This is a genomic window from Pseudoalteromonas sp. Angola-4 (genome assembly GCF_028599265.1).
Classification (GTDB): domain Bacteria; phylum Pseudomonadota; class Gammaproteobacteria; order Enterobacterales; family Alteromonadaceae; genus Pseudoalteromonas; species Pseudoalteromonas atlantica.
Genome location: NZ_JAQREK010000010.1, coordinates 57,672 through 167,192, shown reverse-complemented (window position 1 = coordinate 167,192; position 109,521 = coordinate 57,672). Strand labels below are relative to the sequence as shown.

At 40.2% G+C, this 109,521-nt stretch carries 91 protein-coding genes, 2 tRNA genes, 1 rRNA gene, 4 pseudogenes and 1 CRISPR repeat array (1 of these 99 cut by a window edge); of the genes and pseudogenes, 64 read left to right on the top strand and 34 right to left on the bottom strand.

The annotated features are described in order from the left end of the window. The first annotated feature begins 268 nt into the window (after positions 1–268). Together rrf and PSH48_RS13090 are read left to right on the top strand one after the other, a co-directional pair. Positions 269–383: ribosomal RNA gene (rrf, locus tag PSH48_RS13095) — 5S ribosomal RNA — on the top strand. Positions 384–876: 493 nt separating this feature from the next. After that, a complete protein-coding gene (locus PSH48_RS13090; protein ID WP_273587554.1) occupies positions 877–2,349 on the top strand; it encodes an NAD(P)H-hydrate dehydratase in 1,473 nt (490 codons plus the stop codon). Between the two features lie 4 nt (positions 2,350–2,353). On the opposite strand, the gene PSH48_RS13085 is transcribed toward PSH48_RS13090, so the two are convergent. Both PSH48_RS13085 and PSH48_RS13080 read right to left on the bottom strand, forming a co-directional pair. Next, positions 2,354–2,746: a VOC family protein gene (locus PSH48_RS13085; protein WP_004587679.1), complete on the bottom strand. Its 393-nt coding sequence runs from the start codon at positions 2,744–2,746 to the stop codon at positions 2,354–2,356. A gap of 224 nt (positions 2,747–2,970) precedes the next feature. Continuing rightward, positions 2,971–3,237, bottom strand: a complete 267-nt coding sequence (locus PSH48_RS13080) for a hypothetical protein (protein WP_085065434.1) — start codon at positions 3,235–3,237, stop codon at positions 2,971–2,973. Positions 3,238–4,259: 1,022 nt separating this feature from the next. Between PSH48_RS13080 and PSH48_RS13075 the strand changes: the two genes are divergently transcribed. The 9 genes from PSH48_RS13075 to PSH48_RS13035 all read left to right on the top strand — a co-directional run bounded on the left by PSH48_RS13075 (position 4,260) and on the right by PSH48_RS13035 (position 16,530). Then, entirely contained in the window at positions 4,260–8,747 is a 4,488-nt protein-coding gene (locus PSH48_RS13075) for a hypothetical protein (protein WP_273611712.1), read from the top strand. A gap of 148 nt (positions 8,748–8,895) precedes the next feature. Next, the gene (locus PSH48_RS13070) at positions 8,896–9,093 is read left to right on the top strand and encodes a CRISPR-associated endonuclease Cas1 (protein WP_273611711.1); all 198 of its coding nucleotides are present in this window, start codon (positions 8,896–8,898) and stop codon (positions 9,091–9,093) included. Then, complete coding sequence (gene cas1 / locus PSH48_RS13065) at positions 9,090–9,878, top strand: CRISPR-associated endonuclease Cas1 (RefSeq protein WP_273611714.1); 789 nt, start codon at positions 9,090–9,092, stop codon at positions 9,876–9,878. Before PSH48_RS13070 ends, cas1 begins: the two co-directional genes overlap by 4 nt. Before the next feature lie 5 nt (positions 9,879–9,883). After that, positions 9,884–10,177, top strand: coding sequence for a CRISPR-associated endonuclease Cas2 (cas2, locus tag PSH48_RS13060; protein ID WP_171044765.1), 294 nt, complete (start codon positions 9,884–9,886; stop codon positions 10,175–10,177). After that, positions 10,155–10,745 carry a CRISPR-associated protein Cas4 gene (gene cas4 / locus PSH48_RS13055; protein WP_273611710.1) on the top strand — a complete coding sequence of 197 codons (591 nt, stop codon included), beginning with the start codon at positions 10,155–10,157 and terminating at the stop codon, positions 10,743–10,745. Before cas2 ends, cas4 begins: the two co-directional genes overlap by 23 nt. A gap of 102 nt (positions 10,746–10,847) precedes the next feature. Next, positions 10,848–12,312: a CRISPR direct-repeat array (repeat unit 37 nt; unit sequence CCTTCATAGCCTATCGCAACAAATCAGCTACTGAAAC). 640 nt (positions 12,313–12,952) lie between these two features. Further along, positions 12,953–13,156, top strand: coding sequence for a helix-turn-helix transcriptional regulator (locus PSH48_RS13050; RefSeq protein WP_138611627.1), 204 nt, complete (start codon positions 12,953–12,955; stop codon positions 13,154–13,156). A 167-nt stretch (positions 13,157–13,323) separates the two neighbouring features. Beyond that, positions 13,324–13,605 carry a plasmid mobilization protein gene (locus tag PSH48_RS13045; RefSeq protein ID WP_273611709.1) on the top strand — a complete coding sequence of 94 codons (282 nt, stop codon included), beginning with the start codon at positions 13,324–13,326 and terminating at the stop codon, positions 13,603–13,605. After that, positions 13,605–16,103: a MobF family relaxase gene (gene mobF, locus PSH48_RS13040; protein ID WP_273611708.1), complete on the top strand. Its 2,499-nt coding sequence runs from the start codon at positions 13,605–13,607 to the stop codon at positions 16,101–16,103. Before PSH48_RS13045 ends, mobF begins: the two co-directional genes overlap by 1 nt. 55 nt (positions 16,104–16,158) lie before the next feature. Next, positions 16,159–16,530 carry an MbcA/ParS/Xre antitoxin family protein gene (locus tag PSH48_RS13035; protein ID WP_138578992.1) on the top strand — a complete coding sequence of 124 codons (372 nt, stop codon included), beginning with the start codon at positions 16,159–16,161 and terminating at the stop codon, positions 16,528–16,530. Between the two features lie 82 nt (positions 16,531–16,612). On the opposite strand, the pseudogene PSH48_RS13030 reads toward PSH48_RS13035, so the two are convergent. Together PSH48_RS13030 and PSH48_RS13025 are read right to left on the bottom strand one after the other, a co-directional pair. Continuing rightward, positions 16,613–16,889: pseudogene (locus PSH48_RS13030) on the bottom strand (integrase core domain-containing protein); the annotation flags it as partial. Positions 16,890–17,271: 382 nt separating this feature from the next. Further along, entirely contained in the window at positions 17,272–17,529 is a 258-nt protein-coding gene (locus PSH48_RS13025; protein WP_138578994.1) for an Arm DNA-binding domain-containing protein, read from the bottom strand. A gap of 140 nt (positions 17,530–17,669) precedes the next feature. Between PSH48_RS13025 and PSH48_RS13020 the strand changes: the two are divergent. Beyond that, a pseudogene (locus PSH48_RS13020) lies at positions 17,670–18,425 on the top strand (endonuclease). A 92-nt stretch (positions 18,426–18,517) separates the two neighbouring features. On the opposite strand, the pseudogene PSH48_RS13015 reads toward PSH48_RS13020, so the two are convergent. From PSH48_RS13015 to PSH48_RS12995, 5 genes and pseudogenes are all read right to left on the bottom strand, one after another. Continuing rightward, a pseudogene (locus PSH48_RS13015) lies at positions 18,518–18,670 on the bottom strand (integrase); the annotation flags it as partial. A gap of 1,473 nt (positions 18,671–20,143) precedes the next feature. Then, positions 20,144–21,373 carry a tyrosine-type recombinase/integrase gene (locus tag PSH48_RS13010; protein ID WP_138611313.1) on the bottom strand — a complete coding sequence of 410 codons (1,230 nt, stop codon included), beginning with the start codon at positions 21,371–21,373 and terminating at the stop codon, positions 20,144–20,146. Between the two features lie 225 nt (positions 21,374–21,598). Beyond that, positions 21,599–23,248 (bottom strand): chaperonin GroEL, encoded by a 1,650-nt coding sequence (gene groL, locus PSH48_RS13005; protein ID WP_029772614.1) that lies wholly within the window; start codon positions 23,246–23,248, stop codon positions 21,599–21,601. Between the two features lie 48 nt (positions 23,249–23,296). Continuing rightward, positions 23,297–23,584 carry a co-chaperone GroES gene (locus tag PSH48_RS13000; RefSeq protein WP_004587676.1) on the bottom strand — a complete coding sequence of 96 codons (288 nt, stop codon included), beginning with the start codon at positions 23,582–23,584 and terminating at the stop codon, positions 23,297–23,299. A gap of 109 nt (positions 23,585–23,693) precedes the next feature. Further along, complete coding sequence (locus tag PSH48_RS12995; protein WP_064386652.1) at positions 23,694–24,170, bottom strand: FxsA family protein; 477 nt, start codon at positions 24,168–24,170, stop codon at positions 23,694–23,696. A 188-nt stretch (positions 24,171–24,358) separates the two neighbouring features. On the opposite strand from PSH48_RS12995, the gene cutA reads away from it, so the two are divergent. From cutA to PSH48_RS12920, 15 genes are all read left to right on the top strand, one after another. Further along, positions 24,359–24,679, top strand: a complete 321-nt coding sequence (cutA, locus tag PSH48_RS12990) for a divalent-cation tolerance protein CutA (RefSeq protein ID WP_029772613.1) — start codon at positions 24,359–24,361, stop codon at positions 24,677–24,679. Next, entirely contained in the window at positions 24,679–26,493 is a 1,815-nt protein-coding gene (locus tag PSH48_RS12985) for a protein-disulfide reductase DsbD (RefSeq protein ID WP_273587553.1), read from the top strand. Before cutA ends, PSH48_RS12985 begins: the two co-directional genes overlap by 1 nt. A gap of 228 nt (positions 26,494–26,721) precedes the next feature. Then, complete coding sequence (aroQ, locus tag PSH48_RS12980; protein ID WP_273587552.1) at positions 26,722–27,174, top strand: type II 3-dehydroquinate dehydratase; 453 nt, start codon at positions 26,722–26,724, stop codon at positions 27,172–27,174. A 32-nt stretch (positions 27,175–27,206) separates the two neighbouring features. Next, the gene (gene accB / locus PSH48_RS12975) at positions 27,207–27,668 is read left to right on the top strand and encodes an acetyl-CoA carboxylase biotin carboxyl carrier protein (RefSeq protein WP_004587671.1); all 462 of its coding nucleotides are present in this window, start codon (positions 27,207–27,209) and stop codon (positions 27,666–27,668) included. 25 nt (positions 27,669–27,693) lie between these two features. Next, entirely contained in the window at positions 27,694–29,034 is a 1,341-nt protein-coding gene (gene accC, locus PSH48_RS12970; RefSeq protein WP_024031477.1) for an acetyl-CoA carboxylase biotin carboxylase subunit, read from the top strand. A gap of 125 nt (positions 29,035–29,159) precedes the next feature. Next, entirely contained in the window at positions 29,160–29,636 is a 477-nt protein-coding gene (gene tsaE, locus PSH48_RS12965; protein ID WP_054983237.1) for a tRNA (adenosine(37)-N6)-threonylcarbamoyltransferase complex ATPase subunit type 1 TsaE, read from the top strand. A gap of 170 nt (positions 29,637–29,806) precedes the next feature. Further along, entirely contained in the window at positions 29,807–31,150 is a 1,344-nt protein-coding gene (locus tag PSH48_RS12960; protein ID WP_273587551.1) for an N-acetylmuramoyl-L-alanine amidase, read from the top strand. A 34-nt stretch (positions 31,151–31,184) separates the two neighbouring features. Then, complete coding sequence (gene mutL, locus PSH48_RS12955) at positions 31,185–33,047, top strand: DNA mismatch repair endonuclease MutL (RefSeq protein ID WP_273587550.1); 1,863 nt, start codon at positions 31,185–31,187, stop codon at positions 33,045–33,047. A 10-nt stretch (positions 33,048–33,057) separates the two neighbouring features. After that, positions 33,058–33,975, top strand: a complete 918-nt coding sequence (miaA, locus tag PSH48_RS12950) for a tRNA (adenosine(37)-N6)-dimethylallyltransferase MiaA (RefSeq protein WP_095206706.1) — start codon at positions 33,058–33,060, stop codon at positions 33,973–33,975. A gap of 81 nt (positions 33,976–34,056) precedes the next feature. Next, a complete protein-coding gene (gene hfq, locus PSH48_RS12945) occupies positions 34,057–34,320 on the top strand; it encodes an RNA chaperone Hfq (protein ID WP_004587665.1) in 264 nt (87 codons plus the stop codon). Between the two features lie 15 nt (positions 34,321–34,335). Further along, on the top strand, positions 34,336–35,625 hold the full coding sequence (gene hflX / locus PSH48_RS12940; protein WP_024031472.1) for a ribosome rescue GTPase HflX: 1,290 nt from the start codon (positions 34,336–34,338) through the stop codon (positions 35,623–35,625). Positions 35,626–35,725: 100 nt separating this feature from the next. Then, positions 35,726–36,898, top strand: coding sequence for an FtsH protease activity modulator HflK (gene hflK / locus PSH48_RS12935; protein ID WP_004587663.1), 1,173 nt, complete (start codon positions 35,726–35,728; stop codon positions 36,896–36,898). A gap of 5 nt (positions 36,899–36,903) precedes the next feature. Continuing rightward, complete coding sequence (gene hflC / locus PSH48_RS12930; RefSeq protein ID WP_004587662.1) at positions 36,904–37,782, top strand: protease modulator HflC; 879 nt, start codon at positions 36,904–36,906, stop codon at positions 37,780–37,782. Positions 37,783–37,998: 216 nt separating this feature from the next. Then, positions 37,999–39,312, top strand: coding sequence for an adenylosuccinate synthase (locus PSH48_RS12925; RefSeq protein WP_273611707.1), 1,314 nt, complete (start codon positions 37,999–38,001; stop codon positions 39,310–39,312). 112 nt (positions 39,313–39,424) lie between these two features. Then, positions 39,425–40,063 (top strand): tetratricopeptide repeat protein, encoded by a 639-nt coding sequence (locus PSH48_RS12920; RefSeq protein ID WP_248443967.1) that lies wholly within the window; start codon positions 39,425–39,427, stop codon positions 40,061–40,063. Positions 40,064–40,144: 81 nt separating this feature from the next. On the opposite strand, the gene PSH48_RS12915 is transcribed toward PSH48_RS12920, so the two are convergent. After that, entirely contained in the window at positions 40,145–41,995 is a 1,851-nt protein-coding gene (locus tag PSH48_RS12915) for a cation:proton antiporter (RefSeq protein WP_029772605.1), read from the bottom strand. 851 nt (positions 41,996–42,846) lie between these two features. On the opposite strand from PSH48_RS12915, the gene proB reads away from it, so the two are divergent. Continuing rightward, the gene (proB, locus tag PSH48_RS12910) at positions 42,847–43,953 is read left to right on the top strand and encodes a glutamate 5-kinase (RefSeq protein ID WP_004587658.1); all 1,107 of its coding nucleotides are present in this window, start codon (positions 42,847–42,849) and stop codon (positions 43,951–43,953) included. Next, positions 43,950–45,197 (top strand): glutamate-5-semialdehyde dehydrogenase, encoded by a 1,248-nt coding sequence (locus PSH48_RS12905; RefSeq protein WP_004587657.1) that lies wholly within the window; start codon positions 43,950–43,952, stop codon positions 45,195–45,197. The genes proB and PSH48_RS12905 overlap by 4 nt, the downstream gene beginning before the upstream one ends. Before the next feature lie 44 nt (positions 45,198–45,241). Here PSH48_RS12905 and PSH48_RS12900 read toward each other — a convergent pair whose 3' ends face one another. The 4 genes from PSH48_RS12900 to PSH48_RS12885 all read right to left on the bottom strand — a co-directional run bounded on the left by PSH48_RS12900 (position 45,242) and on the right by PSH48_RS12885 (position 52,235). Further along, entirely contained in the window at positions 45,242–47,467 is a 2,226-nt protein-coding gene (locus PSH48_RS12900) for a two-component system response regulator (RefSeq protein WP_248530462.1), read from the bottom strand. A gap of 57 nt (positions 47,468–47,524) precedes the next feature. Further along, entirely contained in the window at positions 47,525–50,743 is a 3,219-nt protein-coding gene (locus tag PSH48_RS12895) for a response regulator (protein ID WP_273611706.1), read from the bottom strand. Next, on the bottom strand, positions 50,743–52,005 hold the full coding sequence (locus PSH48_RS12890) for an ABC transporter substrate-binding protein (RefSeq protein WP_273611705.1): 1,263 nt from the start codon (positions 52,003–52,005) through the stop codon (positions 50,743–50,745). Before PSH48_RS12890 ends, PSH48_RS12895 begins: the two co-directional genes overlap by 1 nt. A 154-nt stretch (positions 52,006–52,159) precedes the next feature. Beyond that, positions 52,160–52,235 (bottom strand) — tRNA-Ala (locus PSH48_RS12885). A 164-nt stretch (positions 52,236–52,399) separates the two neighbouring features. Between PSH48_RS12885 and PSH48_RS12880 the strand changes: the two genes are divergently transcribed. Next, positions 52,400–52,801: a hypothetical protein gene (locus PSH48_RS12880; protein WP_273611704.1), complete on the top strand. Its 402-nt coding sequence runs from the start codon at positions 52,400–52,402 to the stop codon at positions 52,799–52,801. A gap of 1 nt (position 52,802) precedes the next feature. Beyond that, entirely contained in the window at positions 52,803–53,303 is a 501-nt protein-coding gene (locus PSH48_RS12875; protein WP_054983244.1) for a prolyl-tRNA synthetase associated domain-containing protein, read from the top strand. Here the strand turns inward: PSH48_RS12875 and PSH48_RS12870 are convergent. Beyond that, positions 53,270–54,415 carry an MFS transporter gene (locus PSH48_RS12870; protein WP_273611703.1) on the bottom strand — a complete coding sequence of 382 codons (1,146 nt, stop codon included), beginning with the start codon at positions 54,413–54,415 and terminating at the stop codon, positions 53,270–53,272. The two genes, PSH48_RS12875 and PSH48_RS12870, sit on opposite strands and share 34 nt — an antisense overlap. A 199-nt stretch (positions 54,416–54,614) precedes the next feature. Between PSH48_RS12870 and PSH48_RS12865 the strand changes: the two genes are divergently transcribed. The 4 genes from PSH48_RS12865 (at position 54,615) to PSH48_RS12850 (ending at position 57,773) form a co-directional block, all read left to right on the top strand. Continuing rightward, positions 54,615–55,154: a DUF2058 domain-containing protein gene (locus PSH48_RS12865; protein WP_004587650.1), complete on the top strand. Its 540-nt coding sequence runs from the start codon at positions 54,615–54,617 to the stop codon at positions 55,152–55,154. A gap of 160 nt (positions 55,155–55,314) precedes the next feature. Beyond that, positions 55,315–55,638, top strand: coding sequence for a c-type cytochrome (locus tag PSH48_RS12860; protein WP_004587649.1), 324 nt, complete (start codon positions 55,315–55,317; stop codon positions 55,636–55,638). 166 nt (positions 55,639–55,804) lie between these two features. Continuing rightward, on the top strand, positions 55,805–56,572 hold the full coding sequence (locus tag PSH48_RS12855) for a class II aldolase/adducin family protein (RefSeq protein WP_024031462.1): 768 nt from the start codon (positions 55,805–55,807) through the stop codon (positions 56,570–56,572). 25 nt (positions 56,573–56,597) lie between these two features. Continuing rightward, complete coding sequence (locus tag PSH48_RS12850) at positions 56,598–57,773, top strand: mandelate racemase/muconate lactonizing enzyme family protein (protein ID WP_054983246.1); 1,176 nt, start codon at positions 56,598–56,600, stop codon at positions 57,771–57,773. A 140-nt stretch (positions 57,774–57,913) separates the two neighbouring features. Here the strand turns inward: PSH48_RS12850 and PSH48_RS12845 are convergent, their stop codons facing one another. The 8 genes from PSH48_RS12845 to zapB form a co-directional block, all read right to left on the bottom strand. Next, a complete protein-coding gene (locus PSH48_RS12845; RefSeq protein WP_273611702.1) occupies positions 57,914–58,285 on the bottom strand; it encodes a hypothetical protein in 372 nt (123 codons plus the stop codon). A gap of 46 nt (positions 58,286–58,331) precedes the next feature. Beyond that, the gene (locus PSH48_RS12840; RefSeq protein ID WP_273611701.1) at positions 58,332–59,174 is read right to left on the bottom strand and encodes an amidohydrolase family protein; all 843 of its coding nucleotides are present in this window, start codon (positions 59,172–59,174) and stop codon (positions 58,332–58,334) included. A 10-nt stretch (positions 59,175–59,184) separates the two neighbouring features. Continuing rightward, on the bottom strand, positions 59,185–59,913 hold the full coding sequence (locus PSH48_RS12835; protein WP_054983248.1) for an SDR family NAD(P)-dependent oxidoreductase: 729 nt from the start codon (positions 59,911–59,913) through the stop codon (positions 59,185–59,187). A gap of 26 nt (positions 59,914–59,939) precedes the next feature. After that, positions 59,940–60,428: an FKBP-type peptidyl-prolyl cis-trans isomerase gene (locus PSH48_RS12830; RefSeq protein WP_024031457.1), complete on the bottom strand. Its 489-nt coding sequence runs from the start codon at positions 60,426–60,428 to the stop codon at positions 59,940–59,942. A 67-nt stretch (positions 60,429–60,495) separates the two neighbouring features. After that, a complete protein-coding gene (locus tag PSH48_RS12825; protein ID WP_264390646.1) occupies positions 60,496–61,974 on the bottom strand; it encodes a LysM peptidoglycan-binding domain-containing protein in 1,479 nt (492 codons plus the stop codon). Between the two features lie 36 nt (positions 61,975–62,010). Next, the gene (locus tag PSH48_RS12820; RefSeq protein ID WP_273611700.1) at positions 62,011–63,033 is read right to left on the bottom strand and encodes an MBL fold metallo-hydrolase; all 1,023 of its coding nucleotides are present in this window, start codon (positions 63,031–63,033) and stop codon (positions 62,011–62,013) included. 62 nt (positions 63,034–63,095) lie between these two features. Then, a complete protein-coding gene (locus PSH48_RS12815; protein WP_004587640.1) occupies positions 63,096–63,398 on the bottom strand; it encodes a cell division protein ZapA in 303 nt (100 codons plus the stop codon). Continuing rightward, positions 63,398–63,628, bottom strand: coding sequence for a cell division protein ZapB (gene zapB / locus PSH48_RS12810; RefSeq protein ID WP_024031454.1), 231 nt, complete (start codon positions 63,626–63,628; stop codon positions 63,398–63,400). Before zapB ends, PSH48_RS12815 begins: the two co-directional genes overlap by 1 nt. Before the next feature lie 238 nt (positions 63,629–63,866). Here zapB and PSH48_RS12805 point away from each other — a divergent pair, with 238 nt between their 5' ends. Then, positions 63,867–64,706 carry a 23S rRNA (adenine(2030)-N(6))-methyltransferase RlmJ gene (locus tag PSH48_RS12805; protein ID WP_273611699.1) on the top strand — a complete coding sequence of 280 codons (840 nt, stop codon included), beginning with the start codon at positions 63,867–63,869 and terminating at the stop codon, positions 64,704–64,706. 43 nt (positions 64,707–64,749) lie between these two features. Here PSH48_RS12805 and PSH48_RS12800 read toward each other — a convergent pair whose 3' ends face one another. The 3 genes from PSH48_RS12800 to PSH48_RS12790 all read right to left on the bottom strand — a co-directional run bounded on the left by PSH48_RS12800 (position 64,750) and on the right by PSH48_RS12790 (position 67,077). Further along, positions 64,750–65,565, bottom strand: a complete 816-nt coding sequence (locus PSH48_RS12800; RefSeq protein WP_273611698.1) for an META domain-containing protein — start codon at positions 65,563–65,565, stop codon at positions 64,750–64,752. Positions 65,566–65,682: 117 nt separating this feature from the next. Continuing rightward, entirely contained in the window at positions 65,683–66,249 is a 567-nt protein-coding gene (locus tag PSH48_RS12795; RefSeq protein WP_055252603.1) for a PhnA domain-containing protein, read from the bottom strand. A 69-nt stretch (positions 66,250–66,318) separates the two neighbouring features. After that, positions 66,319–67,077: a substrate-binding periplasmic protein gene (locus PSH48_RS12790; protein ID WP_273611697.1), complete on the bottom strand. Its 759-nt coding sequence runs from the start codon at positions 67,075–67,077 to the stop codon at positions 66,319–66,321. A 145-nt stretch (positions 67,078–67,222) separates the two neighbouring features. Here PSH48_RS12790 and PSH48_RS12785 point away from each other — a divergent pair, with 145 nt between their 5' ends. From PSH48_RS12785 to PSH48_RS12755, 7 genes and pseudogenes are all read left to right on the top strand, one after another. Further along, positions 67,223–68,488: an EAL and HDOD domain-containing protein gene (locus PSH48_RS12785; protein WP_273611696.1), complete on the top strand. Its 1,266-nt coding sequence runs from the start codon at positions 67,223–67,225 to the stop codon at positions 68,486–68,488. Between the two features lie 2 nt (positions 68,489–68,490). Beyond that, a complete protein-coding gene (locus PSH48_RS12780) occupies positions 68,491–69,099 on the top strand; it encodes a paraquat-inducible protein A (RefSeq protein ID WP_273611695.1) in 609 nt (202 codons plus the stop codon). Between the two features lie 63 nt (positions 69,100–69,162). Then, a complete protein-coding gene (locus tag PSH48_RS12775; RefSeq protein WP_273611694.1) occupies positions 69,163–69,528 on the top strand; it encodes a hypothetical protein in 366 nt (121 codons plus the stop codon). 262 nt (positions 69,529–69,790) lie between these two features. Then, positions 69,791–71,112 (top strand): annotated as a pseudogene (locus tag PSH48_RS12770) (TolC family protein). Between the two features lie 4 nt (positions 71,113–71,116). Further along, positions 71,117–72,652: an efflux RND transporter periplasmic adaptor subunit gene (locus PSH48_RS12765; RefSeq protein ID WP_273611693.1), complete on the top strand. Its 1,536-nt coding sequence runs from the start codon at positions 71,117–71,119 to the stop codon at positions 72,650–72,652. Then, entirely contained in the window at positions 72,649–75,771 is a 3,123-nt protein-coding gene (locus tag PSH48_RS12760; RefSeq protein ID WP_273611692.1) for an efflux RND transporter permease subunit, read from the top strand. The genes PSH48_RS12765 and PSH48_RS12760 overlap by 4 nt, the downstream gene beginning before the upstream one ends. 293 nt (positions 75,772–76,064) lie before the next feature. Continuing rightward, positions 76,065–76,520 carry a hypothetical protein gene (locus tag PSH48_RS12755; RefSeq protein ID WP_004587628.1) on the top strand — a complete coding sequence of 152 codons (456 nt, stop codon included), beginning with the start codon at positions 76,065–76,067 and terminating at the stop codon, positions 76,518–76,520. Between the two features lie 193 nt (positions 76,521–76,713). Here PSH48_RS12755 and ppx read toward each other — a convergent pair whose 3' ends face one another. The 3 genes from ppx to PSH48_RS12740 all read right to left on the bottom strand — a co-directional run bounded on the left by ppx (position 76,714) and on the right by PSH48_RS12740 (position 80,967). Then, positions 76,714–78,201 (bottom strand): exopolyphosphatase, encoded by a 1,488-nt coding sequence (ppx, locus tag PSH48_RS12750; protein ID WP_138611625.1) that lies wholly within the window; start codon positions 78,199–78,201, stop codon positions 76,714–76,716. Next, the gene (gene ppk1, locus PSH48_RS12745; RefSeq protein WP_004587626.1) at positions 78,194–80,281 is read right to left on the bottom strand and encodes a polyphosphate kinase 1; all 2,088 of its coding nucleotides are present in this window, start codon (positions 80,279–80,281) and stop codon (positions 78,194–78,196) included. The genes ppx and ppk1 overlap by 8 nt, the downstream gene beginning before the upstream one ends. Positions 80,282–80,460: 179 nt before the next feature. After that, on the bottom strand, positions 80,461–80,967 hold the full coding sequence (locus tag PSH48_RS12740; protein ID WP_024031441.1) for a glycine cleavage system protein R: 507 nt from the start codon (positions 80,965–80,967) through the stop codon (positions 80,461–80,463). A gap of 658 nt (positions 80,968–81,625) precedes the next feature. On the opposite strand from PSH48_RS12740, the gene PSH48_RS12735 reads away from it, so the two are divergent. The 7 genes from PSH48_RS12735 to PSH48_RS12705 all read left to right on the top strand — a co-directional run bounded on the left by PSH48_RS12735 (position 81,626) and on the right by PSH48_RS12705 (position 90,266). Further along, a complete protein-coding gene (locus PSH48_RS12735) occupies positions 81,626–83,860 on the top strand; it encodes an ABC transporter permease subunit (RefSeq protein ID WP_029772783.1) in 2,235 nt (744 codons plus the stop codon). 15 nt (positions 83,861–83,875) lie between these two features. Further along, the gene (gene pstA / locus PSH48_RS12730; RefSeq protein WP_004587623.1) at positions 83,876–85,525 is read left to right on the top strand and encodes a phosphate ABC transporter permease PstA; all 1,650 of its coding nucleotides are present in this window, start codon (positions 83,876–83,878) and stop codon (positions 85,523–85,525) included. Between the two features lie 26 nt (positions 85,526–85,551). Continuing rightward, on the top strand, positions 85,552–86,379 hold the full coding sequence (pstB, locus tag PSH48_RS12725; protein WP_004587622.1) for a phosphate ABC transporter ATP-binding protein PstB: 828 nt from the start codon (positions 85,552–85,554) through the stop codon (positions 86,377–86,379). 45 nt (positions 86,380–86,424) lie between these two features. Next, entirely contained in the window at positions 86,425–87,126 is a 702-nt protein-coding gene (gene phoU, locus PSH48_RS12720) for a phosphate signaling complex protein PhoU (RefSeq protein WP_004587621.1), read from the top strand. A 150-nt stretch (positions 87,127–87,276) separates the two neighbouring features. Continuing rightward, the gene (locus tag PSH48_RS12715; RefSeq protein WP_004587620.1) at positions 87,277–87,954 is read left to right on the top strand and encodes a TIGR00153 family protein; all 678 of its coding nucleotides are present in this window, start codon (positions 87,277–87,279) and stop codon (positions 87,952–87,954) included. A 40-nt stretch (positions 87,955–87,994) separates the two neighbouring features. Beyond that, the gene (locus PSH48_RS12710) at positions 87,995–89,263 is read left to right on the top strand and encodes an inorganic phosphate transporter (RefSeq protein ID WP_024031439.1); all 1,269 of its coding nucleotides are present in this window, start codon (positions 87,995–87,997) and stop codon (positions 89,261–89,263) included. 82 nt (positions 89,264–89,345) lie between these two features. Beyond that, complete coding sequence (locus PSH48_RS12705) at positions 89,346–90,266, top strand: hydrogen peroxide-inducible genes activator (RefSeq protein WP_054983262.1); 921 nt, start codon at positions 89,346–89,348, stop codon at positions 90,264–90,266. A 119-nt stretch (positions 90,267–90,385) separates the two neighbouring features. On the opposite strand, the gene PSH48_RS12700 is transcribed toward PSH48_RS12705, so the two are convergent. Both PSH48_RS12700 and PSH48_RS12695 read right to left on the bottom strand, forming a co-directional pair. Beyond that, on the bottom strand, positions 90,386–90,598 hold the full coding sequence (locus PSH48_RS12700) for a hypothetical protein (RefSeq protein ID WP_024031438.1): 213 nt from the start codon (positions 90,596–90,598) through the stop codon (positions 90,386–90,388). A 187-nt stretch (positions 90,599–90,785) separates the two neighbouring features. Next, positions 90,786–93,317, bottom strand: a complete 2,532-nt coding sequence (locus tag PSH48_RS12695; RefSeq protein ID WP_054983263.1) for an EAL domain-containing protein — start codon at positions 93,315–93,317, stop codon at positions 90,786–90,788. A 201-nt stretch (positions 93,318–93,518) separates the two neighbouring features. Between PSH48_RS12695 and queA the strand changes: the two genes are divergently transcribed. From queA to PSH48_RS12660, 7 genes are all read left to right on the top strand, one after another. Further along, on the top strand, positions 93,519–94,550 hold the full coding sequence (gene queA, locus PSH48_RS12690) for a tRNA preQ1(34) S-adenosylmethionine ribosyltransferase-isomerase QueA (protein WP_004587615.1): 1,032 nt from the start codon (positions 93,519–93,521) through the stop codon (positions 94,548–94,550). A 175-nt stretch (positions 94,551–94,725) separates the two neighbouring features. Then, positions 94,726–95,850: a tRNA guanosine(34) transglycosylase Tgt gene (gene tgt / locus PSH48_RS12685; RefSeq protein ID WP_029772781.1), complete on the top strand. Its 1,125-nt coding sequence runs from the start codon at positions 94,726–94,728 to the stop codon at positions 95,848–95,850. A 25-nt stretch (positions 95,851–95,875) separates the two neighbouring features. Next, positions 95,876–96,211 carry a preprotein translocase subunit YajC gene (yajC, locus tag PSH48_RS12680; protein WP_004587613.1) on the top strand — a complete coding sequence of 112 codons (336 nt, stop codon included), beginning with the start codon at positions 95,876–95,878 and terminating at the stop codon, positions 96,209–96,211. Positions 96,212–96,230: 19 nt separating this feature from the next. Further along, a complete protein-coding gene (gene secD / locus PSH48_RS12675) occupies positions 96,231–98,090 on the top strand; it encodes a protein translocase subunit SecD (protein WP_138611626.1) in 1,860 nt (619 codons plus the stop codon). Positions 98,091–98,099: 9 nt separating this feature from the next. Then, positions 98,100–99,047: a protein translocase subunit SecF gene (secF, locus tag PSH48_RS12670; protein WP_004587611.1), complete on the top strand. Its 948-nt coding sequence runs from the start codon at positions 98,100–98,102 to the stop codon at positions 99,045–99,047. Between the two features lie 316 nt (positions 99,048–99,363). Beyond that, entirely contained in the window at positions 99,364–101,154 is a 1,791-nt protein-coding gene (locus tag PSH48_RS12665; protein WP_029772780.1) for a bifunctional diguanylate cyclase/phosphodiesterase, read from the top strand. A gap of 16 nt (positions 101,155–101,170) precedes the next feature. After that, positions 101,171–101,980, top strand: coding sequence for a substrate-binding periplasmic protein (locus PSH48_RS12660; RefSeq protein WP_273611691.1), 810 nt, complete (start codon positions 101,171–101,173; stop codon positions 101,978–101,980). Between the two features lie 53 nt (positions 101,981–102,033). Here the strand turns inward: PSH48_RS12660 and suhB are convergent, their stop codons facing one another. Continuing rightward, on the bottom strand, positions 102,034–102,837 hold the full coding sequence (suhB, locus tag PSH48_RS12655; protein ID WP_096042590.1) for an inositol-1-monophosphatase: 804 nt from the start codon (positions 102,835–102,837) through the stop codon (positions 102,034–102,036). Between the two features lie 451 nt (positions 102,838–103,288). Between suhB and PSH48_RS12650 the strand changes: the two genes are divergently transcribed. After that, positions 103,289–103,705 (top strand): VOC family protein, encoded by a 417-nt coding sequence (locus PSH48_RS12650; protein ID WP_273611690.1) that lies wholly within the window; start codon positions 103,289–103,291, stop codon positions 103,703–103,705. A 70-nt stretch (positions 103,706–103,775) separates the two neighbouring features. Here the strand turns inward: PSH48_RS12650 and PSH48_RS12645 are convergent, their stop codons facing one another. Next, positions 103,776–104,432: a LiaF domain-containing protein gene (locus tag PSH48_RS12645; protein ID WP_273611689.1), complete on the bottom strand. Its 657-nt coding sequence runs from the start codon at positions 104,430–104,432 to the stop codon at positions 103,776–103,778. Positions 104,433–104,749: 317 nt separating this feature from the next. Between PSH48_RS12645 and PSH48_RS12640 the strand changes: the two genes are divergently transcribed. From PSH48_RS12640 to PSH48_RS12625, 4 genes are all read left to right on the top strand, one after another. Next, on the top strand, positions 104,750–105,316 hold the full coding sequence (locus PSH48_RS12640; protein ID WP_273611688.1) for a BON domain-containing protein: 567 nt from the start codon (positions 104,750–104,752) through the stop codon (positions 105,314–105,316). A gap of 65 nt (positions 105,317–105,381) precedes the next feature. After that, positions 105,382–105,540 (top strand): YqaE/Pmp3 family membrane protein, encoded by a 159-nt coding sequence (locus tag PSH48_RS12635; RefSeq protein ID WP_004587604.1) that lies wholly within the window; start codon positions 105,382–105,384, stop codon positions 105,538–105,540. 269 nt (positions 105,541–105,809) lie between these two features. Beyond that, positions 105,810–105,886 (top strand) — tRNA-Ile (locus tag PSH48_RS12630). A gap of 132 nt (positions 105,887–106,018) precedes the next feature. Then, positions 106,019–106,429: an outer membrane beta-barrel protein gene (locus PSH48_RS12625; RefSeq protein ID WP_337946967.1), complete on the top strand. Its 411-nt coding sequence runs from the start codon at positions 106,019–106,021 to the stop codon at positions 106,427–106,429. 73 nt (positions 106,430–106,502) lie between these two features. Here the strand turns inward: PSH48_RS12625 and PSH48_RS12620 are convergent, their stop codons facing one another. Next, positions 106,503–107,324, bottom strand: coding sequence for a DUF4437 domain-containing protein (locus PSH48_RS12620; protein WP_273611687.1), 822 nt, complete (start codon positions 107,322–107,324; stop codon positions 106,503–106,505). Positions 107,325–107,468: 144 nt separating this feature from the next. Here PSH48_RS12620 and PSH48_RS12615 point away from each other — a divergent pair, with 144 nt between their 5' ends. Both PSH48_RS12615 and PSH48_RS12610 read left to right on the top strand, forming a co-directional pair. After that, positions 107,469–108,422, top strand: a complete 954-nt coding sequence (locus PSH48_RS12615; RefSeq protein WP_256851377.1) for a LysR family transcriptional regulator — start codon at positions 107,469–107,471, stop codon at positions 108,420–108,422. A 194-nt stretch (positions 108,423–108,616) separates the two neighbouring features. After that, positions 108,617–109,521: the beginning of a methyl-accepting chemotaxis protein gene (locus PSH48_RS12610; RefSeq protein WP_273611686.1), read on the top strand. Its footprint extends 976 nt past the window's final position; only the first 905 of its 1,881 coding nucleotides appear in the window; it begins with the start codon at positions 108,617–108,619; its stop codon lies beyond the right edge, outside the window.

Below are 109,521 nucleotides of genomic sequence, written 5' to 3'. Positions count from 1 at the left end.
GCAAGATGTGGAAGTGGTGTGAGCCATTAAGCTAACTTGTACTAATTACCCGTGAGGCTTAACCATACAACGCCAAACGCGTTTTGTGACAGAAACAAGCGACAGAAGTTAATAGCTAAAGTAGATAGATATTTAGACTTAAAAAATATTATCAGAGTTTTCCAAATTTATGAGGTGACTCTTAGCGCGTAGCGTTAACATTGAGGCACCTTGCGCAAAGGAAATAGTAGCACTACGTGCTTGTCCTTAATCCTTTGCACCATATTTGCTTGGTAACCATAGCGTTTTGGACCCACCTGACCCCATGCCGAACTCAGTAGTGAAACGAAACAGCGCCGATGATAGTGTAGCATTTGCTATGTGAAAGTAGGACATTGCCAGGCTCCAAATAAGAGAAACCCGTTACAGCGATGTGACGGGTTTTTTGCTGTCTGGAGTTTAGTAAATAACCAAGAACCCATGCCAAACTCAGTATTCAAACAAAACAGCTCGAAGGCGAGCCCCACGGAAGGCCGACCCGACACAATGATAATGTCCCATTTGCTATGTGACTCTCTACCGCTGTGGGCACTACGACATCGCCAGGCTCCAAATACAAGAAAGCCCGACTCGAAAGAGCCGGGCTTTTTTACGTCTGCAAAAAAGTGAAAATACATTCCAGATATTATTCGCACAGCCTCCACCACCTCCGTAGCGTGGGTTGAGTATCACGAAACCCGCGGATAAAACACACCACAGAACTCACACTCTTTGTATTAAAGCCTTCAATTTCAGCTTTAATAGCTGTTTAGCATGCTAAATCTGCTATTGAAAAGTGCTTTTTTATCCCAAGCTATAGTTATAGAGCATCTACACACTTATTTATGGCGAGTTTCTATGTTAAATAAACAAAAGCATATTTACACAAAAGAGCAGATTCGCTCTTATGAGGGAGAGGCGGCTAAGCAATGTGGAATAGATTTATTTACTTTAATGCAGCGAGCGGGAGAGTCCGTATATAAGCAGTGGCAGTCTTTTAACGCTAAGCTTACTTTAATTATTGTAGGTAATGGCAATAATGCGGGTGATGCTTACATAGCCGCGTGTTTAATTAAGGACTTTGGCGCAGAGGTTAAAGTTTGCGCTATAGATCCTGCAAAAACACTCAGTGGTGATGCTGCTAAAGCAAAGCAGCTATGGCTTGATACTGGTGGCATAGTTAACGAGTTTGCAAAGAGTGATTTAGATTGCTGTGACTGTGTGATTGATGGGTTACTAGGTACTGGGCTTAATTCACCTGTTCGCGAAAATTATTGTGAGATTATTACCGCCATCAACCAAAGCGAAAAGCCTGTTTTAAGTATTGATGTTCCCTCAGGGATTGATGCAAATACAGGTGAAGTATTAGGTGCAGCTATTCAGGCAACAAAAACGGTTACTTTTATTGCAACTAAACAAGGCCTTTCTACAGGGACAGGTAAACAGCATGCCGGTAAGTTGATTCTCGATGAATTAGCAATTGAAGATACTTTTAGTGAACTCGCTTCACCTTGTGCTCACTTGATAAATATAGATAGCTTTAATCGCTTGGGCTCTCGGGCTTTAAATAGCCATAAGGGCAATCATGGCAAGTTATTATGCGTAGGGGGCAACCAAGGTACTGCGGGTGCAATCAGGCTCAGTAGTGAAGCTGCGCTACGAGCAGGTGCAGGGATGGTGAAGGCTTATACGCACCAAAGTTCTATTATGCCAATAAGCATAGGTAGGGCAGAGTTAATGGTCATGAGTGAAAACCTTGAACAGGCTTTAGAGTGGGCAAGTTGTGTTGTACTTGGCCCTGGACTTGGGCAGGATGAATGGGCTAAAAAAACGTTTTGCACTGTAATGCACTATTGCCAAGAGCACAATACGCCGCTTGTACTTGATGCTGATGCACTTAATTTATTAGCTGAAAATGCAAGTGCTTATACATTGGCTCAATGTGTCCTTACTCCGCATCCTGGTGAGGCGGCTCGGCTCATTAGCAAAAACACCTCTGAAATAGAGTCAAATAGGTTTGGAAGCGTGCGACTATGCGCAAAACGGTATAATGCTACTTGCATATTAAAAGGCGCTGGCTCTTTAATTGATAACGGTAAAAACACTTGGGTGTGTGAAAATGGCAACGCAGCACTTGCCGTTGGAGGGAGTGGCGACGTACTTACAGGTATTATTGGTGCATTGCTTGCTCAAGGGCTTAGTATCGACGAAGCAGCGCGATACGGGGTAACTCTTCATGCTCGAGCTGGTGAAGTTGCGGCTGAAGAGCAAGGGCAGCGCGGCATGCTACCCTCGGATTTATTTCAAATAGTCAGGTCGTTAATCAACTAAGTATTTAGCTCTGTTGAATAAGATCCCATTTGTTACCATAGAGATCTTCAAATACGGCCACCGTACCGTAAGGCTCATTACGAGGCTGCTCATGAAATACTACGCCATTTTCTAGCATGCTTTCGTAGTCGCGCCAAAAGTTGTCAGTGTTTAAAAATAGCCACACACGGCCACCTGCTTGATTGCCAACAGCGTTAAACTGCTCTGGCTCTGTTGCTTGTGCAAGTAATATGTGTGTGCCATTTGAGTTGGGTGGAGTTATTAACACCCAGCGTTTTCCATCACCTAAATCCGTATCTTCCACTAATTCAAAGCTTAATTTTTTTGTATAAAATGCGATTGCTTCGTCATAGTCTTTTACAACAAGAGCAATACTACCTATATGCTGCTTTGGCATAACTTAAAAACCTAAAGTTGTTTTATGTCGGTGTATTTTCACATATCAATACAGGGTTGAATAGTATAGGTAAATGTTTATTAAAGCTTATTTTAAGGGGGGTTGTACGTTATACATTGGCTTCGCATATAGGGTTAGTAGTAAAAGGGTTCACTCTATTTTAAACCTTAGAGCATGCTTAAAGCGTCCTTAAAGAGTGTTTTAATTTACGTAGCTAAACTGGCTTACTCATCTTCATTAGTAGGGTCGTCACCTGAGTCTTCTTTTCGTTTACGCTGCTCTTGCTTGGCCTTTTGAACATTTTCATAAGTAGGGGGTGGAATAGGCATAAGTGAAATTAGTGGAAAAAATGCTAAAAATAAATACGCTCCTTTAGACATGCTCTTACCCCATATAACGAGCTTAAGCATAATCCAAGCAATAAATACCACTAACCCTGTTATAAGTGATACCAAAATAAAGAAGATGATTATTTCATTATTATTAAGCAAATCCTTTTACCTTTAATCCAATAACTCATGGTATAGATGTGGAGATAAATTAAGCAATAACAATAGGCTTGTATTAAAAAGCAAAAACCCAGCCGAAGCTGGGTTTTTATATAAGCAAGGTGCTTAAAGGAGGATGATCACATCATGCCGCCCACCTACTTGCTTTTAAAGGCTTTGAGAGATAATTCTTAATTTATACCCCAAAATCTACCCCCGATTGTAGGAGGTACTATGGTTTGGTATATAAAACCAATTCTAAGCCATGAAGTAAAGTATGATCTTAGCATAATTCAGAAAGAATAGAGGAGATGTTCTTTTCATTCATGAGTATTTATTTAAGTGTAAGGCATGTTTTAAATTAATTGAAAGCTTAGCGTTAATAAAGGCTGTCTGGAGATGTAGTTTTATAATTTGAGTTTGAAAGGCTCTTCAGAGGTGCTAATCGTGACATATTCAGTGTCAACCATGACACACTCCGTGCCAACTATGACACACTCCGTGCCAACTATGACACACTCCGTGCCAACTATGACACACTCCGTGCCAACTATGACGCGTTGCGTGCCAACCATGACGAGTTACGTGTCATCCATGACACGCAAGTATTTTGATTTTTTAGTTTTTTTATTTAAAAACCTAATGAGTTTATTCTCTACATTACTTTTATTTATAATTTTATAATTATTTATAATCGTTATATTAATTTATAACATATTTGATGCGGACTGTAATATTTAAAAGCGGCATTAACTCACACTTTAAGAACTTAGTTTTGCTGTAGTTGAAAATTAAATCCTGTGTCGGGCTGAGATTTGTTACTTAAAGGGCCAATTGACTCTCCTATAGCCTGTGGATAATAAGTAGAAGAATTCACATATAAATCAACGCTATCATAAAAGCCTCTCTGACTTTATAGTTAAGTAGTAATGCTTTTAATCAATTATCCGCTATAAATATTAGTAATCATTTGGTAATTTAAAGTATTTATAAACAAAAATAACTCTATCTTACAGGAAGTAAATATGGACTGGTTATATCCTATAGCCCTCGACCTTGGTGCAAAAAACACGGGAGTGTTTAATCTTAGTTATGCAGCAAATACAAAACTAGCAGATTTTGATAAAAAGAATAAAGTTTTGAAAAAAGCTTTTGTTGCACAAGTTCCAAATATAATGAATGGTGGTTACCAATTTCTTCAAATAAACAGAACAGCCACCCGCCATGCTATCCGCTGTCGCAAACGAAAGAAGCAAGCCAAAAAACTTTTCTTATTTTTACTCGAGCATGTACATAACTTTAAAACACAAGGCCATCAAGAAGCTATTAATCATTTTTTAAATCGCCGTGGCTATAATTATCATGAATCAGAAATTGACTTTACGGCTGTTAAACAGGTAGAGCAAGAGCACTGGATCGCATTACAAGCTTTTTTGATTGAGGCTAACGCTTCACCTGTATTTGATCAGCTAAACTTCTCAGAGATCGAAGAGAGTTTATTACAATTACGAGTTTTCGAGCTTGAAGAGTTGCAACAACATTTAGAGAGTATTGATAATAAAAAGAAAAACTCTCCTCAAGCTTTACTTCTAAAAGTTGTTAAAGACTTAAAAAATGAAAAAGCGCAGGTAACGGGAGCAAAACATCGCCGAGATTACTTTAAAGCTATTCATCACGACATCGAGCATATGTCTAAAAGTGAAGACAAAAAATTTAAAAGGCTCTTTAATGCGTTAACCCATGCAAAAGGTTATAAACAGGGTGAGTTTATCAGAGTGTTTTGGTCGCTACTTTGCCATGTAAATAATTTTGATTTGAAACTACTTAATCGTATTCATAAATCTTTAGATGATAAATTAACCTATGACCAGATTGATGCGATACTTAACCAACATATTAGCCACTGGGTATTAAAGCTCTGGCAAGGAACAGATGCAAACACTCCAGAAAGGAAAAAATTTAAGCAAACTCTGAAAGCTTACACCCAAGCGAATCCCAAAAAAATATTACAGTTTCTACTGCAAACCAATCCTGAGCATACAATTGCGCCATACGAATCGCATACTAACCGTAAGCCGCCTTATTGCCAAACCCTATTACTCAATACCGAAACATTAACATCACAGTACCCAGAGTGGCAAAAATGGTTAGTACAGCTTTCTAGCTCTTGTGGGAAAATGCAGCAGGCGCTTAGCAATTATCAAACAAGATTACGTAGCAAAATTAGTAAAGAAGGGAATGTACTTGTTGAGTCAGAAAAGCAAAATGGTGTATTAGAATTGCAAGCTAGAAGCTTGCAATTCGTTTTTGATACAAGTGCTAAGCAGTGCCCCTATAAATTAAGTGAGATCTGGGGCAAGTTAAAGCAGATCAATCAGTTAAAAAGAAAGGGGAAAAGTACAGATAAAGCAGAGGCAAACCTTGCAAGTTTATTAGAGAAGAGCTGGCTACCAAGTAATTTAAAAGTAGAGTGTACCAGCCAGCCTGAGCCAAGCGAATTTTGGCACTTGATAAATCTATACTATCAGACCCGCCGACGAACTAAGCAGGGCCGCTACTTTATTCACCGAGACAATAAACAAAATTCGGAGCTGAATAAATGGCAAAAAAATCGTAAGTTATTGCAAGTTTGTCAGCACAAACCTAAGCAATTAAAGCACCAAGCGCTTGGTGATGTATTGCAATTACTTGGTTTAGAGCAAGAGCAACTATTTACAATCAGTACGAATGATGAAGCAATATCGTTAGAGAAACTTGCTGAACAGATAAAAAGCGCAGCCAAAGGGGTTATAACACTAGCAAAAGATGCGCATAAAGCACAAAAAGATTACGGAATAGACCTACAAGCAGCTATAGTCAGTGAGCCGAAGTTGCAAAAGTTAGCCAGTAAAGCTCAAGAGGTAACTCAAAAGCTTGCAGTATATTTCTTCCAAGATACATCTCAACAAAACTATTTTTTTAATCGCAATAAAAGCTTGTTCACATATGCGCAATTACATAGTCTATTGTTTAATATCGAACGCAGTGGCTTTGGTAAAACTTGTCCTCTATGCAGCGCTGATAATGCAGCTAGGATGCAGATTAGTAATGGATTTGCGCAAGCATCTAGGTTATCCACAATGAGCCTGCGATTGATAGATGGGGGCTTAAAGCGTTTGTTAAATCATCAGGCTCATCATATTGCAAATTATCTATGGCCTGAGCTTGAGGGTATTTTAAAACAAGGTCATAGAGTTTCATTACCGTTAGTATTAGAGCAAAACCGCTTTGACTTTAGTGCTAACTTGCATGCTTTAAAGGGTCAAGGAAAAAATAAGCAGCAACGACTGCCAGAAGACGAGAAGTACTTCACTCAAAAGCAAGAGCGTATATTTAATGCTGGCAAGCAACTTTGTCCATATACAGGGGAGGTAATTAATTTCTCCAAATCAGATATAGACCATATTATTCCTCGTTCAGGTGTATTCGGCGTACTTAATGATGAAGCTAATCTAATAGCATCCAGCGTTACTGGTAACCGTAAAGTTAAACAAAATCGGCTACTATCTCTGAAAGATTTAAGTAAAGAGTATCTGCAAGCGCATTTTAATACGACCGATCCAGAGCTAATTAAAGCGCATCTATATGCAACTCTTTGGGATAGCAATAAAGCCAAGTTTGTTTTTGGCCAATACCGTCAATTCATAGCACTAACGCCAGTTCAGCAGGTAGCATTTAGGCACGCATTATTTTTAGACGAGTTTGATGAATTAAAGCAAGGCGTAATAAGTGCTATACAGCATGGCAGTAAAAGCCGTGTAAATGGGACGCAACGTTTTATGGCCCAGTTATTAGCAGATGCTTTTTGGCAGAAGGCCAGAATAATACAATGCGAAAACCAGTTAAACTTCGATTACTTTGAATATTCAGCCAATAGCCAAGATGAACTCTCTACAACCAGTTTACGCCGTGTACTCACGCAGGCATTAGTTAAAACAGACTGGGACTTAACACCCTTTTGTAAGAACAAAGGTCAAAGTCAACGGCCATATAGCCATGTTATCGACGCTATGTGTGCAATGGCATTAGCCGTTGAGCAGCATCAAGGAGAGGGTGCCTTGAGTATCGACGTCGGTGATAGCTCAATTTGGCCTAAGGTAGATGCGCAAACAGGCGAATATAAAGCCAGTAATTTTACATCTTTGGCTATAAAGGCTGAGCAACTGCAACCTGAGCTAATTGTAAAACCTACAAGTTTAGCGAATAAAATTGTAAAAAATGGCCCTATCAGTAAACCACATACAGTAATTTCCCGTCGAATTTTTGGCGAAAATGCATTAGGCATACGTTTTTACGATTTGGCAGTCGATAACAGCAACGTTGTTAAAGGTTATTACAAAAGTGAAATCGAAGCAGGTGAATTTGTTCGTGCTACAGCAAAAGTGGCTGATAAGAATGTTGAAATATTACAGTGGTTAACCACGCATGCTTATTACCAATTGAAATTAAAACAAGGAATAAAATTTTACACTCCAAACTCATACGCAATTTTAAGCCTCATGTTCTCGGTATTAATGACGGCAAAAAAATCAAATTTAGATAAAAATTCTCAAGAATATAAAGCTGTAAAGTGGTTGTTTGGGAAAGGTGATGGGCAATTATTTTATTATACCAGCAAGGCCCCTTTGCAAGCGGCACCGAATATTGTAGAAAGGCTTAAAAGTAATAACCCCCTTATGCAAAAGTGGCTGCACTTTTATAATGGTTGGCAAGCTATTTGTGGTGGAAGTGCCAAAGTTAATTTAGGCCAATTTGTCATAGAATCTGGGCAACTAAATCAATGGAAAAATTACTGCCAAGCATTTTTAGGTCAAACAGAAAAGTTCAATAAGCATAGTCCAGTGCGTCACTACACTATGTTTAATGAGACAACAGCCAGAGGCAATGTAGCGCTACAATTTAAACAAGGTAAATTTACGCATTACCCCGTTAATAACAACGAAGTCCCTAAGTCACAAAGTATGCATATATTACTTAACTCACCAACCTTAGTCGCATTTGAAAGCTCAGTATTAACTAAAGGTTATCTAGTGGAGTTAGAAGAAAAAGTGAGTTTTAAAGATGCGCAAATTAATGTGAAAACTTTAATAAATGAAAAAAAAGCAAAAGTATTAAGTCTAAACATTGACCTGTTAAACATTAAAGTACTAAGTAATACGCAAATAAACATCGAGGGAGTTTCTAAGCAATGGTTTGAAAAAAACCTTTTATTAAAACGAGCAATAGAAGCTGAAGCATGGAAAAAAAGATCGAGCCTGAATTTCGATAAATATGATACTGAAAAGTGTGTGATAGTGACAGATACATTAAAAAGTATACTTAATACGGCTATCCGAGCAGAAAGAAATAAAACCGTTAAAGTGCAACATATAGACGAAACAGTTTCTTTAGGCTTGCCAGTTAAAGCTGAACATATAGCTAAACTAGTAGCTAAGCAAAATTTAGAAGAAGCAAAATCACAAAAAGCGCCATAAGGCGCTTTTTGTGACTCAAGGTGTGTAATACAGAGCTTGAGCCATAATTGACTGTAAAGTGATTCCAGCTTTACAGCTGATTTGTTGCACTTAATAAGTTACATAAAGTATGCAACTAGTGCAAGTAAAACTTTAACAAGGAGGTAGAATGCAGCACGTTGTCATTCAAGAACATGGTCGTTCGTTAGGGGTAACCTCTGAACGCTTGGTAATTAGAGAAGGTGATAATCCAGAAAGACATATCCCTCTGAGAAAAATAAATACTTTGTCCATTCAAAAAAGTGGTGTAAGTGTCTCTTCAAATTTACTGAGTGCTTGTGCTAGGTATGGAATAAGGTCTTTATAGGCGACAGAGCGCAAGAGCTTTGTTGTTTACATGGTAATGCGCAACATGCAGTGGTTCAAAATAGACTAAATCAATTAACTTTTTTACAACAAAGCGAACAGTGCTACCGGCTGGCTCGTGCGATCATTTATGGCAAAATCCGTAATCAAAGAGCTACGTTACTCTACTTTCACAAACAAAAATGCACACCAGAGAAAAAGCAGGCTGCAAGCTACTGTAGTGAGCAGCTCGCAACTTTAGCCGAAAAGGTTCGACATTTACCTTATCACTGTCAATGGCAAAGCCAAGTAATGGGGCTTGAAGGTCAAGCAGCCGCACAATATTGGGCTTTGTTAACCAAACACCAGTTGTTGGGACAAGAGTTTGTGTCACGAAAGGGAAGAGGCGCACAAGATCCTGCTAATCAAGCACTCAATTATGGTTATGGTATTTTGGCTAGCGTGATATGGAATGCGCTCACTAATGCAGGATTAGAAGTCTACATGGGCGCGCTCCATGCTATACGGCCCGGAAAACCCGCTCTGGTACTTGATTTAATGGAGGAGTATCGACCTTGGGTGGTAGATAGAGCTGTTATTAAATTACGCTCAGAGTTACAGGGCTCAGAACTTAAAGCAAAAACCCGTAAAAAGCTGACAGCTAATATCCTTAATACACTTGAAAATCCTATTCCCTATAGGGGGAAAAAAGTGCGTTTAGAAAGTGTAATGCAACGACAATGTTATCGATTATGTGGATTATTTGCCGACGATCAAAAATATCGACCACTATTATTCAGATGGTGATACTTATGCTTAAAACAAAAACTACCGAAGTTATCATTGCTTATGATATTACCAACAATAAAGCACGCACTCGTTTATATAATCAGCTGAAAGACGTAGGTATGGTATCAGTACAGAAATCTGTCATGTGGGGGCGTTTATTACCCGCAGATATAGCCTTAGCCAAGCGGATCTTGAAGCATGAGCTTGACAAAAGTACAGACAAAGCCTTCATCCTAGTAAGTAAATTGTCCGAAAATGCTAACTTCTATGGATATCCAATGGATTTTGCGGAGTATGATCAGCATGCCATATTTTGATGGGTTAATACCAATTAGCTATTTACGACAATATAGCTTCTGCGCTCGTATACCTTGGTATAAAACTATTATGCAGTTTGAGCCACCTGAACAAGCTTGGGTAAAGCAAGGTAAGCAGTGGCATAGTGCACAGCAGCAGTTACATAAAAAGCGACAGGTCAAGGAACTGACGTCTCCGTTTAAGCGAATAACAGATTGTTACGTGAGAGAGGATAACTTAGGTCTGCATGGTTACATTGATGAAATTAGTTTTAATGCTAAGGAAGGTATTGTTGTTGAATATAAATCAGATACAAAAGCGCCAAACAAGGGACAAAAGTTGCAGTTAACTGCCTATGCTATGGCTGCCGCATCATACCTTAATGTTAGTGTTGAGCAGGGTGTTCTACTAAAAGGTAGTGGCTACAAACAGTTTAAGTTATTAATTAGTAGCAATTTAAAGCTTGAAGTTATAGAAACAACACAAAGAGTGAGGGAAAGTATGAGTAAAGCGAGTATGCCAAGCAGTAGTGCTCAAGCGGCGCAATGCAGCCAGTGTGAGTATTTAAGATATTGTAATGATCGCTAAAGTTCGAAAAATAAGATGTAAATTAGGTAGTTTAATCATTTTCGAAAATGATGGGCTAAAAAGACCTTTTAAGATTTTGAAAAATATCAAAAAAATAAAAGACCTTCATAGCCTATCGCAACAAATCAGCTACTGAAACGTAGAGGATCAAGGTGCTGGGAAGTACCTTTTAACCTTCATAGCCTATCGCAACAAATCAGCTACTGAAACATTCTACAGTACCGCCATCCAGTCAAATTTTTACCCTTCATAGCCTATCGCAACAAATCAGCTATTGAAACGTCAAATTAAACTAAAACTTTAAGCGGGGTAACGTCCTTCATAGCCTATCGCAACAAATCAGCTACTGAAACACTGTATGGTTTCACCGTCTTGCATTGAAAACGAGCCTTCATAGCCTATCGCAACAAATCAGCTACTGAAACAAGCCGCCGCAATTGCACTTACACAAAGTATTTAACCTTCATAGCCTATCGCAACAAATCAGCTACTGAAACGGTAACGTCCAGCCTTCCTCGCCTTTAAACTTTGCCTTCATAGCCTATCGCAACAAATCAGCTACTGAAACAAGCGGTTAACCCGGTTAAAGCATGGGCCAGCACCTTCATAGCCTATCGCAACAAATCAGCTACTGAAACAAATAGCGAGCAAGATAAACCACACATAACCAAGCCCCTTCATAGCCTATCGCATCAAATCAGCTACTGAAACACATATCTAAAAGGCGCGACAATCGGGCGGTGTAATCCTTCATAGCCTATCGCAACAAATCAGCTACTGAAACATGTAAATATCCGCTTCTGATGAGGTAACCATTACCCTTCATAGCCTATCGCAACAAATCAGCTACTGAAACGAGTACTCCTGTTACTGCTGCTGTTGTCACGATTTCCTTCATAGCCTATCGCAACAAATCAGCTACTGAAACATAAAGTGCTTAAGGTAAGTCATGGCCGTGGCGGTAACCTTCATAGCCTATCGCAACAAATCAGCTACTGAAACCATTGACGCGCGATTGCGTAGGCGTCGTAGCGGCCTTCATAGCCTATCGCAACAAATCAGCTACTGAAACAGCCAAATTACACGGCCAAATTGTCATGTTTATAGACCTTCATAGCCTATCGCAACAAATCAGCTACTGAAACGAACCATAAACATCATTAAGAAGTTGATTAAAGATCCTTCATAGCCTATCGCAACAAATCAGCTACTGAGACTCAGCGGCGTTTATAAACTGTTGGGCATTATTGCCTTCATAGCCTATCGCAACAAATCAGCTACTGAAACGACTAAGTAAGCAACTAGTTGACGGTCAACTACCCTTCATAATCTATCGCAACAAACTCGCTACTGGAACGGCTAATTAAGCAACTAGTTGACGGTCAACTACCCTTCATAATCTATCGCAACAAACTCGCTACTGGAACGGCTAATTAAGCAGCTAGTTGACGGTCAACTACTCTCCATAACCTATCGCAACAAACTTGCTACTGGAACGGCTAACTAAGCAGCTAGTTGACGGTCAACTACCCTCCATAACCTATCGCAACAAATCAGCTACTGAAATCGTACGCACTAACCCACATACTAAAGCTAACGAGTTTACATCGTTTTAAAAGAACTGGTAGACCGCCAACAGGGTACTCTGGTTAACAAAACCAATAAAAAAACATTTTAACGAGAGGGGTAACGTTACCCCGTTAGGTTTCATTGCTCAAGGAAATAGGTGGATTCTGATATACCGATGGCTTAAAGCGAGGCTGTTGATCGTCAACTGGTTTAAAAAGTTTATAAAAATCTGTTGATCATTAATCTGTGGGAGCTGTTTTTTGTTGAGGTGAACGGGTGAGTCTGGCCATTGAAATATTGTGGGTAAGCATTAAAAGCTTGGCATCACTAAATTACTCGTAAATTATTAATTGCCAGAGTTAAAAAACAAGTTTTGTAATATTAACTAACAAGGGCTGTTATTCAGTGATGCATTTAAACCATTTAGATAATTTACCGCGGATATAGTTTTTCAAATGAGTATGCATATTGTTATAAAAGTCTTCTTAAAAGGTAAATTAAATGAGGTTGAATAACTTTAAATGCGACATACCACTTATTTTTGAAATGATCCCATATAAACACTTTTGAAACCTTATATTATGTTTTTGCTTGTTCCTCATAAGCAAGTATAAGTTACTAATTAATAAGGTTCAGTTATGAAGTTAAAAAATAAAATTATCAGGCTTAAAGAGCTCAGAGAGCAGCTACAAGTTAGTAAAAGTACCTTATGGCGCTGGCGGCTAGACCCTAATTTTCCAAAACCTATTTTGCTTGGCTCTCGCTCAGTAGGTTTTTTTGCCAGTGATATAGATGCATGGCTTCTTAAGCGTAAAAAAATGACAGAAAAAGGTGAACTGTAAATAGCCCCCTTTATTACTAGACATTATGCACGGTTTATATTTTTTCAAAAAATAAAATTAAAAAAGCTAAACTTAACAACAACATAAGAAAACCGATATGTAATACATAACAACTAAAATTAAGTTTTAAGTTATTGATTTAAAAGAAGAAATCAAGGTTTTCAATTATGAGTAAAAATTTAGAAAAAGCGGTAACTATAAGATTTACAAGAGATGATTACAGCAAATTAGAATTTAAAGCAGAAAGTGAGGGGACAACAATAGCGAGTATTATACGCAAATCTTGCCTAAATTATTTTGAGCAACAAAAAATAGAAAACCACTTAACTCTAATGGAGCAAAGGCAAAGACAACTTTTGATAGAAGTAATCTCTGTAATGCTAAATTTGAACGAAGATGAAAAAGAGGAGGCCATTGATCGTCTAATTGAAAATGGAATTAAACTTTAGTGATTTCTATATCGAAGCAATCTCGGCTGAATTATTACATTGAAAATGACCATCAAACCAACATGAAGCCTTTAGATATTCTTTATACGGGGGCAGTTTCAAAGGCGTTGAACTTTAAGCCAAAAATGTATTTTAATGAATTAAAAAATATATTTTCAGGATGTGATATCCATGGCAAGCAGCTCATTGGCTCCGTAAAGAGTAAAAAAGTAGAAATATTGGATATAGTTTTTAACGCGCCGAAACCTATTTCTAAAGCTTTTGTACGAGTTGATGATCTATTTCAAAAACGTATAGACGAAGCCCAATTTCAAGCTGTCCTAGGGGCTCTAGAGTTTCTGGAGTTAAAAGTGTCTTTTACTAGAACTGGGCAGGGAGGTAAAAACCTAAAAAAAACAAAGGGCTTTGCAGCATTGTTGTTTAAACATTACGAGTCAAGGGAGGGGGATTTTCATTTACATACGCATGCACTTCTTTCTCGGTTAACTTTGAGAGAAGATGGTAAGTGGGCTAGTTTGCATTCACACCTTATATACCGCTGGCAAAAAGCCGCTGTACAAGTTTATAGGGCTTTATTAGCCAGTAGCTTAAGAGAGTTAGGCTTTAAAATAATTAGGGTAAATGAAACAGATTGTTTTACATTTTCAGGGAGCAACCTTGATATTTGTAGGCTTTTTTCTAAGCGAAGTGAAGGTATTAATAATAAACTAGAAGAGATGGGTCTTGAAGGTAGTAGCCCTGAAGTGAAAAACAAAGTTTCACTTTATTCGAGAAAACCAAAACAAAAAAAGATTTTGGCTAGTCAGATAAATACTTGGCGTATGGCTTTGAACGAACTAGGTTACACTGAAGAAGAGCTTTATAAAAATCTGAATACAGAAAATGTACCGACTATAGAAGCCTTGCCCGTAGTTTTAATTATCAAAAAACTGACACAATCAAATGCAATTGTAGATATACGCAAAATATATGAAATAACAGCAACTGAAGCTCAGTTCTTTCATGTGAACTTATCCGAAATCTTGAATACTGTAGAAGCTATCCTCAACAATACAAGACTTTTAGGGCCGGTTATCAATTCAACCGGACAGGAAATTTACACAACAAAGCCTATGTTGCGGTTTGAAAACGAGCTAGTTGGTTTGACTGATTTATTGCGAAGTAATAGTAACTATCGGCTTTCTGAAAATGTTATCAAGCAAGCAATTAGCAAACAAGAATTAGAGCAGGGGTTCAAATTATCATCAGAGCAAAGTTGCTCAATACAGAAGCTTACCAGCACAGGATTAGAAATTTTACAAGGTAGGGCTGGAGCTGGTAAATCTACATCTATGAAGGCATTGCGTATAGCTTACGAACTATCAGGATATAAATTAGTGGGCGCTACAGTATCTAAAGCAGCAGCGACTCAGTTGGAAGCCGAAACAGGTATAAATAGCTGTACCTTCGAAAAGTTATTAATTGAAATTAAACATAAAAATAATAAATTTACTAATACGGTAATATTAATTGATGAAGCTGGGTTAGTTCCTTCATTAGATTTATTAGCGCTATTAAAGGAAATAAAGAGATCTGGTTCTAAATTGGTTTTAGTAGGCGAAGTTGAGCAGTTACGTGCTATTAACCATGGAGGGTGTTTATTATACTTGTCCAAAAGATATGGCTTTACAGAGTTACAAACTATATATAGACAGCGTGAGAATTGGGCTAAAAGTCTTGTAACAGTATTGAGATCTGGCGACTCAATAAAAGCACTTAAAATAATGATTGCAAAAGGACTATTGCATATAGCCGAGACTAGGGAGCTTGCTTTGGAGAGATTGATAAAACGTTGGTCAATCTATGTAGATACGAATCCAAAAAAAGATTGGTTAGTTATAGCTTATAGCTGGAAAGATATTCAACCCTTAAATGAATTTATTAGAAGTGAATTACAGCAAAGAGGTTTGCTAGGTGAAGAGGATATAAAGGCTAATTGTGTTGTTTCTGAGAGGTATTTTTTGCAAAAATTTTCAAGCCACGATCGTGTCAGGTTTACTAAAAATACGCCTGAACGAAATCTGATAAATGGCCAACTTGGCATTATTAAGGAGGTTAAAGCTATCAATTCGGATATTCTTTTTACTATAAAAAAAGACTCTGGTGAAGAAGTTACATTTTTAAAATCAGAATATTCTAACGAGCAAGGCGCACTTCAGTTAGTACATGCATATGCTTTTACGGTATATAGTAGTCAGGGAAGAACGATCGATGGCGACACTTTTGTATTTTATAACAAAGCAATGGATAGGGCAGCCTCTTATGTTGCAGGCTCAAGACACAAAGATCGTTGTCATTGGTTTGTAGATGGTAATAGTTTAGATGTGCAGAATGCTTTAGATGCAGTAAACGAAAAAGTCCAAAACCAAAACCCTATTAAAGTAAAAAGGCTTGCTGAATATATGAGTTCTGAACGCTCAGAAGTAATGGCTTTAGAGTATTGGAACAATACAGCTTAACATCGTTATAAATTTTTATTATTAAGAGACAAGTTTTTAAGGTGTAATAATATATATGGATAAAGTTCGTCAAGAAGACCTACAAAGAACGGCCCAAGTGGCATTAAAAACTTTTTTTAATATAATGAAAGCTTGGCAGATAGAGCCTTACAAGCAAAAAACATTGCTAGGTGCCAAAGGTGCTCATATATATGAGCAGTGGCAACAAGGATGTGCTGGAAGCCTCAGTGAAGACGTACTAATAAGAATCTCTTACGTCATCGGCATTTATAGAGGGCTAGGCTTAATATTTAATGACCGCTTACAAGCTGATAGTTGGATAAATAAACCTAATGAGCACTTTGATGGATTATCGGCACTTGAATACATCCTTGATGACGTAGATGAGGGTCTAAAGAATGTGCGTACTTTAATAGATATCATTTAGGTGAATTGCAACAACTACATTCAGATGTACTAGCTCAGACTTGATCTGATAGTTACCCGTTTTTCAATCGGTGACTGTCATTTTAGATTTGAGCTAAATTCTTCTCAGCCCAAATCGATTTCCCATCTAATAATGTTTCCAATGGCGTTCTGCCACAGCACATTTTTCCTTGATGAGTTCGGTCATTATTATAATAAATCATCGATTCGCCCAGATCCTTTTGTTATTCCCCTAACGAGCTTTACGGAATGTAATTTGATAAAATTCATGAGTATCACTTTATGGAAACGTTCGCAGATACCATTTGTTTTTGGTGACATAGCTTTGGTTTTTGTGTGATCGATATCTGTACTCATCAGCTTTCACTAGACAGTTTTTAACTCAAAACAGTACGCATCTTCAAACTGTTGTTACAATACTTGCATTTAAATTGATGCACATAATCTATCGTTTTTTGAGAAACGAAATGCTGCTATGGTGAGCTAAATATTTAAATAGTGCGATGAGCTAATTGCATTCGTTATGATGATAGTTTTCTTGTTAGCTTAATAAAGTTGAGCTATGCCATGAAAATCACGAGGCACAATAGCATCTATTTTATAGCTAAAATTTATTGATTATATTTATACCCTATAATTCTCTAAGGTAAGTAGTTTAGCCAACAACACAGTAATTTTGCTTGTTGGCTATAATTTTTATTTGGTTAAACTCTAACAAGGCCCTTAACCTTTGTTAACTTACCTAACTCATAGGGACTGTTGAATTGCTAAGAAGCAAGCGGGCTTCGTTCGCTTTAGTGCGCGCCTGTTCGAGAGTTGTTTGAGGGTAATTCCCCAAGACTATCTCTTTATGCCTATCATCAAAAATATAGCGGAAACGAAATTGCTTTAAGCCTGTATTTTTTACCAATACATATAAGTTTTTACCGAGATCTTTTTTAGTATGTTTCTGCCCAGAATTGCATTTTAAGTTTTTAATTTCTTGATTATTTAATTTCATTTTCTAAACACCTTTTAGTTGGATTAGGTGTATCTTAATAAAAGATGGATCTATTTATATCTCAAAGTATGTGAGAAACCCCACATAAACTTATAAAAGTATCTGTGGCACCTTATGAATTCTAAATTTAAGATAACCTTATGAAATTTTTAATAGCATTCTTTATAACAATACTAGGCACTTTTGAGGTATTCGCTGAAAATCAAGAAATAGAATCGTTTAGTAAAGCGAAGAAGGTGTTAGAAAAGCAAGTTCATAACAATCACCGAAGCACGCTTTACTGTGGTGCCGAATTTAATTCCCATAAAAAAGTAACTACCCCAAAAGGTTTTACTACAACTAAGTATCTTAAGCGTGCTCAAAAAATTGAGTAGGAACATGTTGTGCCAGCAGAGAACTTTGGTCGTACTTTCAGTGAATGGAGAGATGGGCATAGTCAATGTGTTAGTAGCAGAGGGAAGTCGTTTAAAGGTCGAAGATGTGCGGAGAAAGTGAGCACTGAGTATCGCTTTATGCAGGCAGACATGTTCAACCTTTATCCTGCTATAGGTGCCGTTAATGCACTGAGAAGTAATTATAATTTCACTATCCTGCCTTCAGCACAAAGTGATTTCGGTAGCTGTGCGATGAAGATAGATAATAGAAAAGCAGAGCCGCCTGAATTAGCAAGAGGGGCGATTGCACGTACTTACCTTTATATGGAAAGTGCTTATAAACGATATAATATGAGTGCATCACAAAGAAAGCTAATGAAAGCGTGGGACAAAATGTATCCAGTAAATAACTGGGAGTGTGATCGAGCAAAGAAAATATCTAGTTTACAGAAAAGCGAGAACAACGTTGTTAAAAGTCAGTGTGAAGCAAGTGGACTTCTATGTGTGCTTTTCTATAGCTAAGTATTTACAATCTGCAAAGTGATGTGTGGGTAATTGAAAGGTTACAACTCGTAATAGGGCAAAGGCAGCACAAGAACACTGCCTGAGTTAAATCAACAATCGGTTTCTTTCAATATCTTAATGGTATCTTCAATCTCTATTCCCAAATATCTGATGGTGTTATCAATTTTTGTATGACCAAGTAGTAACTGAATGGCCCGTATATTTTTCGCTCGAGCATAAACGAAAGTCGCTTTGGTTCTTTGGGCTTTCAATAAAATACTTTGATAAATTAAGGACAATTGCCAAGCCTGCCGAACAACTGGGCTCCAAATATGACTTTTAGATCACCTTTTTGTAGAGCATCACAGTACAGGATGTGGGAAACTGATCACCTTTTAATTTAATTTACCGGTTAAGCCACGCCCTACCGCGCTATAACGGTAAGAACTGGGTTCCAAATATGACTTTTAGATCACCTTTTTGTCGAACAGTAGAGTACAGCATGTGGGAAACTGATCACCTTTTAACTTAATTTACCGGTTATCCCACTACATACCGCTCTATAACGGTAAGAACTGGGTTCCGAATATGACTTTTAGATCACCTTTTTTGTCGAGCAGCACAGTATGTGCCGTGTGGGAAACTGATCACCTTTTAACTTAATTTACCGGTTATCCCACTACATACCGCTCTATAACGGTAAGAACTGGGTTCCAAATATGACTTTTAGATCACCTTTCGTAGAGCACCACAGCATGTGGCGTGTGGGAAACTGATCACCTTTTAACTTAGTTTATCGGTTATCCCAAGGCCTACCGCGCTATAACGGTAAGAACTGGGTGCCAAATATGACTTTTAGATCACTTTTTGTAGAGCAGCCCAGCGTCCAGCATGTGGGAAATTGATCACCTTTTAACTTAATTTACCGGTAATACCACGGTCTACCGCACTATAACGATAAGAATCAGGCTATAAATATGACTTTTAGATCACCTTTTTGTCGAGCAGCACAGTATGTGGCGTGTGGGAAACTGATCACCTTTTAATTTAATTTACCGGTTATCCCACTGCATACCGCACTATAACGTTAAGAACTGGGTTCCAAATATGACTTTTAGTTCACCTTTTTGTCGAGCAGCACAATGCAGCGTGTGGGAAACTGATCACCTTTTAACTTAATTTACCGGTTATGCCAAGGTATACAGCGCTATAACGGTAAGAACTGGGTTCCAAATATGACTTTTAGATCACCTTTCGTAGAGCACCACAGCATGTGGCGTGTGGGAAACTGATCACCTTTTAACTTAATTTACCGGTTAGGCCACGACCTACCGCGCTATAACAGTAATAACTGGGCTCTAAATATGACTTTTAGATCACCTTTTAACTTAATTTACCGGTTAGGCCACGACCTACCGTGCTATAACAGTAATAACTGGGCTCTAAATATGACTTTTAGATCACCTTTTAACTTAATGTACCGGTAATACCACGGTCTACCGCGCTATAACGGAAAGAACTCGGTGGGCTCCCAGCTTTCACTAGACAGTTTTTAACTCAGAATAGTACGCATCTTCAAACTTATCAGGTAAACACTGCATGTGTGTGAATGGCGCTTTTTAATTGTCGCAAAAAAGCTTTCTGCAACCGCATTATCATGACAGTTAACAGCGCGACTCACGGAAGGCACAAGATTATGTTCTTTCTAAAATGCGAGATTGGACTTCAGCTTCTACCTAACCAGATTGTTCTGTGGCATTGCAAAGCTCAGCATCACTACACAGTTTATTTAAATAATTAGACCATCGCTGCATCATCGCACGTCTTTGAGTAAGATATTCAGCGTGGTTATATGCAAGAGCTGTGGAGTTGCCCACTTTATGGGCAAGTTGCATTTCAATATGCTGATAGTTTTCTTCTTGTTCGTTTAGTAATGTTGAAGCTGTTCCTCGAAAGCCGTGTGAAACGATATCATTAGCCGAGTAGCCCAATGCACGTAGACGATTATTCAGTACGTTTTTGCTAAATGGTTTAGAAGAACTCATCTCTGAGGGAAAAACGTACTTTGAGTAATTAGTGTATTTATAAATATCTCGAAATTTAGATAGAGTTTGAACTGAAAGAGGAACGATATGAGTTTTACCTGCTTTCATTAATTCGCCGGGTATTTTAATATATTTATTTTCAAAATCTACATGTTCCCATCTTAAGCAACGAAGTTCGCTAGGGCGTAAAAATAGATGAGGTAGTAGTTTCAATGCTTCCTGAGAGCAGTAAGAGCCTGAGTTGTTATTCTCAATAGTTAAAATGAGCTGTCCCAGTTCTTTCGAGTTAGTAATAGCTGCATGATTTTTTGGATCTGAAATTTTTCCAGTCAATGCTATGTAGTCGAAATTAGTTAATGGGCTATTGTTAGTGAGATCTTTTGTAATCGCATAACGAAAAATACGATTTAGCATGGACAATAATGGGGGAACTTTTTTCACGGTATTAGCTTCAACTAGAGAGTCTACGATATTAATAATGTGATTCTTAGTAATATGGTCAATCTGTAGTTCACAAATCCCCTTAAGATCGCTTTTAAGCCAACGCAATAATTTTTCTTGGTAGGCATTGCTCCATTCTTTTTTATTAAGTTCGAACCATTGCAACGCAATCTCACCGAAATTTAAACCTTTGCATGTACTTTGAAGTTTAAGAAGCTTGCGTTGAGCCATCGGATCAATAGAATCACTGAGAAGCTGACGGGCCTTATCTGCTTTAGTGCGAGCTAGTTTTAGGGGTACTGTGGGGTATTTTCCTAAGGCCATTTCTTTATATTTACCACCAAACTTATACTTAAAGCGCCAAAGCTTAGAACCATGACTAGTTACTAATAAAAACAAGTTGTTACCATCATATTTTTTAAAATTTTTACCATTTTCTTTGGGCTTCAGTGCTTTAATCTTTTCGTTATTCAGTTTCATTTTTGATACTCTTTTTAAATTTATTTGGGGTATTTTATTTAAAAATGGATCTATTTTTACTCCTATGTATGTGAGTTACCCCACATTTACCCCTTAAACCTTTGAAATTTAAAAAGCGCCAATGAAACCTAATGAACTTATCAAAGTTATAAAAAAACCCGCAAAGCAGTGCTTTGCGGGCCTTATAAAACTTAATGAACTCTTATGAATTCGATAGGAGGAAGATCACATCATGCCGCCCATACCGCCCATTCCGCCCATGCCACCCATATCAGGGGCACCAGCAGCTTCTTCTTTAGGGATTTCAGCAACCATTGCTTCGGTAGTGATCATTAGACCCGCAATCGAACCTGCAAATTGTAGTGCAGAGCGCGTTACTTTAGTTGGATCTAGGATACCCATTTCAAGCATGTCGTTGTATTCGCCAGAGGCTGCGTTGTAACCGTAGTTACCTTCGCCACCTTTAACAGCGTTTATTACTACTGACGCTTCGTCGCCTGCATTTGTTACGATTTGACGAAGTGGTGCTTCCATCGCACGAAGTGCAACTTTAATACCGTGGTTTTGGTCTTCGTTGTCGCCAAGTAGCTCAACTAGCTTGCTAGCAGCACGTACTAGAGCAACACCACCACCAGGTACCACGCCTTCTTCAACCGCTGCACGAGTTGCATGTAATGCATCTTCAACACGGTCTTTTTTCTCTTTCATTTCAATTTCAGTCGCTGCGCCTACCTTAATTACTGCAACACCGCCGGCAAGTTTAGCCATACGCTCTTGTAGTTTTTCTTTATCGTAGTCAGACGTTGCTTCTTCAATCTGTGCTTTAATTTGAGCAACACGGCCGTTAATGCCATCTTCTTCACCCGCACCATCAATGATAGTTGTATCATCTTTAGTGATTACTACACGCTTAGCAGTACCTAGGTCTTCGATAGTTGCTTTTTCAAGCTCTAAACCAATTTCTTCAGAAATAACAGTACCGCCAGTTAATACGGCGATATCTTGTAGCATTGCTTTACGACGATCGCCAAAACCAGGGGCTTTAACTGCTGATACTTTAACAATACCGCGCATGTTGTTAACTACAAGCGTTGCAAGTGCTTCGCCTTCTAGGTCTTCAGCAATGATTAATAGTGGCTTGCTTGCTTTAGCAACGGCTTCTAATGTAGGTAGTAGCTCACGAATGTTAGATACTTTTTTATCTACAAGTAGAATGAACGGGTTGTCTAGCTCAACAGCGCCTTTTTCAGCGTTATTGATAAAGTACGGAGATAGGTAACCACGGTCAAACTGCATGCCTTCTACAACATCTAGTTCGTTCTCTAGTGATTGACCTTCTTCTACAGTAATAACACCTGTGTTACGGCCTACTTTTTCCATTGCTTGTGCAATGATGTCGCCAATTTCTTTATCAGAGTTAGCTGAAATAGTACCTACTTGTGCAATAGCTTTAGTATCAGCACATGGTACAGATAGCGCTTTAAGCTCTTCTACAGCAGCGATAATTGCTTTATCAATACCGCGCTTAAGATCCATTGGGTTCATACCCGCAGCAACCGCTTTAAGACCTTCGTTTACAATAGATTGCGCAAGTACAGTTGCGGTAGTAGTACCGTCACCCGCTGCATCATTTGCTTTAGATGCAACTTCTTTCACCATTTGTGCACCCATGTTTTCAAACTTGTCTTCAAGTTCGATTTCTTTTGCTACAGATACACCATCTTTGGTGATCACTGGAGAGCCAAATGATTTATCTAGTACTACGTTACGGCCTTTAGGACCTAAGGTCACTTTAACTGCGTTTGCTAGGATATTTACGCCTGTTAGCATTTTACCGCGTGCGTCACCTGCAAAAAGTACTTCTTTTGCTGCCATCTTTAATTTCCTCTAAATTCTTAAATGTTTGTTAAACGAAAAGTAGGGTTAGCCTACAATGCCTAAAATGTTGTCTTCACGCATGATCAGGTACTCTTGACCTTCGATCTTTTCAGTTTTTTCAACATATGAGCCAAATAACACAGTGTCACCGGCTTTTACTTCTAAAGCTCTAACGTCACCGTTATCTAGAACGCGACCATTGCCAACAGCAATAACTTCTCCGCGAGTTGATTTTTCAGCTGCAGAGCCAGTTAATACAATACCGCCAGCAGACTTGGTTTCTTCTTCTAGACGCTTAACGATTACGCGATCTTGTAAAGGACGAATGTTCATTTTTTTAGTTCTCCTAACAGTTTCTGAACAGTACAGAAAAAAGCTTTTCTAATTTGCATTCATTAATGGGGGTAGAGTGTAAAATTCCAAGAGAAAAATCGATAAATTTTTAATCTTTTCTCTCATACTCGCCATCAATGGTAGTTGGTTTATTTACATGCTGTTGTTCTTGCTGCGAGTGTGCGTGTTGTGTAAAGGCTGAAGAGCCTTGCTGTGCACCTGTACTCATGCGTACCGTTGCTTGACTTGCAAGGCCTGCAGCAAGTTTGTTGCGTATTGAGGGGGTTAATAATAGTAGGCCGAATACATCGGTCATAATGCCTGGGGTTAGCAATAAAACACCCGCAATGATCACGCAAATACCGGTAAATAATTCTTTAGCTGGCATTTGCCCTTGGGCCATTTGGCTTTGTGCATTTTGTAATGCACCCATACCTTGTTGTTTAACCATTCTGGCGCCCAAAATAGCCGTAACAATCACTAGGGCTATAGTCGCAAATCCACCAATTACATCGCTAACCTGTATTAGTAGCGCAATTTCGATGATAGGAATGATAATAAACAACACAAATAAAAATCTAAACATAGGGCTCTCTAAATAATGGCACTCAAAAGAGTGGATGAAATATAAGTGAGGGTGAAAGGGTCTATTTTCAAGGTTGAGCTTAAAGTGATTAATAATTGCTTAATATCTACAATTATTCATCGCCTACACATTACACTAGCTATCAGATACTATTGCATTAGTTCCCTATAAATTAGTAAAGGTTAATTATGACTACGCAATTTAAATTGATATTTACCACGTGCAAAGATGAGGCTGAAGCACGCACTTTAGCAAAAGCACTTGTAGCGCAAAAATTAGCGGCGTGTGTAAATATTTTACCAAATATGACCTCAGTTTATATGTGGGAAGGCGATGTTGCCCAAGAGATAGAAGCAAAGCTACTGATTAAAACAAAATCAGAAAAAATGAATGATGTTTTTGAAACCATCAAAAGTTTACACAGTTACGAAGTACCCGAAATTCAAGTGGTTGATGTGGCCACTGGTAATTTGGCTTATTTTCATTGGATGGATGAGGTATTAAATTAATGCGGTTTTTCTTTTTATTATTGGTTAGCTTGCTGGCGCTTCCGGCAAAGGCAAACACCAATAATGTGCTAGGTGATTTACTTGCCCCGCCACAGCAAACCTTTTTACCCGTAGACCAAGCGTTTGTATTTGATTTTGATCAGCAAGGTAGCACTTTATTTGTGGGATGGGATATAGCCCCTGACTATTACCTTTATAAAAAGAAAATAGAAATTATCGCCAAAGGCGCCAACATAAAGGTCGGCGATGCCGGTTCTGGCGAAATAATTGAAGACGAGTTTTTTGGCAAAACCGAAGTTTTTTTCAATAGTGTGAGTGTTATAAGTAAGCTCAGTAATGTTACAGAGGGTGCTGTTGTAAAGGTGCGCTATCAGGGCTGTGCCAAAGCAGGGCTGTGTTATCCGCCTGAGGTTATTAGTATTCCTTTAAGCGTTATTGCCTCAGAGCAAGCGCAAGGTAATAACTCATCTGCTGATGTCGCTGATACATTAAACGCATTAACTCCTTCTGTAGACTCAACACGTAGCCAAAGCAATACAACCACTCAAGATTTAAGTTTTACAGAGCGATTAGCAAGTCAAAGTTTAGTAACCAATTTACTCATATTTTTTGCTGTTGGGGTGGGGCTTGCGTTTACACCCTGTGTGTTCCCTATGTTTCCTATTTTATCGAGTTTAATTGCAGGGCAGCAAAATCTATCTACTAAAAAAGCGTTTGCGTTGTCGTTTGTATATATACAAGGTATGGCGCTTACTTATGCTGCATTAGGATTAGTAGTGGCGGCCTTAGGCGGGCAAGTGCAGGGGTATTTACAACACCCTTATGTACTTATTAGTTTTAGTTTACTGTTTGTATTGCTCGCAATGTCGATGTTTGGCTGGTACGAAATTAAGTTACCCAGCGCCATGATGAGCAAGCTAACGCAAGTCAGTAATAACCAAAAAGGCGGCAATTACCTAGGTGTGCTTTTAATGGGGGTGTTGTCAGGGTTAATTGCATCACCTTGTACCACAGCTCCGTTATCTGCTGCGCTATTATTTGTAGCGCAAAGTGGTGACTACCTTGTCGGTGGTTTAACCCTGTATGTATTAAGTTTAGGAATGGGCCTACCGCTTTTATTACTCGGTACTTCTGGTGGCAAATTGCTTCCTAAAGCAGGCGGTTGGATGGAGCAAGTTAAAACGTTATTTGGTTTTATTATGCTTGTTGTGCCACTTATTTTATTGGAGCGCATAATTAGCGCCGACATTATTTTACTTATGGCGGGTATTTTAGCACTGGCAACGGCTGTTTATTTACACTATTGGCAGAGTGCTCAGCCACAAAGCAAGCTTAAAACAGCGCTTTGGTTTAGTGCTACATTTTTAGTAGTTACTGGTTTTACATTAGCTAAAAACGTTATTTGGCCGCAGCAACAGGTTGAGCAGGTTAGTCAGCAAAGTAATGAGTTTAAACAAGTGGCTAATTTAACCGAGCTAAAAAACGCTGTTGCTGAAGCTAATCAGCAAGGCAAACTGGTGATGGTTGATTTATACGCCGATTGGTGTGTGGCATGTAAAGAGTTTGAACATTACACATTTCCAGATGCCAAAGTACAGAGCGAGTTTAGTCACTATCAGTTAATTCAAATCGATTTAACACAAAGTGATGGCACCACCATTGAGCTGATGGAAGAGTTCACTGTGTTTGGTTTACCCAGTATTTTGTTTTTTAACACACAAGGGCAAGAGCTAAGTTCAGAGCGCGTTACAGGATTTTTAAACGCTGATGATTTTGCCACCCACCTAGCTGCAGTGCGCGCCAGCGCACAATAATAGTGCAATTTAGCCGCTTGGGCTTACCAAGTGGCTTGCCTCCAATTACGTCATATTTATTACACCTCCAGAGATTAGACCAGTATTTTGCTGCTATTTACATCGAACTGACTATAATAGTTGGCTAACGTGAGAATTTGTTGCAATTTTTGTTTTTTATACTTACTTTAGTGTACAAAATTAGCTCGCAACGGCTTAACTCATTACTTAGAGGATATATCGCGTATTATGGCTGCAAAATTTAAACTTTTAGTTATAAATGGTCCAAATTTAAACATGCTAGGAAAGCGTGAGCCAGAAAAGTACGGTTTGCACACTATTGGTGAAATTATGAGCGAACTAACGACTGCCGCAGAGGGTCTAGATGTTCAGCTTACGCATTTTCAAAGTAATAGTGAGCAAGCCCTTATAGAAAGAATACACGATGCTTGGCAGGCAGTTGATTACATAATTATTAATCCTGCTGCATTTACGCATACTAGCGTCGCTTTACGTGATGCATTGTTAAGCGTTGATATTCCTTTTTTTGAGGTGCACTTAAGTAATGTGCATGCACGTGAAGCATTTCGTCATCATTCGTATTTTTCTGATGTGGCGCAAGGTGTGGTATGTGGATTAGGTGCAATGGGTTACCACGCAGCATTGAACGCTGCCGTGAGCCGGTTGCAAAACTCGAATTAATTTAAACTAACAAACTTATAGGCGGGTCGTTCATGGATATTCGCAAGATCAAAAAGCTAATCGAATTAGTAGAAGAATCAGGTATTGCTGAGCTAGAAATCACTGAAGGTGAAGAATCAGTACGTATTAACCGTAACAACATGAGCGCAGGTCCTGCTTACGCTCAGTACGCACCACAGCAATTTGCTGCTCCAGCGCCTGCGGCACCAGCACAAGCTGCACCAGCCGTTGAAGCCGATGCTACACCAGCAGCGCCTGCAGGCCATCAAGTTAAATCACCTATGGTTGGTTCATTTTACTCAGCGGCTTCTCCAGAAGCGCCAGCATACGTAGAAGTAGGTTCTCAAGTTAAAGTAGGTGATACATTATGTATCGTTGAAGCAATGAAAATGATGAACCAAATTGAGTCAGATAAAGCGGGTACAGTTACAGCTATTTTAGTTGAAAATGGCGAACCAGTAGAATTTGATCAACCTCTATTCATCATTGAATAATTTAGTAACCTAAAGGCCAACTCTTATGTTAGATAAAGTAGTCATTGCAAACCGAGGTGAAATAGCACTTCGCGTATTGCGCGCCTGCAAAGAGCTTGGGATCAAAACGGTTGCTGTGCATTCAACGGCGGATCGCGATCTTAAGCACGTATTACTTGCAGATGAAACCATTTGTATCGGTAGACCTCCAGCCACTGAAAGTTACTTAGATATTCCGCGCATTATTGCGGCTGCTGAAGTAACAGACGCTGTAGCGATTCACCCAGGATATGGTTTTCTTTCAGAAAATGCAGATTTTGCTGACCAAGTTGAGCAAAGTGGCTTTGTATTTATTGGTCCAAAAGGCGACACTATTCGTCTTATGGGCGATAAAGTATCGGCAATCAATGCAATGCGTAAAGCCGGTGTACCATGTGTACCAGGTTCTGACGGTCCAGTATCGGATGACAAAGAACGCAACATGCAAATTGCAAAGCGCATTGGTTACCCGGTAATTATTAAAGCCGCTGGTGGCGGTGGTGGCCGTGGTATGCGTGTAGTACGTAGCGAAGCTGAATTAATTGATTCAATCGCACTTACTCAACAAGAAGCGAAACAGTTTTTTGGTAATAGCATGGTTTACATGGAAAAATTCCTTGAAAACCCTCGCCATATTGAAATTCAGGTACTTGCTGATGGACAAGGTAATGCTGTTCATTTAGGTGAGCGTGACTGTTCTATGCAACGTCGTCACCAAAAAGTAGTTGAAGAAGCGCCTGCTCCAGGTATAACGGCAGAAGTGCGTAAATTTATTGGTGAGCGCTGTACACGTGCATGTATCGAAATTGGTTACCGTGGTGCGGGTACGTTTGAGTTCTTATACGAAAACGGCGAATTTTACTTCATCGAAATGAACACCCGTATTCAAGTTGAGCACCCAGTGACTGAAATGGTAAGCGGTGTTGATTTAATTAAAGAGCAGCTAAAAATTGCTGCTGGGCAACCGCTATCTTTCACGCAAGATGACGTGGTTATCCGCGGCCATGCAATTGAATGTCGTATTAACGCAGAAGACCCAGAAACGTTTATCCCGTCGCCGGGTAAAATTACACGTTTCCACCCTGCAGGTGGTTTAGGTATTCGTTGGGATAGCCATATTTATGCTGACTATACAGTACCTCCACATTACGATTCGATGATTGGTAAGCTTATTACTTACGGTGAAAACCGTGATGTGGCTATTGCCCGTGCTCGTAATGCGCTGAACGAATTAGTTATTGATGGCATCAAAACAAACACGCCATTACATAAGAAAATTCTTGCAGACGAAAACTTCCAAAGTGGTGGTACAAATATCCACTACCTTGAGAAAAAACTAGGGCTATAAAGCCCCAGTTAATTAAAACCGGCTTAGGCCGGTTTTTTTATGCCTAAAACGCCAATTTATCGCCTTCAAGAAATATTCTGGTATGATTAGCAAAGATGCGCTTTTAGTAAATTTTTGAGGTAACAATGACGCGTAGTTTTGAAGCTCACCTAAATGATGAAATAGCCACAGTAGCAATGGGTAACAAAGTGGCTGCTATTATAGAGCAAGGTGCAGTAATTTATTTACACGGTGATTTAGGTGCAGGTAAAACAACATTTACGCGTGGTGTAGTGCAAGGCTTTGGCCACACTGGTAAGGTAAAAAGCCCAACCTATACGCTGGTAGAGCCATACGAACTGACACGTGCTAATGTATATCATTTTGACCTATACCGGTTAGGCGATCCTGAAGAGCTTGAGTACATGGGTATAAGAGATTACTTTTCTGAGCAGGCTATTTGTATTGTTGAGTGGCCAGAAAAAGGGGGAGAATTTATACCAGTTCCCGATTTAGACATTACCTTAAGTTACGTTGGCGATGAGCGCAAAATTGTTATGAATAGTGCCAGCGAGCGCGGAATAGCAATTGTCGAAAAACTAACTAACCTAAACCCGAGTTAATATACTTACTAACACATTGAAATATAAAAGCATCAAAGTTACCTTTTTAGTTGGCGTACAAAATAGGAGCTTAAGGTAGATTTACTATCCAACGTTTAGGTTAATAAGCTAATAGCGGGTCAAGGCGCCCGCTCTCATAATAATAAATAGTTAAGGCAATGGTAGTTATAATGAATCGAGGTGTAGTTAAACTTTTTATTTGTTTCATAGTTTTCGCTGTGAGCTTACCGTTGTGGGCAAAAAATACCATAAATAGTGTACGCGTATGGCCCTCGCCAGATAGCACGCGGGTGGTATTTGATTTAGATGATAAGCCCGATTTCAGCTATTTTATGCTTAAAAACCCGAATCGCTTAGTGGTCGACCTTGAAAACACCAAAGGGTTAAAAGTATTACCGAGTATTCCTTCTAAGCACAAAATTGTAAGCAAGCTACGCTATTCAAAGCCTAAAAATAAACAAAGTGTACGTTTTGTATTTGAGCTAACAGCGCCTATTAAGCCGGTTATTTTTGCGCTGGCACCTACTGGCCCGTACAAAAACAGACTGGTTGTGGATTTATATAACAAAAGTGAACCTGCAGTAAGCACTACACCTGCCCAAAAAGCAGCTAAAAAGCGCCAGTTAAGCCAAGAGCGAGACATTGTTATTGCAATTGATGCGGGCCATGGTGGAGAAGACCCTGGTTCTATTGGCCCCTCTGGTACGTATGAAAAAACTATTACCCTGCAAATAGCTAAACGTTTAGAGCGTATGATTGACGGCGAACGTGGCATGATTTCGCGCATGGTAAGAAGTGGCGACTACTTTGTTAAGCTTAATACCCGTACCAACCGAGCACGCCAGAAAAAAGCCGACTTTTTAGTGTCAATTCATGCTGATGCATTTACCAGCCCTGGGCCAAATGGTGCTTCGGTGTGGGTGTTATCGCTTGGCCGCGCTAATTCTGAGATTGGTAAATGGATAGAAGATAAAGAAAAACACTCAGAGCTTTTAGGTGGTGCAGCCGATGTAATTAAAGATGCTGCTAACGAAAAATACCTCGCGCAAGCGCTACTTGATATGTCGATGGACCACTCAATGAAAACAGGGCTTAGTGTGGCCGAAGAAGTAGTAAAAGAGCTAAAAAAGGTCGCTAAATTACATAAAAAAGATCCACAACATGCAAGTCTTGCCGTATTAAAGTCGCCAGATATCCCTTCCATTTTGGTTGAGACAGGTTTTATTTCAAACCCCCGTGAAGAGCGCATGTTAAAAAGCGCTAATCATCAGGAACGCTTAGCTAAAGCGATGTTTACGTCTATAAAAAATTATTACTTAAAAAACCCACCTGATGATTCGTTATTTGCAAAGCTTAAATCGCAGTACCCAACTAAACATAAAGTTCGCCCAGGTGAATCGCTAAGCCTATTAGCGAGTCGGTATGGCGTATCGGTAGCCAAATTAAAGCAAGTTAATCAACTACGCTCAAACACCTTGTTTATAGGTCAAGAGCTGGACATACCGCAGAGTTGATGTTTATTAAACCTGTACACGTATTAGGGGCCTCATGAGTATTGAAATATTACCTGCACGATTAGCTAACCAAATAGCGGCAGGTGAAGTGGTTGAACGCCCGGCTTCAGTGGTTAAAGAATTAGTAGAAAATAGCTTAGATGCGGGCGCAACGCGTGTGCAAATAGACATAGAGCGTGGCGGTCACAAGCTTATTCGTATTCGTGATAATGGCTCAGGTATTGGCAAAAATGAGCTCACTTTAGCGCTTTCACGCCATGCAACAAGTAAACTTAAATCACTCGATGATTTAGAAAACATTTGCTCTTTAGGCTTTAGAGGGGAAGCGCTTGCATCTATTAGTTCGGTATCGCGTTTAACGCTTAGCTCAAAGCCCAAAGCACAAGATGCCGCGTGGCAAGCGTTTGCACAGGGCCGCGATATGGACGTGCAAGTAAAGCCGGTAGCCCACCCAGATGGCACAACGATAGAAGTTAAAGATTTATTTTTTAACACCCCAGCAAGGCGCAAGTTTTTACGCACCGAAAAAACCGAATTTAGCCACATTGATGAGCTTATAAAGCGTATTGCACTGAGTCGTTTTGATGTGGCGATTACGCTGACGCATAACCAAAAGGTAGTTAGGCAGTACCGTGCTAAAACCGACCCTAATCAAGCGATTACTCGGGTTGCGCAAGTTGCAGGTAAAGCCTTTGCTGAGCAAGGATTGCATATTCAATCTGGCGAAAGTGGTTTACAGCTGCATGGTTGGGTATTGCCAGTGGGATCAGCTAATACCACGCAATATACATATGTAAATAATCGCATGATGCGCGATAAGTTAATTTTACATGCTATTCGTCAGGCGTTTGAAGAGGTAAGTGGAGCGCAAGAACTCCCAGGTTTTGTTATTTATATTGATATTGACCCAAGGCAAGTGGATGTAAATGTTCACCCTGCAAAGCATGAGGTGCGTTTTCATCAAGGCCGGTTAGTGCACGACTTTATATTACAGGCGATTAAGCAAGTAGTTGTGCCTCTACAAGGCGAATTTGCAACTAATCAAGCGCCCACAGACGATTACCAATCCTCAGCGTTTATTGAGCAGCCAAGTCATGCGGCTAATAACCAGCCAGTTCAGCAGGGGTATGATTACCCTAAGTCACAGTTGCAGCCAATAGATTCACAAAACAGTGGTTTTACTAGTCGTGCCCCCTCTAATCGCGCAGGGTCAGGGAATGGCGCTGCGGGGTATGCTTCACAGCCTAAAAAACATAGTGCAAATCATCACGATGTAAATGCATTTTATCAAGGGGTGAGTGAGCAACAAGCCGCTCATTTTGAGCATAGTGTATTAGCGCAGCCCGATACTGATGAAAGCGCTGCACACGCATTAAAAAGTGTGCAGGTATTAAATGTAAATAAAGGTGTGTGTGTATTTACTCAGCAGCAGCAGTTATTTTGCTCACACTATAAGCATGCACTTGTTGATTACTGGCATGCACAAATAAAAGAGCTGGGTAATTTAGAGGGTAAAGCCTTGTTACTACCCGTAAGGGTTAACCTTGAAAAAGCTGACTGCGAACTAATAGCTCAGCAGCAATCGTGGTTTACTTTATTAGGCTTTGAGCTAGTTATTGAAAAACAGTTTGTGATGGTTAAAAAGCTACCCACGTGTTTATATTTACTTGAAGTATCAGCCGCGGTTGAAAACTTGCTTGGCGCATGTAAAACACAGCTCAACGAGTTACAAGCGTGGCTTACATGGCAGCTTAGTTGTGTACCAGAACGCTTTTATGAAAGTAATGCATTTATTGAATTACAAATTAGCTTACAAAATAATCCGCAAACAATTGAACGTTTAAAAGAAAAAGCAGTTAAAATAGACCTAGAACACTATTTAACGCAATTAAATTAAGGTACCCGTGTTGAGCAATTTACCGGTCATATTTTTAATGGGCCCAACCGCAGCTGGTAAAACGGCGTTGGCAATTTCACTGTGTGAGCACTTAAATACAGAAATAATCAGCGTTGATTCAGCGTTAGTGTATAAAGGTATGGACATAGGTACGGCAAAGCCCGATGCAGAAGAGCTTGCTCGTGCTCCGCATCATTTAATTGATTTACTCGATCCGAGCGAAACCTATTCGGTCGCCGATTTTAGACGTGATGCGATAAAAAAAATTGATGAATTCCATCAACAAGGTAAAGTACCAATATTAGTGGGCGGCACCATGATGTACTTTAAATCTTTAATTGATGGATTATCGCCACTGCCAGAAGCCTGCCCAGTCGTTAGAGCAGAGCTTGAAGCGCAAGCAAAAAAATTTGGCTGGCCACATTTACATCAAGAGCTGGCTAAAGTAGACCCGCAAGCGGCCGACAAAATAAGTGAAAATGATTCACAAAGAATAAATCGAGCTTTGGAAGTTTACCGCATTAGTGGTAAAACAATGACTGAATTGCAAAAGCAAAAGCAGCCAACGTTACCTTATACTTTTCATCAATTTGCGATTGCGCCTGATGATCGCAGTGAATTACATCAGCGAATTGAAAAAAGGTTTAAAATAATGATAGAACAGGGGTTTGAAAAAGAAGTTTCGACCCTATATCTACGTAAGGATTTACACCCCAATATGCCTTCTATTCGTTGTGTAGGTTATAGACAAATGTGGGATTATCTTGCGGGTGAAGTAGACCATGATGAGATGGTTTTTCGCGGCATTGCTGCAACGCGTCAACTGGCAAAACGTCAGCTAACGTGGTTACGGAGTTGGCCTGATGTTACTTGGTTAACAACAGACGATGAAGAAAACTTGCAACGCGTAGTAAGTTCGCTAAGCTAGTAGTAGTTGCGAATTATTTATTTAATTAAATAAGTTCAGCTACTTAAATTATAATAACACCTAGAACGAAGGAACAATAACATGGCAAAAGGCCAATCGTTACAAGACCCATTTTTGAATGCACTACGTCGTGAGCGCATTCCAGTATCAATCTTTTTGGTAAATGGCATAAAATTACAAGGTAAAATTCAGTCATTTGACCAATTTGTTATTTTACTTGAAAACACTGTAAACCAAATGGTGTATAAACACGCAATTTCAACAGTTGTACCTGCTCGTGCAGTCAACTTCCAAGGTGTTCAAGGGAGCGATGACACTGAAGAGCAAGAACCAGGAAATATTTAATTAGGAGCGTAATGCTTGTTTGACCGCTATGAATCCGGCGAACAGGCAGTCTTAGTTCATATCGACTTACCTAAAGATGGCGATCGTGAAGATCTTCATGAATTAGAGTTGTTGGTATCTTCTGCTGGTGTTAGTAGTTTGGCGGTTGTGCAAGGCAGCCGCCAAGCACCACATCCGAAACTATTCGTCGGTACCGGTAAAGCAGAAGAAATAGCTGAGATTGTCAAAATCCACAATGCAGATGTTGTCATCTTTAATCATCAATTAAGTCCGTCTCAAGAACGTAATTTAGAGCGCGTTTGCCAATGTCGTGTACTTGATAGAACAACACTTATTCTTGATATTTTTGCCCAAAGAGCCCGTACCCACGAAGGTAAGCTACAAGTAGAGCTTGCTCAGCTTAGGCATATGTCTACTCGGTTAATCCGAGGGTGGACTCACCTTGAGCGACAAAAAGGGGGAATAGGTTTACGAGGCCCAGGCGAAACACAGCTTGAAACCGATAGGCGTTTATTGCGCGCGCGCATTAAAAATATTCGTGCCCGATTAGCCAAAGTGGCTGTACAACGTGAGCAGGGTAGACGTGCGCGTACGCGTAACGAAATTCCTACCGTGTCGCTTGTAGGGTATACCAATGCGGGTAAATCAACCCTGTTTAACCGTATAACAGACTCAGATGTATACGCAGCAGATCAGCTTTTTGCCACGCTTGACCCAACACTACGTAAACTTGATATAGGTGATGTTGGTTCGGTTATTTTGGCCGATACAGTGGGATTTATTCGCCACTTACCACATGACTTAGTGGCAGCCTTTAAAGCAACATTAACAGAAACGCGTGAAGCCGACCTACAATTACATGTAATTGATGTGGCAGACCCGCGCAGACGCGAAAACATAGAGGAAGTACAGTCGGTTTTAAAAGAGATTGAAGCTGATGAAGTACCGCAATTATTAGTTTATAACAAAATTGATGCGCTTGATGATGTAAGCCCACGAATTGATCGGGATGACCAAGGACAGCCTATAAGAGTATGGTTATCTGCACAAACCGGCGAAGGGTGTGAGCTACTTAGCGAAGCAATAAGTGACCTGCTTGCTAAGAAAATGCTTAGTGGTACGTTATTACTTGCCCCTCAATATGGCCGGTTAAGAGCGTCTTTGTTTAGCTTAAGTGCAGTCCATGAAGAGCGCTTTGATGAACATGGTAACTGGTTGTTGGATGTACGTTTACCTATGGTTGAATGGAACCGATTAATTAAAGAGTTTGGTCCTGAAATTGAGGGTTTTATCAATCGCGATTAAAAATTGGCATATAAATGTCGGTTTTTGTATGAGAAACGCGGTAGATTTGATAGATTTAACACAATTTCCTAATTTATTTAGATAACAATGGAGTATAGCTATGGCCTGGAATGAACCGGGTAATAATGGCAATGACAAAGATCCGTGGAACAATAAAGGCGGACGTGATCAAGGCCCACCTGATTTAGACGAGGTGTTCCGTAAGTTTAGCAACAAGTTAGGCGGCATATTTGGCGGTAAAAAATCCGGCAATAATAGTGGCGGTGGACTTGGCGGAGCCGGTATTTCATTTATCCTCATTATCGCCGCAATTGTGTGGGCGTTAAGTGGTATTTATACGGTTAAAGAAGCCGAACGTGGTGTGGTACTGCAATTTGGTAAGTATGACCGTATTGCAGAGCCAGGCTTACGCTGGAAAATGACCTTTATTGAAACGGTTATTCCAGTAGATATTGAAGCTGTACGTTCATTATCTGCATCTGGGTTTATGCTAACGGAAGATGAAAACGTAGTAAGCGTTGAGTTTGAAGTGCAATACCGTGTTATTGATCCGTACCTTTACAAGTTTAGCGTAACTAATGCTGATAACAGCTTAGAAGAAGCGCTTGATAGCGCGTTACGTTACGTTGTTGGCCATGCAAAAATGGACCAAGTACTGACTAATGGCCGTGAAGTCGTTCGTCAAAATACGTGGGATGAGCTTAATAAAATCATCGAACCGTATAACTTAGGTTTAATTGTGACCGATGTGAACTTTAAAGATTCACGTCCACCAACTGAAGTAAAAGATGCATTTGATGACGCTATTGCCGCACAAGAAGATGAAGAGCGTTTCATCCGTGAAGCAGAAGCGTATGCACGTGAGATTGAACCGCGCGCGCGTGGTCAAGTAACACGTATGACGCAAGAAGCAGAAGGTTATCAAGAACGCATTACACTTGAAGCACAAGGTGAAGTGGCTCGTTTTGAAAAGCTACTACCTGAGTATCAAGCAGCTAAAGAAGTAACGCGCGAACGTTTATACATTGATGCTATGGAAGAGGTGCTTAGCAGCAGTTCTAAAGTCATTGTTGATGTTAAAGGCGGTAACAACATGATGTACTTACCACTTGATAAAATTATGGAAAAGCAAGGCACTGCAACACGTGTAGCTTTACCAAGCTCAAGTGATATTCAAGATTTACGCAATAAAGTAAATACATCACGAAATAGCACTGTGAATAGCGGTAATGACCGTTTTAACAGTGATCGCTTTAACAATAACGGGAGATAAGCGTAATGAAAAACTTTAGTTTAGTCATACTATTAGCTGCCATTGTTATGTCTTTCTCTGCGGTATTTGTAGTACCTGAAGGGCAAAAAGCGATTGTGTTGCTATTTAGCAAAGTTGAAAAAGACAGTGAAGACAAAGCCGTTGTATACAGCCCAGGCCTTCACTTAAAAGTACCATTTTTTAGCCAAGTACGTCGTATTGATGCACGTATTCAAACGCTAGATGGCACGCCAGACCGCTTTGTAACAAGCGAGAAAAAAGACTTAATTGTTGATTCGTTTGTTAAATGGCGCGTAAACGACTTTAGCGCATTTTACCTGCGTGCTCGTGGTGATAAGCAATACGCTGAAACACTACTAAAGCAAAAAGTAAATAATGGTCTGCGTACTAACTTTGGTACGCGTACTATTCGCGAGATTGTATCGGGTGAGCGCAGTGAGCTAATGGAAGAGGCGTTAGTACAAGCTTCTGAAAGTGCGCGCGAGTTAGGTATTGAAGTACTTGACGTGCGTGTTAAGCAAATTAACTTACCACAAGAAGTGAGTAGCTCTATTTACCAACGTATGCGCGCTGAGCGTACTGCTGTTGCAAAAGAGCACCGCTCGGAAGGTCAAGAAAAAGCAGAAACTATTCGTGCTAATGTTGACCGCCGTGTAACGGTAATGCTTGCTGATGCAGAGCGTAATGCGCGCTCAGTACGTGGTCAAGGTGATGCAGAAGCTGCCGCTATTTATGCTAAAGCATACAACAAAGATCCAGAGTTCTTTGGTTTTGTTCGTTCTTTAGAGGCGTATAAAAAGACCTTTAAAGATAAACAAGATGTTATGGTACTTTCACCAGATAGTGACTTCTTTAAATATATGAAAGGCGCTGCAGCGCAATAAGCGATGCCTTAATCATTTAAAAAGTTATAAAGCCCCGCCTATGCGGGGCTTTTTGTTAAGTATAATTTAAAACTTTAAATTACTGTTATATATGTGGTTATTTAAAAAGTGTGATGGCCTAAAAAATACGCGCAGAAAAAATAAGCTGAACAGGGGTGATCTTTACTTCAGTTTTCTGGTAAAATCTCGTCCTAATTTTCTCGAAGTGAATTTACAATGGGTAAAAACGTTGTTGTATTAGGCACCCAATGGGGTGACGAAGGTAAGGGTAAGGTTGTTGATCTCCTTACAGACAAAGCATCTTTAGTAGTTCGATACCAAGGTGGCCACAATGCGGGTCATACTTTAGTTATTGACGGTGAAAAGACAGTTCTACACCTTATTCCATCGGGTGTATTACGTGACAATGTTAAATGTGTGATTGGTAATGGTGTGGTTTTATCACCAGAAGCGCTAATGAAAGAAATTGGCATGTTAGAAGAGCGTGGCGTACCTGTACGTGAGCGTCTTTTAATTAGTGAAGCATGTCCGTTAATTCTGCCTTTCCATGTTGCATTAGATGTAGCTCGCGAAACTGCTCGCGGCGACAAGCCAATTGGTACAACTGGCCGTGGTATCGGTCCTGCGTACGAAGATAAAGTAGCCCGTCGCGGTTTACGCGTAGGTGACTTATTCAATCCAGAATTATTCGCAGCTAAACTAAAAGAAGTACTTGAATACCATAACTTCACTTTAGTTAACTACTACAAAGTAGATGCTGTTGATTTCCAAAAAACGTTTGATGATGCAATGGCTGTTGCAGACATCTTAAAAGCAATGGTTGTTGATGTAACTGAGCTTTTAGATCAAACACGTTTAGCGGGCGAACACATTTTATTTGAAGGTGCACAAGGTACATTACTTGATATCGATCACGGTACTTACCCTTATGTAACCTCTTCAAACACCACTGCTGGTGGCGTTGCGACTGGTGCTGGTTTTGGTCCATTAAACCTTGATTACGTGTTAGGTATTATTAAAGCGTACACTACACGTGTTGGTTCTGGTCCTTTCCCTACAGAGCTTTACGATGGCCTTGAAAAACAAGACCCAGTGGGTAAGCACTTAGGTGATAAAGGTCATGAGTTTGGCGCGACAACAGGTCGTTTACGCCGTACTGGTTGGTTAGATGCTGTGGCAATGCGCCGCGCAGTTCAAATCAACAGCATCTCTGGTTTTTGTTTAACTAAGTTAGATGTTTTAGATGGTTTAGAAACGCTTAAAATCTGTACTGGTTACCAGCTTGAAGATGGCACAGTGACTAATGTAACGCCATTAGCTGCTGAGGGTTACGAGAAAGTAACACCAGTATATGAAGAGATGCCAGGTTGGCCTGAAAACACAGTTGGTGTAACTAGCCTTGAAGGCTTACCAAAAGCTGCGATTGATTACATCAAGCGTATCGAAGAAATCACAGGTGTACCTGTTGATATTATTTCTACCGGCCCAGATCGTGTAGAAACAATGGTACTTCGCAACCCGTTTGCTTAATCACCATTAGTTTAAAAAAAAGCTGCTTTTTGCAGCTTTTTTTATGCCTAAAATTCACCTTGGAACGATCTTTGTATATTATTTGATAAGTTTTATTTTATACGTGGTAAACATGCGCCTATCTACCTGTAACACTTTTCTAGCGTCTTTGCTCACTCCGTTACTTTTATCTATAAGTAGCAATGTGTTAGCTGAAGAAACGCCCGCTGCGGTGCCGCTTTATACCGAACCGGAGCTGATTGCACTAATAAATAAAAATACACATTTGCAGCGTGTAAAGGCAGACGATTGCCAATTAGTACAAGATATAGAGGCAAGGGCCAATAAAATGGCGCTGCCATCTTACCAATTTTTATATGGCGATATGCTGGCATATAACGTGTGTGTTGAACGCAATGTGGAATTAGGTGTGTACTACATGCGTAAAGCAGCTGAACAAGGCTTAGCGGCTGCATTAGAGCAGCTTGGACGTTATTACGACACGGGTCGCTTAGTGCAGCAAGATAAAGCTATGGCCATTACCTACTTACGAGAGGCTTCAGCGCAAGGGAACTTAAAAGCACAGCTAAGGCTGGTTAAGCTTTTTAATGCAGGCTACGGAAGCCCACGTGACTTTGAAGATGCGTATCGCTGGTTATTCAATGCCATGGTGGCAGATAAAGCAACCCATAAAAAAATTGAGCGTGCGCTTAGCTTACTCGCTCAAAAAATGCCCGATAGTGTTGTTGCCCGCGCGAGATTACCCATGTAAGTGCCGATAACGCACGCTATTTATATAAAATAAAAAAGCCCTAATATTTAATTAGGGCTTTTTTGCAATAACGAAAAGAGGTTAGCTCTCTTCTTTATTTTTTGTTTTAGCGGGGTCTTTTAACACCGACATTTTTGGCGGCTGAAGTGCAAAGATACGCTCTCCTTCCTGCGGTGGCTTTTCCATATTACTGGTAAATGGGCGAAGTTTTACTGGCGTATCGTCGTCGTTGTCTTTATCACCTTTTAAAATAAACAACGGGATCGCTTCAGGGTTCATCTCTTGGTATTTTTCCCAATCAAATTCTTCTGAAATACGCGTCGCACTCACTTTACCGCCTTTAGCAATAATACTGCTTAGGCGAGCGTAAGAGCCATCTTCACCAAACAAAATTTGTCTAGATAGGAATGTTGCACTGTCTTTATTCGCTTTAGCATGCGAGGTAGATGAGCGCAGTGAAAATACATTTTTTTCATTCAACAAGTGAGAAAAATATTGTACACCAAGCGCATTATGGTGGCGGTTAGGTGAAAGTGCTAATACCGTTCTTATTGTTGTGAGCGGCAAGTAACGCTCAGCATGCTCTGATTGTGGGTTACCATAATAACAGGCAAGGCCGTCCATACGAGCCATTTTACAGTTCTCCCATGCGGGGTCTGATAGGTGAACAGGAATGCTTTGCTCTTGTAAACCTTTACCTATAGCGCGAGATACATGGTTTGCACCAATAATCAGTATGGTATTTGGAGAAGGTTGGCGCACGCCTAATAGCTTAGCAACAGGAATAGCGGTTAAGCTTTGTAATACCACAGTGATGATAATAACGGTAAATATTAACGGCACCATTTTTTCTGCATCAGCTACGCCAGCTTCCATCATACTTAGCGCAAACACCGACCCAACAGCAGCTGCAACAATACCTCTTGGGGCTATCCACGATAGCACCAAGCGCGATTTCATTGGCAAGTCAGTACCAAAAGTAGATATAGCAATACACAATGGGCGCGCTATAAATAACACCACTGCAAGGAATATAAATACGTCGCTGTCTAACATCATCAAGTCAGAAAGCTGTAGCCGCGCAGCAAGTAAAATAAACAGTGATGATATTAAAATCATCGATAAGTCTTCTTTAAACTCAAGTACAGAATCGATTTCTAAATCATTTTGATTAGCAAGCCAAATACCAAATACGGTAACAGCCAATAGTCCCGATTCGTGACTTAAGTGATTAGATACCGAAAAGCTAATAAGCACCAAGGCAAGTATACCAAATTTATGTAACTCGAACGGTAGCCATTCACGGCGCATAAGCTGTGTGGTGATCCACCCCGCAACAACACCGATAGATAGCCCTACGCCGACTGTTTTAACAAGTGCAATAATAGTGTGGCTAAGCACTTCTCCTTGGCCTACCAGCATGACTGCTTCAAATACAAGCACAGCAAAAAGAGCACCGATTGGGTCAATTACAATGCCTTCCCATCGTAATATACGGTCAATATCTTGTGTTGGGCGCATCGAATTAAGTAAAGGGGCGATTACCGTAGGCCCTGTTACTACTAGCACAGCGCCTAATACTGCAGCCACCCGCCAGTTAAGCTCCAGCAACCAATAGGCACTTAAGCTTATTACCACACAGGTGGTGATCATGCCGATAGAGCACAGGTTACGTACGACCTTACTTATGCCTTTTAACTCTCTAAAGTGCAAAGTAAGGGAGCCTTCAAATAAAATGACAGCCACACTCAGTGACACAACAGGAAATAATAAATCACCCAGTAAAGCATCAGGGTCTAATACACCACTAAACGGCCCTAGCAATAAACCGGTAAGCAATAAGAACAAAATAGCGGGTACTTTAAACGCCCACGCTACCCATTGGGCAAGCACCGAACAAAGTGCGATACCGGCTATATAAATTGCTGACATAAATTAAGAATTCCTTATTTATCACAATGTGAAAAGTATAACTTTTGTTAAATATTAATACAGGGGTATACACGTGAAATGTTTAATTTGCTAATAAAATTTTAGCGCTTAATACAAAAATTGTAGGTTAAACTTATTGATTTATTTATAAAAATTGAATTAAAACACAAAAATAAATATAACTCTTTGATTTTAAATGATTAACCACTTAGAGGTGAGGCGTAGCTATACATTAGAGTGATTTTTAGCCTTGATCTTACCCCTTGAAATGTCGTATTATATTTAGAGTTCAAACAATTAGTCATCTAAATATAATTTTGCAAAATAACGGTATGTATTAATACTAGCGTCATATTTGCCCTGTAATAATAGATTTGTACGCTATTTTTACCATTAATTAGTAGCTATTGTATTATTGAATATCTTGGTATGGTTTTTTCAAACAAGTTTATTTAAGCAATTAAGTAAATAAATGTTTGAGTTGAACTATTACTTTCAATGTTTAGCTCCCATCGTGGCGGCTAAATCTCGGTCCTTAAGTCATCACCCTATCTGTTGGTGTATCTGACTTTAGAGGCTCTATGTATGTTGTTAACAAAAAGGCCGCACACAGCTTTTTACAGCGATACATAAACAACACTTTTTATTTTTATATTTAATAGACCTCCATTTAATTTGGTTGGTGCTGTTTCATGTCTTTACAAATCTAAAAGCAATTTTAGGTCGTGTATTTGCGTGCGTTTAAAAAGTGTATAAACAAACAACCTATTCGAAATTGCGTATTTTTTACGCAATTACCTAGTTTTAGTTCACACTATGTGAATGCAGATAAAATGGAAAGTTGAGATTTTATGCAAAAGTTAAATTGGCGTCGTATTGTTTTAAAAGTAGGTAGTGCATTAATTGCTCCAGATCAAGATGGGTGCCGTTCACGCTACTTATTAACCATTGCGCAATTTATTGTTCGCTGTCGTGCTCGTGGTATTGAAGTTATTTTAGTATCTTCAGGCTCAGTAGCTGCAGGCTCACACTTATTCCCATCTGACATTCCACGTTCAGTTGTGATGAAAAAAGCGATGGCAGCAGCAGGTCAAACTGAAATGATGGCCATGTGGGATCGCTTTTTCGATTTTCCATCAGCGCAATTATTATTAACCCATGGTGATTTACGTGACCGTGAGCGCTATGAAAGTATTCGCGAAACTATTTTTACTTTGTTAGAGCATGGTGTACTGCCTATCATTAACGAAAATGATGCTGTAACAACGGATGACTTAAAAGTAGGTGACAACGATAACTTATCAGCCATGGTAGCGGCGGCCGCTGATGCCGATGCATTAATGATTTTTTCTGATGTAGATGGGCTGTATGATAAAAACCCAAATTTGCACGACGATGCAGTTTTACTGCCTGAAATAAAATCAATTGATGAGTCTATTTATGCTATGGCAGGATGTGCTACAAGCTCTGTAGGAACCGGTGGCATGAAAACCAAAATTGAAGCTGCCGAAAAAGCAACGTCTCACGGTATTGCTACTTATATTATTAATGGCTTTAAAGAAGAAACCTTTAATAGATTATTGGCAGGTGACAACCCTGGTAGTGTTTTCCTTCCTTATGAAAAACCAATGCAAGAAGCTGTGCACTGGATGACGCATACTGCTAATGAGCAAGGTGAAGTAGTTGTAGATGGCTCGTTTGATGAGTCTCTTGAAGGTGAAAACGGTTGCATACGTGGCGACGAAATAATGGAAGTTCATGGTGAGTTTGCCATTGGCGATACCATTTTAGTTAGAAGCGAGGATGGCACACGTTTAGCAAAAGCCACCGCAAATTATAGTAGTTGCTTGTTAAGCTTTATTGCAGATAACGAGCAAAGTGAATTTAGCGAAAAAATGCAGGATTCTATTGGTCCTGTTATTTCAGAAAAAGATATCGCATTATTGGAGAAGTCATGAGTTTGATTACGGATATTTCACGCCAGGCAGCAAAAGCTGCAAACACACTTGCTTTACTCGACACCGAGACCAAAAACCAAGTGTTAACCGAAATGGCGGCAGCATTACGCGCAGAAAAAGCATTTATAATTAAAGAAAACGAAAGTGATTTAAGCGCAGCACGCGATAATAACTTAGCCGCTTCGATGATCGACCGCCTAACGCTTAACGAAGAGCGCATTGAAGCAATGGCAGAAGGTATTGAAGTTATTGTAAGTTTAGATGATCCTGTCGGTCAGCTACGCGACATTACAGAGCGCCCAAATGGCATTAAAATACGTAAAATGCGTGTGCCATTAGGCGTTGTATGTATGATTTACGAAGCGCGTCCTAATGTAACTGCGGATGCAGGCGCATTGTGTTTTAAATCGGGTAATGGTGTTATTTTACGTGGCGGTAAAGAAGCCCTTAAAAGCTCGCAAGCCATTGCGAGTGTAATGCACGGTGTACTTGAAAAACATAACTTACCTAAAGCACTGATCTCAGTTATTCCTGATCCAGACCGTGCGTTGCTTATGGAACTAATGCAGCAACGCGAAAGTATTGATTTAATCATCCCTCGTGGTGGCGAAGGCTTAATTAACTTTGTTACAGAAAACAGCACTATTCCTGTTATTCAGCACTTTAAAGGGGTGTGTCATTTATACGTAGATAAAGATGCCGACTTAGAGGTTGCACTTAATTTACTATTAAATGGTAAAACACAGCGCACAGGCGTATGTAATGCGCTTGAAGGGCTAGTGGTTCACCAAGATGTTGCTGATGAATTTTTAAATTTATGTGCCGTTGTATTGCGCCAAGAAGGTGTGAAAATTAATGCAGATGAGCAAGCCGCAAAATACTTCGATAATGCTACAGTACTTGCTGATAATGAATTTGGTGAAGAATACTTAGATTTAGAAATTGCTATTCGTGTGGTACCAAGCTTTAGTGCTGCAGTGGAGCATATTGCTCAATTTGGTTCAAACCACACTGAGGTTATTTGTACTAAAAACGATACTGCGGCTGAGCTTTTCCAACGCAGTGTTGATGCATCGGTAGTGATGGTAAATGCATCATCGCGTTTCTCAGATGGCTCGCAATTAGGTTTAGGTGCTGAAATTGGTATAGCTACAACTAAGCTACATGCTTATGGTCCCATGGGGCTTGAGTCACTTACAACTGAAAAGTATTTAGTTAATGGCGAAGGCCAAGTACGTAAGTAATATACTTCACATATAAAAAACGCCGATTGTTTAATCGGCGTTTTTTATGCATTTTGCAAAGTATGGTTTAGTTTTTCTAGCCAGCTTTCTAATGGCTCAGGCCGGTGCAGATGGTATCCTTGTAGGATAACCTCAGGGTACTCTTGTAATAAGTCAAAGTGCGATTGATTCTCGACCCCCTCCGCTACCACTTCTAATTGAAACAACCTACCAAGGCTGACAATCATATCAATAATTAATTTATCGTTGTTATCAGTGGGGGCTTCAAGTACAAATGAGCGATCTATTTTTAGCTCATGAATAGGTAACTGTTTTAAGTAGGTTAAACTTGAGTAGCCCGTGCCAAAGTCATCTATTGATACGCGTACGCCCAGCTTTTTAAGGTAGTGCACGGCTTCAATGGCCGCTTCCATGTGATTAAGTAGCGTCCCCTCTATTATCTCTATAGTGAGTTGCTGAGGATTAATATCAACACTTTTAATTTGTTGGCTTATAAAGTTTAAAAATCGCGGTTCATGAAAATGTCGACCGCTTATATTTACTGAAATATTCAAACTTGGGTGGCTGTATTTAAGCTTGGTAAGTAAATTAAGTGCATTAGTCGTAACCCAGCAGTCTAATTCAAAAATAACATCAGATTCTTCAGCTATTGATATAAATTCACATGGGCTTATGAAGCCTTTTTGAGGGTGATCCCAGCGCAGCAGTATTTCTGCGCCTTTTAACGTTTGCTTACTATCAAATTGCGACTGCAAAAATATGGATAGCTCATTATGCGGAATGGCTTTTCTTAAGTCTTGTTCAATTTCAAAGCGTCGTTTAGCTTGCTCGCCAAATGAGGTATCAAAAAAAGTAACTCTGTTTCCGCCTTTTTCTTTGGCTTTATAGCAGGCTGCTTCACAATTTCTTATTGTCTCAATAGCACTTTCCCATACATCGTCTCGCGGGAAAATATAAGTGCCTATACTAATTGTTAAGCTAACCTCTTGCCCATCAACGTCAAAAGGGCGGTTGACTGCGTTTAAAAGCTCTTGCGCTTTGTTTTCAGCGATTGATTGAGCGCGTGTACGCCCAATTCCTTTATCTACGCTACATAAGGCGGCAAATTCATCACTGCCTAAGCGTGCAATAATATCTTTTTTATCTACATTGGCATGAATACGCTGAGCAAGCTCCTTTAAAATATTATCCCCTGCTAATAGCCCTAAACCATCATTAATAGAATGGAAGCTATCAATGTCGATAATATAAATGTAGGCATAGGTCTTGTCGCTACTACAATCTTGTAGTTGTTGTTCTAATTGCTTTAAAAAACCGTTACGGTTTGGCAGCTTAGTAAGCTCATCATGCCAAGTTAGGTAATCTATGCGTTCTTGCGTTACTTTTACGCTTGAAATATCACTAAAAACGCCAATGTAGTGAATGTTGGTGTCTTGCTCGCCCTTTACCATGCTTAGTGTTAATAGCTCAGGGTATAACTCACCATTTTTTCTTCTGGTGACAAGCTCACCACTCCAGTAGCCTGCTTCGTTTGCGTGTTTCCAGACCTTGTCAAAGCTGATATTAGGGTGGTTATTCTTTTTAATATCTTTTAGATCCATTTCCAGCGATTCGGCCTCGCAATAGCCGGTAATTCTACAAAACGATGGATTAACAGCGATAATTTTTCCTTCGCTATTAGTAATTACAACACCGTCGGCCGTGCTGGTAAGCGCTTGGTAAAATAACTTTTGCTTAGATGACAGCTGCTTTAGCTCTTCCTCACGCTGGCTTAACTCTTTGGCAAGAGCTTCTATTTCTAGTAATTTGTCGTGTAAGTCAAAGTTTTTTTCAATGAGTCTGTCTAGCATGCCTTGCGCAGTAATATGTGTGCGTATGCGTGCTCTAACCAAAGCTAATTTGTAGGGTTTATGAATGTAGTCAATGGCCCCCATTGTAAAGCCCTTTTCTTCCGATTCCTCTTCGGTAAGTGCGGTAACAAAAATGATGGGAATACCTTTGGTGTTTTGCTTTGCTTTTAATATTTTACATACTTCATAGCCATCCATGCCTGGCATCATAATATCGAGTAAAATTAAATCTGGGCGTGTGGATTCAACAAATACAAGCGCTTGTTCACCACTTGTTGAAATGCGTACATCGTAGTCTGCAAGTAGGCCTTCAACTAATACATGTAGGTTGCTAGGTTCGTCATCAACAATGAGTATCAAAGGCTTTCGCGGTTGAGCTACTGCAGGTTCATTGTTGCCAGCTAGAAAGGTTGAATGCACACTAAATCCTTATTCTTTAATTACTTCTTAAAGTTAGTTTATAGTTGCCATAATTGTCTAGTTTTTATAGTTATTTCTGTAATCGTTAATAAGTTTAATCACTAAAGCGTAGTTAAAGTTATCTATTGCTTCTTTTAACTCAAATAATGGGTGTGAGCGGGGGAATTGCTTACGCTCAATTTCTCTAATTAATTGGCTAGGGACTGGGCGGGCAGATAAAGCTAAATTGTAAATATTATCTATTAATGTACTTTTTTGTTCTGAATGCTCTGCACCTGCAGGTACTTGCGAAATAGAGTGTGTAACAAGAAATTGCCTAACAGCATATAATGTTAATGTAAGCTGCTCATTAAACTCGGTTAAATCAACATCTGCTTTGTTTGCTAGCGCCATTTCAGCCTTTTTGGCGCATTGCTCTAATAACTCTAAGCCTAATGTACCGGCAAGTCCTTTTAAACTATGTATTGCCATAGATAGGCTTTTAAATTCATTATTACTAAGGCTGGTGGCCGCAATATCTGTAAAATTACTATAATCATCAATAAATTTAGTAAATACAGTATTTATAAGCTCGCTATTGCCATCAAGGTTATCTATTGCGAGTGCTAAATTTAAAGTACTAAGTGTATGAGTTTTCTTTATGTGTTTTTCTATCGTCTCATACAGTGCGCCAAATAATAGTGGTTTTACTAAGTAGTCATCCATTCCAGCTCTAATAGCAGCTTTTTTATCATTAGAAAATGCTGCAGCAGTGATTGCTATTATTGGTGTTATATAACCTCGCTGACGAAGTATTCGTGTTGCCTCTAAGCCATCCATTACAGGCATTTGAATATCCATAAAAATTATATCAACTTCATGCTTGTCTACGCATTCTAATGCTTCTTTACCATTATTTGCCAAGACAACGGTCATATTCATTTTACTAAGTAGGGCTTCTATAATCTCTTGGTTAATCGGATTATCATCGACTACTAGGGCTGTATAGCCAGTATATTGTGGGTAGCTATCACTGGTAGGCAGGTTAGTCGAATCGGCTAGCAGCAAGCGCATTAATTGCGATTCAGGGTGGCTATTACCTATAGTAATAATATCAATATGTTCGCTATCGGGCACTGCTTGTGGTTGTTCTTGGTCACTAATAAGGAGAATGAGCAATAGTTTGTGCTTGTTTCTTTGTTTTTGTAAGTAGAGCTGCCGTAAAATAAAGTTATCTTTTAGTTCGGCTTGTAATAATGCCATTAATACAATACTAAACGGATTGTTAGGTTGAGAGATCTTCGCAATGGCGCGCAGTGGCTCTTGGGTAACTTCTGTCGTTATATCAGCATTACTTAGCAGCTTAGTGAGCGAGTTTATTTGCTTTTTATCGGGGCTTATAAGTAGCGCATGTTTTTTAAGTGTTTCTTGGTTTGTCATTTTAAATGGGAGTGTAAAATAAAATTCACTCCCGACGTGAGGCGTACTGCGTACTTGTATTTCGCCGCCTAGTAACTTGGTAAGTTGCTTACAAATAGTTAAACCTAATCCCGTGCCGCCATATTTGCGGGTTGTACTGGAGTCGCCTTGGAAGAACGAGTCAAAAATGGATTCTGTTTGCTCTGGCGTCATGCCTATGCCAGTGTCTTTAATACCAAAACGTAACTGTATATTTTGCTTATCTTGTGTGGTGGCCTCAATACTTAAGGTTATTTCTCCGCGCTCTGTAAACTTTATCGCATTACCCACGCAGTTATTAATGATTTGGCTTAAATAAAGTGGGTCGCCCATCAGCTCTAGCCCTGCATCAACATGCAATACAAAATTAAGGCGCAACCCTTTTTGTTTAGCATTTACTGAAAATAAATTTTTCACATTAGAAACCACGGTATGCAAAGTAAAAGGGATTGATTCAAGCTTTACTTTGTCAGACTCAAGTTTAGAAAAATCGAGTACGTTATTAAGTATTTGCAATAAATTTTGAGCACTTGAAAATGCTTTATCTGCATAGTGTTTTTGTTTTGCAGGAAGAGCGCTGCTTTGTAATAGCTGCAGCATTCCTAAAATACCATTCATTGGAGTGCGTAGCTCATGGCTCATATTAGCAACAAAATCGCCTTTCGCTTGGTTAGCATTTTTTGCCTGAGTCATAGCGACGGTTAGCTCTTTGTTCATTAATTCCATTTTAGTATTGAGCGCTTGGGTTTGTGCTAATAGTGCCTTTGTTTGTTTGTTTTTTAAATACAGCGCATTAGCCGCAGTAATAACCGAGTTAATCTCACTTTGATGATGTGTATTGCCATTAAGTGTAACTTGTTTTTCATTACTCATATCATTTAACAGCTTAGTTAATTTCGCGATGGGCTTAATGACAGAGTTAAAAATAAAAAAGGTGATTAACGTGATAATAACAGTAATTAAAGCTGCAAATAGGTTTCCCATCTCTGTACTTTTGAGTACATGATCTCTTAGCTGCTGTTCTGTCTGGGTGAGCTTTTGCTTCTCTACATCCCTTATTTTTTCGGCTAGGTAAAGCAGCTCGTTTTCTATTCCTGTTAAAACTACATTTATCGAAAACGTATAACTACGAGTTAAAATAACTAATTGGCTATACGCTTGCTCAAGCTCATCAGTATTATTAAGCAGGTTAACATTAGCGGTTTCAATACTCGCCAGTAGGGTATTTAAGTGTGCTAGGTTATTTTGCACATTTTGTGCTTCATCATAATTTGGCTTGTGTAAATAACTGGTTGCTGCTTGTTCTATATTGCTAATAGTTAAGAGTATATTCACTATTACGCTTTGCTTGCTTGTTTGCGTGTTTTTTTCAAGCTCATTAAGTTGTGCTTTTAGGGTTTCAATAGGTTGTTTGAACTGTGTAATGTACAGCTGCTCTCGTTTGGTTCTATTAACGACTACACGTTTAAATGTATCTTGGTAATTATTTAAGTACTCGTTTAGGCGCTTTACCTTATTTTGGTAACTTTCATCATACTCGTTTAAATTTTCACTTAGCGTGTCTAAATTCATTTTTGCAGCATTTAAGTGCATATTAAACTTTTCAATGGTATTGCTATTAGCATGATCTAGATAAGCAATGGCTTGGCTTTGTAAAGAAATCACATCGTGTTCTAAACGGGTAACGGACTCGCTTTGTAATAAAGCTTTGTGCTGCGCATTTTGCAGCTCAAAAAGTGATTTTTGCGAATAATTGAATAGGTAACTTTGCAAAATTAATAAAGTAATTAATACGCATAGAGCAATTATTATTTTTGATTTTATTGAACGGGTTATCATTATCTGCTTATTAACTCATACCATTTTTGCAAGCTGTAATCGTAAGTCGGCATAACGCTATTCCAAACAGCTACATTGCTTAAGCGTTTTAAATAGCTACCACCATTTCGCTGCTCGCCGGCTTTTACTGCGACTTGTTTTTGGGTGTTTAGTAAGTCAACCGTAGTGGGCTTGCCTAAGTACCAGTAATTCCATTCACTTGGTGAAAGCATTGCTTTTGAGCGCTGTGGATTACTAATGTAATACCCTTGGCGAGCAATAAATGCGCCGGCCCATCCCGAAAGCCACCAGTTCATGTAATCGTATGCGGCATCTTTTTGGTTTTTATTAACCTGTGACGATAAGCACATTACCCCATGCCAGCCACGGTAGCCCTCTTTTGGAGCGGCAAATCGTACGTTAACATTTTGACTATTGAGCGCGGCCACAGCGGGGGAAAACATACTTTCTATATGCACGCGTTGGCTTTTCATAAATTCAACAGACTCTGGTACCGAGTTCCAATAACCTGCAAAATGCCCTTGGCGTTTATAGTCAATTAAAATACTAAATAAACGGTCAAGCTCGGAGCGAGTAATCGCACCAATATCTTTAAATGTTATTAACCCTTTGCTTTGTGCTGCCAAGGCAAGGTCAAATAAGCCAATTGTGGGTGCATTTACAATGCCTACTTTACCCCGGTGGGCATCATCAAGTAACCAGCCCCAGCTTTCAGTTTCGTAGGCAATACCAGGTTTTATCTTGGCGGTGTTATAGCCAAAAGAGTCAACATTATGTACATAAGGTAAAAAGCTAATGTAATCGCTTTCGTTTGCGCTTAGTGTGCCGTCCTCTTGTACATTGAGTAATTTATAAGGGGCGTCGCCTGCACCTAATTTTGCATCGGGGGTGAGCTTCCCTGTTTTGGTAAGAGAATTTATTTCATTAAAGTAGGTTAGCCGTTTTTTTTCTATGGGCTGAATAGACCCCGCCCGCCAAAGCACATTAATACTGTTTGACCATTGCTCGTATAAATCAAATGAGCCAGGGTCCATGGAGGCTTTTTGTAATACGGCAGCACTTCCGGCAGGGGAAAATTCTATATTTATGCCTAAATCAAGCATTGCTTGTTTACGAATGGCTTCTTGTAGCGTGACATGTGTTCCTAAGACTCTTAGGGTTACTTTTTTTCGGGCAAACACATAAGGTACATGAGTAATTACGCCCGCGGTTAAACCGATGACAGCGAGCTTTTTTAATGTGGTGCGTTTAGGGGTATCCATTGTTTAAGCCAAAAGTATCACTGCTACAGATGAGATAATTTATAGCCAACAAAGACTAAACAAACAAGGAATGCGCAAATATAAAAGTTATTTTGTAGAAGATAAAAGAATAATAAGACGATGAAAAATAGGAAGTAATAGAAGAGTAGGAAAGTGGTGGAGCTAAGCAGGATCGAACTGCTGACCTCCTGCGTGCAAGGCAGGCGCTCTCCCAGCTGAGCTATAGCCCCACATTCCTAAATTACATAGTTGTAATTACTTGGCTGCTGAGTTCCAAGCGGGGTGAACTTTAAATATTTTTATAAATTTGGTCAAGTATTTTTTAGCAATATTTAACTGTTATCGTTTATTTTTGATAGACTCGAGAAAAATACCTCGCGAAACGACAAAAACAATGAAAAAAAGTATCTGTATACTTGCTTTGCTACTTGCAGGGTGTGCAAGTAATGAAGCGCCTCCTTATGAAATAAATAACAAGCAGTTTTATGAGAACGTGGATGAGCAAGGTAACAAAATATTTGCTTATGTTGTATCGGTAAAGGCTGAGCATCGCAGTAACATAAACTTAAATAACGGCGGGCGAGGCGAAAAAAGACCGAGCCGCTCTGATGTAAAACGTTTCATAGAACAAGAACACTTCGAAGACTCTAGTGTGTTAAAACTTAAGCTTGAGGATGAAGCCGTCAGGTTTTTAAACGAAACCCTCAGTGAAAATAACTATTGTGAAAAGAAACACGAAATTACACAAGTGCTATGGCGTGACTTAAGTGTGCAGCTAAGAGGGCGTTGTTTGTAGTATGTTGGCCGATAAAGCAAAGCTTGCGCAGTTGTTAGCGCAATTAGGTATAAATTACGATGTAATAGAACACCCTGCGTTACATACCAGTTTAGATGCTGATGCATTTATGGTGGAGCGCCCAGGTACGCGACTTAAAAACTTGTTTTTGCGTGATAATGAGGGCAAAAAGCACTTTTTAGTAATTACCGCACACGACAAACAGCTCGATTTAAAAACCCTATCTAAGCAACAGGGGCTTTCTCGGTTGGGGTTTGCCTCTAGCGAGCGGTTAGCACGTTATTTAAAAGTGGCGCCTGGGTGTGTGTCTATGCTTGCTTTAGCAAACGATAAACAAAGCAACGTTACTTTGTGGCTTGATCAAGATATTTGGTTTAATGAGCTGTTTCATTGTCACCCGTTTGAAAACACCCAAACTTGGCTGCTTACAAAAAATGATTTAAATACCTTTTTTGAGCATACAGGGCATCACCCTCGGGTAATGTTTTTACCTTCTCGATAGCCTAAAGTGACTAATACTAAACCAATAAAACACACACTCAGTAAGCAAAGCATAAATGCAGTTTGCCCTGAGTGTTGATAAACAATACCTGGCAATAACGAGCCCAGTGCCCCACCACTATAATAAAACGATACATACCCGCCATTCGTTACACTTGCAGGCGCTCTGCTAATCTTGTTAACAAGTGGAGCAGCGCTTGAGTGTATAACAAACATAGCAGCACAAAATAACGTAAACGCGATTAAAAACACACTCAGTTGCTGGCTTATAAGTAATACAATGCTTAAGTTATACACGATAAAAACCGCAGCAAGTAAATGCCAAGCTGAAGGCACTTTTTTAGCAAGCCAAGGTGTTGCAATAGAAGCTAAAACACCGATTAAGTAGCCGCTGTACACTAAGCCAATATCGCGTGTGTTTGTAATTAAAAAGGTGTTTTGCAAAATAAATGGTAGGTAATTTAATAAGGCTGCAAAGCAAAAAAACATACAAAAAACGGCGCCATACAATTTTAGTACTGCCGCATCTTTTAGCTGCTTAATATACGTTAACGGCGTAAGTGCTGACTGATCAGATACCACAAAGCCCGTGGGCTTTATACTTATAGCCAGGCCAATAAGCACAATTGAAATAACATAATAAAAACTTTGCCAATGCCATACATCACTAAATAAAGCGGCCAATATTCGGCCAAAGTAGCCCCCAGCTATGGTACTGCCTATGTATAAGGTCATATTTTTTTGTAAGGCATCTGCGCTGTAACGTATACCAATAAAGCTTGTCATCGCGGTAAGCGCGGCAGGTAAGGTTAAGCCTTGTATAAAACGCACCAAAAGTAATAGCTCAAAACTTGGCGCTACTGTAAACAGTATGCAGCTCACTCCTAAAATAAACATAGCAATACGTAAAATAATAAGCGGGTTTTGCTTGGCTAAAAATAGCCCATAAACCAAAGGTGCAATTGCTAAAGGCAGCATGGTTACGCTCATTAAGCTGCCGGCAAGCGCAGGGGGAACGTTAAATTCGCTAGCAAATAAGCTCAATAAAGGCTGAGGTGCGTACAGCACAAAAAATATAAACACCGAGCAAATAAGTAAATGAGCAAAACGCATTGTAAGGCTTAAAACATAAGCTGATAAGTTAGCCAAAGTATATGAAAAATGGCTTATATTTCATAGGTTAAATCATCAACAATTGCGCTAAATCAAAGTGTATATTCAGCCCTTTGCTAGATTAATGCTAATAGCACTGTTATTTGTACTCGTTGGTGATTAAAATAAACCTAATATAAGTTTTTAGTGGAACAAAGCCATGGGTTCATTACAAGACCAATTGCTGCAAGCAGGGTTAACAACATCGCACAAAGCTAAAGTTGCTAAGTCAGAAAAACGTAAGCAACAAAAAAAGCAAAAAAAAGGGGCTACCAGTAACCCAAGCGATCTGCAAAAGCACATACAGCAAACTAAATTAGAGCAGCAAAAAAAGGCTGAAGAACTTAACCAGTCGCGCCAAGAAGAGCTTAAGCAACGTGAGCAAGTCGCTCGTGTTAAGCAAATACTTGAGCACCATAACCAAGACTCTATTCGTGGTGAGCGTACCTTTAATTTTACTTACGATAACAAAGTAAAAGGGATAGATGTAAACGAGAAAACCCAAAAAGCGTTATCGGGTGGTCGTTTAGCTATTTGTGTACTGGAAGGGCAGTTTTACGTACTCGATGATGAGCCGGCGCGTAAAGTCGCAGAAGTTGATGAAAAGTACATTGTTTTTCATGTTGAACCTGAAAACAAACCAAAAGATGAAGACGACCCATATGCAGACTTTGAAGTACCAGATGATTTAGTATGGTAAGTGTCTGTTCAGTATTGTTTGCTAAAGTTAACAACAATGGCTGAAAACGTAGTCATGTTTGTTTGATCGCCTAACGTAAATTGATACGTATGCTTTTTACTAGATTGTTTACTACAATCAATAGACTATTTTCTAACCGTCAAAAAGAAGAGTGAATATAATGAGCAAGATGAAAGCACTAATAGTAGGCGCGGGTATTAGTTTAGCCGCAAGTTTTTCGTTTAACGCCGCCGCTGCTGATGGCGAAGCCCTTTACACCCAAAAAATGTGTCAAACATGTCACGGTGCAGAAGGTAAGGCACCTATTATGGGCGCATACCCTAAAATTAATGGTCAAAACAAAGACTATTTAGTGGCCCAAATGAAAGATATTAAATCGGGCGCGCGTAGCAATGGTATGACTGCCGCAATGAAAGCAATGGTTGCAACGGTAACGGACGAAGAGTTTGAAGCAATTGCTGACTACCTTTCAAAGGTAAAATAAAGCACCGCGTTTAAAAACGTATTATCGTTTTAAATTAAAGCGCAGCGTAAACAGCCACACAATTGTGTGGCTGTTTTGTTTGTGTTTGCTATAAAATTAATACTGCTTTAGACTTCTAAACATCTATTCGTACTTGAGTTGTTGTACGTATTTTAAAAGGCTGATTATGATTGATTTACCCCAACTAGATTTAAAAAATAAAGTGTCGGAGCAAGAGTGGCAATTGCGCGTAGATTTAGCTGCTTGCTACCGATTAGTAGAGCATTTTCGTTGGGGGGATTTAATATACACGCATTTATCGGCACGTTTACCTGGCACTGATCACTACCTTGTAAATGCGTTTGGCTTAACGTTTGACGAAGTAACTGCATCAAACCTAGTAAAGGTTGATTTGCACGGCAATATTATTGACGACACCCCCTTTAGCATTAACCCGGCTGGTTTTACTATCCATAGCGCAATTCACGAAGTGCGTGAAGATGCTCATTGTGTTATTCACTTACATACTAAAGAAACCATTGCCGTTGCTACACAAAAAAATGGCCTATTGCCACTAAGCCAATACTCTATGTTTTCGCTCCCTTCACTGTCGTACCATGGCTATGAAGGGCTGGCTGTAAATGATGACGAGCGCAAAGTATTACAAGATGATTTAGGCAATACCAATCATATGCTATTGGTAAATCATGGTGGCTTAACCGTAGGTCCAACCGTAGGCGATGCCTTTATGCGTTTTTATGACTTGCAACGTGCCTGCGAAATTCAGCTTGCATTACAAGCCAGCTCACAAGAGGTTATTCCGGTGCCGCAGCCAATTATCGATAATATTTATAACCAAGCTAATGTGGTACATAGTGGCAGCACAGGTGGGCAATTAGCGTGGCCTGCCATGTTACGAAAAGCGTACCGACTTGATCCCAGTTTTGCACAATAGCCTGCGTGGCTAATAAGGAATTTTAATGAAAGTAAATCGCGTAGAAGTATTTGATATTCATTGCCCAGAGCGTCCAGCCTGGACGCCGGTTTTTGTACGTATTCATACCGATGAAGGTATTAGTGGTGTAGGTGAGGCTGGTTTAGCTTACGATTTAGGCCACAGCGCAGCAGCAGCAATGATAAAAGAAATGGCTGATGCTTTTTTAATTGGGCACGACCCGTTTCAAACCGAAAAGTTATGGTCGCGTATGTTACGCGAAAGCTTTTGGGGTTTAGGTGGCGGCCCTGTTGTTTATGCAGCAATGAGCGCCATAGATACAGCACTTTGGGATATAAAAGGTAAAGCACTTGGTTTACCGGTATACCAATTACTGGGCGGCAAAGTAAACGATAAGCTACGTACTTATGCATCGCAGCTACAGTTTGATTGGGACAGCGAATTTAAAGCATTAGTACAACCGCAAGAATACGCAGAAGCGGCGTTAAAAGCGATTGGCGAAGGTTATGATGCAGTAAAAGTTGACCCTATCCAATACGATAAAGACGGCAATACGTATTACGACCGTACTAAAATAATTTCTCGCGCCGAAATGAAGCTATACCGTGCTCGTATGCAAGCTATACGTGAAGCAGTTGGTGACGAAGTGGATATTATTTTTGAGTGCCACAGCTTACCTGGCGCGACCTCTGCTATACAAATTGGTGAAATAGCCGAAGAGTTTGATTGCATGTACTACGAGGAGCCAGTTAACTACTTAAACCATTCTTTACATGCAAAAGTAGCAGATAAAGTGGCAGTGCCAATTGCAGGCGGTGAGCGTTTATACAACCGCTGGGGTGTGCGCCCTTATTTAGAAGATCAAAGCATTGATGTACTTCAACCCGATATCGGTTTATGTGGTGGCTTTACTGAAACTAAAAAAGTGTGTGACTACGCTGATATTTTTGATGTGCGTATTCAGGCGCATGTATGTGGCGGGCCAGTTGCAACAGCTGCATCGCTTCATTTAGAAACCGCTATTCCTAACTTTTTGATTCATGAGCATCATACATATGCCATTAAAAAGTGGAACCGAGAGCTGTGCTTACAAGATCCACAACCAAAAAATGGCTTTTTTGAAGTATCAGAAGAGCCAGGCTTAGGCATTGAATTAAATGATGAGATTGTTATGCGCTCGCAGCGTGTAGAAATTAAATAATTTAAGCTTTATTTAAAGAGCGTTATTTAAATACTATTGTTTAAAGTAAAAGCCGGTAAGTGATAACTCACTTACCGGCTTTTTTTATAGCTGTGTTTCTCTAATACCGATGAGCAATACCATTTGAATAGTTAGTGGGTTTAATTGGCAAGATTGATTGCACACGTAACGCCTTTTATCTCAGCGGTGGCTTTACTATCAAGGTGGCGTATATAGCAGCGATTATTGTTTATCATTAACTCAAATTGATCGGGAAAGTTAAGCTTTTGATTGGCTGTTATATCGCTACGGTTTGTGTTTTTAAGAGTAAAGGTACTGGTGTGAATAAAGATATCGTCAGCAAGCGTTACGTTTTTTATATGCATTAAGCGCTCTATAACACGCTCTACCGCTTGGCTATTTGGCTCGGTAAGTAAGGCGTGGTGCAGCTTAGGAGTAGGCTGCGTGTTAGATGCGCAACCACTTAAAATAGTTAAAATGCCAAGGGCTGATAATTGCGAATGTATTGTCATAGTCATTGCCGCATTTACGTAAGTGGTTAAATTTAATATAGCTGATCTAGGGTATGTTATAAAAATGCTTAGCATTTGCGTAGCTAAGGTTGTGCCATATTTTATTTGTTTTACACAAGGCTTGATGGCTATGCCAAACATCATTATAGCTTGCGTTAATTTGGCAAACCGGAAAGTTACTCGCAAACATAATGCGCTGCTCGCCAAAGTACGAGAGCATAGTTTCAAAACAATCTTGTTGCTGTTGTAAATTCAACGCTAAAAGCTCAAAACCCGAAAACTTAATCGCTACATTATTGTGCGCACTTAGCATGCGAATGCTTTGCTGCCAGTTATTAATATTATTAGGTAGTCCGCCATGGTTTATTATTATTTTTAGCTGAGGCAGCGCCTTAGCGTAACGAGCAAGCTGAGCGGCTATTGCGGTATTTTCAAGCTCAAACTGGGCTTCATAATGCAGCCCTTGCTGGCAAAGGGATTGCAAATTACTAAAGCACTCTGGGTTTAGTAATCGCTGTGCGTCTGCGCCTTCGGTGATATCCCGTATGCCTGTTAAATGCGGGTGGGCAAGGGCGTTTATTGCTTTTGCAAATTGCACAGGTGCGCAATCTAACTGAGCGTAACTAATGGCTTTAAAGGGAAGTTTTTTTAAATGCGCCGTTAGCCAATTAAGTTCGTTAATGGGGGCGTTGTTATCAAAACCTGCCTCTATATGTACTATGCCGGCGAGGGTAAAGTCACTGCTCTCTAGTAGCTTTTTTTCACTAATAGGTTGTTTTATTAACTCTAAATTTGGCCATGCTGGTGGGTTTTCGCCTTGCAGCCAAGTATATTGCCCCTCGGCAAGGTTAAAAAAATGCACGTGGGGGTCAATAATTTTTAGGCTCATCGGCATGTGCTCATTGTGTGGTATAGCCGCCATCAATATTTTGTAGGCTACCGGTTATAAAACTTGCATCATCACTTGCTAAAAAGCTAACTAACGCGGCAACTTCATCAGCTTGTCCTAAGCGGTTTAGCGGTTGAAGGCTTGCCTCTTCTGCCACTATATCGGCCTTGTTAGCCCCACTTTTTTTACAATAAGCATCTATCGCGTTGTGAAATAGAGGGGTTTCTATTGTCCCTGGGCATACCGCATTCGCGCGAATATTAAATTGGGCGTAATCAAGCGCTGTGGTTTTTGCCATAGAAGCAAGAGCATGCTTTGTCAGGTTGTAGGCAAACGAGTTAGGTTTACCAATTATTGCCTGATCTGAGGCTATTAAGATAATGGCACCATTGTTTTGCGCTTTCATGCTGGGTAGTACACTTTGTACAGCCGCATAGGCCCCTTTAACGTTCAATGCAAATAACGCATCGAAAGTATGCTCATCGGTATCCTCAATGCTAGCACTGAGGTGTTTACCGGCGTTAGAAACAAGTACATCTATGCGTGGGCTTTGTTTACAAATGGCCGTAATACATGCTTTTACAGCACTAACATTACTCACATCGCATTGGTGAAAAACCCCCAGCTCGCTGTACTCAATATCCAAATTGTGCACCGTGTAGCCATTTTCAATAAAGCGTTTTACAACCGCTAATCCAATGCCTTTTGTACCGCCTGTAACAATAGCAACCTTAGACATACTTGCTCCTAATTTAAGGTGTGTGATTAGTGAGAGTGACCACAGCCGCCTTCAGCGTGAACATGGCCATGCGAAATCTCTTCACTGGTTGCTTCACGAACCGATACCACTTCTAAATCAAACGTTAGCGTTTTGCCTGCAAACGGGTGGTTTAAATCGCAATCTGCATTAAAGCGGCCTACTTTAACTAATGTTACTTGGTGTTGGCCTTGGTTTGAGTGCACCATCGCAGTCATACCTGGTTTCCACACTTTTACGTCACCTTGTAGGTGCTTAAGCGGAATACGCTGAATTAAATCGTCAACGCGCTCACCGTATGACTCGCTAGGCTCAAGTGTTACGCTAAACTTATCGCCTGCGGCTTTGCCTTCAAGGGCTTTTTCTAAGCCAGGAAGCATGCCTTCGCTGCCATGAATATAGCTAAGAGGCGCGTGGTTTACACTGCTTTCTAGTTGCTCGCCCGCTTCGCTTAATGTGTAATGAAATTCAACTGCTGAATTTTTGCTAATTTGCATGCTTGTCTCTTTAAGTTTTTGACTAAGTTAAAAGCCGATTTTACGCGAAATACCGAGCTTTATAAACTCAGCGTGGTTGAATAAGTGATTTTTGTAGATCTTGCAGTAAATCTTGTTTTTGTTGCGGCTGTTTGGGTTTTTCTGCCTGGGGAATAAATAGCGTTAATTGCGTGCCAGGCTTTAAAATGCTTGAGGCACTTAAGTTGTTCCATTTAGCTAAATCACTGTGTGGCACTTCGTAAAGCTGACTAATGCTCCACAAGCTATCGCCTTGTTTTACTTCATAGTCTATTTCAATGGTGGGGATCACGACTTCTTGTGGCTCTAAATAAGGACTAATTTGATAATCTATAGTGAGCGATTTTGGGAGCGTTTTAGGCTGTCCAACCAGCAGTTTTTCACCTATGCCTATCATATTATTTTGTTTGCCATTGAGCTGCTTTAACGCGCTTACCGACATGCTGAAGCGTCTTGCAATGCTGTATAGCGTATCATTTTTTTTAACGATGTATTCGCCTGCAAAATTAGACTTAAAAAACTGACTTTTTAACAGTGCCTCTTGGCCGATAGGTAAAAGCAATGAGTGGGGGCCATTCGGTGAGCTTTGATTTTTTAAATAGCCTTGGTTAAGCGCGTGCAACTGTTTTGAGCCAACCCCAGAGAGCTTAGCGATGACCGAAAAATCAAACTGTTGGCCAACATTCATTTGCGTTGTTATTGGTTTATTAGCCAGTTTAGGACGCTTAAAGCCTTTTTGCGGGTGTTTAACTAAGTAGCTTAGCGCTAACAGTTTAGGTACGTAGTCGGCCGTTTCTTTTGGCAGCTTTAGAGAAAAGTAATCGGTACTTTTACCGCGTTTTTTATTTCGCTCAATGGCTCGTTTAACCCGCCCCTCACCACTATTATAAGCCGCTAGGGCGTGTAGCCAGTCGCCATCAAAGCGTTTGTGTAAATAGCTGAGGTATTCAAGTGCGGCATCGGTGGAGGCAAGTACATCTTGTCGTCCGTCATACCACTGATCGGATTTAATGCCAAAATGATGCGCCGTGGCGGCCACTAATTGCCAAACGCCTACCGCTTGCTGCGATGAGGCAATGGTGGGTCTAAAATCACTTTCTACAAAGGGCAGTAAAGCCAGCTCCATAGGCAGGCGCTTTTGCTCAATTTTTTTTACGATATGATACAAATAAGGCGCGGCGCGTTTATTTACAGTGGGCAAATAGTTAGGTTGTTTTAAATACCAGTTAATACGCTTTTTTAAGGCGCGATTTTGATACACCGTAAAATGTAGGTTGTTGGCAATATGCACCCATAGGTTTTTAGCTTTGGCGGGGCGCTTTTTTACAATTGTTTTTTTTGCCTTTACCGGCGGCGCAGTATTGGCTTGCTGTAATTGTTTTGGCTGTACAGGCTCAAGCTCTATTTGGTTTTCGTAGCTTGGCTCAAAGTGAGTAAAAATTTGTGGTGCGTCTGTTTCGGGTTGTGTTTGTGTGCTGTTACAGCCATACAAAAAAATAATTACACAACTTACAAGCAATCCACGCATCTTCATCTCTTATCTACAATCCTTTATTTTATAACACTACTGCGCGTGCTCAATTAACTGGGCGCGCTTAAGCCCAGCCTGTAAAAATAACTGGCTCGACTTTGTATTTAACGCTTCTTGTTTATATGGTGCTAAAACATCCGCAGGGAAACTCTCAGTAAGTTGCTCAAGCGTTTGTTTTTTATTGTTTTTCACATGGGTTATTAAATTTGTTAAAAACATTAAAGGCTGCTTAAGTTGCGCTTTTACAAGCGCCCCGCCGTGGCCAGGAAGTATTGTACGCAAATTAGGCTGATTAATATAGCGTTTGAGCAAGGCTTGCCAATTTTGTAACTGGCCGTGGCCTGGGTAGGGTAGCCAGTCAACAATATCGCCGCCTATTAGCAGCGTGCCATTATTGGTACTAAGTGTTAAATCGCCGTTTGTGTGGGCTTTTTCGGGCGTTATTTGTACCGCAAAGTTACCTAAATCAATACTTTGTTGCTCGCTGATTACGGTGCTAGGTGATCTTAAGTGATAGGTTTTCCAACGCAAAAAACGTTGTTTAGCTAAAGAGAGCTTTTCGCGCCACTGTGTTTGCTGTTGCTCGGGTAATGTGGCTAAGCGCTGATAGCTCAGCTCTATACTTTTTTCATAGCCTGCTAACTTATCATCGTAAGCCTGTTGGTATGTGGCAAAATTATCGGCTACCTGTTGATGTACTATTAGCTGCGCTTTTGGAAAAGCATTTTGTAATACGGCTATGCCGAGTAAATGGTCGTCATGAAAGTGAGTCGCAACTAAATAACAGAGCGGGGTTTTAAGGTGTTTTTTTAACTGTTTTGCCAGTGCTTCAACGGCTGCAAAGTTTCCGCTTGCATCTACCATGAGTGCGCATTGCTCGCCCTCTATGAGCACTTGGTTGGAATCGTAAAAACGTAATTTATCTTGTTGTTTTAAAAATTGTACATTTTCGTTTATTTGCTGCCAAGTAACCGCTGCCTTACTAGAGTGAGAAAATAGGCTAAGGGTAATAAAAAGGGCGGGGATTACAGTTACTAAAAGGGGTTTTAATGTCATTGTGTGTCTCTGCGCAGCATTTATTTACCCTCATAATAAACAAAAAGCGCACGGGGCGCTTTTTATTTTTTTATTGGGTCACTCGCCAAGCATTGGCTGAGTTTATCAATGAGTTGATCTTGCTGCTGTTGCTCTACACTGGCATGCGTTTTAGCTTCTAGCAACTCATGGCTAAGTGTAAGTGCTGCTAAAAGTATCGCCTGTTGTTCGTTGCGAACTGATGAGCGTTGCTTTGTTTGCTCAACCAAGTCATTTAAATTTTGTGCTGCTGCTATTAATGCATCTTCTTGCCCAACCGGGCATGCAAACTGCTGCTCTTTACCTAGCAACTCAACTGTGACCCGCTGGTTTTGCAGCTCAGACATTAGCTTGCCTGTTGTGCGCTTTGTAGTTTATCAAGTAAGCCTGTTAACGTAGAGCTGGCATCTTTTTGCTTTTCTTCGTTTTCAAGGGCTTCCAGTTGTAAAATTTCGTTTTCGTCGCTTAGTTTTGCGTTTTGCTCTTTTAAGCTAGCAACATCTGTTTGTAATTGGTTGTTGCGCTCGATAAGCGAGTCAATCAGTTGTTCGAGTTGTTGAAGAGTTGTGTTGTTCATAAAGGCGCTCATATAACTGTAATTAATGTCATGCAAATGTAAAGCAAAGTGTGTTGTTTTGCCAGCATTTACGGTGGTTTTAGCACAATTTTATTGTTTATTAAGTGATAATTCAGGGTGGCGGCTTTTTTGTTCATAAATGGTTCACTTAACTGCTCGCTAAGCGGTGTATAGGTTGCCAAAATACAGAGCTTATGGTTCACTGCCGATATTAAATTGCGTATAGCGAAAATTAACAATGCTTAGTTACAGACACTCTTTTCATGCAGGTAACCCTGCCGATGTGCTTAAACATTTAGTACTTGCACAGGTACTTCAATATCAAACCATTAAAGATAAACCCCTCGATTATATTGATACCCACTCTGGTGCGGGATTTTTTGAGTTAAGTTCATCTGACGCCCAAAAAACACAAGAATACAAAGAGGGCATTGCTAAGCTTTGGCAACATAGCAGTGAGCACGAGGCGCTAAACGATTATATTGCATTAATTAAATCGTTTAATGATGGGGACGAACTGGCGTTTTACCCCGGTTCGCCAAAAATTGCTGAGCATTACTTACGTCGTCAAGACAAAGGCTGGTTTTTTGAATTACACCCGCGCGATTTGCAGTTACTTGAGCAAAACATGCAAGGTAAGCGCTCTATTCGCGTACGTGGCGAAAACGGTTTTGCCGGATTAATAGGGTTACTTCCGCCAGCTTCGCGCCGTGCATGTGTGCTTATTGACCCACCTTATGAGATAAAAGACGATTACGAAACTGTTGTAAGCACACTAGTTAAGGCGCACCAGCGCTTTGCAACCGGCACATATATGATTTGGTATCCCGTTGTTGATAGAGAGCGAATCAATACAATGGAGCAAGGGCTGATTGAGTCGGGAATGCGTAATATTCAATTATTTGAGTTAGGCACGCAAGCGGATACTGACGTACACGGTATGACGGCATCAGGCATGATTGTTATTAACCCACCGTGGAAATTAAAACAAACCATGGACAGCATATTGCCTGAGTTAGTTGAGCTTTTAAGTGAGTCTAGCGGGTTTTATAGAAGCGAGCAGTTAGTCGACGAATAACTGCTTGCCATTATGTAAAGTAAAAGCCCAGCTGGGCTTTTATTTAATTAAAATAAACCGCATTAAAGGTGGCAAGCGTGTTGCCACTGCTATCTTTTAATTCTAAAGACTCGCCTTCTATAGCCCACTTTTGCGTGTTATTGAGCATGTTTAACATAGCCGCTTCTTGCTCCATGCTTTGTGAGCACATTTTTTTTGTACTTGCCAATTGGCTAAACGAAATTGAATGTTGCTCTGTGCTGTAGCTGCCGCTGACGTTATTACACCCTAAAAAGCCGTTAACGCGGTTATCTTTATCAAATTGTATAAATGGCTCTTTTGTTCTTACACTGACTGTTTGCGCGTTAATTGTAACGGCTTTCCAGTATGTATTTGTAAGGGTAACATCACTTTTAGGTGAGGCGACTTTTTCAAGCTCAATTTCGTGAAGAATCCCCGACTTTGCATTTTTAAAAGGGTCGTACTGCATTGTGCTGGTATAAAGAACCTTGTCTTTATTAATGATTCTAGCGGTGAGGTTATAGCGGTGTTTATCAACAATGTTGTTGTCATCATAAGCTAGCTCCACGGTATACGGCGGCGCTTTATTTATATCAATTACTTGTTGCGTAATTATTTCGGCTTTTACATCTGCTTTTGACACATCAGATAGCGTTACAATTAGTTGTGAGCCAGGGCGTGGCATACTGCGATCTTTATAGCTCACTTGCGTGGTTAAACCCATAACGTTTTTTTCTTGTACTGTGGATTGTGATTCGTTAGCTGGTTTTTCACAGCCCGCTAATGTGAGTGCACTTAGGGCTAATAAACCTAAGCCAGTAAATGTACGTTTTTGAAACCTAAATTGCTGCTTTGCCATGCTTGCGCTCCTTATTCCTATATTGCTGGTAAGTGTAGGGGGGAGGAGCTTAATCATGGCTTAATTTTTTAAGGCACAAAAAAAGGCGCTAATGCGCCTTAATATAATGCTTTAACGCTATTTTTTTACAAACTTTGTTAAAATAACAATACGTTGGCCGTCTACTCGTCCTTCAATATGTTCAGGGTTATTTGTTAAGCCTATATTGCGTACTGCTGTGCCGCGTTTGGCGGTCAAGCTACTACCTTTAACGTCTAAGTCTTTAATTAAAGTAACGGTATCGCCAGCTTGTAGCACTACGCCGTTACTGTCTACGTGTTTAATATCGTCATCTTCAGCAAGGGCTTTTTTGGCCCAAGTAAGGGTGTCTTCCTCTAGGTAAATCATATCTAGCGCATCTTGTGCCCAGCCATTATCAACAGCTAAGCGCGTTAGCATTCTGTAAGCCACTACTTGTACGGCAGGTGTTTGGCTCCACATGCTGTCGTTTAAACAGTGCCAATGTGTTGGGGTAAGCTCGCTGTTGTTTTCTATTTGATCTTTACAGGTTTGGCAGGTGTAAATGCATTTGTCTGAATGGGTTTCGGTAACAGGAGGCACTTCGTAAACAGATAAGTGTTCGGTTGCGCTGCATAATTCACACTGGTTATTACTGCGTTCGATTAAGGCTTTTTCAATACTCATAAGGCGTTCTTATATAGGAAGAGGTTTACATTTGGCCGTATTATACCCTAGCAAAGGTAGGCGGCGATACTAATCCCTTAAATTTTGTGCGGGTATTGGGTTAATGTATTTATCTTCAATGTGTTTTATGTAACCACTGCTATGTAAGTGTGCAAGGGCTTGGTTAATTTTAGGCAGTAACGCTTTGTGCTTAGCAAGTAAACGCACTCTTAAATAACCATGCGAATGCTGGGCGCCAAACTCAGTATTAATATTTAGTTGTTTAGACCAATACGCTGCGGTATGAGTACCCATAATGGCAATATCAATACGCGCTTTAGATAATGCAATCATTAGCTCTTTTTCAGAGGGAAAATCGACGCGGTTAAATTTTGCATCATCATGGTAGTAGTAGCCAAGTACTGTACCGACCTCTTTAGAGTATAAACTTTGCTTAGTTTGATACTGCGCGACGTTATCAGGCAGTGCGACAATCATTTCGGTTGCGGGGATCAGCGGCTCTGAAAAAATATAGTAAGGGTTATCTCGCTCGCTTTGCGCTAACCATTTTAAAGAAATTACATCAAAATCAATAATGCCGTTTTCTAAGTATTTGGTAATTCGCTTAGTGGGGAGCTCAACGTGATTGGCGGTAATATTTGCTTGCGCCATTAAAGCGGTGATTATTTCTGGCAAAATGCCGGGTTTTTCTGGGTTGCCGGTGTAAAAAGGGTAGTGACTACCTGACGCACTGACATTGTAATTTAGTTCTGGCTGGTTTTGCTGGGCATTAGCAAACGTAGCAAGATGCAAAATAAATAAGGATAAAAACAACTTTAAAAAATACAAATAAGTAACCTTTGCTAAACTTTTAACCTTGAGCGTTATGTAATTTAACTCCGCTTGCAATGATCCTAGAATCTTCATAGCAGTTGAATTACAGTGTATAACCTCATTGTAATAAACAGCGCCAAATTAGATAGGTTTTTATTAAGTGAATCCCACAAATATTTTTCAGAACGGACAAAAGCTAACACAGTTTGTTGCAAGGCAACCTATTTTTGATGCGCAGCAGAATGTGTTTGCTTATGAGCTGCTTTATCGCGATTCAGCCTATAATGCATTTCCTGTGGGAACATCTGATGAGCAAGCAACCAGCCGTTTGTTTTTTAATACACTGATGATGCTAGGGCCAGACAAACTTACAGCGCATCATTTAGCGTTTATTAACCTTTCTTCAGCCACTATTTTAGAAAACTTTCCTAAATTGTTAGTACCACAAAATTGTGTGTTAGAAATTGTTGAGCGTACGAACAAAATAGCTGAGGTAACTCAGCGCGTGAAAGCGCTCAAGCAAGAGGGATACAAGTTTGCCTTAGATGATTACGATGGCGACGATAAATGGGCGCCATTACTTGCGCATGTAGATTACATTAAAATTGAAATGGACGATGTAATAATTAAAACCAATATGCGCATAAAAAAAATTAAACGCGCTAATCCGCATGCAAAAATTATTGTTGAGCGCATAGAAACTCATGCGCAATTTCACTCGTTAAAACAAGCCGGTTGCGATTTATTTCAGGGTTACTTTTTTGCCCGCCCAGAGATGATCACTTACAAAGATGTGGAGCCGGGTAAGGTGATTGTGTTTGATTTACTGCGCTTTACGGCAAAAGAATCTTTATGCTTTGATGAAATACAAAAACAAGTAGCCAGAGATGTGGCAATTACAGCGCGAGTATTGAAATTAGCGAATGCCCGCTCGGGCAGTACTAAATTAACCATTACTTCTATTTCGCAAGCGGTTGTGTATTTAGGAGAGGACAGCATAAGGCAGCTGGTGCGGGTACTGGCGCTAAGCGAATTAGGCGCCGATAAACCCACAGAACTCACAAAACTTGCCTTAACCAGAGCGCAGTTTATTGCGCTATTGCTAGGGCAAAACCACGCAGAACTGGTTGGTCAGGGCTACTTGGTTGGGTTGTTTTCTGTGATGGATGCAATTTTAGATACAAACCTTGAAGCAATTGTTAAAGAGTTTTCGCTAGATGAAAGTATTGCCCAGGCATTATTAAACAATGAGGGCATTTTAGGGCAAAGCCTTGCGCTTATTAGGGCGTTTGAACTAGATGAAATGGATAAAATAGCGGTGTTAATGCCGGCAATAAACAGTGATTTGCATATAGGTCATATTTTTAATTATGTTCTTGATGCACTGTTGTATAGTGACGAAATTATTGAGGCTATTGCAGAATAAATATGCGTAATTGGTTATCTATTTTAAGTATTGTGGTTGCATTAGGGCTGTTATTTCCTGGTGTTACCAAACCTGTATTATCGATTGAGGGGAACATTGATAAATCGCAACTCGCCAAAGCAGGCATAGAAATGCTGGCTGAGGAAGGCGATGGCCGTACCCGTAGTATGTTAATGATGTTCTCTAGCATGTTGGGACTTGATAAATTAGAGGGTGAAATAAACGCGTATAGCAAAACACAAAGCATTTGGGGAACCGTAAACGAGCTAGCTAATAATAATAATTTATTGGTAGCGGCGTTAGTTGGGTTGTTCTCTATTGTGATCCCAAGCTTAAAATTACTGTTGCAATTACTGTATTGCTGCTTGTCGGCCAGCGCATTTAAAAATAAGTTAGGTGTGGTTATTTGCGCACTGAGCAAGTGGAGCATGGTGGATGTGTTTGTTATTGCGTTAATAGTGACTTATTTGGCAGGCAATGCACATGGGCAAAGTAGCGATTTACTAATTATGCATAGCACTTTTGGTGAGGGATTTTGGTATTTTAGTGCTTATTGTATTTTTGCTATTTTAGCGAGTAGCTTAATTAAACCGCCTAAAAAAGAAAATTAATTATTTGAGTTAGCTTAATAACTCAAATATTATTACTGGGTAATTTACTTAATAGGCTTTGTTTTGCAGCGTTTTTACTCAAATTTACTCGTTGTTGTGATGCTACTCACGTTTGTGGGGCAAGCCGTTGCGTCTGTAAATCAGCAGTGCGAAATGCCACATATGAGCCTATCAGCAAAGCATGCCACACATGTAATGAGCGAGAGTAAATTGCATAAAAGTATGATGGAAATGGATTGCTGCAGTGATGAAGCAGATGTTCAAAATGATTGTCATTGCCCAATAAATGGCTGTGGAAGCAGCTCTATTTTAACGTCCCCGGCCTTATTTACTGCTTTTTCGTTATCGAGTGAAAAAGTTACCCAGCTTAATAGCGGTATTTCCTCCCCACCTAGTAATACCTTATATCGCCCTCCTATGTTTGCTTAAACGCAGGATAGGTGTGATACCAATCGACTTGATTATTTAATCATTTAGCGTGCCAAATAAAGCGTTAACAGCGTTATAAACCTCTCGTGTAGAGCAACTACATGTCGATGTTTATGCCTTGTTATCACTCTATTTAACTGTCGTTATAAATAACTAATAACTCAACATCATTGGTATGAGTGAAATTTAGCTATATTCGCTAAAAGCGCCTGTTCTGCTTGTTAATTTAAGATTTTATTTTTAATTTTAGATGGAGCAGGCAATGACCCGCACTGTAATTTTTAAAGCTTTATTACTGAGCGCCACCTTATTTGGTGCTGTATTTAATAGTGATGCTATAGCAAAAGCATCAACCCTTAATTTAACGGATGCCATAAACCTAGCGCTCAATAACGAGCCGTGGCTGAGCGCCAGTGAGCAAAAGCAAGCCGCCGCCACAGCGCAAAGTATTGCTGCAGGTACTCTACCAGACCCCGTATTAAGCATAGGTTTGCAAAGTGTACCCGTAGATGGCTTTGCGTTTGATCAAGAAAACATGACGCAGTTAAAAGTGGGTATAAGCCAAAGCTTTAGCCGTGGTAATAGCCTAGCACTTAGCCAACAAGTAATAAAAGAAGAAGCACTTGAGCAGCCGTGGCTTAGGGCCCAGCGAAAGGCGCAAGTAAAAGCTAGGGTAATGGAGCTGTGGTTAAATGCCTACAGAGCACAGCAAAGTATTGCGTTAATTGAACAAGATAAAGCATTGTTTAGCCAGTTAATTGAAGTTACCGAAGCCAGTTACTCCAGTAGTTTAGGTAAAACCCGTCAGCAAGATATTATTCGCTCACAATTGGAGCTCACACGCCTTGAAGATAAACTGATTGTATTAGCGCAGCAGCTAGATGCCGCTAAACAAGGGTTAGCCCAGTGGTTACCACAGAGCATATTACGCCAACCATTAAGCCTAACTTTTACAGCGCCAGCCCCGCTTACCCAATTTAATAGCTTAGACTTTGATGAGCTCATTAAGTTACTTATGGCGCATCCCTCTATAGTGGCTATAGATCAACGTATAGCCGCTAAACGCACACAAGTGAGCCTTGCTAAACAAAGTTATAAGCCACAACTTGGCGTAAATATGGGTATGGCTACCGCGCTGATAACCAAGCTGGTGAGTCGCGTGCTGATTTGCTTTCGGTGGGGGTGAGTATTGATTTACCTTTATTTACCGACAATAGGCAAGACCAGCAAGTTAATGCGGCTATTGCTAATGCAGAGGCCATTAAAACCGACAAACGCGTGGCGCTACAAAGCTTAAAAGGACAGTACTTTAAAGAGGTTAGTCAACTTGAGCGAATTGAGCAGCGCAATACGCTTTATCAAAACACGTTATTACCGCAAATGTCGCAGCAAGCTCAGGCTACTTTAAACGCGTATACCCGTGACGATGGCGACTTCTCTGATGTTATGCGCGCGCGTATTAGTGAGCTAAACGCCAAAATAGATGCCCTTAATATTCAAATAGACAAACACATAATTATTGCTCGCTTAAATTATTACGCAGCCAGTTTAGACTCGCTAGTAATGGCTGAGTTACAAGGATAAAACAATGAAAACTAACTTAAAATACCTTGTAGCGCTGCTTATTGGTGCCACGTTAATGTTTATTGCTAATCGCTGGTTGATTGATGACACTGAGCACTTAGCCACAACCGCTGATAATAAAAAAACGAAGCCGCTGTATTGGGTTGCGCCAATGGACAGTAATTATAGGCGCGATGAACCAGGGCTATCACCAATGGGGATGGAGCTGGTGCCTGTATACGCAAACGCTGAAAACGACAGCCCAGGTACTATAAAAATATCCCCTGAAGTGGTTAACAACTTAGGCGTTAAAACCAGTAAAGTGCAAGTGAAAACTCTACAAAGTGATATTCAAACAATCGGTTATGTGCAATACAATCAAGATCAGTTAACCCATATTCATCCTCGCGTAGAAGGGTGGATAGAAACCCTATTTGTAAAAGCGCAAGGAGAGCCCGTTAGTGCCGGTGAGCCTCTTTACACACTTTACTCTCCTCAACTTGTGAACGCACAAGAAGAATTTTTACTCGCAGTAAATAGAAAAAACAGCGTATTGATCAGGGCTGCTAAGGCGCGTTTAGAGTCGCTAAATGTGTCTGATGGCTTTATTAAGCGCTTAGAAAAAAATAAAAAAGTGATGCAAAACATTACATTTTACGCGCGCCAAAGTGGAGTGCTTGATGAGCTTAATATACGTGAAGGTTTTTATGTTAAGCCCGGCACCTCAATGATGAGCATCGCTAAATTAGATCAAGTATGGGTAGAGGCAGAAATATTTGAGCGCCAAGCAGCTTTAGTGAGCAAAGGGCTCCCCGTTACAATGACCCTTGATTACATTCAAGGTAAGCAGTGGCAAGGCGTAGTAGATTACATTTACCCAGCGCTAAATGCTCAAAATCGCACTTTACGTGTAAGGCTGCGTTTTGAAAATACCGCAGGGCTACTTAAACCTAATATGTTTGCCCAAGTAAGTATTCACACACACAGTGACTCACCGCAATTAGTTATACCTAAGCAAGCGCTTATTCGTACAGGTGCACAAAACCGAGTAGTACTTGCTCTAGGCGATGGGCGTTTTAAATCGGTGGCGGTAAAAGTTTGGCAAATTAGCCAACATGAGGTGGCTATTCTATCGGGCATTACTAAAGAAGACCGTGTTGTGACTGCTGCGCAGTTTTTAATAGACTCTGAGTCGAGTAAAGACTCTGACTTTAAGCGTATGAGCGTACCAAGCACTCACGCCATGAGCGACATGCCTAACATGGAAATGGACAAGGTTGAAGCGGTTCAAACAGCCACAGTAATGGGAACCATAAATAATATAAACGCAGCGCAGCGAGTTATTAATATTAGTAGAGAGGCTATCGCTAAATGGAACAGAGGCCCTGCTACTATGGACTTTATACTTGCTAAAGAGCTTGATATTAGTGCGCTTTCACCTGATCAGCAGGTTCATTTTACATTTAGCATTATTGAGGGTGAATTTGTAATAAGCAAAATTGCTGAGCACCCTACTGACAAAGGTGCAGCTCATCATTCAATGCATGGGGAGTCATTATGATAGCTGCTGTTATTCGCTGGTCGGTTGTTAATCGTTTTCTCGTCTTGTTACTGAGTATTATTGTATTTGGCGCGGGTATTTACAGTGTAAAACAGACACCCGTTGATGCACTTCCGGATTTATCGGACGTACAGGTAATTGTTAAAACCAGCTACCCAGGCCAAGCGCCCCAAGTAGTGCAAGACCAAGTTACCTTCCCGCTCACCACGGCAATGCTGTCTGTGCCTGGCGCTAAAACGGTGCGTGGTTTTTCGTTTTTTGGCGACTCGTATGTGTATATTATTTTTGATGAAAATACCGATATTTATTGGGCCCGAAGCCGCGTACAAGAGTATTTAAGTCAGGTAGAAAGCCGCTTGCCTGCAAGTGCAAAGGCACAACTTGGGCCCGATGCCACAGGAGTGGGTTGGGTTTATTTATATGCGTTAGTCGATAAAACAAATCAGCTCAATATAAGCCAGCTTCGTAGTTTGCAAGATTGGTTTTTAAAATTTGAACTACAAAGTGTTGAAGGTGTATCTGAGGTCGCTGCTGTAGGTGGCATGATAAAGCAGTACCAAGTGGTTGTAGACCCCGTTAAGTTACGTGCTTATGGCCTTCCTCTTAGTTTGATACAAACTGCAATTAGCCAAGGTAATCAAGAAACTGGCGCCTCAGTAATCGAAATGGCTGAAGCCGAATACATGGTAACCAGCACAGGTTATATTAAAAGCGTCGCCGACTTAGAAGCCATTCCATTAGGAATTAACGCCCAAGGAAGTGCATTACAATTACGAGATGTAGCAAATGTACGCTTAGGCCCACAAATGCGACGAGGCATTGCAGAGCTAAATGGCGAAGGCGAGGTTGCGGGTGGCATTGTGGTGATGCGTTATGGCGAAAACGCCCAAGAAACGATTTCTCGGGTAAAAGCAAAACTTGAGTCTTTAAAACAAGGGTTACCCGAAGGGGTTGAAATAATTCCGGTTTACGACCGCTCCACGTTAATAAAAAGCGCGGTCGATAACCTAAGTAGTAAATTGTTTGAAGAGCTCATTATTGTAGCCTTAGTGTGCGTGGTATTTTTATTTCATGTGCGCTCATCGCTGGTGGCTATTATTACCTTGCCTATGGGTATATTAATGGCTTTTATTGTGATGTATTGGCAAGGCGTAAACGCTAATATTATGTCGTTAGGTGGGATTGCTATTGCTATTGGCGCTATGACAGATGGTGCTATCGTAATGATAGAAAACATGCATAAACACATGGAAAAAACGCCACTGACCAAGCAAAACCGCTGGCAAATAGTGACTAAATCGGCCACCGAGGTAGGCCCTGCATTATTTTTTAGCTTGCTCATTATTACTGTAAGTTTTATGCCTGTATTTATTTTAGAGGCGCAAGAAGGGCGCATGTTTGCCCCGCTTGCTTATACAAAAACGTACGCGATGGCAGCCTCTGCCGGTTTAGCTATTACGTTAGTACCGGTGCTAATGGGCTACTTTATTCGGGGTAAGGTCATTTCTGAGCATAAAAACCCTGTTAATAGAGCCCTGGTTGCAGGGTATAAACCGCTGTTAGCCACCGTACTTAAATTTCCAAAAAGTACGTTATTTATTGCATTTATAGTGACGGTTATAGGCTTTTATCCGGTAAACAAAATAGGCAGTGAGTTTATTCCTTTGCTAGATGAGGGCGACTTAATGTATATGCCAACAACTTACCCAGGGCTCTCTATTGGTGAAGCACGAAAAATTTTACAGCAAACAGATAAGCTCATAGCCTCTGTGCCTGAAGTAAAAACTGTATTTGGTAAAATAGGGCGCGCCGATACCGCTACCGACCCAGCACCACTGACAATGATTGAAACCTTTATTCAATTTAAGCCCAAATCACAGTGGCGAGAGGGCATGACGAAGCAAAAAATTAAAGCAGAGCTGGAAAGCTTAGTTGCATTACCGGGCCTTACAAATGCGTGGGTTATGCCAATAAAAACGCGAATTGATATGCTTGCCACCGGTATTAAAACGCCCGTAGGTATTAAAATTGCGGGCCCAAGCTTGTTAGAAATTCAAAACATTGGGCAGCAAATTGAGCAATTGTTAAAAGATGTGCCTGGCACAGCCTCAGTGTATTCAGAGCGTGTAGCCACAGGGCGTTATATTAAAGTGGATATAAACCGTGAAAAAGCAGCACGGTATAATCTAAATATAGCCGACATACAACAGGTTGTGGCCACTGCAATTGGCGGCTCAAACGTGACTGAAACAATTGAAGGGCAACAGCGTTACCCGGTAAATTTACGCTACCCGCAGAGCTTTCGTGCTTCGCCTGAAGATTTAAAATTATTACCTATTATTACACCATCAGGCCAACATGTTGCACTTGGCGATGTTGCTAATGTATTTATTGAAGATGGCCCTACCGGCATTAAAAGCGAAAACGCGCGTTTAAATGGGTGGAGCTTAATTGATATTAAAGGCAGTGATATTGGCAGCTATGTAGCACAAGCTCAGCAAGTACTTGGCGATAACCTACAATTACCCGCTGGTTATTCAATTACTTGGGCAGGGCAGTACGAATACATGCAACGCGCAAAAGCAAAGCTTACTTATGTGATCCCGCTTACACTCGCAATTATTGTAATACTGCTATACCTTAATTTTAAATGCCTAAGCGAAGTACTTATTATTATTGCCACCCTTCCTTTGGCTATGGTGGGCGGCATTTGGCTAATGTACTTTGAAGCGTTTAACTTTTCAGTGGCAGTGGGTGTAGGGTTTATTGCATTGGCCGGTGTTGCCGTAGAAATAGGTGTCATAATGCTTGTATATTTAAACCAAGCTTATACAGAGCAACGCCAGCAGTGCGAGCAAACTGGAACTGCATTTAACTTACAAGCGTTACAACACGCTATTATGCAAGGTGCAGGGCTAAGAGTGCGCCCCGTAATGATGACGGTAGCTACCATTATTGCTGGCTTATTACCCGTTTTATACGGCTCCGGCACCGGTAGCGAAGTGATGAGCAGAATAGCTGCGCCGATGGTAGGCGGGATGCTAAGCGCAATTATACTTACGTTATTGGTTATACCTGCGGTGTATTTACTGTGGAAAAAGCAGCATATTAGTCAATAGGTGTTGCTCTTTGTGAGTTAATACTTGCTGAATGTAGTGGCGGTTAAATCGCGGCGTACGGTTTGTACCCTCGTGAGCATGATAGCTGCTCCTATTTCAGCAGGCTCTAATAGCACACTGTGGGCAATACCTGTTTTATTGCCCTATAAAAATTACCCGTATTTTGTAACTTGTACCAAATAACCCGCCTAGCTCCTGTTTTTTTGTTTTTAATGCATTGTTTTTAATTGAGTTTATGTTGGCATGATTTACGCAAACTATACCTTATACAGTCAACTTAGTAAGGAATGCACATGCAAGTTAAAACAATTAAAGAAGTGTACGATTGGACCGTTTTATTTCACACACAAATGGCGGCAAATTTTTACAGCGTTAAGGAGTTACTCGATGAACGTAACGCGATGCTAGTGGACTATTATTTAGATTATGAAAAAAAGTTAGCTGAAGACTTAGTTGGCTTTAAAGCAATTACAGAGATCAACACTTTAGATACTTACAGCTACGAATACTTTGCAGACAACCCCGAGTTAATTACGTTTAACGATATTAGCAAAGACCAAGAATTTGATGAAAAGGTGATTCAAAACTACCTCTCTGAGCAGCACAAAAAAGTAATCGAACTTTACGAGTACTTATTAGAGCGCGCTGAGACAGAAAACGGTAAAGAAAAGCTCGAGCAAATTTTAGAGCTTGAAAAGCAAGGCGTTAAGCAAATGATGCAAAGCTCAAACCGACATATGGATATGTAAACCTGATAAAATAACTCGGCTTTTATCTTTATAGGTAAAGCTTCAAACGCCCTTGGGTTTACCCGAGGGCGCTTTATTATGTGTGCTTTACATGGGGCGTAAGTAAAGCAGCAAGCTCACTTTAAAAAGCGCGTGTCGCAATTACATTACTTTAGAACAAACAATGTCACGGGCTTTTAATAGCCTTATAAAATTAAACGCACTCAAACTGAATCCCTGCTTTTTTAAGATAGAGCTGCTCTTGCTCTAGGTCAGCTTGTAGCAATGTATGCTCTTGTAAATAGCTGTTACTAAACTTAATAAATAACCCTAAGTTGCTTGCGCTTATTTCCATATCCGGCTTTAAGCTCACTTGGCGCTTTTGATTAAATAAAATGGCCAAGCGTAAAATAACAATCAGTTTAAGCACGTGCTTTTGAGAAATAGTTAAAAACTCAGGCAGCTCAGTCAGTTTAATTTTTTTACGATAAAAGCGTATAAGTGAGCTTAAAATAAGTTGCTCTTGCTGCGTAAAACCGGGTAATTGACTATTCGCCACTATATAAGCGCTGTGTTTGTTAATCCCCGATGAGTTAATTGATAAACCAATTTCGTGTAATTTTGCTGCCCAAGTTAACAAAGCAATATCGTCGTTATTATCTAAATGCCATACATTTTTTAACTGTTTATAGAGCCAAATAGCCGTATCAGCAACACGCGCTGCATGCGCTTTATCAGCGGTGTAGCGCTCACTTAAATTATTAATGGTGTTTGAGCGAATATCTTTATCGGCCAGCTTTTGCTGCATTTCGTGCAGCAACCCTTCGCGCAACGAAAAATCGCTGTAGGTCAGCTCTTTAATGGCAAACTCTGTAAATATCGCAATTAAAATTGCTAAACCACCACATATGCTTTGTTGGCGCTCGGGTGTAAGCCCTGCAATAGCTAAGTTATCAATATGTTTAGCACTAATAAATTGCTGTTTTAACGCGAGTAAATCGTCGTAAGTGATGTTAGGTTGTTGCGGATTTGTGGCGCTTATCATCGCTAAAATTGACTTTATAGTGCCCGACGTGCCAATTACTGTTTGCCAATTTTCGCTTACATAATTAGAAAAAATGGCTTCAAGCTCTTGCTCGGCTCTTATTTGCGCTTTGTTAAAGCGTTTGGCCGTTATTTTTCCATCGCTAAAAAACTGCTTTGTAAAGCTAACGCAGCCCATATTACGGCTAGATAAAAGCTTATGCTTGAAATGTTTACCTATTATAAGCTCGGTACTGCCACCGCCAATATCGATCACTAAACGGTTTTCTTCATTATGAACATAATGCGCAACGCCCTGATAAATAAGGCGCGCTTCTTCTTGACCTGCAATTACATCAATATGAAAAGGAAACACAGCGCTAGCTTGGGCTAAAAAGGCGTTAATATTTTTAGCGCGCCTAAAAGTGTAAGTGGCAGCTACCTTTACATTACTTGCGGGGAACTCATGTAAGGTTTTTGCAAATTGCTTTAGTACCACAAGGGCGCGGTCTATTGCAGCTTGGCTTAAGCGAAATTTATCATCTAGCCCATCGGCTAAATAAACGCGTTGTTTTTCTTTGTGCAAAATTTGCAAAGTGCCGTTTACTTCTCGGGCAACCACTAAATGAAAGCTGTTGGAGCCTAAATCAACTGCGGCTATTGAAGGGTGATCATTCATTATAATAAGTGTGTTCCCATTTTTTTAGATAATCGTAAATTGCTATCTGAGAGCGAATTTTTTTACGGTTACCCCTTCTTACATAAGCGTTTTTTTGCTCGCTATCAATAATGCGTGCTTTGGTACGGTCTTTAAATTGTAGCTCTAATATATCAACTATAAGGCGTTTTAACTTAACATCCAAAATAGGAACACCTACTTCAACACGATGATCTAGGTTACGTGTCATCCAATCAGCAGAAGATATAAATACTTTTTCATCGCCATTGTTACCAAATACCATTACGCGAGGATGCTCTAAAAAGCGATCAACAATACTAATTACCTTAATATTATCGCTAAGTTTAGGCACGCCAGGGATGAGCGAGCACATGCCACGTACAATAATTCTAATTTTAACGCCGATTTGACCAGCTAGGTAAAGCCTGTCTACCAGCTCTTTATCGACGAGGTTATTTATTTTTACCGTTATTTTGCCTGGTTTGTTGTTTTTAACATGGTCAATTTCGTTATTGATTAAATTAAGCAGCGTTTCACGGGCATTAATTGGCGAAAGCATTAAGTAGTCAAATTTGAACGGTTTATAACTGCTTTCTATAAATCTAAATACGCTGTCGCTTTCTTCACAAATACCAGTGTGGCGAGTAAATAGGCTAAAGTCAGTGTAAATTTTGGCTGTTTTTTCATGGAAATTGCCTGTGCCAATATGAGCATATTTTACTATTTGGCCTTTTTCTTTACGGTGTACCACACATAATTTACTGTGCACTTTTAGTGCGGGTATACCAAAAATCACTTTAATACCTGCACTGCTTAGCACTTTTGCCCATTCAATATTATTTTGCTCGTCAAAACGTGCTTTTAACTCAACCATAACGGTCACTAATTTACCGTTTTGAGCGGCATTAATTAACGATGAAATCAGCCTAGATTTGCTCGCTACGCGATAAATATTAACCTTTATTTGCGTAACCTTAGGGTCGAAGGCCGCTTGGCGCACATATTCAAGCACATGATTAAAAGTATGATAGGGGTAATACAGTAAAATATCTTGCTCGCTAATAGCGTCAAATACACTGGCATGTTTATTAAACGCACTACTTTGCAATGCTGGGAGGGGTTTGTTTTCTAAATATTGGCGCCCTACATTAGGAAACGATATAAAGTCTCTAAAATTACGATAACGCCCCCCAGGAATTAACGCATCATGATGCGTGACACCGAGGCGCTTTTTCATCACTTTTAGCATGTTTTCAGGCATGGCTTGATCGTAAACCAATCTTACCGGCTCAGCATAAATACGTTGTTTTAACCCTTTGGACATTTTATCAAGTAAGCCAGCCTCTAGCTCGTCGTCTAGGTTGTACTCTGCATCGCGAGTTAATTTTATTGCATAACCGGCAATGCTTTTATAAGAAAAAAAGCTACTAAATACATCGTTCAAAAAGTAAGTGATGACATCATCAAGCATTACAATGGTTTTATGGCGGCGGGTTTTTTCTGGAGGCAGGTTTATAAAGCGATCAACCCTGTCGGTGGGTACCTCAAGCATTGCGTAATAACTTTTTTCATCACTCATTTCTACAAATAAGTAGGTCATGGTGTCGTTTATATAGGTAGAGAAGTCTTTGTTCTCGTTTAGCAAAATAGGAGAGGTATGTTGCAGAACGTGATCATGAAAGTAATTTTTTAACCAGTTTAAATGAAACTCACTGAGCTCATCAGGGCGACTAACATGAATGTTATGATGGTTTAAGTCTGTTAATACCTGCTGATGTATGTGGTTAAATTTTTTACCTAACTGCAGTACCTTTTTTTGTATCTCACTAAGCAGTATTTCGTCTTCTTCAAAATTAGCATCGGGGAGTTTATTTAATAAAATTCGGCGCTTTACATCAGCAACACGTACTCTAAAAAATTCATCTAAATTATTAGAGAAAATACCCAAAAAACGCATGCGCTCAATAATCGGATTATTTTTATCTTTAGCCTCTTGTAGTACACGCTCGTTGAATGACAGCCAGCTTAATTCTTTTGCAAAATATTCAGTTGTTTGAGGGGGCTCTATATGGGCATTCATATCTATTCCGTTATCAGGATATGTTTCAAATTTAATTTGGGGCTGTGCGTGCGCTTATGAGGTTTACAATGTAAAAAGCGATAAAAGTAGTAATAATCAGCCCTTTTTAACTTAAACATACGCCAGTTAGATGACATAAAAATGACTACCATGTCATTTTTATGTCAACGGCGTTTGGGCTATGCCTCTTCAATATCTACAATTAAATCACTGGTAATCGATTCAAGTGCATCAATAACTTCTTCTTTATTCATACCACTGGGTAAGGTAACAGTCGCTACGGCACTAAAAATAGGCACTCCCCAATTTGGCGCACTTTGTTGCCTTGAGTTTAAGTGAGTAATGCTAGCGCCTTTGTGGCGTATTACACTTGCCAGCTCCTGCACAATGCCCGGGCGGTCATTGCCAGTAATGACAAAATTTATTTGTTCTTTGCTACTTGGCTCTACTTCAGTGTTGCCAGTTTCAATCCGTACGTCGAGTTTAGGTAAGGCATTTAATGCGTTTTGCAATGCTTCAAAGTGCTCTTGCGCTACTTCTACCTGAATAATGCCGGCAAAGTGGCCTAGTAAGTGGCTTAAATTACTGCTCAGCCAGTTACCCTTATTTTGCAAGATAACCGATGAAATACTTTCTACTAATCCGGGCCGGTCTTGCCCTAAAATGGTGATCACCAACTGCTTCATAAATAGCTCTCTCTAAGCCTGAAAATGTAAATGCGTAGGCATTAAGTGTTTATAACGTTTCTATCATTGTAGTGGGTAATATAAACCCATAAAAAACTAATTATTTATTATTACTTATTTGTGTCTTTATCGTTGAGTTTTTTTAACTTTAGCGCTGCGGTCTGGTTTCGTTATACATAGATTTAGTATTGTCTGCGTTAAATTGTTTGTCCAATAAAAGCACAAATTAGTTCCTTCAAGAACATAAATACACTCTGAATTTATTAACAATTTTATAGCATTTTTGATAATAAGTGTCATTTATGAACCATAACATTTATTTTTTTAATGCTTTGAGCGCTATGTACTTTATTTAAGCATAAAAGTGTTAACAACTAATGCGCCATAAAAGCATAAATTTAGTCATCTCCAGCAGGGCAGTAAAACGCGTTATTAAATAGCTAAATAGGCACTAATTTAGTGCGTTTATATTAAATATTTCCCCTTTTTTGTATCGATTTATGTTGTGGCATATCAGTGAGTAACAATTTAGCAAGCGCTGTTAGTAGAAAAAAGGACTGATTTTAAAGCATTTAGGCGGGTATTTATTACATCTGTAACATTACTGTCATCTTGATGAAATATAATTCGCGCAACGACAGAATTAAAGGGTGTTTTGATGACTTCCAATCCGAATAAGCCGACTTTAAATACGGATCGAAGCCGTCTATTTAAAGACCGGTTTGCAAAGTGGGGTATTTCCGCAGGCGGAGTAATGGTATTAATAGCATTGTTATTAATATTCTTTTACCTTCTTTATGTAGTACAACCAATTTTTGAATCAGCAAAAGTAGAAAAACGTAACAGTTTTAACGTTGCTAATGCTGAACAAATTGTGGGCTTAGGTGTTGAGGAGCAAACTGAGGTTGCTTTTTTACTCTCTCAGCAAGGAAAGGTAGATTTTTATAGTGTGCAAGATGGCAGCTTTGGTAAAAAGCTTAAAACATTAAGCGCCGAGCTACCTAGTGATGCATCAAGCTTTGCAAACAGTGCGCCGTTTCAGGGGCATTATGCGTTTGGTTTAGAAAATGGCTCAGTGGTGCTGGTAGCACCTAAGTTTTTAGTTACTTTTCCTAACAACGAAAGAAAGCTAACGCCACGTTTAGATTATCCACTTGGCAAAATGGCATTAGAAGTTGACGAGCAAGGTGCTGCCATTAAGCGTTTTGCATTTAGTCATTACGAAGATAAAACAGCCGTGGTTGCTTTAACCGAAGACAAACGCGTTTTATTTAGCAGCTTTGTTGCTGAAGAAAACATGTTTACCGGTGAAGTAGAATGGGTAGTTGAGCGCACTGAGCTTAATATTGAAGGCCGTGTTGATGAGCTTTTAATTTCGCCAGACACCACCCGCACATTTGTACGTTCGGCAAATCAAATTTATGTTTACGATACACGCTACCCAAGCGAAGTAGAGCAAATTCAGCTGCTTTCGGCTAACGAAGAAAGTGCTAACTTAGTGTCTGCGCAGCTACTTGCTGGTGCTAACTCACTCATGCTTGCAAACGATAACGGTGAAGTATCGCAGTGGTTTGAAGTAAATACAGACAGCGGCCGTGAGTATCAAAAAATTCGGTCGTTTGAAACAACTAAACAAAGCAAGCTGAACATTTTTACCGAGTTTTATCGTCGAACTTTCTTCACCACGAGCAGCAATGGTGAGCTAGGTGTGTATTACACCACAAGTGAGGCAAAACTTTGGCAAGGTAAAGTAAGTGATGGCGAGATTAAAAACTTTGCTATAGCTCCGCGCTCAAATGCTGCCCTTATTTTAGCCGATAACCAACTAACCGTATTAGAAATTCATAATGAGCACCCAGAGGTTACCTGGTCTGCGCTTTGGCAAGAAGTGTGGTACGAAGGTTACCCTGAGCCTGGTTATATTTGGCAATCTACATCAGCAAGTGATGACTTTGAGTCTAAATTTTCTTTGGTTCCTATTTCGTTTGGTACGTTAAAAGCAGCGCTTTACGCCATGCTATTTGCAGTACCCATTGCGCTTTCTGCCGCTATTTACACCGCTTACTTTATGTCGAGCGAGCTGCGTAAAGTGGTAAAGCCAACGGTAGAAATTATGGAAGCCCTCCCGACTGTAATATTAGGCTTTTTAGCAGGCCTGTGGTTAGCGCCACTTATAGAAGAGCACCTACCTGCTATTGTTGGCTTACTGATTTTATTACCGTTAGGTGTGCTAGCAACAGCACTCGGTTGGACTAAGTTACCAGCGAGTATTCGCCATAAAATCCCTGAAGGGTCGCACTCTATTTTACTTATTCCGGTTGTTCTATTAATTGGTTGGTTCTCGTTCGCGATGAGCGAAACAGTAGAGCTTTGGATGTTTGACGGAAATGTACGTCAGTACCTAACCAACGAGCTGGGTATGACGTTTGACCAACGTAATTCATTAGTGGTGGGTATTGCGATGGGCTTTGCCGTTATTCCTACTATATTCTCGATTGCAGAAGATGCTGTATTTAGTGTTCCTAAACATTTATCAAATGGCTCACTAGCACTTGGTGCTACGCAGTGGCAAACACTAGTACGTGTTGTACTACTTACAGCAAGCCCAGGTATTTTCTCTGCCGTGATGATGGGACTTGGCCGTGCAGTAGGCGAAACCATGATTGTATTAATGGCAACAGGTAATACGCCAATTATGGATTGGAGTATTTTCCAAGGTATGCGTACGCTTGCAGCAAACATTGCAGTAGAAATGCCTGAATCAGAAGTAGGCAGCTCGCACTATAGAATATTATTCTTAGCAGCATTTGTACTATTCATATTCACCTTTATTTTCAACACAGTGGCTGAGTTTGTTCGTCAGCAACTGCGTGAAAAATACAGCTCAATGTAAGTGGAGAGACACGACATGGTAAAGCAGTGGTTTAAGTCTGGTTCTCCTTGGATTTGGATGACAGGTGGTGCGGTAAGCATCAGCTTAATTTCAGTTCTCGGTTTATTAGCAATGATAGCTTGGAAGGGATTAAGCTTTTTCTGGCCATCTGAGGTAGTTCAATTTGAGCTAGAAGGGTCTATTTCAAAACAAACCATAATTGGTGAAGTTTACGACCGAGAACTTGTGCCTACAGCGCGTTTAGCTGCAACAGGTATTGATGTATCAGATTTTAATAAAGACGAAGTTGAGCGTTTACTTATAAAAACAGGTAACCGCGAATATGTAGATTTAGATTTTCGTTGGATATTAGAAACCGATATTACTGAGCAAAGTACACCGGCTACGCTTGCTGTATTTGAGCGCAGTAAAAACGGTAACTTTTATGGCTACATAGAAGGTGTAATTAAAGATGGAAAGCCGGTTACTGGCGATAAAATCGAAACCTTACATGAGTTAGTAGAGCGTGCGGTTGATTTAAACGACGAAGCGCTTGATTTACAAAATGGCGACATTGGTCATATCAACTACGAATTAGAACGTCTTCGCTTACAAGAAAAAGCGTACCTACTTGATGATGAACTAACCGATGAGCGTGTTGCTGAGCTTGCTCAAGCACGTGCCGAGTTACGTAACGAATATGCAGTACTTGAAAAAGAGTTATTTGCACTGCGTAAAAAAGCCAAGCGTGACCAAGTTTTAGTTAAGGACATGCGTGGTGAAGTAGTCACCATTCCACTGTATCAAGTGCTTGATGTTTGGTTGCCTAACGACATGGGCTTTTTCTCAAAATTAGGTCATTACTTTGTACAACTGGGTAAGTTTGTATCAGACGACCCACGTGAAGCAAACACCGAGGGCGGCGTATTCCCTGCTATATTTGGTACAGTATTTATGGTTATGCTGATGGCCGTTATTGTGACCCCATTTGGTGTTGTAGCTGCAATTTACTTACATGAATACGCAGCTAAAAATGCAGTAACTAAGATGATTCGTATTGCGGTAATTAACCTTGCCGGTGTACCGTCTATTGTTTACGGTGTATTTGGCTTAGGCTTTTTTGTTTACATGTTAGGTGGTAGCCTTGACCAACTGTTTTACCCAGAAGCTGCGCCAACGCCAGTATTTGGTACGCCGGGTGTTATGTGGTCTGCGCTTACATTAGCTATTCTTACATTACCGGTTGTTATTGTATCAACCGAGGAAGGTTTATCGCGTATTCCAAGTACAGTGCGTGATGGTTCATTAGCGCTTGGTGCAACCAAAGTTGAAACCTTGTGGCGTATTATTATTCCTATGGCAAGCCCAGCAATTATGACAGGTTTAATACTTGCTGTTGCTCGAGCGGCCGGTGAAGTTGCGCCGTTAATGCTCGTAGGTGTGGTAAAAATGGCTCCTACGTTACCACTTGATGGCAACTTCCCTTATTTTCACTTAGATAGAAAGTTCATGCACTTAGGCTTTCATATTTATGATGTGGGCTTTCAAAGCCCGAATGTTGAAGCGGCACGCCCGCTGGTATACGCAACGGCCTTCTTATTAGTGTCGGTGATTATTACCCTCAACATAACAGCGATAGGCATACGTAACCATTTACGTGAAAAATTCAGATCGCTTGAACACTAATTAGTAAAGAATTATAGGTAACAAACATGATTACAGTCGCTCCACAAGTAAACCAAGCTAACAAAAGCTTGAAGTTAGACTTAGAAAACTTAACTGATGACCAAAAAGCGTTAGAGATTAAGGACCTTGATCTTTACTATGGTGAAAAGCAAGCGCTTAGCAAAGTAAATATGAATATTCCGAAAGGCCAAGTTACGGCGTTTATCGGTCCGTCGGGGTGTGGTAAATCAACGCTATTGCGTTGTATTAACCGCATGAACGATTTAGTTGATGTGTGTCGTATTGAAGGTGAAATATTACTTCACGGCCAAAACATTTACGATAAAAGTGTAGATGTAGCCGCGCTTCGTCGTAACGTGGGTATGGTGTTTCAGCGTCCTAACCCATTTCCTAAATCAATTTATGAAAATGTGGTTTATGGCCTACGCTTACAAGGTATTAAAGAAAAGCGTAAGCTAGATGAAGTGGTAGAACAATCACTTCGCGGTGCGGCTTTATGGGATGAAGTAAAAGACAGATTACACGATAGTGCATTTGGCCTATCAGGTGGTCAGCAACAGCGTTTAGTTATTGCCCGTTCAATTGCGATTGAACCTGAAGTACTATTACTTGATGAACCAACATCGGCACTTGATCCAATTTCTACTTTGGTTATTGAAGAGCTAATTAACGATTTAAAGAACAAATTTACCGTTGTTATTGTGACACATAACATGCAACAAGCAGCGCGTGTATCTGATCAAACGGCCTTTATGTACATGGGCGAGTTGATTGAATACTCAGACACAAATACCTTATTTACAACGCCAAGCAAAAAGAAAACGGAAGACTACATTACAGGCCGTTACGGCTAGTCGTATACGTTTTAGTGTTGTAAACGAATTTAAGAGAAGGTAATTATGGAACATAATATAAATAAGCATATTTCTGGGCGCTTTAACCAAGAGCTAGAAAATGTTCGTAACCATGTACTTAACATGGGTGGCCTAGTTGAGCAGCAGCTAAGCAGTGCATTAGATGCAGTAAGTCGCAATGATGCTGAACTGGCACAAAAAGTACGCCAGAACGATTACAAAGTAAATGCAATGGAAGTTAGCATTGATGATGAATGTACGCGCATCATTGCGCGTCGTCAGCCTGCTGCGAGCGATTTACGCTTAGTAATTGCTATTGCAAAAACGATTGCCGATTTAGAACGCATTGGCGATGAAGCAGAGCGCATTGCTAAAGTGGCACTTGATTCATTTACTAAAGATCAGCAAGATTTATTAGTGAATATTGAAAACATGGGTCGCCAAGTTTTAAAAATGCTACATGATGTACTTGATGCGTTTGCGCGCATGGATGTACAACGCGCCTTTGAAGTACATAAAGAAGATGCAAAAGTTGACCGTGAATATGAAGCAATCACGCGTCAAATTATGACTTACATGATGGAAGATCCACGCTCAATTCCTAAAATTATGGATTTAGTATGGTCTGTACGTTCATTAGAGCGTATTGGCGACCGTTGCCAAAATATTGCGGAATACATTATTTATTTTGTAAACGGCAAAGATATTCGTCATACATCTCAAGAAGATATAGAAAAATCGTTGTAGGTTTTTATCTATCATTCTTTTTTATTAAAGCGGCTTAGTGCCGCTTTATGCATTGTTAGCCATGATGAAATAATAAAAAGCGTTCACAATCGCGGCTAATACTGTAAAATTCATGCTGCAAAGCATATCAATTTGATTAAAGGGTCAGTTATGCCTACAAACGCGTTTTTAGGAGTATTTGCAAAATCTCCTATCAAACCAATGGAAGAACACATCAAGAAGGTTCATCAAGCAAGTAAAGCCTTGATACCTTTTTTTAATCACGTATTTAAAGAAGAGTGGCAGCAAGCAGAAGAGCTTCGCTTAACTATTCGTAATTTAGAGCGTGAAGCTGATGATATGAAAAGAGATATACGCTTACAATTACCGCGTGGTTTATTCATGCCGGTAGAGCGTACAGATCTGCTCGAACTCGTAACTCAACAAGATAAAATAGCAAATAAGGCTAAAGACATTGCAGGGCGCGTAATTGGCCGTGAAATGACAATTCCTAGTGCTATGCAAGCAGACTTTTTAGCTTATCTAACACGTTGTGTTGATGCGACTAAACAAGCATCAAAAGCAATTAATGAGTTAGAAGAATTGTTAGAAACGGGCTTTAAAGGTCGCGAGGTGACTTTAGTAGAAAAAATGCTCGTAGAATTGGATGCCATAGAACAAGACACGGATGAAATGCAAATTAAAGTACGCCGCCAACTACGCGATGTAGAAAGCGAGCTAAACCCAATTGATGTTATGTTTTTATACAAAATAATTGAATGGGTTGGCGAACTTGCAGATATTGCAGAGCGCGTAGGATCACGTCTTGAGCTGATGCTAGCTCGTTAATTTATAAAAATCAGTTCAAACGAAAGATTAAGGTTACACAATGGATATCATTGCATCTTACGGCACGGTATTAGTTTTAATTGCCGCAGCAGTCGGCTTTTTTATGGCTTATGGTATTGGCGCGAACGACGTTGCTAATGCGATGGGTACTTCGGTAGGTTCAAAAGCGTTAACAATTAAACAAGCAATTATTATTGCTATGATTTTTGAATTTGCTGGTGCTTACTTAGCAGGTGGTGAGGTTACATCAACAATCCGTAAAGGTATTATTGATGCTGCGCCTTTTGCTGCTCTCCCTGATTTAATGGTTTTAGGTATGATCTCTGCACTTTTTGCAGCAGGTACTTGGCTATTAATTGCCTCATTTTTAGGTTGGCCTGTTTCAACAACTCACTCAATTATTGGTGCAATCATTGGTTTTGCATTAGTTGCAGTGGGTACAGAGGCTATTCAATGGAATAAAGTAGGTGGTATTGTAGGTAGCTGGATTATTACACCTGCTATTTCGGGCTTTATTGCTTACTTAATCTTTATGAGTGCGCAAAAGCTGATTTTTGATACTGATGCACCGCTTAAAAACGCAAAACGCTTTGTACCTTTGTACATGGGTTTAGCGGGTTTTATTATGGCGCTAGTAACAATTAAAAAAGGCTTAAAGCATATAGGTATTAACCTAGGCGCTACTGAAGGTTATTTAATTGCGATCGCGATTGCTGTAATTGTAGCTATTATTGGTAAAATTGCGATTTCACGTTTAAATATCGACCCTAAAGCCGATAAACAAATGCAATTTAATAACGTAGAAAAAGTATTTGCGGTATTAATGGTATTAACAGCGTGTTGTATGGCGTTTGCGCATGGCTCAAACGATGTAGCGAATGCAATTGGTCCACTTGCTGCGGTTGTGAACATTGTTGAAAGCAACGGTGAAATCGCTAAAAAAGCGGCTATAGCTTGGTGGATTTTACCACTAGGTGGTTTTGGTATTGTTGCCGGTCTTGCTATTTTAGGTAAAAAGGTAATTAAAACGATAGGTGAAGGTATTACTCACTTAACGCCTAGCCGTGGCTTTGCTGCCGAATTAGCTGCTGCGTCTACCGTTGTTATTGCATCAGGTACAGGTATGCCAATTTCTACTACACAAACCTTAGTTGGTGCGGTATTAGGTGTAGGTATGGCACGTGGTATTGCTGCACTTAACATGGGTGTTATCAGAAACATTGTAGTTTCTTGGGTAATTACATTGCCAGTTGGCGCTGCCCTTGCTATTGTTATTTTCTACGTACTAAGAACCGCGTTTGGGGTTTAACAAAAAAGTACTCATAGACTTTTAGCTTGAAAAGATCTCAACGCCCTAGGTGTTGGGGTCTTTTTATTTGTGGAAAGAAAAAATGACCAACCTACCAAGTATTAAACAGCTACAGTATTTATTAGCTGTACATCAGCACCAGCATTTTGGCCGTGCAGCAAGTGCGTGCTTTATTGGGCAATCTACTTTAAGCAGTGCAATTCAAAACCTTGAAGAAACACTCGGTTGTCAGCTAATTGAGCGAGAAAATCGCAGCCTTATGTTTACCAGTATTGGTGAAGAGGTCGTTGAGCGCTCTCGTAAAATTATTAATGATACAATTAGTTTAAAAGAGCTAACCAAAAGCTTTTTAACGCCACTCAATGGTAAGTTAGTGGTAGGGGTTATACCCACTATCGCCAGCTTTATAGCGGCGCCTTTGTATCACTTTTGTAAGCAAACCTTTTGTGATTTAGAGTTGGTACTTGTTGAAGATACCAGCGACAAGTTATTAGATAAGCTTGAACACGGCCATATTGATTTAGCCTTATTAGCCTTACCGTACCAAACGGAGAAGTTTCATACTCAAGTATTGGCTAAAGATCACTTTAGTTTAGTGCACCATAAAGATTACAGCCCTGCTAAAGGCGTTGAAGACTTTAACTTGTTACCCGATGCTAGTGTGTTTTTATTAGAGCGAGAGCATTGTATGACAGGGCATGCATTGAGTGCGTGTCATCTAAATCGCTCAAGCTGTATTAACCCTTTTGAAGCTGCAAGCTTACATACCTTATTAAGCATGGTAGAGCATCAGTTAGGGGTTACATTTTTACCGCAAATGGCGATTAATGCGGGTATTCTTAAAGATAAAAACATGATAGCAACCCCATCGCAAGGCGATGCCTACAGAGATATAGGCATACTGTGGCGTAAAACCACAGGAAGAATTCGCGACTTTAAGTTATTCAGCCAACAGCTAGAAGTGTTTTTGGCTCGCCAATGTAGCTTAGACTTTGAGAGTTAAGCCTATTTACCTTTAAGGTTAAAGTGCAGCAGTAATATGTTGTTTTAGGGAAACAGGGGCTGTGCATTGTGGTTATTGGTCACTATTAAGCATTCGCGTAGCATAAACAAAACAGCAGCCTACAAGGGCTGCTGTTTGCTATGTGTTTGGCTTTCAAAGGGTTCGAGTTCGGGTAGAAAAAGCAAGTAAATCCAAACCACTACATTAAAATACGGGAGTAGGCCTAAAGTAGCGAATACGCCTACTGGGTAGCCCTTTAGCTGCGCGTACCGATAGCACTGATACGCAATTACACAATGTATTACGAGAAGTAAAATAATCAACTGCGCCATACCTTCCTCCTTAAACCTGACAAGCTTTAACCTCTATGTAATTGCTAGTCATGTATGCTTATAGGTAATGTCATGTTTTTATTGTTAAATCATCAAAATAACAAGACATTTACTAAGTGGTACGTAAAGTATAGGCAATAAGTGCAATAATGATAGTAATAAAATGCTTAAAACTGTTTAAAAATGTTTAGCTGGCGCTAGTGTGTTGTTGGATAAAAGGTTTCTTCTGGTAAATAATTTTAAGCGTCGATTGTACTTTTTCTACAGGCACAGGACGGGCAATAAAATAGCCTTGTCCGTAGTCAACACCAATCTCTTTTAGTGCAAAAAATATCTCTTCGCTTTCTACGTATTCTGCCACAGAGCGCTTATCAAGGGAGCGGCTTATATCGTTAATGGCCTTAACCAGTGCTAAGTCAATGGGGTCGTTAATCATGTCGCGTACAAACGAGCCATCTATTTTTACATGCTGTGCAGGTAACTGTTTTAAATAGTTAAAAGTACTAAAGCCTGTACCAAAGTCATCAATAGAAAAATGACAGCCTAAACTGTTTAGCTTTTCTATCATTTTACGGGTGGCTTTTAAATTGTTAACTGAGGCTGACTCGGTAATTTCAAAAATAATACGCGAAGGCGGTACGTGGTATTTTTCTAGGCTCGATTCTATATGTGGCACTAAGCGCTCATCTAAAAACGATTGAGCAGAAAGGTTAATAGCCACTTGGTTTAAATCTGGGTGCTCAGCCACGCTAGCAATGGCATTGCGAATAACACATTGGTCCATTAAAAAGGTGTCGTTTAGCAGCTCAAGAGAGGGAATAAATTGATTAGGGAAAATAAGTTTATCGTCTACTTTTAAACGCAGTAACGCTTCAAAATAAGCCACTTTATTGGCTTTAAAGTCCCATATTGGCTGATAGTGCAGCTCTACGTTATCTTGCTGAAGTGCTTGTCTAATTTCATGCCCCCACTCAAGCCCGGTTTGCAAGGTGTTATTTTGCGCATCTTCTTTTGAGTAGCAGTGGACTAGGTTACGGCCTAAACTTTTAGCAATATATAAGGCTATATCGGCTTGCTTGAGGCACTCACTCGGGTCGCAATTTTTAGCCGTTATTTGCGTTAAGCCAATAGAGCAGCTAATTGAATACACTTGGTCTTCTGATTTAAACTCGTGCTGTTCAATCGCGCTACAAATACTCTCTGCAATTAGGTGAGCGTCAAGCAGCTGCGTATTTTTTAAAATAACAGCAAATTCGTCACCGCCTATTCTACACACTAAATGTTTAGCGCTAATGTTTGCTTCAAATAATTGAGCTACATCTTTTAGTACAATGTCGCCTTGTTGGTGGCCTTTGCTGTCGTTAATTATTTTAAAATGATCTAAATCGATGTAAATAAGTGCGTGCTCTACATCACCATAGGTGTGCTTGGTTTGGCATATTTTATTGAGTTGTTGATCAAAATAATAACGATTATGTAAACCTGTTAGCGTATCGTGCAGGGCTAAGTGGCGCAGCTTTAATTCAGCTTGTTTACGCTCGTGTATGTTGTCGATTGTGGCAGTAATGGTGGCATTATTACGGCTGTTTTTTATTAGCTGTAAGCGGCATTCCACCCAAATCTGATTGCCATTTTTATGATTAAGTTGAATCTCGACTTGCTGCTGGTGCATGCCGCCATTAAGAATATCGTTAATGGTCGTATTTAGTTTTACTTGGCACTCATCAGAGCAATAATCGATTAATGATTTTTGCAAAGACGATTTAACCCCAAAGCCACTTAGTGTTTCCCAAGCAGGATTGATAAAGCGAATTTTACCTTGTTGGTCGAGCTCTAAAACCACCGTATTTAAATGCAGCAAAATGCGTTGGTGCGCTGAAAAAAGCTCTTTGTAGCGTACTTCGCTAATACTTAACTGTTCAACCTTTTGGGCAAACTCAGCATAACTAACCATAAAGTCTTCACGGCGCGCAGCATGGTCACATACTTTATTTAAAAACGACGGGTCATATGGCGCTCTTATAAAGTCGGTAACGCCGGATAGCAGCAGCTGCTCTGCATAGTCGGCATCGTTATTATCAATAATAGTTACAATGGCTTGTTTAGGGTTATGTTGCAGTATTTCTTCAACTAAAACACTTGAAGTATCTGCGCGCGACGCGGTTGCATCAAGCAGTACAATGGCAAATTGTTGTTGGTTGTAAGCGTTTAAAGCACTTTGGCTTGAGGTGACATGGGTAATGGCAAAATTGAGCTTAAGTTGCTCCGCTATTTCATCGGCTTTTTGCGCTATTGGCTCAAGCAAGAGTAAATTAAGGCGGCTGCTTTTTTCTAAATGCGTAGACAGAACATTGGCCAGCACCTGCGGCAGCATATCTTGGTGCTCAAAAGGCAGTACGGCATCTATGCCATAACTACGAGCGGTGGTTTCTGCTATACGCTCACAATAAATAGGGGGAATAAGTAAAATAGGGGTGTTTTTAGGTGTTTTAAGTAAGCCTGAGCGGATCATGCGAGAAAAACGCCAACCATCTATTTTCCCCACGCTTAAGCCTGTAATAATCATGTTTACTGGCTGCTTTTTTAACAGAGTGAGTGCATCTAGGCTATCTGCGGCTTCAATAAATTCAAATACGTTTAAGTACTCTAAAGTGGCGCGTATAGTGCGGCGTTCTTCGCTACTTGCGTTTAGAATGAGCAACTTCAGCTTATCTGCCACTTTTTTATAACCCCAAAACTAAACCATCATTATTAAGGACAGTAAGAATAATGATATTTACCAATAAGAACAAGATTATTTAAAGTAGTTACTCAAATGTATCTAAAATAGGGCGAATCCTCTCAACTGTGGTAGATATCTTGAGCTTAGCCGAGGATAGATATACACTTGGCGCGATTTTAATGATGTGGAATACCGACTATGCGCGTGGCTGACTTTAGCTTTGACTTACCTGATGAATTAATTGCTCGTTTTCCTAAACAAGACAGAACCAGCAGCCGTTTACTAACCCTAGATGGCCCAACTGGCAATGTTGAACACAAAGTGTTTAGCGACCTACTTGATTTAGTAAACGAAGGTGACTTATTAGTATTTAATAATACCCGCGTTATTCCTGCTCGTATGTTTGGCCAAAAAGCCTCTGGAGGTAAGGTCGAAGTACTTGTAGAGCGTGTAGTTGATGAACACCGCGTACTTGCCCATGTAAGAGCAAGTAAGTCGTTAAAGCCTGGTAACGAAGTTATTTTAGAAGGCAAAGCAAAAGCGACAATGATTGCGCGTCACGATACGTTATTTGAGCTTGAATTTGATCGTAGCCAAAATGTACTCGATATTCTAAACGACATTGGTCACATGCCTTTACCTCCTTACATTGACCGCCCAGACACCGAAGCTGACCGCGAGCGTTATCAAACCGTTTATGGCGAAAAGCCCGGTGCAGTAGCAGCGCCTACAGCAGGGCTGCATTTTGACGATAAGTTAATGGCGGCACTAAAACAAAAAGGCGTAAACATGGCGTTTGTTACGCTACATGTTGGCGCAGGTACGTTTCAGCCGGTGCGTGTAGAAAGCGTAGATGAGCATGTAATGCACTCTGAATACATTGAAGTACCTGATGAGGTGGTTCACGCTGTTGCTAATACAAAAGCTAACGGTGGGCGTGTTATAGCTGTGGGAACTACTTCTGTACGCTCGTTGGAGTCGGCAGCAAAAGTACACGGCGGTAAATTAGAGAGCTATTTTGGCGATACCGATATTTTTATTTTTCCGGGTTATCAGTTTAATGTAGTTGATGCCATGGTGACTAACTTTCACTTGCCTGAATCAACCCTCATAATGCTAGTAAGTGCCTTTAGCGGCCAAGATAACATTATGGGCGCGTACAACACGGCTATAGAACAAAAGTACCGCTTTTTTAGCTACGGCGATGCGATGTTTTTAACACGTAAATAAGCACGTTTTTATCCGGTACCGTTTTTAAAAGCCCAGCTCGCACGCTGGGTTTTTATTTGCCTGCGCTAATACGCAGTGAATTTAGCGCAGCTAATAGTAATAACGGGGCAAAAAGGGTAGAATCGAGCGGTTAAATTATAGCTTGTTGGACTGTTTTTCCGACATTGAGGATGATATGAAATTTGAATTAGACCGCACCGACGGAAAAGCGCGCCGCGGCCGCTTGATTTTTGACCGTGGTGTAATAGAAACGCCTGCATTTATGCCAGTAGGTACTTACGGTACTGTTAAGGGCATGACCCCAGATGAAGTTAAAGCCACAGGGGCGCAAATTTGTTTGGGTAACACCTTTCATTTAATGCTACGCCCAGGTACTGAAATCATTAAACAACACGGTGATTTACACGACTTTATGAATTGGGACTTTCCAATTTTAACCGACTCAGGTGGTTTCCAAGTATTTAGCCTTGGTGCTATGCGTAAAATTACCGAAGAAGGCGTGTTGTTCCAATCGCCGGTAAATGGTGACCAAATTATGATGTCACCTGAAAAATCAATGGAAGTACAGCGTGATTTAGGCTCAGACATCGTAATGATTTTTGACGAATGTACGCCATACCCTGCCACCGAAAAAGAAGCAAAAGACTCAATGGAGCTATCGCTTCGTTGGGCTAAGCGCTCTAAAGAAGGCCACGGCGATAACCCATCAGCCTTATTTGGTATTATTCAAGGTGGTATGTACCCAGAGTTACGTGCACAATCACAAAAAGGCCTAGAAGAAATTGGCTTTGATGGTTACGCATTAGGCGGCCTATCGGTTGGTGAGCCTAAAAACGAAATGATGAATATTCTTGATCATTGTGCGTACAAAATGCCAGAAGACAAACCGCGCTACTTGATGGGTGTAGGTAAACCTGAAGACTTAGTTGAGTCTGTACGCCGTGGTATTGATATGTTTGACTGTGTAATGCCTACCCGTAATGCACGTAATGGTCATTTATTTATTAGCACAGGTACAATTAAAATTCGTAACGCAGTACATAAAACAGACACTGGCCCACTTGATCCTGAGTGTGATTGTCATACCTGTAAAAATTATTCGCGTGCTTATTTGCATCACCTTGATAAATGTAACGAAATTTTAGGCGCACGACTAAACACAATCCATAACTTGCGTTACTATCAGCGTGTTATGGAAGGCCTACGCAATGCAATTAGCGAAGGTAAACTAGAAGAATTTGTTAGTGATTTTTATGCTCGCCGTGGCCAAGACGTGCCAGAGCTTGCAGATATAAATTAAAATTTAAAAATATAGAGGAAGTATTATGAGTTTATTTATTTCAAACGCACACGCCGCTGCTGGTCAACCTGCTGCAAGTGGTGGCTGGGAAATGCTAATTATGTTAGCTATTTTCGGTTTAGTTTTTTACTTTTTAATTTACCGTCCACAAGCTAAGCGTGTTAAAGAGCACAAAAGCCTTATGAGCGCGATGGCTAAAGGTGATGAAGTACTTACCCAAGGCGGTTTAGTAGGTAAAATTGTTAAAATTACTGAAGATAAAGATTTCATCGTGATTTCTTTAAATGAGCAAGCTGAAGTAACAGTACAAAAATCGGCAGTATCTGCTGTATTGCCTAAAGGCACAATGAAGTCACTATAAAAATAAAAAGGACATGCCTGTGTTAAACAAGTTTCCAATTTGGAAGTATTTACTTGTTTTAGCTGTGGTAGCCATTGGCCTTTTATATGCTTCTCCAAACTTGTATGGCCGCGATCCGGCCATTCAGGTTTCGGGGGCAAAAGGCGCAGATGTCGATCTCAGTGTAGTAGACAAAGTAAACGCAACCCTCAAACAACATAATGTAACAGCTAAGTCTACCGTGCTTGAAGGCGGCCAAGTATTAGTACGTTTTAAAAATGTTGAAGAACAGCTAAAAGCGCAAGACTTACTGCGTAATTCTCTTAGCGACGATTATATCTCTGCTATTAATATGGCACCTGCGCAACCTTCATGGTTAAAATCATTGGGTGGTAACCCTATGAAGCTAGGCCTTGATTTAAGTGGTGGTGTTCACTTCACCATGGAAATCGACATGGCAACCGCGGTAGATAATCAGCTAGAGCAAATGGAACAAGATTTTCGTAGCGACCTACGCGAAGAAAAACTTCGTTACCGTAGTGTTCGCCGCGTAGCGGGCTCTGAGCGTATGCGTGTAGAAATGCGTACCGAAGAAGATAAAGAGGCGGCTGAACGCTTTTTAGCATCGCGCTACCCATTAAACGTATACATTGATGATAGCAGTAACGATCGCGCATTTTTTGCCACTATGAGTGAGCAAAAGCTTAAAGAAATACGTGACTACGCTATTAAGCAAAACGAAACCATTATTCGTAATCGTATTAACCAAATTGGTGTTGCAGAGCCTAACGTACAGCGCCAAGGTGCTGAGCGTATTATTGTGCAACTACCAGGTGTACAAGATACAGCACGCGCTAAAGAAATTTTAGGTGCAACGGCCACGCTTGAATTTCGTGAAGTAGACGAAAACGCAGACCCAAGTGCTGCTGCTCAAGGACGTATTCCTGCGGGCACAGAAATGATCATGAGCCGTGATGGCTACCCTGTGGTACTTAAAAAACGTGTCATTCTTGAAGGTAGCCATATCACTGGTGCACAATCAGGGAACGACGAATACCAGCGCCCACAAGTAAGCATTACCTTAGATAGCAAAGGCGGGGCAAAAATGAATGCCTTTACCAAGCGCGCTATTGGTAAGCGCATGGCAACGGTATTTATTGAGTACAAGCCATCGGGTAAAAAAGATGCGGACGGTAAAGCACTTCCACCTATTAAGGTAGAAGAGGTTATTAACGTTGCGACTATTCAGGCTCGTCTTGACCGTTCATTCCGTATTACAGGTATTGATAACCCAGCCGAAGCCCACAACTTAAGCTTACTATTACGCGCCGGTGCATTAGTAGCGCCAATTCAAATTGTTGAAGAGCGCACAGTAGGCCCAAGCCTAGGTCAAGAAAACATTGAAGCCGGTATGACAGCGGTAGCCCTTGGCTTTGCGTTTGTACTTGCCTTTATGCTTATTTACTACAAAGGGTTTGGTTTAGTTGCCAACATTGCACTAGCAGCTAACTTAGTGCTTATTGTAGGTGTAATGTCGTTAATTCCAGGAGCCACATTAACGCTGCCAGGTATTGCCGGTATTGTATTAACAGTGGGTATGGCGGTTGATGCAAACGTACTTATTTTTGAGCGTATTCGTGAAGAGCTGGCCGATGGCCGCAGCCCTCAACAAGCCGTTCATTTTGGTTACGATAGCGCCTTTAGTACTATTTTTGATGCCAATATTACTACTTTAATTGCTGCGGTTATTTTATTTGCAGTGGGCACTGGCCCTATTGCAGGTTTTGCCGTAACGCTGGCAATTGGTATTTTAACTTCAATGTTTACAGCCATAGTTGGTACCCGTGCGGTAATTAACTTATTTATTGGTGGTAAGCGCATTGATAAACTTTCAATTTAAGGAGCGGACATGCAAATTTTAAGTTTGGGTGGTAAAACCCTACGTTTCATGTCACTTCGTAAAGTGGCTATGGGTTTTTCTACGCTATTAATTTTAGCGTCGTTTGCCTCAATTTTTATCAAAGGTTTAAACTTTGGTTTAGATTTTACTGGCGGTACCGCTGTAGAGGTTGGTTTTTCGCAACCTGCAGATTTGAAAAAAGTACGCTCAGTATTAGCTGAAAACGGGTTTGCCGATGCCTCAGTGCAGCTGTTTGGTTCTAGCCAAGATATTTTGGTTCGTTTAGCGCCGCGTGGCAGTGAAGTAAAAGCCGAAGTTATTGGTAACCAAGTTATTACTGCCTTAAAGCAAGCTGATGAGAGCGTAGTAATGCGCCGCATTGAGTTTGTAGGCCCAAGCGTAGGGGAAGACTTAAAAGAGCAGGGTGGCCTTGCCATGTTAACTGCGCTTATTTGTATTTTGATTTACGTGGCATTTCGCTTTGAGTGGCGTTTTGCTGTGGGCGCGGTAGGTGCACTATTACACGATGTAATTATTACAGTTGGTTTGTTTTCTGTATTAGGGTTAGAGTTTGACTTAACTATTTTAGCGGCAATATTGGCGGTAATTGGTTACTCACTTAACGATACTATTGTTGTATCTGACCGTATTCGTGAAAACTTCCGTAAAGTACGCATCGACGACACTATCGAAATTATCGACATGTCGTTAACGCAAACACTTAACCGTACACTTGTAACGTCAATCACCACTATTTTGGTATTGATTGCGCTATTTGTGTGGGGCGGACAAACCATTCATGGCTTTGCTACAGCCCTGTTATTTGGTGTGTTCATTGGTACTTATTCTTCAGTTTATGTTGCAAGCTCGGTAGCTATTACCATGGGCGTAAGTAAAGAAGATTTAATACCAGAGGTAATTGAAAAAGAAGGCGCAGACCTAGACGCATTGCCGTAATAGAGTTAACGCTAAATAAAACCGCTCAATTGAGCGGTTTTTTATTGCGCGCGGTTTATAGAGCTTGGTTGCTTTAAGATTAAACGTACACGCCTTTTAGGCTGAACTTAAAGCCTTGAGCCGGTTATATAATTAAGCCATTACAATAACGTATGAATAGTAAACAGTATATTAGGCTATAAACTTAGCGCTTAGATTGTACCGCCCCTAAATTGTGTAAATTTAATCCGGAATGGTCAATAGCCGCTAATGCCATAAAATTGTCATACAGGCTTGCTACTTTAATGCCCCTATTAAACGACAATCAGGTTTTGCAGTGACGATGCAGCGCAAAGTACTAGAGTACATTTTAAGTAACGGTGAAATAACCACGTTATTTCAGCCTATTTTTGATATAGCTAATCAAACAATTATAGGTTACGAAGCGCTAAGTCGAGGGCCTAAAAACAGCCCTCTGGAAATGCCTAACCGACTGTTTGAAGCGGCCAGTGAGCACGCTTTAATTTCAGAGCTTGAGCTATTATGCCGCTCAAAAGCAATTGAAAACTTTGTAAAGCTTAATCTAAACGGTAAGTTATTTTTAAATGTAAGCCCTAAAACCTTGCTTGACCCTTGCCACCCAAAAGGTGAAACCTTGCACTTAATAGAGCAGTTTGGTTTAGCAGCAAACCGAGTGGTAATTGAGGTAACAGAGCAAGAAAAGGTCGACGATGGTTTTTTATTATTAAAAACAATTGCACACTACCGCGAGCTGGGTTTTACCATTGCCATTGATGATTTAGGTGCTGGTTACTCGGGTTTAAAACAGTGGTCTGAACTATGCCCCGATTTTGTAAAAATCGACCGTTACTTTATTGATCATTGCGATGAAAGCGAAGTTAAAAAAGAGTTTTTAAAATCGATTACGGTACTCGCAAAAGCAACAAACACCGCCGTAATAGCCGAAGGCATAGAAAGAGTGGAAGAGCTTGCCTATGTTGAAAGCTTAGGGATAGCAAACGTACAAGGTTTTTTACTGGAAAAACCAAACTCAAACCCAAGCCTTGATTACAGCTCAGAGCAATTACAAGCATTGAACTTTAAACAGCCAAGCAATACGTTTGATCAATCAATGGCGATTGGCTGGCTTGCTGTTACACAAGAAGCAATAGACAGCGAAACCCGTTGCAAAGACGCCCACAAGCTATTCGAAAAAGACAAAGCCGTGATGAGCCTAGCGGTTTTAAATAAAGCCGGCCAACCGGTTGGGTTACTACATAAAGATCAGCTCACAGAGGTGTTTGCAGCGCCCTATGGCCATGCACTTTACGACAAGTGCCCCGTAACTGACTTTATGGATAAACAACCTTTAGTGGTGGATGAAAACCAACTTCTTGATACCGTGAGTCAGCAAATTACAGAGCAAGACTTTGATATTCGCCGCCATATTGTGATCACCCGTAATGAACGTTACTTAGGGCTTGCCCCTTTACGTGATATTTTAAAGCACATAACAGAAGAAAAAATTCGTCACGCCCAGCATGCTAATCCACTCACTATGCTCCCTGGTAATGTAGCGATTAATGAGGCAATAGAGCAAAGGTTACGCTCACAAAGTGCGTTTTCGCTTGCCTATATAGATCTTAATCACTTTAAGCAGTTCAATGATTTATACGGCTATGCCAGTGGCGATAGTGTGATTAAATTATTGGCAGATGTAACCGTGCAAGCATGCGAAAACAGTGCTAACTTTGTAGGACATATAGGTGGTGATGACTTTATGGTTGTGTTTGACCAATCAGATGCTGTGTATATTTGTAATACCATAATTGAGCAGTTTGAACTGCAATCACGCACTTTTTTTACGCCTGAGCACATTAAGAGCAAAGGTTACTGGGCTACAAATCGTGAGGGAGAAAAGCAATTTGTACCTTTACTTACGTTATCAATTGGCCTTGTGGAGCCCGACTTACAAGAATGTAAAAACAGCCATCAAGTTGCAGCACTTGCAACAGATGCTAAAAAAGAGGCTAAGCGATATCGCCATAGTTATTTGTTTATTTGTAAGCGCAGAAAGCCTGCGCCTGCCGTAGTGCGCTTAGCACCAGAGAATAAACAGGTGGTATAAAAAATAGGTAATTATTATGTTGCCATTAAAAGTAGTTGTTGGTGGGTTTGCTTTATTTGCGGTTAGTTTTTTTGTGCAAGGGGTAGAGATTGTTAATGTTGCTCAAAAGCAAAGTGTGCAAAATGCCCGTGAAGAATACCTAAGTGAGCTATTAACACAAGCCCTAGAGCGGGCTAATTATCCTGTAGACATAAAAATGCAGCCAGTGAGCTTACAGCAACAGCGTGACCTGATTGAGCTAGATAAAACAGAGTTAGATGTTTATTGGAGCATGAGCAGCCCAGAACGAGAGACACGGGCAATAGCCGTTAAAGTCCCGCTATTTAAAGGCTTTATAGGCAAGCGCGTTTTATTAACCAGTAAAAAAAATGTCGAGAAATTTAAAGGCATTACCACTTTAGCGCAATTAAGTGAGCTCTCGGCAGTGCAAGGGCATGATTGGCCAGATACAAAAATAATGGCCTATAACGGCTTACATGTAAGGCCGCTGAGTAACTATCAAGCTATGTTTACGCTTACTAGCCGGGGCAGAATCGATTACTTTCCTCGCTCATTTATCGAAGTTAATTCTGAGCTTGTTGCCAATGCGCAGAGTAACTTAGTTATTGTGCCTAATTTATTTATTAGTTATCCCACCGGTATTTATTATTTTGTTGTAAGTAGTAAGCCAGCTTTAGCGCAAGCCATAGAGCTTGGGTTGCAAAACATGCAAAACAGCGGAGAGTTTGATGCGTTATTTGATGAGTATTTTGCAAAAGACATAAATTCTCTCCCTTTTACAAAAGGTTATACCACGGAGCTAAAGCTCGATAACCCTTACTTTTAAAACAAAAAAGGAGCCATAGGCTCCTTTTTTATAATAGGGTTACATGCACTTTATTAGCGAAGTAACGCTTCAGGTAATACTGGGCGAATTTCACGGATAATTGCTTGAGTAAGCTTAGGTGCACCACAAATAATGTTACCGCTATTGTTGTAGTTAACGCCACCTGCAAAATCAACAACCATGCCGCCAGCTTCTTTTACAAGTAACTCGCCTGCTGCTGTGTCCCACGGTTTTAAACCAATTTCAAAAAAGCCATCAACACGGCCCGCAGCTACATAGGCCATATCTAGCGCTGCAGAACCTGCACGACGAATATCAGCAGTTTGTGTAAACAATGCTTTAAACGCCTCTGTGTATGCATCTAAGTGGTGTTTTTGTTTGAAAGGGAAGCCTGTTGCTAAAATTGAACCAGCTAATTCTACGGTTTTAGTAACGCGTAAACGCTTGCTGTTTAGCTGTGCGCCTTGACCACGAGATGCAGTGAAAAGCTCGCCACGAACTGGATCGTAAATTACAGCTTGGTCTAAACGACCTTTTACTTTAAGTGCGATAGAAACCGCGAAATGAGGGATACCCTTGATGAAGTTAGTTGTGCCATCAAGCGGGTCAACAATCCATTGGTAATCTGCATCTTTGCCTTTGTGCTCACCTAGTTCTTCACCAACAATGCAGTGATCAGGGTAAGATTTTAAAATTGTATCACGAATTACGGCTTCGGCTTCTTTATCAATGTTAGTCACTAAGTCGTTAGTGCCTTTTTGTTGAATTTCAACTTTTGATAAATCTTCACTTGCGCGAAGTAAAATTTTGCCTGCGTTGCGCGCAGCGCGAACCGCAATGTTTAACATTGGATGCATGGTATTACCTTTGGGTTGTAAAAGAACGTTTATATATTTAAGCCGGCGTATTTTAGCGACTTTTGCCATAAAGTAAACAATAAACCCTAAATACTTTTGTGCGTTTTTTGTACGGGCTTGAAATGCATGTAAATTTATTCGTATCTAAGACGTGTTGGCGTGTATGGATTGAAATTTGTTCAACCAAAGGGCAACTTAATCACAGCGCGAAGTGCGAAGCCTTGGGGGCTCAATAACTTCCATGAAGCAAAGCTTCCGCGTCCTGCTCACGCCCCTTACCTACATCCATGTAGGCAAAGCTTCCGCGTCCTGCTAGCAAACATACTGTTGTAAAAATTAATCTTAAAAGGGCAGTACACGCCAATAATAATAAAAAGTAAAAAAAGTGCTTTACCTAAAGTTAGCTTGAGGTTTTATCTTGTGTTTAAGCAATCAACTAGGGTAAATAATAATGAAATTAGAACACGTACATTTAGTAGTAAACGATATAAATGCCATGCTTAAATTTTATCAAGCAGCCTTTCCTTATTGGTCAATTAGAAGTGAAGGGCATAACACTTGGTATGGTAAACCTAAGCGCTGGGTACATTTTGGCGACGATAATCACTACATTGCTATAAGCGATAATGGCGAGCAAAAAAACAGAGATTTGGCAGGGCACCAAATCGGACTGGCTCACTTTGCTTACGTTACAAACAATCTAGACGCTGTTATACAGCGCTTAAAACACGCCGGATTTAACATTGATAAAGAGGGTGCAGAAAACCCATTTAGAAAAAACGTATATTACTTAGACCCAGCAGGATTCGAGGTTGAGTTTGTGCAGTATATGAGTGACATTCCAAGCGAGCGTAATAACGACTTATAAAATAGGCAGTAAACAACGGTGTAGAAAAGCGCATAATATGGCTTTTCTACCCATTGTGTTTTTACCCGTATTATTTATTACTCACCCCAAGCTGGGCCTTTAAATCATTAGCAAAACTCACAAACTTTTCTTTAATGGTGCGTTTAACTTTTACCTCCACCGAACCTAAAACTGTTTTACCTTCTAGGTTAATTGTGGGGCCTTGGCGCTTATTAAGCGACACCGTTTTGTTTTCAAAACTACCTAATATACAAAACATTTTAGAAACTACATTAACGTGCTCTGGTACGTAAATTTCTTCGCTGCCAAAAATACAATTTACATGCACGGTAACATGTTGGTGGGCAAAAATAGCATCAGTAAAATCTAAAACAATCGACCCCATATAGTTTTGAATATAAATATCTTTAGGCACCACCCATTGGCCGCTACGCTCGCTTGAGCCTAAAATGCTTCGCAGTGTTAAGTTTTCTTCATCCGCTTGTTGGGCACTGTAATTAGGGGCAAATTGCGTTTGCTTTTGAGCACTGTACTGGGTATCCGTAGTAAGGGTTAAATCCTCTACTAAATTAAGTAATACGGTATTTTCGGTTGCTTCCATTGCACTGTCTAAGCGCCTTTCAAAGGCTTCAGCTGAAATAACGCCATGGCTGTAGTTATAAATAAGTTGGTCTATCACTTGTTCGCGAACCTGCTCTATTGGGCGGTCTTCAATTTTTACAGACATGGGAATAATCCTTTTTATATGAGTTACCACTGTACATAGCAAGTGGTGTACCAAAAATTAACTATTTATATATCAATGACTTATTATTTTAGTAGCGCCGCTTAATTTATTATATTAACGATAGATTAACCAAAACAGCAATATAATCGTTATTTTCACCACTTAAGAAAGTTTTACCTAATAGCCTGTAAATGTTTACTCGGAGGTATTTTTATTTATACCCAATAAAATAGCTAACTCCATGAATTTAAAGTGTTAATAAAGTTGGCCTAAAGCTCGCATATATAAAAGTGTCTTTAATCAAAAGGAGAAAGATTATGAAAACATTCAACAAATCTATGATTGCGGCTTTAGTTCTAGGTACTACAGCTATGGGTGCTCAAGCGGACACTTGGGAAAATGAAAGTAAAGATGCTTGGATTGATGGTAAGGCAGAAACAGTGCTTCTTATGAACACTAATCTAAACAACTTTGACATTAACACTGATGTAAAAAATGGCAAGGTAGTACTTACAGGTAAAGTAAACAGCGACCTTGATAAAGAGCTAGCTGAAGAACTTGTAATTAGCCTAGATGGCGTATCTGATGTAGAAAACAACCTAACTGTTGTGAAAAACATGGATATGGACGACAGAGATCGTGACACTATGGATGATGACGATAACGACTTAACTGACGCTAAAATCACCACAGTAATTACTACACGTTTCTTATTTGACTCAGAAGTTGACGGTACAGATATCGACGTTGATACCGACAACGGTATAGTAAAACTTAAAGGTTCTGTTGAAACAGAAGCTGAAAAGCAGTTAGCAGTAAAAATCGCTAAAAATGCTGAAGATGTTCGTGACGTAGTAGATGAACTAACTATTGTTGCTGAATAATACACTATACTAAAAAGCCCAGCTTAGCTGGGCTTTTTGCTTGTCATTTTCAAAGGAGCTACAACATGGATATCATTCGTATAATACTGTCGATTTTATTACCGCCACTGGGTGTATTTTTACAAGTTGGTTTAGGTATGCACTTTTGGCTCAATATTTTACTAACTTTACTAGGTTACTTCCCTGGTTTAATTCACGCTATCTACATTATTGCTAAAAAATAATGTGTGGTGTGTTCAATGTGAGCCGGCCACTTTTTTATAATTATTAAAATTGTAAAAAAGCGGCTTACATACTTCTGCGTTTATTTTTCTGTTATTTCCTGCCTATTCGCATGCAAAAAGATTACTATTTAAGCAGTCAGCTTACTGATTGTTAAAATAAAGGTTTTTGCTAGTGACAAGCCTTAAAAAACTTTTTATACTGCAACCCGCTTTAGTCGCTCAGTGACTAAACGCTTCAAAAATTAACTACCTCGTAGTTATACAAAGTTGGCCCCTTAGCTCAGTTGGTTAGAGCACACGACTCATAATCGTTAGGTCCCCAGTTCGAGTCTGGGAGGGGCCACCACTTTTCAAAGCTTTCCAATTTTTAAATAGTTATAGCCAATACAAAATATTTTCTACAGTACTTTTTTTATACAGCATTTAGGTTAGTTGTTTACGTGCCTATACCGTCTCTATTATTTAAAAGCCAGCTTCAATCATTTTCCTATCTGGCCAATACCAAACTATGGGTAATTCAGATGATGGTGTAGATGTGGACTTAAACTGGCTTAGTGCTGGAATAGGTTATCGCACAGCTATTGGCGCGAACACTGACTTTTATGGTTTAGCAACTTACGAAAACGTAGAGCTAGAGGCATCGTATCGTGGAAGTAGTGCTTCGAATGACGAAAATGGCTATAGTCTATCTGTAGGTGTTCGCTCTATGGTAAGTGATAATATTGAGCTAGATGGCCGAGTAGGCAATGTCGAGATTGCAGATGAGAGTGAAACATCTTTCAGTGTGGGCGCACGTTACTACATTAATAACAACGTTTCACTTGGGGCTAATTACACCTCATTGGACGAGCTCGATTTAGTAAGCTTAACTGCTCGTTATAGCTTTTAAGTATTAATAAATAAAAAATAAGCGCACTAAACAGTGCGCTTTTTTTATGCCATTTACTTTTTATAAGTAGCTTCTAATTTACTTGGTACTTACTGTTAGTACGAATGTAAATAGTGGCTGTTTTGTCGCTAGTGTTCTCAATCGTGTGGGTAAAGTTACCGGTTGATTCTACATAGCTGCCTGCACTTAGGTTTTGCGCTTTATCTTGCTCGCTTGAGTTGTACTCAACGGCGCCGGCTATAACAACAGCACGAAATTCGCTTGCATCTGTTTTTATTTCACCTTTAAAGCCGGCAGGAAGTTTAATCATTGAGCCGTTCATATCGGCTGTACTTCCCCAAAGGTAGGCGGTCTGCACGCCTTGGGCGTTAATGTCGTTTAAATCGCTGCTGTTTAACCATACCATGTTGTCTGCATGTAGGTTTAACGGGCGCTCACCATTATCAAACTGGGCATTAGTTGGTTTAACTAAGTACGGTCCAGAGTCGATTTCTAAGTAAATTAAATTTGTTTCAGCATTGGCTGCAGTGGTGTGGTTTTCACCTGCAGGTTGTGTCCAAAACGAACCCGCTGGCATCCACATTTTTTCAGCTGTTGGGTCGTCATTATGCATTTGCCCTTCAATAACGATACCGCGGTAGGTAATGTTGTGAATGTGCGGCGGAGATTCAAAGCCTTTTTTAAAGCGTACTAACATGCCTGTTGCAGTGTCGGTTGTGCGGTTTCCCCATAAATCTGCAGCGCCAGGGCTTTTATCACCACGTAGCGGGTTTAAGTAACCCCAGTCAATATTGCTTGCAGCAACAACTTGTGATGTGCTTTGCTCTGCAGAGGCTGGCGTTGATATAAGTGTTGCAACCAGTGCAAGAGTTGATGCGTTTAGTAAAAATTTCATTTAAAAGCTCCGTTAAGTTGGTATAGCGCTATAGTACGGCTTAAAACTCAGTCAATAAATGGGCATAAGTTAAGTACACTTTCGCAAAAACGTGGATAATAACGCTATAGTTACGCATGCTGGTTTATGCAATAAGAGGGTTTGATGAAAATAGCTGATTTACAAGTATTACTCAAAGTGGCTGAGCTGCAATCAATTACAGCTGCTGCAAATCAATTAGATATGAGCTCATCGGCTGCAAGTGTCTCATTAAAGCGAATAGAGCAGGCGCTTGGGGCACAAATATTTGTACGCACAACAAGGCAAATTCGCCTCACGCCCGAAGGGGAACGCTATTTACCCCTGTGTCAGCAGGCTCTCGATTTATTGCAACAAGGGCAAGTGCTTATTCATGAGGAGCAGCAATCTATTAGTGGTGAAGTGCGAATAGCCGTGTCATCGGAAATGGGGCGCAACCTTATGCGGGTATTGCTAAATAATATTATGGATAAACACAGTGAAGTGACGCTGCGCTTACAAGCAAGCGACAGCCGCGCTGATTTTTACCGTGATGGAATTGATGTTGCGCTGCGCGCCTTAACTAAAGAGGCCGCACAGGAGCTAAATTTATACGGCTTTAAAATTTGTAACATAGCACACGTGCTATGCGCCTCGCCAGATTACATTAAAAAGCACGGTGAGCCGTTAACGCCAGATGACCTACTGAATCATAATGCCCTTTTATATAAGCTCTACGAGGTAGTGCATGATGGGTGGGAGCTGTATAACGATAACCAAAAATACAAGGTTAAAATGAGCAGCGACCGCGCCGTTAACGATGGCGATATAGTAAGGCGTTGGTGTGTTGATGGCACCGGGATAGCCAAAAAATCGGCCATTGATGTAGCTGAAGATTTATTAGCGGGCAGACTAAAAAGGTTAATGCCCGATTACAAAATCCCCCTCACTGAAATGTGGTTAGTACTGCCTAGCCGCCAGCTTATAACGCCTGCCATTAGGCTTATTCGTGACGAGTTAAAACACACTATTAGCCAATTAAGAAAAAACCTGATTGCGCAAGGGATAATTAACGAGCAAGAGTGGCCCGATTCACCCTAGTGCACCTTACGCGAGGTTAGTGTTGCTAGCCTTGCGCCTTTAAAATTTAATTCGCTTTCCTGTGGTGGATTAAATTAAAATACACGCTCTTCTTTTATGTTCTATTTTCTAATTATTGGGCTTATTGCTCAGCCGATCCTATATTTATTCTAAGCAAGTGTTTGTTAAGTCCTTTATCCCTTTACAGGTATCGTATGTTACTTAAACAAAAAGTTTATATTAGTCTTATTTTGGCTATTGTTGTGCCGTTAGCGGTTTCTACATTTTTATTTTCAAATAGTATTCAAAATCATACCGATGAAAAGCTCGCAAAGGTTGATTTACCCACCGCACTGAGTGAAGTAAAAAGCAAAATTGAACTCGAACTTGCCACTCCTATAATTGTTGCCAAAGAAATTGCGCAAAACAGCTTTGTTAAACAGTGGCTAAGTAACGGTGAGAGTGAGCAAGCAAGAGCCGATTATATTAATTATTTAGCCAGTATTAAAAAAGATAACAACGCAGTTATTGCTTATATAATTTCCAAAAATACCAACAACTATTACACCGATATTGGCATATCTAGACAGATAGATAGAAGCGAAGATGTATGGTTTGATCAGTTTTTATCCTCTAACAGACCCTTTGAAATAGCGCTGGATATAGATAAAACCACAAATAGCATGGTGGTTTTTATTAACTATGCACTGCAAATTAACGGCGAGCGTACGGCCATTACCGGCGTGGGGCGCTCGCTCGATTCTATGATCAACTTAATTAACGAATACCGTATTGGCGAAGCCGGTGTGGTGTATTTGGTCTCTGATGAAGGTGAGGTAATGCTTCACAGTGACAGAAGTAAAATGGGTCAAAAAATTAATATTAACGATATTAAAAATGGCGCCATTATTAGTAAAACAATGGCAGGTGAAGATTATGTTGTGTCGAGTACGCCTATTGAGTCATTAGGTTGGTATTTAGTGGCAGAAGTGCCCGAGCAGCAGTTATACGGGCCAATAAATAGTGCCATTAATAGCAATTTATTATTTGGTGTGATCATTGCCATTATTGGCTTTGCCTTGGCCAGAGTTTTAGTGTCGCAAATATTTAAACCCATTGA

Bases quoted from the DNA above. Each gene is read 5' to 3' on its own strand.
- phoU (WP_004587621.1), top strand. From the start codon at position 86,425: ATGGAACATAATATAAATAAGCATATTTCTGGGCGCTTTAACCAAGAG.
- PSH48_RS12880 (WP_273611704.1), top strand. From the start codon at position 52,400: ATGAAAAAAAGTATCTGTATACTTGCTTTGCTACTTGCAGGGTGTGCA.
- PSH48_RS13050 (WP_138611627.1), top strand. From the start codon at position 12,953: ATGAAGTTAAAAAATAAAATTATCAGGCTTAAAGAGCTCAGAGAGCAG.
- PSH48_RS13035 (WP_138578992.1), top strand. From the start codon at position 16,159: ATGGATAAAGTTCGTCAAGAAGACCTACAAAGAACGGCCCAAGTGGCA.
- PSH48_RS12815 (WP_004587640.1), bottom strand. From the start codon at position 63,398: ATGTCTGAGCTGCAAAACCAGCGGGTCACAGTTGAGTTGCTAGGTAAA.
- PSH48_RS12800 (WP_273611698.1), bottom strand. From the start codon at position 65,565: ATGGCAAAGCAGCAATTTAGGTTTCAAAAACGTACATTTACTGGCTTA.
- suhB (WP_096042590.1), bottom strand. From the start codon at position 102,837: ATGCATCCAATGTTAAACATTGCGGTTCGCGCTGCGCGCAACGCAGGC.
- PSH48_RS12915 (WP_029772605.1), bottom strand. From the start codon at position 41,995: ATGTCAGCAATTTATATAGCCGGTATCGCACTTTGTTCGGTGCTTGCC.
- PSH48_RS12700 (WP_024031438.1), bottom strand. From the start codon at position 90,598: ATGGCGCAGTTGATTATTTTACTTCTCGTAATACATTGTGTAATTGCG.
- pstA (WP_004587623.1), top strand. From the start codon at position 83,876: ATGGTAAAGCAGTGGTTTAAGTCTGGTTCTCCTTGGATTTGGATGACA.
- PSH48_RS12890 (WP_273611705.1), bottom strand. From the start codon at position 52,005: ATGGATACCCCTAAACGCACCACATTAAAAAAGCTCGCTGTCATCGGT.
- PSH48_RS13075 (WP_273611712.1), top strand. From the start codon at position 4,260: ATGGACTGGTTATATCCTATAGCCCTCGACCTTGGTGCAAAAAACACG.
- PSH48_RS12850 (WP_054983246.1), top strand. From the start codon at position 56,598: ATGAAAGTAAATCGCGTAGAAGTATTTGATATTCATTGCCCAGAGCGT.
- zapB (WP_024031454.1), bottom strand. From the start codon at position 63,628: ATGAACAACACAACTCTTCAACAACTCGAACAACTGATTGACTCGCTT.
- PSH48_RS12710 (WP_024031439.1), top strand. From the start codon at position 87,995: ATGGATATCATTGCATCTTACGGCACGGTATTAGTTTTAATTGCCGCA.
- aroQ (WP_273587552.1), top strand. From the start codon at position 26,722: ATGGCTGCAAAATTTAAACTTTTAGTTATAAATGGTCCAAATTTAAAC.
- yajC (WP_004587613.1), top strand. From the start codon at position 95,876: ATGAGTTTATTTATTTCAAACGCACACGCCGCTGCTGGTCAACCTGCT.
- secF (WP_004587611.1), top strand. From the start codon at position 98,100: ATGCAAATTTTAAGTTTGGGTGGTAAAACCCTACGTTTCATGTCACTT.
- PSH48_RS12860 (WP_004587649.1), top strand. From the start codon at position 55,315: ATGAGCAAGATGAAAGCACTAATAGTAGGCGCGGGTATTAGTTTAGCC.
- ppk1 (WP_004587626.1), bottom strand. From the start codon at position 80,281: ATGAATGCCCATATAGAGCCCCCTCAAACAACTGAATATTTTGCAAAA.
- cutA (WP_029772613.1), top strand. From the start codon at position 24,359: ATGACTACGCAATTTAAATTGATATTTACCACGTGCAAAGATGAGGCT.
- PSH48_RS12960 (WP_273587551.1), top strand. From the start codon at position 29,807: ATGAATCGAGGTGTAGTTAAACTTTTTATTTGTTTCATAGTTTTCGCT.
- PSH48_RS12735 (WP_029772783.1), top strand. From the start codon at position 81,626: ATGACTTCCAATCCGAATAAGCCGACTTTAAATACGGATCGAAGCCGT.
- PSH48_RS12620 (WP_273611687.1), bottom strand. From the start codon at position 107,324: ATGAAATTTTTACTAAACGCATCAACTCTTGCACTGGTTGCAACACTT.
- PSH48_RS12650 (WP_273611690.1), top strand. From the start codon at position 103,289: ATGAAATTAGAACACGTACATTTAGTAGTAAACGATATAAATGCCATG.
- PSH48_RS12925 (WP_273611707.1), top strand. From the start codon at position 37,999: ATGGGTAAAAACGTTGTTGTATTAGGCACCCAATGGGGTGACGAAGGT.
- PSH48_RS12985 (WP_273587553.1), top strand. From the start codon at position 24,679: ATGCGGTTTTTCTTTTTATTATTGGTTAGCTTGCTGGCGCTTCCGGCA.
- PSH48_RS12705 (WP_054983262.1), top strand. From the start codon at position 89,346: ATGACCAACCTACCAAGTATTAAACAGCTACAGTATTTATTAGCTGTA.
- PSH48_RS13025 (WP_138578994.1), bottom strand. From the start codon at position 17,529: ATGAAATTAAATAATCAAGAAATTAAAAACTTAAAATGCAATTCTGGG.
- PSH48_RS12760 (WP_273611692.1), top strand. From the start codon at position 72,649: ATGATAGCTGCTGTTATTCGCTGGTCGGTTGTTAATCGTTTTCTCGTC.
- accC (WP_024031477.1), top strand. From the start codon at position 27,694: ATGTTAGATAAAGTAGTCATTGCAAACCGAGGTGAAATAGCACTTCGC.
- PSH48_RS12755 (WP_004587628.1), top strand. From the start codon at position 76,065: ATGCAAGTTAAAACAATTAAAGAAGTGTACGATTGGACCGTTTTATTT.
- PSH48_RS12645 (WP_273611689.1), bottom strand. From the start codon at position 104,432: ATGTCTGTAAAAATTGAAGACCGCCCAATAGAGCAGGTTCGCGAACAA.
- proB (WP_004587658.1), top strand. From the start codon at position 42,847: ATGCAAAAGTTAAATTGGCGTCGTATTGTTTTAAAAGTAGGTAGTGCA.
- queA (WP_004587615.1), top strand. From the start codon at position 93,519: ATGCGCGTGGCTGACTTTAGCTTTGACTTACCTGATGAATTAATTGCT.
- PSH48_RS12920 (WP_248443967.1), top strand. From the start codon at position 39,425: ATGCGCCTATCTACCTGTAACACTTTTCTAGCGTCTTTGCTCACTCCG.
- PSH48_RS12835 (WP_054983248.1), bottom strand. From the start codon at position 59,913: ATGTCTAAGGTTGCTATTGTTACAGGCGGTACAAAAGGCATTGGATTA.
- PSH48_RS12765 (WP_273611693.1), top strand. From the start codon at position 71,117: ATGAAAACTAACTTAAAATACCTTGTAGCGCTGCTTATTGGTGCCACG.
- PSH48_RS12870 (WP_273611703.1), bottom strand. From the start codon at position 54,415: ATGCGTTTTGCTCATTTACTTATTTGCTCGGTGTTTATATTTTTTGTG.
- hflK (WP_004587663.1), top strand. From the start codon at position 35,726: ATGGCCTGGAATGAACCGGGTAATAATGGCAATGACAAAGATCCGTGG.
- PSH48_RS12740 (WP_024031441.1), bottom strand. From the start codon at position 80,967: ATGAAGCAGTTGGTGATCACCATTTTAGGGCAAGACCGGCCCGGATTA.
- accB (WP_004587671.1), top strand. From the start codon at position 27,207: ATGGATATTCGCAAGATCAAAAAGCTAATCGAATTAGTAGAAGAATCA.
- PSH48_RS12805 (WP_273611699.1), top strand. From the start codon at position 63,867: ATGCTTAGTTACAGACACTCTTTTCATGCAGGTAACCCTGCCGATGTG.
- mutL (WP_273587550.1), top strand. From the start codon at position 31,185: ATGAGTATTGAAATATTACCTGCACGATTAGCTAACCAAATAGCGGCA.
- PSH48_RS13085 (WP_004587679.1), bottom strand. From the start codon at position 2,746: ATGCCAAAGCAGCATATAGGTAGTATTGCTCTTGTTGTAAAAGACTAT.
- PSH48_RS12660 (WP_273611691.1), top strand. From the start codon at position 101,171: ATGTTGCCATTAAAAGTAGTTGTTGGTGGGTTTGCTTTATTTGCGGTT.
- PSH48_RS12995 (WP_064386652.1), bottom strand. From the start codon at position 24,170: ATGTTTAGATTTTTATTTGTGTTGTTTATTATCATTCCTATCATCGAA.
- cas2 (WP_171044765.1), top strand. From the start codon at position 9,884: ATGCTTAAAACAAAAACTACCGAAGTTATCATTGCTTATGATATTACC.
- PSH48_RS12820 (WP_273611700.1), bottom strand. From the start codon at position 63,033: ATGACATTAAAACCCCTTTTAGTAACTGTAATCCCCGCCCTTTTTATT.
- PSH48_RS12615 (WP_256851377.1), top strand. From the start codon at position 107,469: ATGAAAATAGCTGATTTACAAGTATTACTCAAAGTGGCTGAGCTGCAA.
- PSH48_RS12855 (WP_024031462.1), top strand. From the start codon at position 55,805: ATGATTGATTTACCCCAACTAGATTTAAAAAATAAAGTGTCGGAGCAA.
- PSH48_RS12905 (WP_004587657.1), top strand. From the start codon at position 43,950: ATGAGTTTGATTACGGATATTTCACGCCAGGCAGCAAAAGCTGCAAAC.
- PSH48_RS13000 (WP_004587676.1), bottom strand. From the start codon at position 23,584: ATGAACATTCGTCCTTTACAAGATCGCGTAATCGTTAAGCGTCTAGAA.
- PSH48_RS12895 (WP_273611706.1), bottom strand. From the start codon at position 50,743: ATGATAACCCGTTCAATAAAATCAAAAATAATAATTGCTCTATGCGTA.
- PSH48_RS13010 (WP_138611313.1), bottom strand. From the start codon at position 21,373: ATGAAACTGAATAACGAAAAGATTAAAGCACTGAAGCCCAAAGAAAAT.
- PSH48_RS12635 (WP_004587604.1), top strand. From the start codon at position 105,382: ATGGATATCATTCGTATAATACTGTCGATTTTATTACCGCCACTGGGT.
- PSH48_RS12840 (WP_273611701.1), bottom strand. From the start codon at position 59,174: ATGAGCCTAAAAATTATTGACCCCCACGTGCATTTTTTTAACCTTGCC.
- hfq (WP_004587665.1), top strand. From the start codon at position 34,057: ATGGCAAAAGGCCAATCGTTACAAGACCCATTTTTGAATGCACTACGT.
- PSH48_RS13090 (WP_273587554.1), top strand. From the start codon at position 877: ATGTTAAATAAACAAAAGCATATTTACACAAAAGAGCAGATTCGCTCT.
- cas4 (WP_273611710.1), top strand. From the start codon at position 10,155: ATGATCAGCATGCCATATTTTGATGGGTTAATACCAATTAGCTATTTA.
- PSH48_RS13070 (WP_273611711.1), top strand. From the start codon at position 8,896: ATGCAGCACGTTGTCATTCAAGAACATGGTCGTTCGTTAGGGGTAACC.
- PSH48_RS12795 (WP_055252603.1), bottom strand. From the start codon at position 66,249: ATGAGTATTGAAAAAGCCTTAATCGAACGCAGTAATAACCAGTGTGAA.
- PSH48_RS12825 (WP_264390646.1), bottom strand. From the start codon at position 61,974: ATGCGTGGATTGCTTGTAAGTTGTGTAATTATTTTTTTGTATGGCTGT.
- pstB (WP_004587622.1), top strand. From the start codon at position 85,552: ATGATTACAGTCGCTCCACAAGTAAACCAAGCTAACAAAAGCTTGAAG.
- PSH48_RS12640 (WP_273611688.1), top strand. From the start codon at position 104,750: ATGAAAACATTCAACAAATCTATGATTGCGGCTTTAGTTCTAGGTACT.
- PSH48_RS12865 (WP_004587650.1), top strand. From the start codon at position 54,615: ATGGGTTCATTACAAGACCAATTGCTGCAAGCAGGGTTAACAACATCG.
- PSH48_RS12875 (WP_054983244.1), top strand. From the start codon at position 52,803: ATGTTGGCCGATAAAGCAAAGCTTGCGCAGTTGTTAGCGCAATTAGGT.
- PSH48_RS12715 (WP_004587620.1), top strand. From the start codon at position 87,277: ATGCCTACAAACGCGTTTTTAGGAGTATTTGCAAAATCTCCTATCAAA.
- PSH48_RS12845 (WP_273611702.1), bottom strand. From the start codon at position 58,285: ATGACAATACATTCGCAATTATCAGCCCTTGGCATTTTAACTATTTTA.
- PSH48_RS12830 (WP_024031457.1), bottom strand. From the start codon at position 60,428: ATGCAAATTAGCAAAAATTCAGCAGTTGAATTTCATTACACATTAAGC.
- tgt (WP_029772781.1), top strand. From the start codon at position 94,726: ATGAAATTTGAATTAGACCGCACCGACGGAAAAGCGCGCCGCGGCCGC.
- hflC (WP_004587662.1), top strand. From the start codon at position 36,904: ATGAAAAACTTTAGTTTAGTCATACTATTAGCTGCCATTGTTATGTCT.
- tsaE (WP_054983237.1), top strand. From the start codon at position 29,160: ATGACGCGTAGTTTTGAAGCTCACCTAAATGATGAAATAGCCACAGTA.
- PSH48_RS13045 (WP_273611709.1), top strand. From the start codon at position 13,324: ATGAGTAAAAATTTAGAAAAAGCGGTAACTATAAGATTTACAAGAGAT.
- PSH48_RS12780 (WP_273611695.1), top strand. From the start codon at position 68,491: ATGCGTAATTGGTTATCTATTTTAAGTATTGTGGTTGCATTAGGGCTG.
- ppx (WP_138611625.1), bottom strand. From the start codon at position 78,201: ATGAATGATCACCCTTCAATAGCCGCAGTTGATTTAGGCTCCAACAGC.
- groL (WP_029772614.1), bottom strand. From the start codon at position 23,248: ATGGCAGCAAAAGAAGTACTTTTTGCAGGTGACGCACGCGGTAAAATG.